This window comes from Microbacterium sp. F01 (assembly GCF_056156365.1).
The window spans coordinates 2683453-2796766 of sequence record NZ_CM149592.1 but is presented as its reverse complement, the minus strand read 5'-3'; the positions used below and the strand labels follow the sequence as shown (position 1 = coordinate 2796766).

The 113314-nt window shown below is 69.4% G+C and carries 104 protein-coding genes and 1 pseudogene (2 of these 105 running past the window's edge); 52 read left to right on the top strand and 53 right to left on the bottom strand.

Features of this window, described 5'->3' with window-relative positions:
- Nucleotides 1-443 carry the 5' portion of a TetR/AcrR family transcriptional regulator gene (locus tag ACVN90_RS12815; RefSeq protein ID WP_475098623.1) on the bottom strand. The gene continues 100 nt to the left of window position 1, outside the view, so 443 of the gene's 543 nt are visible here — the first part of the coding sequence; the start codon lies at nucleotides 441-443; its stop codon lies off the left edge, out of view.
- Nucleotides 444-622: 179 nt separating this feature from the next.
- Here ACVN90_RS12815 and ACVN90_RS12810 point away from each other — a divergent pair, with 179 nt between their 5' ends.
- Together ACVN90_RS12810 and ACVN90_RS12805 are read left to right on the top strand one after the other, a co-directional pair.
- Nucleotides 623-1447 (top strand): alpha/beta hydrolase fold domain-containing protein, encoded by an 825-nt coding sequence (locus ACVN90_RS12810; protein ID WP_475098622.1) that lies wholly within the window; start codon nucleotides 623-625, stop codon nucleotides 1445-1447.
- An 89-nt stretch (nucleotides 1448-1536) separates the two neighbouring features.
- Nucleotides 1537-2295, top strand: a complete 759-nt coding sequence (locus tag ACVN90_RS12805; protein WP_475098621.1) for an SDR family NAD(P)-dependent oxidoreductase — start codon at nucleotides 1537-1539, stop codon at nucleotides 2293-2295.
- A gap of 345 nt (nucleotides 2296-2640) precedes the next feature.
- Here the strand turns inward: ACVN90_RS12805 and ACVN90_RS12800 are convergent, their stop codons facing one another.
- From ACVN90_RS12800 to ACVN90_RS12775, 6 genes are all read right to left on the bottom strand, one after another.
- Entirely contained in the window at nucleotides 2641-3702 is a 1062-nt protein-coding gene (locus tag ACVN90_RS12800; RefSeq protein ID WP_475098620.1) for an ROK family protein, read from the bottom strand.
- Between the two features lies 1 nt (nucleotide 3703).
- The gene (locus ACVN90_RS12795; protein WP_475098619.1) at nucleotides 3704-4699 is read right to left on the bottom strand and encodes an ABC transporter substrate-binding protein; all 996 of its coding nucleotides are present in this window, start codon (nucleotides 4697-4699) and stop codon (nucleotides 3704-3706) included.
- An 85-nt stretch (nucleotides 4700-4784) separates the two neighbouring features.
- Nucleotides 4785-5807 (bottom strand): ABC transporter permease, encoded by a 1023-nt coding sequence (locus tag ACVN90_RS12790; RefSeq protein ID WP_475098618.1) that lies wholly within the window; start codon nucleotides 5805-5807, stop codon nucleotides 4785-4787.
- An 11-nt stretch (nucleotides 5808-5818) separates the two neighbouring features.
- Nucleotides 5819-6595 (bottom strand): ATP-binding cassette domain-containing protein, encoded by a 777-nt coding sequence (locus ACVN90_RS12785; protein ID WP_475098617.1) that lies wholly within the window; start codon nucleotides 6593-6595, stop codon nucleotides 5819-5821.
- A 110-nt stretch (nucleotides 6596-6705) separates the two neighbouring features.
- A complete protein-coding gene (locus tag ACVN90_RS12780; RefSeq protein ID WP_475098616.1) occupies nucleotides 6706-7725 on the bottom strand; it encodes a transketolase family protein in 1020 nt (339 codons plus the stop codon).
- Nucleotides 7722-8471, bottom strand: a complete 750-nt coding sequence (locus ACVN90_RS12775; RefSeq protein WP_475098615.1) for a transketolase — start codon at nucleotides 8469-8471, stop codon at nucleotides 7722-7724. The genes ACVN90_RS12780 and ACVN90_RS12775 overlap by 4 nt, the downstream gene beginning before the upstream one ends.
- A gap of 264 nt (nucleotides 8472-8735) precedes the next feature.
- Between ACVN90_RS12775 and ACVN90_RS12770 the strand changes: the two genes are divergently transcribed.
- From ACVN90_RS12770 to ACVN90_RS12745, 6 genes are all read left to right on the top strand, one after another.
- Nucleotides 8736-9974, top strand: coding sequence for an ROK family transcriptional regulator (locus ACVN90_RS12770; RefSeq protein WP_475098614.1), 1239 nt, complete (start codon nucleotides 8736-8738; stop codon nucleotides 9972-9974).
- A gap of 74 nt (nucleotides 9975-10048) precedes the next feature.
- Nucleotides 10049-10972: a hypothetical protein gene (locus tag ACVN90_RS12765; protein WP_475098613.1), complete on the top strand. Its 924-nt coding sequence runs from the start codon at nucleotides 10049-10051 to the stop codon at nucleotides 10970-10972.
- A 236-nt stretch (nucleotides 10973-11208) separates the two neighbouring features.
- Nucleotides 11209-11754, top strand: coding sequence for a fumarylacetoacetate hydrolase family protein (locus ACVN90_RS12760; RefSeq protein ID WP_475098612.1), 546 nt, complete (start codon nucleotides 11209-11211; stop codon nucleotides 11752-11754).
- On the top strand, nucleotides 11751-12491 hold the full coding sequence (locus tag ACVN90_RS12755) for a 3-oxoacid CoA-transferase subunit A (protein WP_475098611.1): 741 nt from the start codon (nucleotides 11751-11753) through the stop codon (nucleotides 12489-12491). Before ACVN90_RS12760 ends, ACVN90_RS12755 begins: the two co-directional genes overlap by 4 nt.
- Complete coding sequence (locus tag ACVN90_RS12750) at nucleotides 12488-13135, top strand: 3-oxoacid CoA-transferase subunit B (protein ID WP_475098610.1); 648 nt, start codon at nucleotides 12488-12490, stop codon at nucleotides 13133-13135. Before ACVN90_RS12755 ends, ACVN90_RS12750 begins: the two co-directional genes overlap by 4 nt.
- Nucleotides 13132-13911, top strand: a complete 780-nt coding sequence (locus ACVN90_RS12745) for an enoyl-CoA hydratase-related protein (RefSeq protein WP_475098609.1) — start codon at nucleotides 13132-13134, stop codon at nucleotides 13909-13911. The genes ACVN90_RS12750 and ACVN90_RS12745 overlap by 4 nt, the downstream gene beginning before the upstream one ends.
- Before the next feature lie 114 nt (nucleotides 13912-14025).
- On the opposite strand, the gene ACVN90_RS12740 is transcribed toward ACVN90_RS12745, so the two are convergent.
- Both ACVN90_RS12740 and ACVN90_RS12735 read right to left on the bottom strand, forming a co-directional pair.
- The gene (locus ACVN90_RS12740) at nucleotides 14026-14811 is read right to left on the bottom strand and encodes an SDR family NAD(P)-dependent oxidoreductase (RefSeq protein WP_475098608.1); all 786 of its coding nucleotides are present in this window, start codon (nucleotides 14809-14811) and stop codon (nucleotides 14026-14028) included.
- Between the two features lie 21 nt (nucleotides 14812-14832).
- The gene (locus tag ACVN90_RS12735) at nucleotides 14833-15816 is read right to left on the bottom strand and encodes an alpha/beta hydrolase (RefSeq protein ID WP_475098607.1); all 984 of its coding nucleotides are present in this window, start codon (nucleotides 15814-15816) and stop codon (nucleotides 14833-14835) included.
- Nucleotides 15817-16039: 223 nt separating this feature from the next.
- Here ACVN90_RS12735 and ACVN90_RS12730 point away from each other — a divergent pair, with 223 nt between their 5' ends.
- Entirely contained in the window at nucleotides 16040-17005 is a 966-nt protein-coding gene (locus ACVN90_RS12730; protein ID WP_475098606.1) for a hypothetical protein, read from the top strand.
- A 56-nt stretch (nucleotides 17006-17061) separates the two neighbouring features.
- Here ACVN90_RS12730 and ACVN90_RS12725 read toward each other — a convergent pair whose 3' ends face one another.
- Together ACVN90_RS12725 and ACVN90_RS12720 are read right to left on the bottom strand one after the other, a co-directional pair.
- Nucleotides 17062-17886 carry an SDR family oxidoreductase gene (locus ACVN90_RS12725; protein ID WP_475098605.1) on the bottom strand — a complete coding sequence of 275 codons (825 nt, stop codon included), beginning with the start codon at nucleotides 17884-17886 and terminating at the stop codon, nucleotides 17062-17064.
- A gap of 46 nt (nucleotides 17887-17932) precedes the next feature.
- Entirely contained in the window at nucleotides 17933-18775 is an 843-nt protein-coding gene (locus tag ACVN90_RS12720) for an SDR family NAD(P)-dependent oxidoreductase (protein ID WP_475098604.1), read from the bottom strand.
- 94 nt (nucleotides 18776-18869) lie between these two features.
- On the opposite strand from ACVN90_RS12720, the gene ACVN90_RS12715 reads away from it, so the two are divergent.
- The 8 genes from ACVN90_RS12715 to ACVN90_RS12680 all read left to right on the top strand — a co-directional run bounded on the left by ACVN90_RS12715 (nucleotide 18870) and on the right by ACVN90_RS12680 (nucleotide 27904).
- The gene (locus ACVN90_RS12715; RefSeq protein ID WP_475098603.1) at nucleotides 18870-19436 is read left to right on the top strand and encodes a TetR/AcrR family transcriptional regulator; all 567 of its coding nucleotides are present in this window, start codon (nucleotides 18870-18872) and stop codon (nucleotides 19434-19436) included.
- A gap of 321 nt (nucleotides 19437-19757) precedes the next feature.
- A complete protein-coding gene (gene mobF / locus ACVN90_RS12710) occupies nucleotides 19758-23243 on the top strand; it encodes a MobF family relaxase (RefSeq protein WP_475102119.1) in 3486 nt (1161 codons plus the stop codon).
- Nucleotides 23244-23325: 82 nt separating this feature from the next.
- A complete protein-coding gene (locus tag ACVN90_RS12705; protein WP_475098602.1) occupies nucleotides 23326-23676 on the top strand; it encodes a sulfate permease in 351 nt (116 codons plus the stop codon).
- A 219-nt stretch (nucleotides 23677-23895) separates the two neighbouring features.
- Nucleotides 23896-24579, top strand: coding sequence for a VOC family protein (locus ACVN90_RS12700; RefSeq protein ID WP_475098601.1), 684 nt, complete (start codon nucleotides 23896-23898; stop codon nucleotides 24577-24579).
- A 163-nt stretch (nucleotides 24580-24742) separates the two neighbouring features.
- Nucleotides 24743-25411, top strand: coding sequence for a hypothetical protein (locus ACVN90_RS12695; protein ID WP_475098600.1), 669 nt, complete (start codon nucleotides 24743-24745; stop codon nucleotides 25409-25411).
- Nucleotides 25412-25570: 159 nt separating this feature from the next.
- Entirely contained in the window at nucleotides 25571-26149 is a 579-nt protein-coding gene (locus ACVN90_RS12690; protein WP_475098599.1) for a hypothetical protein, read from the top strand.
- Nucleotides 26056-26394, top strand: coding sequence for a hypothetical protein (locus tag ACVN90_RS12685; protein ID WP_475102117.1), 339 nt, complete (start codon nucleotides 26056-26058; stop codon nucleotides 26392-26394). Before ACVN90_RS12690 ends, ACVN90_RS12685 begins: the two co-directional genes overlap by 94 nt.
- Before the next feature lie 133 nt (nucleotides 26395-26527).
- Nucleotides 26528-27904, top strand: coding sequence for a DUF1214 domain-containing protein (locus ACVN90_RS12680; protein ID WP_475098598.1), 1377 nt, complete (start codon nucleotides 26528-26530; stop codon nucleotides 27902-27904).
- 183 nt (nucleotides 27905-28087) lie between these two features.
- On the opposite strand, the gene ACVN90_RS12675 is transcribed toward ACVN90_RS12680, so the two are convergent.
- Nucleotides 28088-29356 (bottom strand): IS256 family transposase, encoded by a 1269-nt coding sequence (locus ACVN90_RS12675; RefSeq protein ID WP_475098597.1) that lies wholly within the window; start codon nucleotides 29354-29356, stop codon nucleotides 28088-28090.
- A gap of 102 nt (nucleotides 29357-29458) precedes the next feature.
- On the opposite strand from ACVN90_RS12675, the gene ACVN90_RS12670 reads away from it, so the two are divergent.
- Both ACVN90_RS12670 and ACVN90_RS12665 read left to right on the top strand, forming a co-directional pair.
- On the top strand, nucleotides 29459-29857 hold the full coding sequence (locus ACVN90_RS12670; RefSeq protein ID WP_475098596.1) for a hypothetical protein: 399 nt from the start codon (nucleotides 29459-29461) through the stop codon (nucleotides 29855-29857).
- A gap of 131 nt (nucleotides 29858-29988) precedes the next feature.
- Entirely contained in the window at nucleotides 29989-30360 is a 372-nt protein-coding gene (locus ACVN90_RS12665; RefSeq protein WP_475098595.1) for a hypothetical protein, read from the top strand.
- A 384-nt stretch (nucleotides 30361-30744) separates the two neighbouring features.
- Here ACVN90_RS12665 and ACVN90_RS12660 read toward each other — a convergent pair.
- Nucleotides 30745-31047 (bottom strand): annotated as a pseudogene (locus ACVN90_RS12660) (DUF7882 family protein); the annotation flags it as partial.
- A gap of 175 nt (nucleotides 31048-31222) precedes the next feature.
- Here ACVN90_RS12660 and ACVN90_RS12655 point away from each other — a divergent pair.
- Complete coding sequence (locus ACVN90_RS12655; RefSeq protein WP_475098594.1) at nucleotides 31223-31402, top strand: hypothetical protein; 180 nt, start codon at nucleotides 31223-31225, stop codon at nucleotides 31400-31402.
- 51 nt (nucleotides 31403-31453) lie between these two features.
- On the opposite strand, the gene ACVN90_RS12650 is transcribed toward ACVN90_RS12655, so the two are convergent.
- Complete coding sequence (locus ACVN90_RS12650; protein WP_475098593.1) at nucleotides 31454-31726, bottom strand: hypothetical protein; 273 nt, start codon at nucleotides 31724-31726, stop codon at nucleotides 31454-31456.
- A gap of 298 nt (nucleotides 31727-32024) precedes the next feature.
- Nucleotides 32025-32432, bottom strand: coding sequence for a hypothetical protein (locus ACVN90_RS12645; RefSeq protein WP_475098592.1), 408 nt, complete (start codon nucleotides 32430-32432; stop codon nucleotides 32025-32027).
- 615 nt (nucleotides 32433-33047) lie between these two features.
- Here ACVN90_RS12645 and ACVN90_RS12640 point away from each other — a divergent pair.
- On the top strand, nucleotides 33048-33284 hold the full coding sequence (locus ACVN90_RS12640; RefSeq protein WP_475098591.1) for a hypothetical protein: 237 nt from the start codon (nucleotides 33048-33050) through the stop codon (nucleotides 33282-33284).
- Between the two features lie 63 nt (nucleotides 33285-33347).
- Here the strand turns inward: ACVN90_RS12640 and ACVN90_RS12635 are convergent, their stop codons facing one another.
- The gene (locus ACVN90_RS12635) at nucleotides 33348-33776 is read right to left on the bottom strand and encodes a hypothetical protein (RefSeq protein WP_475098590.1); all 429 of its coding nucleotides are present in this window, start codon (nucleotides 33774-33776) and stop codon (nucleotides 33348-33350) included.
- Between the two features lie 499 nt (nucleotides 33777-34275).
- Between ACVN90_RS12635 and ACVN90_RS12630 the strand changes: the two genes are divergently transcribed.
- From ACVN90_RS12630 to ACVN90_RS12615, 4 genes are all read left to right on the top strand, one after another.
- Nucleotides 34276-35511 carry a DUF3500 domain-containing protein gene (locus tag ACVN90_RS12630; RefSeq protein WP_475098589.1) on the top strand — a complete coding sequence of 412 codons (1236 nt, stop codon included), beginning with the start codon at nucleotides 34276-34278 and terminating at the stop codon, nucleotides 35509-35511.
- Nucleotides 35512-35774: 263 nt separating this feature from the next.
- The gene (locus ACVN90_RS12625; RefSeq protein WP_475098588.1) at nucleotides 35775-37022 is read left to right on the top strand and encodes a DUF1254 domain-containing protein; all 1248 of its coding nucleotides are present in this window, start codon (nucleotides 35775-35777) and stop codon (nucleotides 37020-37022) included.
- 794 nt (nucleotides 37023-37816) lie between these two features.
- Nucleotides 37817-38602 carry an alpha/beta fold hydrolase gene (locus ACVN90_RS12620; protein WP_475098587.1) on the top strand — a complete coding sequence of 262 codons (786 nt, stop codon included), beginning with the start codon at nucleotides 37817-37819 and terminating at the stop codon, nucleotides 38600-38602.
- A 14-nt stretch (nucleotides 38603-38616) separates the two neighbouring features.
- Nucleotides 38617-39408, top strand: coding sequence for a helix-turn-helix domain-containing protein (locus ACVN90_RS12615; RefSeq protein WP_475098586.1), 792 nt, complete (start codon nucleotides 38617-38619; stop codon nucleotides 39406-39408).
- A 142-nt stretch (nucleotides 39409-39550) separates the two neighbouring features.
- Here the strand turns inward: ACVN90_RS12615 and ACVN90_RS12610 are convergent, their stop codons facing one another.
- Together ACVN90_RS12610 and ACVN90_RS12605 are read right to left on the bottom strand one after the other, a co-directional pair.
- Complete coding sequence (locus ACVN90_RS12610; RefSeq protein WP_475098585.1) at nucleotides 39551-40162, bottom strand: dihydrofolate reductase family protein; 612 nt, start codon at nucleotides 40160-40162, stop codon at nucleotides 39551-39553.
- A 357-nt stretch (nucleotides 40163-40519) separates the two neighbouring features.
- Nucleotides 40520-41092 carry a TetR/AcrR family transcriptional regulator gene (locus ACVN90_RS12605; protein WP_475098584.1) on the bottom strand — a complete coding sequence of 191 codons (573 nt, stop codon included), beginning with the start codon at nucleotides 41090-41092 and terminating at the stop codon, nucleotides 40520-40522.
- A gap of 163 nt (nucleotides 41093-41255) precedes the next feature.
- Here ACVN90_RS12605 and ACVN90_RS12600 point away from each other — a divergent pair, with 163 nt between their 5' ends.
- From ACVN90_RS12600 to ACVN90_RS12565, 8 genes are all read left to right on the top strand, one after another.
- The gene (locus ACVN90_RS12600) at nucleotides 41256-42923 is read left to right on the top strand and encodes a CocE/NonD family hydrolase (protein WP_475098583.1); all 1668 of its coding nucleotides are present in this window, start codon (nucleotides 41256-41258) and stop codon (nucleotides 42921-42923) included.
- Nucleotides 42923-43384, top strand: coding sequence for a DUF3237 domain-containing protein (locus tag ACVN90_RS12595; RefSeq protein ID WP_475098582.1), 462 nt, complete (start codon nucleotides 42923-42925; stop codon nucleotides 43382-43384). The genes ACVN90_RS12600 and ACVN90_RS12595 overlap by 1 nt, the downstream gene beginning before the upstream one ends.
- A 43-nt stretch (nucleotides 43385-43427) precedes the next feature.
- The gene (locus ACVN90_RS12590; RefSeq protein WP_475098581.1) at nucleotides 43428-45080 is read left to right on the top strand and encodes an ABC transporter substrate-binding protein; all 1653 of its coding nucleotides are present in this window, start codon (nucleotides 43428-43430) and stop codon (nucleotides 45078-45080) included.
- A gap of 85 nt (nucleotides 45081-45165) precedes the next feature.
- Entirely contained in the window at nucleotides 45166-46119 is a 954-nt protein-coding gene (locus ACVN90_RS12585; protein ID WP_475098580.1) for an ABC transporter permease, read from the top strand.
- Entirely contained in the window at nucleotides 46116-46979 is an 864-nt protein-coding gene (locus ACVN90_RS12580) for an ABC transporter permease (RefSeq protein WP_475098579.1), read from the top strand. Before ACVN90_RS12585 ends, ACVN90_RS12580 begins: the two co-directional genes overlap by 4 nt.
- Nucleotides 46976-48646: a nickel ABC transporter ATP-binding protein NikE gene (nikE, locus tag ACVN90_RS12575; RefSeq protein ID WP_475098578.1), complete on the top strand. Its 1671-nt coding sequence runs from the start codon at nucleotides 46976-46978 to the stop codon at nucleotides 48644-48646. The genes ACVN90_RS12580 and nikE overlap by 4 nt, the downstream gene beginning before the upstream one ends.
- An 11-nt stretch (nucleotides 48647-48657) precedes the next feature.
- Complete coding sequence (locus ACVN90_RS12570; protein ID WP_475098577.1) at nucleotides 48658-49137, top strand: DUF3237 domain-containing protein; 480 nt, start codon at nucleotides 48658-48660, stop codon at nucleotides 49135-49137.
- Nucleotides 49138-49146: 9 nt separating this feature from the next.
- Entirely contained in the window at nucleotides 49147-50793 is a 1647-nt protein-coding gene (locus tag ACVN90_RS12565; RefSeq protein WP_475098576.1) for an amidohydrolase, read from the top strand.
- A gap of 47 nt (nucleotides 50794-50840) precedes the next feature.
- On the opposite strand, the gene ACVN90_RS12560 is transcribed toward ACVN90_RS12565, so the two are convergent.
- Nucleotides 50841-51839, bottom strand: a complete 999-nt coding sequence (locus ACVN90_RS12560) for a LacI family DNA-binding transcriptional regulator (protein ID WP_475098575.1) — start codon at nucleotides 51837-51839, stop codon at nucleotides 50841-50843.
- A gap of 173 nt (nucleotides 51840-52012) precedes the next feature.
- Between ACVN90_RS12560 and ACVN90_RS12555 the strand changes: the two genes are divergently transcribed.
- The 4 genes from ACVN90_RS12555 to ACVN90_RS12540 are packed head-to-tail and all read left to right on the top strand — an operon-like array spanning nucleotide 52013 to nucleotide 56357.
- Nucleotides 52013-53287, top strand: coding sequence for an extracellular solute-binding protein (locus tag ACVN90_RS12555; RefSeq protein ID WP_475098574.1), 1275 nt, complete (start codon nucleotides 52013-52015; stop codon nucleotides 53285-53287).
- Complete coding sequence (locus ACVN90_RS12550; RefSeq protein WP_475098573.1) at nucleotides 53284-54204, top strand: carbohydrate ABC transporter permease; 921 nt, start codon at nucleotides 53284-53286, stop codon at nucleotides 54202-54204. The genes ACVN90_RS12555 and ACVN90_RS12550 overlap by 4 nt, the downstream gene beginning before the upstream one ends.
- A 1-nt stretch (nucleotide 54205) precedes the next feature.
- Nucleotides 54206-55099, top strand: a complete 894-nt coding sequence (locus tag ACVN90_RS12545) for a carbohydrate ABC transporter permease (protein ID WP_475098572.1) — start codon at nucleotides 54206-54208, stop codon at nucleotides 55097-55099.
- A gap of 40 nt (nucleotides 55100-55139) precedes the next feature.
- Nucleotides 55140-56357 (top strand): glycoside hydrolase family 1 protein, encoded by a 1218-nt coding sequence (locus ACVN90_RS12540; protein ID WP_475098571.1) that lies wholly within the window; start codon nucleotides 55140-55142, stop codon nucleotides 56355-56357.
- 289 nt (nucleotides 56358-56646) lie between these two features.
- On the opposite strand, the gene ACVN90_RS12535 is transcribed toward ACVN90_RS12540, so the two are convergent.
- Genes ACVN90_RS12535 through ACVN90_RS12450 form a run of 18 tightly spaced genes read right to left on the bottom strand, consistent with a single transcriptional unit; the run spans nucleotide 56647 to nucleotide 80300 of the window.
- Nucleotides 56647-57036 (bottom strand): hypothetical protein, encoded by a 390-nt coding sequence (locus tag ACVN90_RS12535; protein WP_475098570.1) that lies wholly within the window; start codon nucleotides 57034-57036, stop codon nucleotides 56647-56649.
- A 13-nt stretch (nucleotides 57037-57049) separates the two neighbouring features.
- Entirely contained in the window at nucleotides 57050-60268 is a 3219-nt protein-coding gene (locus tag ACVN90_RS12530) for a DUF6519 domain-containing protein (RefSeq protein ID WP_475098569.1), read from the bottom strand.
- Between the two features lie 22 nt (nucleotides 60269-60290).
- Nucleotides 60291-62468: a hypothetical protein gene (locus ACVN90_RS12525; RefSeq protein ID WP_475098568.1), complete on the bottom strand. Its 2178-nt coding sequence runs from the start codon at nucleotides 62466-62468 to the stop codon at nucleotides 60291-60293.
- Nucleotides 62465-65014, bottom strand: a complete 2550-nt coding sequence (locus ACVN90_RS12520; protein ID WP_475098567.1) for a putative baseplate assembly protein — start codon at nucleotides 65012-65014, stop codon at nucleotides 62465-62467. Before ACVN90_RS12520 ends, ACVN90_RS12525 begins: the two co-directional genes overlap by 4 nt.
- Complete coding sequence (locus ACVN90_RS12515) at nucleotides 65011-67734, bottom strand: putative baseplate assembly protein (protein ID WP_475098566.1); 2724 nt, start codon at nucleotides 67732-67734, stop codon at nucleotides 65011-65013. The genes ACVN90_RS12520 and ACVN90_RS12515 overlap by 4 nt, the downstream gene beginning before the upstream one ends.
- On the bottom strand, nucleotides 67731-68105 hold the full coding sequence (locus ACVN90_RS12510; protein ID WP_475098565.1) for a GPW/gp25 family protein: 375 nt from the start codon (nucleotides 68103-68105) through the stop codon (nucleotides 67731-67733). Before ACVN90_RS12510 ends, ACVN90_RS12515 begins: the two co-directional genes overlap by 4 nt.
- The gene (locus ACVN90_RS12505; RefSeq protein WP_475098564.1) at nucleotides 68102-68419 is read right to left on the bottom strand and encodes a hypothetical protein; all 318 of its coding nucleotides are present in this window, start codon (nucleotides 68417-68419) and stop codon (nucleotides 68102-68104) included. Before ACVN90_RS12505 ends, ACVN90_RS12510 begins: the two co-directional genes overlap by 4 nt.
- A gap of 8 nt (nucleotides 68420-68427) precedes the next feature.
- Nucleotides 68428-68955, bottom strand: a complete 528-nt coding sequence (locus tag ACVN90_RS12500; protein ID WP_374974929.1) for a phage baseplate assembly protein V — start codon at nucleotides 68953-68955, stop codon at nucleotides 68428-68430.
- Complete coding sequence (locus ACVN90_RS12495) at nucleotides 68952-70091, bottom strand: hypothetical protein (protein ID WP_475098563.1); 1140 nt, start codon at nucleotides 70089-70091, stop codon at nucleotides 68952-68954. Before ACVN90_RS12495 ends, ACVN90_RS12500 begins: the two co-directional genes overlap by 4 nt.
- Nucleotides 70084-70458: a hypothetical protein gene (locus ACVN90_RS12490; RefSeq protein WP_475098562.1), complete on the bottom strand. Its 375-nt coding sequence runs from the start codon at nucleotides 70456-70458 to the stop codon at nucleotides 70084-70086. Before ACVN90_RS12490 ends, ACVN90_RS12495 begins: the two co-directional genes overlap by 8 nt.
- Nucleotide 70459: 1 nt before the next feature.
- Nucleotides 70460-71104, bottom strand: a complete 645-nt coding sequence (locus ACVN90_RS12485; RefSeq protein ID WP_475098561.1) for a CIS tube protein — start codon at nucleotides 71102-71104, stop codon at nucleotides 70460-70462.
- A gap of 10 nt (nucleotides 71105-71114) precedes the next feature.
- The gene (locus ACVN90_RS12480; RefSeq protein ID WP_475098560.1) at nucleotides 71115-72473 is read right to left on the bottom strand and encodes an eCIS core domain-containing protein; all 1359 of its coding nucleotides are present in this window, start codon (nucleotides 72471-72473) and stop codon (nucleotides 71115-71117) included.
- Nucleotides 72470-72970 carry a hypothetical protein gene (locus ACVN90_RS12475; protein WP_475098559.1) on the bottom strand — a complete coding sequence of 167 codons (501 nt, stop codon included), beginning with the start codon at nucleotides 72968-72970 and terminating at the stop codon, nucleotides 72470-72472. The genes ACVN90_RS12480 and ACVN90_RS12475 overlap by 4 nt, the downstream gene beginning before the upstream one ends.
- A complete protein-coding gene (locus ACVN90_RS12470; protein ID WP_475098558.1) occupies nucleotides 72967-76212 on the bottom strand; it encodes an eCIS core domain-containing protein in 3246 nt (1081 codons plus the stop codon). The genes ACVN90_RS12475 and ACVN90_RS12470 overlap by 4 nt, the downstream gene beginning before the upstream one ends.
- Entirely contained in the window at nucleotides 76209-76469 is a 261-nt protein-coding gene (locus tag ACVN90_RS12465; protein ID WP_475098557.1) for a hypothetical protein, read from the bottom strand. The genes ACVN90_RS12470 and ACVN90_RS12465 overlap by 4 nt, the downstream gene beginning before the upstream one ends.
- Nucleotides 76466-78331 carry an ATP-binding protein gene (locus ACVN90_RS12460; RefSeq protein ID WP_475098556.1) on the bottom strand — a complete coding sequence of 622 codons (1866 nt, stop codon included), beginning with the start codon at nucleotides 78329-78331 and terminating at the stop codon, nucleotides 76466-76468. The genes ACVN90_RS12465 and ACVN90_RS12460 overlap by 4 nt, the downstream gene beginning before the upstream one ends.
- Entirely contained in the window at nucleotides 78328-79653 is a 1326-nt protein-coding gene (locus ACVN90_RS12455) for a Pvc16 family protein (protein WP_475098555.1), read from the bottom strand. Before ACVN90_RS12455 ends, ACVN90_RS12460 begins: the two co-directional genes overlap by 4 nt.
- Nucleotides 79650-80300 carry a hypothetical protein gene (locus tag ACVN90_RS12450; RefSeq protein WP_475098554.1) on the bottom strand — a complete coding sequence of 217 codons (651 nt, stop codon included), beginning with the start codon at nucleotides 80298-80300 and terminating at the stop codon, nucleotides 79650-79652. Before ACVN90_RS12450 ends, ACVN90_RS12455 begins: the two co-directional genes overlap by 4 nt.
- Nucleotides 80301-80575: 275 nt before the next feature.
- On the opposite strand from ACVN90_RS12450, the gene ACVN90_RS12445 reads away from it, so the two are divergent.
- Complete coding sequence (locus ACVN90_RS12445; protein ID WP_475098221.1) at nucleotides 80576-81772, top strand: IS110 family RNA-guided transposase; 1197 nt, start codon at nucleotides 80576-80578, stop codon at nucleotides 81770-81772.
- A gap of 17 nt (nucleotides 81773-81789) precedes the next feature.
- Here the strand turns inward: ACVN90_RS12445 and ACVN90_RS12440 are convergent, their stop codons facing one another.
- Genes ACVN90_RS12440 through ACVN90_RS12430 form a run of 3 tightly spaced genes read right to left on the bottom strand, consistent with a single transcriptional unit; the run spans nucleotide 81790 to nucleotide 84719 of the window.
- Complete coding sequence (locus ACVN90_RS12440; protein WP_475098553.1) at nucleotides 81790-82530, bottom strand: hypothetical protein; 741 nt, start codon at nucleotides 82528-82530, stop codon at nucleotides 81790-81792.
- A 9-nt stretch (nucleotides 82531-82539) separates the two neighbouring features.
- Nucleotides 82540-83061: a phage tail protein gene (locus ACVN90_RS12435; RefSeq protein WP_475098552.1), complete on the bottom strand. Its 522-nt coding sequence runs from the start codon at nucleotides 83059-83061 to the stop codon at nucleotides 82540-82542.
- A gap of 17 nt (nucleotides 83062-83078) precedes the next feature.
- Complete coding sequence (locus ACVN90_RS12430) at nucleotides 83079-84719, bottom strand: phage tail sheath family protein (RefSeq protein ID WP_475098551.1); 1641 nt, start codon at nucleotides 84717-84719, stop codon at nucleotides 83079-83081.
- A gap of 302 nt (nucleotides 84720-85021) precedes the next feature.
- Between ACVN90_RS12430 and ACVN90_RS12425 the strand changes: the two genes are divergently transcribed.
- Nucleotides 85022-85711 (top strand): hypothetical protein, encoded by a 690-nt coding sequence (locus ACVN90_RS12425; protein ID WP_475098550.1) that lies wholly within the window; start codon nucleotides 85022-85024, stop codon nucleotides 85709-85711.
- A gap of 13 nt (nucleotides 85712-85724) precedes the next feature.
- Here the strand turns inward: ACVN90_RS12425 and ACVN90_RS12420 are convergent, their stop codons facing one another.
- On the bottom strand, nucleotides 85725-86828 hold the full coding sequence (locus ACVN90_RS12420) for a class I SAM-dependent methyltransferase (RefSeq protein ID WP_475098549.1): 1104 nt from the start codon (nucleotides 86826-86828) through the stop codon (nucleotides 85725-85727).
- Nucleotides 86829-86917: 89 nt separating this feature from the next.
- Here ACVN90_RS12420 and ACVN90_RS12415 point away from each other — a divergent pair, with 89 nt between their 5' ends.
- On the top strand, nucleotides 86918-87337 hold the full coding sequence (locus ACVN90_RS12415; RefSeq protein ID WP_475098548.1) for a MarR family winged helix-turn-helix transcriptional regulator: 420 nt from the start codon (nucleotides 86918-86920) through the stop codon (nucleotides 87335-87337).
- A 64-nt stretch (nucleotides 87338-87401) separates the two neighbouring features.
- Entirely contained in the window at nucleotides 87402-87866 is a 465-nt protein-coding gene (locus ACVN90_RS12410; protein ID WP_475098547.1) for a DUF3817 domain-containing protein, read from the top strand.
- Between the two features lie 89 nt (nucleotides 87867-87955).
- On the opposite strand, the gene ACVN90_RS12405 is transcribed toward ACVN90_RS12410, so the two are convergent.
- Nucleotides 87956-88327 (bottom strand): VOC family protein, encoded by a 372-nt coding sequence (locus ACVN90_RS12405; RefSeq protein WP_374974911.1) that lies wholly within the window; start codon nucleotides 88325-88327, stop codon nucleotides 87956-87958.
- Between the two features lie 169 nt (nucleotides 88328-88496).
- On the opposite strand from ACVN90_RS12405, the gene ACVN90_RS12400 reads away from it, so the two are divergent.
- From ACVN90_RS12400 to ACVN90_RS12375, 6 genes are all read left to right on the top strand, one after another.
- Nucleotides 88497-91055 (top strand): ATP-dependent Clp protease ATP-binding subunit, encoded by a 2559-nt coding sequence (locus ACVN90_RS12400; RefSeq protein ID WP_475098546.1) that lies wholly within the window; start codon nucleotides 88497-88499, stop codon nucleotides 91053-91055.
- A gap of 231 nt (nucleotides 91056-91286) precedes the next feature.
- A complete protein-coding gene (locus ACVN90_RS12395) occupies nucleotides 91287-92162 on the top strand; it encodes an LLM class flavin-dependent oxidoreductase (protein WP_475098545.1) in 876 nt (291 codons plus the stop codon).
- On the top strand, nucleotides 92159-92923 hold the full coding sequence (locus ACVN90_RS12390) for an LLM class flavin-dependent oxidoreductase (RefSeq protein ID WP_475098544.1): 765 nt from the start codon (nucleotides 92159-92161) through the stop codon (nucleotides 92921-92923). Before ACVN90_RS12395 ends, ACVN90_RS12390 begins: the two co-directional genes overlap by 4 nt.
- Entirely contained in the window at nucleotides 92923-93321 is a 399-nt protein-coding gene (locus tag ACVN90_RS12385; protein WP_475102115.1) for a DoxX family protein, read from the top strand. Before ACVN90_RS12390 ends, ACVN90_RS12385 begins: the two co-directional genes overlap by 1 nt.
- Nucleotides 93318-94289 (top strand): epimerase, encoded by a 972-nt coding sequence (locus ACVN90_RS12380; protein ID WP_475098543.1) that lies wholly within the window; start codon nucleotides 93318-93320, stop codon nucleotides 94287-94289. Before ACVN90_RS12385 ends, ACVN90_RS12380 begins: the two co-directional genes overlap by 4 nt.
- A 58-nt stretch (nucleotides 94290-94347) precedes the next feature.
- Nucleotides 94348-95880: an ATP-dependent DNA ligase gene (locus ACVN90_RS12375; RefSeq protein ID WP_475098542.1), complete on the top strand. Its 1533-nt coding sequence runs from the start codon at nucleotides 94348-94350 to the stop codon at nucleotides 95878-95880.
- Between the two features lie 67 nt (nucleotides 95881-95947).
- Here the strand turns inward: ACVN90_RS12375 and ACVN90_RS12370 are convergent, their stop codons facing one another.
- Entirely contained in the window at nucleotides 95948-96604 is a 657-nt protein-coding gene (locus tag ACVN90_RS12370; RefSeq protein ID WP_475098541.1) for a response regulator, read from the bottom strand.
- The gene (locus tag ACVN90_RS12365) at nucleotides 96601-98250 is read right to left on the bottom strand and encodes a sensor histidine kinase (RefSeq protein WP_475098540.1); all 1650 of its coding nucleotides are present in this window, start codon (nucleotides 98248-98250) and stop codon (nucleotides 96601-96603) included. The genes ACVN90_RS12370 and ACVN90_RS12365 overlap by 4 nt, the downstream gene beginning before the upstream one ends.
- A gap of 176 nt (nucleotides 98251-98426) precedes the next feature.
- Here ACVN90_RS12365 and ACVN90_RS12360 point away from each other — a divergent pair, with 176 nt between their 5' ends.
- The 3 genes from ACVN90_RS12360 to ACVN90_RS12350 all read left to right on the top strand — a co-directional run bounded on the left by ACVN90_RS12360 (nucleotide 98427) and on the right by ACVN90_RS12350 (nucleotide 101410).
- Complete coding sequence (locus tag ACVN90_RS12360; RefSeq protein WP_475098539.1) at nucleotides 98427-99959, top strand: CitMHS family transporter; 1533 nt, start codon at nucleotides 98427-98429, stop codon at nucleotides 99957-99959.
- 126 nt (nucleotides 99960-100085) lie between these two features.
- Entirely contained in the window at nucleotides 100086-100706 is a 621-nt protein-coding gene (locus tag ACVN90_RS12355) for an alpha/beta fold hydrolase (RefSeq protein ID WP_475098538.1), read from the top strand.
- Nucleotides 100703-101410, top strand: coding sequence for an NAD-dependent deacylase (locus ACVN90_RS12350; RefSeq protein WP_475098537.1), 708 nt, complete (start codon nucleotides 100703-100705; stop codon nucleotides 101408-101410). The genes ACVN90_RS12355 and ACVN90_RS12350 overlap by 4 nt, the downstream gene beginning before the upstream one ends.
- A gap of 62 nt (nucleotides 101411-101472) precedes the next feature.
- Here the strand turns inward: ACVN90_RS12350 and ACVN90_RS12345 are convergent, their stop codons facing one another.
- The 7 genes from ACVN90_RS12345 to ACVN90_RS12315 all read right to left on the bottom strand — a co-directional run bounded on the left by ACVN90_RS12345 (nucleotide 101473) and on the right by ACVN90_RS12315 (nucleotide 109577).
- Nucleotides 101473-102744: a sugar ABC transporter permease gene (locus tag ACVN90_RS12345; protein ID WP_475098536.1), complete on the bottom strand. Its 1272-nt coding sequence runs from the start codon at nucleotides 102742-102744 to the stop codon at nucleotides 101473-101475.
- Nucleotides 102741-103571, bottom strand: a complete 831-nt coding sequence (locus tag ACVN90_RS12340; RefSeq protein ID WP_116196507.1) for an ATP-binding cassette domain-containing protein — start codon at nucleotides 103569-103571, stop codon at nucleotides 102741-102743. Before ACVN90_RS12340 ends, ACVN90_RS12345 begins: the two co-directional genes overlap by 4 nt.
- A gap of 93 nt (nucleotides 103572-103664) precedes the next feature.
- Complete coding sequence (locus ACVN90_RS12335) at nucleotides 103665-104747, bottom strand: sugar ABC transporter substrate-binding protein (protein WP_475098535.1); 1083 nt, start codon at nucleotides 104745-104747, stop codon at nucleotides 103665-103667.
- Between the two features lie 298 nt (nucleotides 104748-105045).
- Nucleotides 105046-106293, bottom strand: a complete 1248-nt coding sequence (locus ACVN90_RS12330; RefSeq protein WP_475098534.1) for a sugar ABC transporter permease — start codon at nucleotides 106291-106293, stop codon at nucleotides 105046-105048.
- A complete protein-coding gene (locus ACVN90_RS12325) occupies nucleotides 106290-107216 on the bottom strand; it encodes an ATP-binding cassette domain-containing protein (protein WP_475098533.1) in 927 nt (308 codons plus the stop codon). Before ACVN90_RS12325 ends, ACVN90_RS12330 begins: the two co-directional genes overlap by 4 nt.
- A gap of 51 nt (nucleotides 107217-107267) precedes the next feature.
- Complete coding sequence (locus ACVN90_RS12320; protein WP_475098532.1) at nucleotides 107268-108365, bottom strand: sugar ABC transporter substrate-binding protein; 1098 nt, start codon at nucleotides 108363-108365, stop codon at nucleotides 107268-107270.
- Nucleotides 108366-108374: 9 nt separating this feature from the next.
- Nucleotides 108375-109577, bottom strand: a complete 1203-nt coding sequence (locus ACVN90_RS12315) for an ROK family transcriptional regulator (RefSeq protein WP_475098531.1) — start codon at nucleotides 109575-109577, stop codon at nucleotides 108375-108377.
- A gap of 101 nt (nucleotides 109578-109678) precedes the next feature.
- Here ACVN90_RS12315 and ACVN90_RS12310 point away from each other — a divergent pair, with 101 nt between their 5' ends.
- Nucleotides 109679-111064: an FAD-binding oxidoreductase gene (locus tag ACVN90_RS12310; protein ID WP_475098530.1), complete on the top strand. Its 1386-nt coding sequence runs from the start codon at nucleotides 109679-109681 to the stop codon at nucleotides 111062-111064.
- 1 nt (nucleotide 111065) lies between these two features.
- On the top strand, nucleotides 111066-111878 hold the full coding sequence (locus tag ACVN90_RS12305; protein ID WP_475098529.1) for an alpha/beta fold hydrolase: 813 nt from the start codon (nucleotides 111066-111068) through the stop codon (nucleotides 111876-111878).
- A gap of 1 nt (nucleotide 111879) precedes the next feature.
- Here the strand turns inward: ACVN90_RS12305 and ACVN90_RS12300 are convergent, their stop codons facing one another.
- Both ACVN90_RS12300 and ACVN90_RS12295 read right to left on the bottom strand, forming a co-directional pair.
- Nucleotides 111880-112755, bottom strand: coding sequence for an NYN domain-containing protein (locus ACVN90_RS12300; RefSeq protein WP_475098528.1), 876 nt, complete (start codon nucleotides 112753-112755; stop codon nucleotides 111880-111882).
- A 1-nt stretch (nucleotide 112756) separates the two neighbouring features.
- Nucleotides 112757-113314 carry the 3' portion of a Gfo/Idh/MocA family protein gene (locus ACVN90_RS12295; RefSeq protein WP_475098527.1) on the bottom strand. It continues 435 nt past the right edge of the window, so the window shows 558 of its 993 coding nt (coding positions 436-993); the start codon falls outside the window, past its right edge — the gene reads right to left on this strand; the stop codon is at nucleotides 112757-112759.

The following is a 113314-nucleotide window of genomic DNA, read 5'->3' as shown; positions in this document are numbered from 1 at the left end:
TACATCAGCCCGGCGACCATCGCCGCGATCAGTCTCGAGCGCACGGGGGCGTCATCTCCGGTGAGCATGCGGGCGAGGGGTTCGACGAAACCCTCTTCGTGCATGCGTGAGAGAACTGCAGCGACTCCGCGCGACTCGCTTGCGCGTACAAGACCGAGGAAGGTCCCACGGAAGGGGCCTTCCGGCTCGAGAACGGCACGAACGATTTGACGGCCGAGGTCGTCACGCGCGCCCCCCGCGGGAAGGATGGTCTCCCTCGGCGTCGACATGCTTGTCTGGAAGAGTTGATCCTTCGACCCGAAGTGCCTGATCACCGTCGCCGGATCGACACCGGCCAATCGGGCGATGTCTCTGACCGAGGTCTTCGCATAGCCGCGCTCGGCGAACAGCTCTCGGGCCGCGACGAAGACCGCCTGCTTGCTCTGCCCGTGCGGTCCGCCCATCCGATCATTATTACCTCAACAGTGTTGACATTTGGAGATTGCAGACGCAGGATTCTGCTATCCGTCACATCGAAGGAGATGAGATGCCATCCCCGCTTCACCCTGAGCTTCGCCGCGTCCGGTTCATGCCGGAGATTCCGTACACGCGAACTTCGGTGAAGCTAATGCGACGCTTCACGATGAGATCGGCCGATCCTGGCCCCGGTGTGCGCGTCGAAGAAGTCGCCGTCTCGCCGACGGTGTCGCTCAAGTTCTTCCGCCCCGCGGAGGCGAGCAGCCCCCTACCGGTCATGCTCTGGATGCACGGCGGTGGTCACCTCGGGGGAAGCCCTGAGCAGGACGACAGCGACAACATCGCGTTTGCGCGCGACCTGGGAATCGTGGTTGCCGCTGCGCGGTACCGCGTCGGACTCGATGCTCCCGCACCGGCATCCGTCGACGACTGCTACGACGCGCTGGAAGCGCTCGTCTCGCGCGCAGAGGAGTTCGGCGTAGATCCGACTCGTCTCGCGATCGGAGGGGCCAGCGCAGGAGGCGGCGTCGCAGCGGCTCTCGTCCTGCTGGCTCACGACCGAGGCGAGATTCCGATCCGTTTCCAGCTTCTGGTGTATCCGATGCTCGACGACCGAACGGTAACGCGCGAGGACCTGAACGCTCGTCGCTTCCGGGTGTGGACGACCAAGAGCAACCGCCTGGGGTGGGCGACCTACCTCGACGCGGCGCCCGGAAGCGACGGGATCGCCGCATATGCGTCGCCCGCCCGACGAGAGGATCTCACAGGGTTGCCGCCAGCGTGGATCGGCGTAGGCGACAACGACCTCTTCCTCGACGAGGATGTGCGCTACGCCGAGCGCCTGAAGGACGCCGGCGCCCCCTGCGACCTCTCAATAGTTCCCGGCGCGTTCCACGGCTTCGACGCCCTGTTCGCCAAGACCGACGTCGCACAGGACTTCTGGCGCCAGCAGGCAGATGCCCTGCGGGCCGCAGGTATCGCCACAACCTAGACGAGCCGTCGGCTGTTTGACCGAGGCCGCCGCGAAGGACCGCGCGAACGACGAAGATTCACACGAGCTCAGCCGAACGAAGGAGAACAATGAGCGAGCACATCACTGATCGGTTCGCAGGGAAGACCATCGTCGTCACAGGTGCCGGATCGGGCATCGGACGGGCAACCGCGGTACGGATAGCCCGTGAAGGCGGCCGCGTGGTCGCGACGGATGTCGTCGCGGAACGGCTGAACACCCTCCAGAGCGATCTCGAAGGCGCGGATGTCGTCACCATCTCGGGAGACGTCACCCAATCCGAAACCATCGACGCCATCCTCGCAGCCACGGGCGGAACCGTTCACGGGCTCGCAAACGTCGCCGGCATCATGGACGCCTTCCTCCCCCCGAGCGAGGTCGACGACGCGACCTGGGACCGAGTATTCAGCGTGAACGTGACGGGACCCATGCGGCTTACCCGGGCGGTGCTCCCAATCATGATCGAGGCCGGTGCCGGCTCGATCGTGAATGTCACCTCGGAGGCGGCCCTCCGCGCCTCCGCGTCGGGCGCCGCGTACACGGCGTCTAAGCACGCGATCGCCGGACTGACCAAGAGCGTTGCGTTCTTCCACGGGCCGCAGGGAATCCGAGCGAACGCCGTCGCGCCGGGGCCGGTGGCGACCAACATCGAAGCGCCCATGCGCAGCGAGTATGCCGCTGGTCGCGTCGGACCCATCCTCCAGACCAACCTCCCGATACAGGCGCAGCCCGAGCAGCTCGCCGCGGCGATCACCTGGCTCCTGAGCGACGACGCCTCAAACGTCAACGGCGCGATCCTGCCCAGCGACGGCGGCTGGTCGACCGTCTAGCTGATGCCCGTGCGAAGCATCCCGTCGTGGGGTGCGCCGAAGGCGCTGGCGTTGGCGGAGTTCGAAGGGACACGGACGTCAGGCGCACCGCGATCGCCGCGCGTTGTCGTCCGCCGCGCAGCGGCCAAATTCCTAACCCGATGACGTGATTGTCCGACTGGTCGCGCGTGGTGGCTGAGTGCAGGTGGCGGGTTGTGGCCGATTGTCGGAGCACCCACGCATCAAGGGCGGTTGTGGAGAATGCTGACCTCGGCACCGGGGCGGCGGTGAGTTGACTGATCCGGTGGAACGTCGTCGACGTTGCAGTCTTTGCCCGTGGACAAGCTCAGCGCGGCGGGTGCGTGACTACCCGCACTGGATGTCAGCGTCTCGAGCTGCGAGAGCACCGGCGCCAAGGACGATCGGGTCGGTCTGCGCAGTGGAATGCTGTAATACGTCCAGATCTCGAAGCTGCGACTTGCTGAGGTAGGCCCCGAACGTAGAACGCGCCGCACCGAGGATGAGGTCAGCGGCGCCGTGGACGAGCCCCCCGGTCAAGACGATTCGTTCGGGATCCAGGACCGCGGCGATGACCGCCGCCGCCTCGCCGAGCGCCTCTCCGGCTTCGCGCAGAACTTGGATGGCGATCTGATCTCCGCGCACCGCTGCGGCGACGACCTGCGGGGCGGAGAGGATCGTTTCCCCGTGTAGTGAATCGAACCTGATCTTCGCATCGTGGTATCGGGTCGATACGGCGCTCCCGCTGGCGACCGTTTCGAGGCAGCCGATCTTGCCGCACGCGCATTGGGCTGTGCCGTTCGTGACATGCAGGTGACCGATCTCCATCGCGGCGCCGCGGCCGATGATGAGTGTGCCGTCGCTGACGGCGCCGCCGCCGACGCCTGTTCCGGCTGCGATCACGACGAGCGATCGTCGGTCCGTGTCGAGGATGTACTCGCCCCAGGCGGCGACGGTGACGTCGTTCTGGACGAAGACGTTCACTCCGAGCTGTTGTGTGAGCTTTGCTCGGAGGGGGTACCCGTCCCAGTTGATGAAAGCGCCGAAAGTGAGAACACCTTCCTTGTCCGCGGCGCCGGCGGCCGCTACTCCGACGGGGAGGCCGGCGCCGAACTCTCGCGCGTAAGCGACGATGCGTTCTGCGACCCACTCGGGGTCTCGGCGCTCTGTGCGGACACGTTGTTGGTCGGAGATGCTGCCGTCGGCGTGCACGATTCCGAGGACGAGCTTTGACCCGCCTACGTCGACTCCGACCGCGACCGCGGGTGCTGCTGATTCGGACTTGACGGACAGGTCCTCTTTCGTGTCCCTTCGGACGAGATGCCGGATGGGGTTGCTATCGTCCGTAACCCGGGCCACGTTGCGGTAATCGCGTGGTGGGCCCGCAACGTGGTCCGGGGTTACCGTCATGTCAGTTGCAATCCGCCTTGTAGATGGCCGCCTGGCCCTCGGGGGTGTTGAGAGTGTCCTGGGTGATCGCGGTGAAGCCGACCTGGTAGGTGTCGTCGACCTTCTTGCCATCGAGGACATCGATGGTCGCTTGCATTGCGGTGGCGCCCAGCTCGTTCAGGTTCTGCGCGATGAGCGCCTGGACCTCGCCGCTCTCGAGGGCCTCGACCTGCGACGGACCAGCGTCGAATCCGACGATCTTTACGTCGCCCAGCTTGTCCGCGTTACGCAGTCCGGTGACAGATCCCTCGACCGAGAACATGTTGGTTCCGAAGATGCCGGCCAAGTCGGGGTTGGCGGCGAGGATCGAGGTGGTGATCGACGCAGCCTTCTGCGGGTCGTTGTCGTTGTACTGCGGGCCCAGGTAGTTGACGCCATCGAATTCGGCGATGCCCTCCTCGAATCCGGCCTGTCGGGCGTCGGTTGTGGAGATGCCCGGGTTGACGTTGTTGACGAATACGGAACCTTCTTCGCCGATGAGATCAGCCAGCGTCTGCGCGCCGAGCTCGCCGCCCGCGGCGTTGTCGACGCCGACGACGGTCTCGATGCCGGTGAGGTCATCGAGGGTGGTGTCGAACAGGATCACCTTGATGCCGGCCTGGACGGCCTGCTGGATCGGTGCGATCAGGGCGGTCGAGTCGGTCGGGGCGATCATGATCGCGTCGGGGTTCTTTGCGATCGCGGCCTGCAGAACGGGAACCTGCAGTGCGGGATCGAACTCCGCAGGAGCCTGGACGTCGAGGGTGACGTTGTTCTCGTCTGCGACGCCCTGGGCGCCACAGACGTCGGTGAGGTATCCCTCGTCGCCGGAGACGCCGAGGATCATGGTGACGTTGTACCCGTCGTCTTCTCCGCCGGAGGTGGAGGACGTGCCGGCACAGCCGGCGAGGGCGACCACTGTGGCGGTGACGGCGAGGGCTGGGAGGACCATGCGTCGTGTGGTGCTGCTGTTCTTCATGTGTAGCGCTTCCTTGAGCTAGTGAATGTGGAGGGACACATTCGTTGGGTGGGGTTGCTCCACGGGTCGTAGAGCGGGGTCTCGCTTAGTCGTTGTCGAATCGCTTGCGGCGAAGCTGGTCGGCGTAGACGGCGAGGACGAGGACGAGACCGATGGCGAACTGCTGCCAGAAGGGCTGCAGACCGAGGATCACGAAACCGTTGGCGAGGACGACGGGGATGAACACACCTGCGACGGTGCCTCCGATGCCGCCGCGGCCGCCGAAGAGGCTGGTTCCACCGAGGACGACGGCGGCGATGGCTTGCAGGTTGTCGGTGGTGTGGCCGGCCAATGCGGTGGTGCCGAAGCGGGCGAGGGAAAGAAATCCGACCAGCCCTGCGAGGCCGCCGGTGATGACATAGACGCTGGCGGTGTTGAAGCGGACCTTCACGCCGGAGCGCACCGCGGCGTCCTCGTTTGAGCCGATCGCGTACAGGTACAGCCCTGCCTTCGTCTTGCTGAGGTACAGCCAGCCGAGGATCGCCACCACTATCGCGATGAGCACCAGCCACGGGACACCGAAGAGGGAACCGTTGCCGACGCCGACCAGCAATGAGGTGGGGACGCTGCGGACGTTGACTCCGCCGGTGATCACGAGGGCGAGGCCGGTGGCCATGCCAAGGGTTCCGAGGGTGGCGATCAGCGCGACGATGCGGGCGTAGCCGACCATGTATCCGTTGACGGCGCCCCAGAGGATGCCGACCACGACCGCAGCGATCAGGCCGCCGAAGATGGTTCCCGGATGGTCACCACCGATGCCGCCCATCACCTGCGCGGCGATGACGCTCGAGAAGATTGCCACGGCGCCGACGGAGAGGTCGATGCCGCTGGTGATGATGACCATCGTCATTCCGACGGCGATGATCAGCAGCAGGGATCCGTCCAGCAGCATGTTGCGGAAGTTCGGTACGGTGGCGAAGTTTCCGTTGCTGAGCAGGGAGAACACCGCCACGAGGATGGCGAGGACGAGGTATGTCCAGAGGGCTGGGGTGCGGGCGAAGTAGGTGCCGAATCGCTGGAGGCGTGTTCTTGGTCGCTCCGGCTGGATGAGCGTTGTGGAATCGGTCATCTGGGGCTGGTTCACTTCGATTCCTTCTCAATCTCAAAGTTCTTCGCACCGGTCATCGCGGCGACGACGTCGGGCATGGTGACTTCGGAGGTCTTGAAGTTCGCCACCCGGCGTCCCAGGCGGAGTACCTGGATGCGGTCGGCGACCTCGAACACCTCGGGCATGCTGTGGCTGATGAGGACGACGGACTTCCCATCCGCGCGGGTGGACTCGATCAGTCGCAGTACCTGCTCGGTCTGGACGACGCCGAGAGCGGCGGTGGGTTCGTCCATGAAGATCAGCGAGGTCGCCCATGTGGCAGCGCGGGCGACCGCGACGGCCTGCCGCTGCCCGCCGGACAGTGATGACACCGGGACGCTGGCGTCCTTCACGGAGCTGCCGAGTCGGACGAAGGCCTCGTCGGTGGTCTGGCGCATGGTCTTGCGGTCCAGGATGCCGAAGATCTTGCCCAGGCCGGGTTTGACGATCTCTCGCCCGAGGTACATGTTCGCGAACGCCGGCAGTTCCGGCGCGAGTGCGAGGTCTTGATAGACGGTCTCAATGCCGTAGGAGCGTGCGCGGTTCGGGTTGGTGAAGTCGACTTCTTCGCCGTTGATCTTGATGCTGCCGCTGTCGGGCTTCAGGGTGCCGGAGAGGATCTTCACGGTCGTGCTCTTGCCGGCACCGTTGTCGCCGACCAGTGCGGTGATCTCGTTCGGGCGTACGTCGAAGTCGACGCCGCGCAGCACATGTACATGTCCGAACGATTTCTGGAGGTTGCGTGCCTCCAGCAGATATTCAGTGGTCATCGTTGATCAGTCCTCCGGCATCACTGGCAGAGAGTGCCTTTGTTTGTTGGGCGCGGTCGCGGGTGTGTCTGTGCCGGCGGAGACCGCTTGGCTGAACCGCCGGCGCACGTTCATCGTGCCGGTGTCGACGCGAGGTTGAGCGAGCTGTGGACCGCGCGGACGATATCCGCCGGCTCCATGCTGTTCAGCCGAGCGAGGTAGGCCGGCGGCCCGAAGTCGGGGAACTCGTCCCTGAGGCCGATGGTCTGCAGCGGCCGCAGCACACCGTTGGTTGCAAGGGCGGACGCCACCGCGTCACCAATCCCGCCGATCATGGAGTGGTTCTCCGCGGTGACCACCGCGCGAGCCCGGCCGGCGAGGTCGAGGATGGTCGACACGTCCAGCGGCTTGATGGTGGAGATGTTCGCCACAGCCGCACTGATGCCTTCGGTCTCGAGCTGACTGGCCGCGTTGAGCGCCGCTTCCACCATGAGTCCGGAGGCGAAGATGACCGCGTCGCTGCCATCCCGGAGGACGCCGATCTTCCCGGCTTCGAAGGAGTCGATCGGCCGCTCTGGGAGCGTTGTTTCGGTGCGGGGCAGCCGCATGTAGGCCGGCCCCTCGTAGTCCAGGAGGTACCGGGTTGCTTCGGCGACCTCTGCACGATCGGCCGGTTCGATGACCAGCATGCCGGGCACGGTGCGCATAACGGCAAGGTCTTCGTATCCGGCGTGCGAGGTTCCCCACTTCTGCTGGATCCCGGGGACCCCGCCGATCAGCTTCACGTTCGCGCGACTGAGTGCGACCTGCATGACAGTGAAGTCGTGTGCGCGGCGCACCATGAAGCCGGTGAACGTCGCCGCGAACGGGACGAGCCCAGCGCGGGCCATGCCGCTGGCGACGGCGATGAGGTTCTGCTCGGCGACGCCGGTGTTGAAGAACCGGTCCGGGTACGTCTTCGCGAACACGGCCAGGTCGATCGCCTCGGCAAGATCCGCCGACAAGGCGACGACCTCGGGGCGGGTGGCTGCGGCTTCGACGAGGACCTCGGAGAAGGCGCCGGGGTCCTTCAGCGGACCGATTCGCTCGGTGTACTCAGCGACCGGACCATCCTGCACGGAGATGTCTGCCGTACCGTTGGTGACCGTCATCGTTCTGCCTTCCCATACGCGGTGATCTCTTCGCCGATCGCGGCGAACTCTTCGGGCGTTGCCCGGATGTAGTGCGGGTTCCACAAGTTCTCGATGGTGGGGGATCCCTTGCCCGGCTGTGTACGCAGGACGATCGCCTTCGGCAGGTCGTCGATCTCGCGCGACGCTTCCAGCGCTTTCGACACCGCGGCGATGTCGTTGCCGTCGACCTCGATCGCCCACCAGCCGAACGCTTCGAACTTCGCGACGATGGAGGTCATGTCCAGCACCAGCGGCCCGTCGGACTGCTGGCTGTTCAGGTCGACGAGGTTGGTGAGGTTGGCCAGCTTCTGCGAGCCGGCGAACATCGCGGCTTCCCAACTGGCGCCTTCCTGCAGCTCACCGTCGGACATGTAGTTCAGGACGCGACCGGGCTCGCCCTGCACGCGCTTCCCCAGAGCCCAGCCGGCGGCGACGCCAAGGCCCTGGCCCAGCGAGCCGCCGGCGAGCAGCACACCAGGCACCCGTCCGGGCTCGTTGCCAAGGGTCAGCCGCGATCCTTCCTGCCCGTACTCGACGAGCTCCACCTCCGGGATCAGACCCTGCTCTGCGAGAGCCGCGTACAGCACGACCGCGCTGTGACCGTTGGACAGGAGGAATCGATCGTCCACGTCCAGATCCTTGAAGAAGAGAACCGCGAACGCGTCAGCGCACTGCAGTCCTTGGGAGAGATAGCCGTTACCCAGCGTGCTGACCTGCGTGAACACCTTCTGGCGAAGCGACTGCGCGCGCTCCTGGAGACTTACCGAACTCATTCGGGTTCCTTTTCGTCGGGGTGAGACGCCGCGAATCGCATGCGTGAACAACACGCATCGCGGACGGTGAACTCATGTCGTGAGCTGGAGCTTCAGCCGCCCCAGCATCGGGGGGGCTCGAAGACTCAACCTCGAATCTTCACTTCTGGGTAGACAGTAAACGACTTTTGGCAACCAAGTCAAGCAAAAGTCTGGAGAAGGTGTCATACTGGCCTCGTGAGCGATGGAAAGACCGGCGACTCGAATGGAAGCATCCCGGGTCTGGATGAGCTGATTTCGCTTTTCCGACGCCGAGATGACCTCACCCGTGCCGAGGTCATGGAGATCACCGGACTCAGCCGAACCACCGTCAATCTGCGCATGGACGCGCTGATCGCTGCCGGGCTGCTCACACCAGTCGGGTCCGCGCGGTCAACCGGCGGCAGGCGGCCGTCGCGGTTCGCTTTCAACGCGGGTGGCCGGCACGTGCTGGCCGCCCACATCGGCGCCTCCGGGCTGCGCGCAACCATGAACGACCTGGCCGGAACTGTGCTTGCGGAGCGGTTCGCCGAGATCGCCGTCGATTCCGGTCCGGCGGCGGTGATGGGCCAGATCGAGGAGTTCTTCGACGACCTGCTGTCATCGCGACCCAATGCGGATGTGCCCCTGGCAGGCATCGGCATCGGCGTCCCCGGACCTGTCGATGCGGAGACGAAGAAGATCGTCAGCCCGCCAATCATGCCCGGCTGGGATGGTTACGACGTCGCCAACCACCTGGCCCGGTTCGAGGTGCCCGTCCTGGTCGACAACGACGCCAACGCCATGGCTCTGGGGGAGCAGCGCATGCTGTATCCCGACGCCCGAAACCTGCTCATGATCAAAGCCTCAACCGGTGTCGGTTCCGGAATCGTCTTCCGTGGCGAAGTGATCCACGGGGCCGAAGGCGGCGCAGGTGACATCGGCCACATCACCGTCGCGACCGAGCCGGGCGAGCAGCCGCAGTGCCGGTGCGGTCGCATCGGCTGCGCCGAAGCGCACGCCGGCGGGTGGGCACTGCTTCGAGACATCAACGCGCAGGGCGTTCAGGTCGACCATCTCTCCGACTTCGTCGAGCTCGTACGGCACGGGGATGCGCTGGCCGTGCGCCTTGCCATTCGTGCCAGCCACATCCTCGGCGACCTGATCGCCGGCGCAGTCAATCTCCTCAACCCGTCGCACGTCATCATCGGCGGAACCCTCGCGCACGCTGAAGAGATTCTTCTCTCCGGCATTCGGCAGGCCGTCTACTCGCGATGCACACCGCTGGCCACCCGATCGATCCAGATCAGCGCCAGCCGGCTCGACCCGCACGCCGGCAATATCGGCCTGGCATTGATGTGCGCCGACGCGGCCCTCCTCGAGGCCGGACGGTCGACGGGAGCCGCACCCGAGCAGCCTGGGACGCGGACACTGGTTCCCACTGAGAAGGCCAGTTAGAGGACTCACTCACCGCTGGGGATTGAGCAGTGCCCCTCTCCGACCCCGGACGATCAACGCAGGAGGCGATCCTCGTGACCCGACAGACCATCTACTTCCTCGGCATCACCACAAGCGGATCTGTCGTCCGCAAGGTCTTTCCCGCCTGGATGGACCTGCTCGGTATCGACGCGGCTTTGCAGACCGTTGACCTGCCATTCGCCGCGCCCGGGGAGAGCTACCGGCAGTTCGTCACTCATCTTCAGGAGGATCCGTCCGCTGCAGGTGCTGTGATCACCGCGCACAAGACCGGCCTCTACCGCCATGCTGCCGACCTGTTCACGCACCGTGAGTCGATCTGTGAACGGGTCCAGGAGGTCAGCGTCATTCGCAAGCACCCTTCGGGACTCGACGGGACCGTCATCGAGCACCGCAGCATCTTCACCACGCTGCACGAAATGGGCGGCGGAGTACCGGTCACCAACCTCAATAGCGATCTCGTCGTGTTCGGGGCCGGCGGCACGGCCGTCTCGCTCATCGTCTGCCTCACCGCGGCTGACTGGCCGATCCAACACCGACCTCGACGCCTGCACCTCGTCGACACTTCGATAGAGCGGCTGCAACATGCGCACCAGATCGCCACCACAGGAAGGCACCCGGTGACCGTCGACGTGCTCCACTCGCCAGGCGCCATTCAACTCAGATTCCTCGGCTCGCTCACCCCGAACACGCTGATCGTCAATGCCACCGGGATGGGCAAAGACCGGCCAGGTGCCCCGTTGTCACTTCCTGCACCGTGGCCGGAACGCGCGCACGTGTGGGACTTGAACTACCGCGGTGACCTGTTGCTGCTCGATGACGTGCGCCGCGCATCACCAGGTCGTAGGCTCAGCGCTCACGATGGATGGCAACTCTTCATCAACGGGTGGGCTGAATCGCTGAGCCAGATCGTCGGCCGCCAGATCGAGCGCCCGACCCGCGTGAGAATGGACGAAATCGCGCGGAAGGCCCGCTCTTGACCCAGCAAGCAGACTTGCCGCCGTCAGTGATTACGGCGCGGACTATCACCTGGCTGTCGCGACGCTCATGCACGGGCCGGCGTCGGCGACGAAGGCCGTCCTGTCGCTGAGGTCGTCGGTGATCATCGCTGCACCTCTGACCTTCGCTAGGTCGCTCGCGGTCCGGGCGCGCGCCGGCTCACCTTGGGACGCTGTGGAACCCCAGCGGCGACCTGGACTTCGAGGGCGAGTTCGCGGTGATCCTCCGCGACACCCCCGCCGGCATCGACGCCGACACGGCGCTCGAGCACGTCGCCCTCGTCACGTTCGTCAACGACTGGTCGCAGCGCGCGATCGTGGTCGAGGAGATGGGACGCCGGTTCGGCTTCATCGAAGGGAAGCCGGCGACAGGCATGGCGCCCATCGCGGCCACACCCGCTGAGCTGGGCGACGCGTGGCAGGACGGCCGGATCACCGCGAGCCTGACCGTCGGACTGAACGACGAACGATTCGGCGCGGTCCCGGCCGGCGAGATGGACTACACCTTCGGCGAGCTGATCGCGTACGCCGCCCGCACGCGCAACCTGGCAGCGGGCACCGTGATCGGCAGCGGGACGGTGTCGAGCACGCGGTACGCCGAGACCGGTTCCGCGTGCATCGCCGAACGGCGTGGCATCGAGATCATCGAGGAAGGCGCTGCGTCGACGCCGTACCTCCGTGAGGGCGATCGCGTGACCATGCAGGTCGACCTCGACGGAGACGTCGTGTTCGGCCGGCTCGATCAGACCGTGGTGCGTCGATGATCGACAAGACGGTTCCGGATGCCGCAGCCGCCGTCGCCGGCATCCCGAACGGAGCCACCATCATGATCGGCGGCTTCGGCCGCGCGGGAGAGCCCGTCGAACTCATCGACGCGCTCATCGCGCACGGTGCCCAGGACCTGACGATCGTGAACAACAACGCGGGTAGCGGCGACTCTGGCCTGGCGGCGCTGCTGTCGCACGGTCGCGTGCGCAAGGTGATCTGCTCGTTTCCGCGGCAGCACGACTCCTGGGTCTTCGACAGCTTGTATCGCGCCGGCGAGATCGAGCTCGAGCTGGTGCCGCAGGGCAACCTCGCCGAGCGGATCCGTGCGGCCGGCGCGGGAATCGGCGCCTTCTTCACGCCCACCGGGGTGGGCACGCAACTCGCCGAGGGCAAGGAACAGCGAACCATCGATGGACGCCCTTACGTGCTCGAGTACCCGATCCGAGCCGACTTCGCGCTGGTGAACGGATGGCGCGCCGACCGCTGGGGCAATGTCGTCTACCGCAAGACCGCGCGCAACTTCGGACCTGTCATGGCGACAGCGGCAACGACCACCATCGTGCAGGTCGATGAGATCCTGTTGGTGGGCGGCTTGGATCCCGAGACGGTGGTGACGCCCGGCATCTTCGTCGACCGCGTCGTGGCCGTGGGGGAGCGCCCCTGGCTGCGCGACGTGGTATTCGCCGGCGGTGTGGACGTCGAGGGTCGGCCCAGCATCGAGGTGGCCCCGTGAGCGCCCGCATCTCGCGCGAGCAACTCGCGGCGCGCATCGCGCAGGACATCCCCGAGGGCTCCTACGTGAACCTCGGCATCGGGGCGCCCACGCTCGTGGCGAACTTCCTGCCCGACGACCTCGAGATCATCCTGCACACCGAGAACGGGCTGCTGGGAATGGGGCCCGCGCCCGAGGCGGAGCGGATCGACCCCGACCTCATCGACGCGGGCAAGCAGCCGGTCACTGCCCTTCCGGGTGCGGCGTACTTCCACCACGCCGACTCGTTCGGCATGATGCGCGGCGGACATCTCGACGTGTGCGTGCTCGGCGCGTTCCAGGTGTCGGAACGCGGCGACCTCGCCAACTGGTCGACCGGAGCGCCCGGTGCCATCCCCGCCGTCGGGGGTGCCATGGACCTCGCCATCGGCGCGAGGAACGTGTATGTGATGACCGACCTGCTCACCAAGACCGGCGAATCGAAGCTCGTCGAGGCGTGCACGTACCCACTCACCGGCGTCGGGTGCGTCACGCGCGTGTACACCGACCACGCCGTGTTCGACGTCTCGCCCGACGGGTTCGCGGTGCGCGAGGCGTTCGGCGACAACACTCTCCAGCTGCTCGCCGAGCTCACCGGACTGAAGCTGACGGAGAGCAGGCTGTGACGCGGCAGTACGGCACGATCCTCGTCGAGACGCGTGACCGGGTCGGCTGGATCACGCTCGATCGGCCGGCGGCACTCAACGCACTCAACTCCGAGGTCATGCGTGATGTCGTGGCCGCGGCGTCCGTCTTCGATGCCGACCCCGCCATCGGCGCCATCGTCGTGACCGGATCCGAGCGTGCGTTCGCCGCCGGAGCGGACATCAAGGAGATGGAGCACGCGTCGGGTGTCGACATGGTGCTGCAGGAGCCGTTCGCCGGCTGGACGCGGTTCGCAGCGGTCCGCACCCCGGTGATCGCCGCTGTCGCGGGCTACGCCCTCGGCGGCGGATGCGAACTGGCCATGATGTGCGACATCGTGCTCGCAGACCCTGCCGCGAAGTTCGGCCAGCCCGAGATCACCCTCGCGGTGATCCCGGGGATGGGCGGCACGCAGAGACTCGCGCGTGCCGTCGGCTATTACAAGGCCGCCGAACTCGTGCTCTCCGGCCGGATCATCGATGCGCAGGAGGCCGAGCGCATCGGCCTGGTATCAAGGGTCGTCGCACCCGGGGACCTGCTGGCCGACGCGGAGCGGACCGCGAACGCGGTGGCTTCGAAGTCCCTGCCCGCGCTCTACGCCGCCAAGGCCGCCTTGGATGCCGCGCTGGAGTCCTCCCTCGCGGAGGGGCTGCGTTTCGAGTCGCGGGTGTTCGGCTCGCTCTTCGATACGGTCGACCAGAAGGAGGGGATGGCCGCCTTCCGCGAGAAGCGGCCACCGGCTTTCCGGCACTGCTGAGCGTGCCGACGAAGGATTGAAAGCCTTGGCTCCCGGCACGGCCTGCTGTGGCGCGCCGAGACGAGACGATGCCCGCACCGTGATCGGTGCGGGCATCGCGCGGTCGACGAATGGTCAGGGCCTCATCGTCAGTCCGCCGTCGACCGAGATCGACTGTCCCTGGATCCATGCACCGTCGTCTGACAGCAGGTGAACAGCCATGGCCGCGATGTCGTCCGGCTTGCCCAGTCGCGTGTTCGGGATGGCCGCGAGCGAGGCATCCCGCTGCTCTTGGGGGATGTTCGCCATCATCGCGTCGGTGAGCACTCCGCCCGGCGCGAGCGAGTTGACCCGGATGCCCTCGCTTCCCCAGCGGTTGGCGATGTGACGGGTCAAAGCGGTGATCCCCGCCTTCGTCACCGCATACGCCAGGCGCACGGGCTCCCCGATGTAGACCGCACCGGAGATGATGTTGACGATAGCTCCGCCCCCCGTCTTGAGCATGTGAGGGATCGCGGCGCGAGTGGTCAACAGATAGCCAGTGAGGTTGACGTCGAGGGTGTGCTGCCACACCTCCAGCGAAATCTCGACCGCGTCCGTGTCGCGACCCAGGTTCTCCGGGCTGATGTCGGCTGCGATGTTGAGCAGGCCGTCGATGCGCCCGAACTCCGACATCGCGTGAGCGACGAGGGCATTCACGGATGCTTCGTCCGAGATGTCGAGTTGCACCGCGCGCGCCTCTCCGCCCTGCGAGCGCGCTGCCTCTGCGGCAGACTCCGCCGCGGCGAGGTGGAGATCGCCGATGACGAGCTTCGCCCCGCCGGCGCCGAGCCGGGCGGCGGTGGCGGTCGCGAGACCGCCGGCACCCGCCAGGATGATGACGCGGTCGCGGACGTCGTGCTCATGAACGAGATGGGACATTGCGTGTGATCCTTCGGTGGGTCAGGCGGATTCGGACTGCTGCACGAAGCGGCGGACGGCGGCGAGGCGGGCGTCCTGCGTTCCGACGGAGATCGAGGCGGTGGCCGCGAACGCGTCGTAACCGTGGAAGCCGCCCGGCCACACGTGGAGCTCGGTCTGCACGCCGCTGGTGAGCAGGCGGCTCGCATAGGCGATGGCTTCGTCGCGGAACACCTCGACGGTGCCGACGTCGATGAAGGCAGCCGGGAGGCCGGCGAGGTCTTCCTCGCGTGCCGGGGAAGCGGCGCCCGGGACGTCGTCGCCGTCAAGGTCGCCGAGAAGTGCGACCCAGCCGCGACCGTTCATCACCTGGTCCCAGATGCCGATGTCGGTGATCTCAGCGCTCGACGGGGTGTCGTTGCGGTGATCCAGCATCGGGCAGAACAGCATCTGCAGGCCGATCGCGGGACCCTTCCGATCGCGTGCCATGATCGCGAGCGCCGCCGCCAATCCGCCTCCGGCGCTCGCGCCGCCGATGATCAATCGCGCCGGGTCGATTCCGAGCTCGTCAGCGTGGTCGATGACCCAGACCAGTCCCGTGTAGTTGTCCTCCTGCGGGGTCGGATACGGGTGCTCGGGGGCAAGGCGGTAATCGACCGCCACTGCGACGCATCCGGTGTCCAGGACGTATCGGGCGAGATTCTCGTCGTCGTCGGCGGCGCTGCCGATGACCATGCCGCCGCCGTGCACCCAATAGATGACGGCCCGGCCGGTCTCTCCGCTACTGCCCGCGCGCTGATGAATGCGCAGGTCGATCGCCGCGCCGTCCGCGGTGGGAATGGATGCGACGCGCGTCTCCACGCCTGGGTCAGGCTCGCGGGGCACGGCGGCTTCCAGCATCTGCGCCAGTCGCTGCCGGGTCGCCGGCATGTCGTCGAAATCGAACAGCGCGCGCGGCCGGAACTGGTCGGGCATCCGGTCGAGAGCGACCTGGACTTCGGGGTCGAGGGGAAGGTGGGTGCTCATCGTCGAGAACTCCTTTGTTGTCGGTGCAGGTTCACGTTAGGTCGGCGCAGTTCGTCTGACGAGCGCCAGATGTACGCTTCTTCGCGAGACGGCTGTCCAAATGGCTATCGGTCGACAACCGTACGGACGAGGAGACGTCATGCGCGAACTTCGAGGCATCGCAGAGACGCTTGATCCGCACATCGCGGAGTCTCTGCGGATCGTCGAGCACTTCGACGCCCTGATGGCGCGCCGCGTCGGCCTGACGACGCTGGTCCGTGCTGCGACGATGCTGACTGGAGCCGCTGCGGGGATCAGCGACCCGGATCGTCAGATCACGATACGTGTGGACGCGGCGGCGCTGCGTGATGAGAACGCAGAACCACCCGCGCTCATTCCTGGCCGCTGGCAGTCTGTGCCGCTCGGCCCGTCGAGCAATGGCCGGGCGTGGCTCGAACGCGAGGCGGGTCAGCATGTGAACGACCAGATGGTTCTGGAGCGCCTTGCTCAGGCCGTGCAAGTCACCATCGATCGCACCCTCGGCTGGGGAGATGAATACGACGAGGCGGTCTCGCTCCTGCTCAGCGCGGACACCGTCGGACTGACGCGGGCACGGCTGGCCGGCAGGCTCGGTCTGAGTCCGCACGAGCCGCTCCGCATCATCGCCACGCCGTCGGTCCCCGGCTCTCGTTCCCCCGGCTCACCGCAACTGAGCGCTACCGTTGACGACGTCACTTTCGAGATCACCCGCGGCTCGCACCCTCACGATGCGGAGCGCACGGTCCGCATCGGGACCAGCGCGGCGCATCCGATCGATGCGCTTCCGCGCGCCGCCGATGAGGCGCTCATCGCGTTGCGGTTCGCGCGACCCGGCGAGCGGATCGAATTCACCGAACTCGGGCCCCTTGCCGACGCCGTCGCCTTGACCGGAGCGCTTCGCGACGATGGTGCCGTTCGTCGCATTGACCAGCTCGTGGAGACCCTGAACTGCACGGTCGAGCGACTCGAAGCCCTGGACGTACGCGCATCGGCGCGCGAGATCGCGTCGAGCCTGGGCATCCACCACTCGACAGTCAGCAAGCTCCGCGAGCGAGCGAACTCCCAGCTGGGATACGACACATCGTCGCCGTTCGGAGCTGTTCGGTTCGCGCTCGACCTGCGATTGCATCGCTATGCGACGTCGCAGCGGCAGCCTTTTCGCCTCGTGTGAGTCACGCAGACGATCGCAGGGCGGATGACGGTCCGCCCTGCGATCGGGGTCGTGGGTCAGTGTCCTTCGGCCTGAATGGACAGCTGCTCCCATTCCTTCCACGTGTCGAGACGCTGCTGGTAGACGTAGGGGACGACTTGGGTGGGTGTGATGCCGAAGAAGACACGCAGCGGCGGCTCCGCGGCATCCGCCACCTGAAGAATCGCAGGTCCTGCGGCGGCGGGATCGCCGACGGTCGCGCCGATCTGCGCGAGCTGGACGGCGAGGCTCTCCCGAAGTGCGTCATACTGCGGCTGGGGATCGCCGTGCACAGCGCTGCTGCCGCCCCAGTCGGTGGCGAATCCGCCCGGTTCGACCAGTGTGACCTTGATGCCGAAGCCGGCGACTTCCTGCGCGAGTGCGTCACTGAGACCCTCCAGCGCCCACTTGGAGGCGTGGTAGCCGCCGAGGTTCGGGAAGGCGGCGACCCCGCCGACCGTGGAGATCTGGATGATGTGTCCGCTGCCCTGCTCGCGCAGGATCGGCAGGACGGCCTGCGTGACGTGGAAGACGCCGAAGAGGTTGACCTCGAACTGGTCGCGCAGTTGCTGCTCGGTGATTTCCTCCACCGTTCCGAACAGTCCGTATCCGGCGTTGTTCACGACCACGTCGAGGCGTCCGAGCTGCTCGTGCGCGGTGGCGACGGCGGCGAACACGGCGTCGCGGTCGGTGACATCCAGCTGCAGGGGCAGCACGGCATTGCCGTACGCCTCGACGAGGTCATCGAGAGCCGCGGTGTTCCGTGCGGTGGCGGCCACCTTGTCGCCGCGGCCGAGGGCGGCCTTGGCGAATTCCTTGCCGAAGCCGCGTCCGGCGCCGGTGATGAACCAGGTCTTGCTCATGTTCTTCTCCTGTCGAAGGTGTTGGGTTCTCGGGTCTTCTCGCGGCTCAGCTCTTGACCGCGAGTCCGACGCGGCGAGCGCTCTCCTCCCACAGAGCGTCCGTCAGCGCGCGGTCGTTCTGCTGCGGGTTGGGTCGCTTGGGCAGCTTGCGCTTGTCGTCGTAGTACTCACCGGACTGCCAGGTCACACCTGGGGTGCCGTCGGCGGCCCAGACGAGGTTCGCGGCGCCGTCCTCGGGGGAGCTGAGGAGGCGGGCCAGCGGGCTCTTGTAGATGAGCTTCATCATCCCGTTACCGGTCTCCTTGCCGAAGTTCGACGCGATGTTGCCCGGGTGGAGTGCGACCGCGCTCAGTCCCTGGGCGTGGTAGCGGGCGTGGAGACCCTTGGCGAAGAGGATGTTCGCGAGCTTTGAGTCGCCGTAGGCCTTCATCGTCTTGTACTTGTGGGTGTAGTCGAGGTCGGCCATGTCGATCTTGCCGAAGGCGTGTGCGCCGACGCTCGAGGTGTTCACGACGGTCGCATTGCTCTGCGTCAGGACGTCGATGAGCAGGTTGGTGAGAAGGAGCCCGGCGTAGTGATTGACCTGCATGGTCCGCTCGTTGCCGTCGACCGTCACGACGCGCTCCGCGAAAACGCCTCCGGCGTTGTTGGCGAGCACGTCGATGCGATCCGTGCGGTCACGCACCCACGCGGCCAGCGCGCGGACATCGTCGAGCTTCTCGAAGTCGGCGACGAATGACTCGGCGCCGAGCGGCTCGGCGACGGACTTCAGCTTCTCGGGGGAGCGACCGACGAGCAGAAGGCGGTCCCCGCCCTGCGCGAGCTTGCGTGCGGCGGCTGCGCCGATGCCGTCGGAGGCGCCGGTGATGACGATGGTTCGCTGATTCAAGGTTGCTCCTAAGCGAAAGACTCGTAAAGTGAACTGGCGTTCATAATTATTGTGAACTATAGTTCATTTTATTGCAAATGCAGGGAGTGTGACCATGCAGGCGAGCCCACGTCCGATGCGCGCGGATGCCGTGCGCAACCGCGTGAAGATCATCGACGCGGCGCGTGAGCAGATCGGCGCTCACGGCGTCGATGTCGGCATGGACGAGATCGCCCGAGCCGCGGGTGTCGCCGTCGGCACGCTGTACCGGCACTTCCCCACGAAGATCGACCTCGTCGCGGCCGTCGTGGCGCACTACGTGGATGCCGCGGCCGACGACGCCGAAGCTTCCGCGGCGCGCGCGCAGCGCGGCGAGACCCGGCCGGTCGATGAAGTGGTCGGTTACATGCGGCGTGTCGGGAATTCGTCGGCCGAGCACGTCGCAGTGAAGGCGACCGCGCGGAGCCTGGGTGTCGACACGCACGGCGACACCTCGGCAGCGGTGCGCGTCGGCGCCGCGCTCGGTGAGCTGATCGCCCTGGGGCAGGCCGCGGGGGAGATCCGCCCCGGCGTGACCGTGGACGACCTGTTCCTGCTGATGACGACCGCTCCGATCGATCAGAGCGCCGCGGTGCGTGAGCGCTGGATCGAGCTCGTCCTCCCCGGCATCATCAACCGCTGAGCCTCCGAGTCAGCCCTGCGGCCGGGACCGTCGGTGTCGCCGTCGTTACCGCCGCGCTCGTTGCCGCGACCGCTCCCGCGGCCGCGCAAGCCACCAAGACTGCGCAGACCGTTGCGGCCCAGCCCGCGGCGGAACAGTGCGTGCAATCTGAGCATGTATCCAACGGTTCACAGGATTCTCCGTTCGGTGCGGGGATCGTCCGCGAGTTCCGGACGATGTGCCGGGCCCACACGTCTTGCAGATCCAGGGCGGGGCCCGCCGAGCGGGCCCCGCTCGACCACCTCTCTGACAGCGGAGAGGCGGTGCCGGGTGTCGGTGTCGATGCGGGTGATGAGCGCGGGGGAGGGGTACAAGTACCTCATCCGTACCGTAGCCGCGGCCGACGGCGAGCGGCCGCTCTCCACCCCGCTGACCCGCTACTACGCGGAGGCTGGCACGCCGCCGGGTCGCTGGCTTGGGAGCGGTCTGCCAGCGCTGGCCGACGGCCGAATCGACGCGGGATCGCGAGTGTCCGAGGCCCAGCTCGAGTTACTGCTTGGGATGGGTTGCGACCCCGGGACGGGCACAGCGCTCGGTCGGGCTTACCCCGTGTACGCGGCATCCGATGCGAGTCCTGATCTCCCGAGGCCAGGCACCACAGCGCCGACCCACCGCCGTGCGGTCGCCGGCTACGACTTCACGTTCTCGCTGCCGAAGTCGGGGTCGGTTCTCTGGGCGGTGGCGGACGCCGACACCCAGGCGACGATCGCTGCCGCGCATCACGAGGCGATCGATGACGTTCTGGGCTTCATGGAGCGCGAACTCGCCGCGACACGAGCCGGCGAAGCGGGCAGTGATGGCGCAGTCGCGCAGGTCGAGGTAACCGGACTCATCGCCGCGGCATTCGACCACTTCGATTCCCGGGCGGGCGATCCGCAGCTGCACACGCACGTCGTGGTGAGTAACAAGGTCCGCACCCTGTTCGACGGCAAGTGGCGCTCGCTCGACGGACGTCCGTTGCACGCGGCGACCGTTGCGCTGTCCGAACTGCACACCGCGGTGTTCGCCGACCACCTGTCGCGTGCACTCGGCGTCCAATGGGAGCGACGCGAACGCGACGCCGATCGCAATCCCGTCTGGGCGATCACCACCGTTCCCGAGCAGCTGGTCACCGAGTTCTCGTCCCGGTCGCGTCACATCGACATCGAGAAGGACCGGCTCATCGACGAGTACGTCGCCACCCACGGCCGCGCACCGTCGAAGGTGACGATCATCCGTCTACGTCAGCAGGCGACGCTTGCGACGCGTCCAGAGAAGCGTCTCCGCTCGCTCGCCGATCTCACGCACGAGTGGCGTACCCGCGCCAGTCGACTGCTCGGCGCCGACGCGACCGCCTGGTCGCGCATAGCGGTGAACCACCAGGACGACCCGCAGCCGCTCCGTGCCGAAGACGTCCAGCGCGACATCCTGAACCAACTCGCGAATCGCGTCGTCGAGGCGACCGGCGAGCGCCGCTCGACATGGACCCGTTGGAACCTCTACGCCGAAGCCGCGCGACAGGCGATGGAGTGGCGCTTCGCCGCGACCGAGGAGCGCGAGGCGATCGTGGGCATGATCACGGATGCTGCGGAACAGCGCTCCATGCGCCTCACGCCACCTGAGCTCGGGTTCTCGCCGGTCGAGTTCCGACGCGCCGATGAGACGAGCGTCTTCCGCCCGCGCAACTCCGCTCGCTACTCATCGATTGCTCTGTTGGATGCGGAGGAGCGACTGCTCTCCGCGTCGCACGCGACCAATGCGCCGGTGGTCAGTGCCGCAACCCTCGAGGGCGCCGAGCGGGCGCGCCGCAATCACGGGATCGTGCTCGGGGAGGATCAGCGTGCGGCGCTCCACTCGATCGCAACCTCCGCGCGCTCGCTCGACGTGCTGATCGGACCGGCGGGTGCGGGCAAGACCACCGCGATGCACGCGTTGCGCCTTGCGTGGGAGCACGGGCACGGCCGCGGCTCCGTCATCGGGCTCGCACCGTCGGCGGCGGCCGCGCGCGAACTCGCCGATGACCTCGGCATCGCGACCGAGAACACCGCCAAGTGGTTGCACGAGCATGGCCATGGTCGCGCAACGGTCCGCGCGGGTCAGCTCGTCATCATCGATGAGGCATCCCTCGCCGGCACCCTCACACTCGATCGCATTAGCACGCTGGCGACGCAAGCAGGCGCGAAGGTGCTGCTGGTGGGGGACTGGGCGCAGTTGCAGTCGGTCGACGCCGGCGGCGCATTCCGAATGCTCGTCGAAGCACGCACCGATGCTCCTGAACTCGCCGACGTGCGCCGCTTCCGCAACGCGTGGGAGAAGGAGGCATCCCTCGACCTCCGCAACGGGCGGCTGCAAGCCCTCGATACGTACGGCGCCCACGACCGGATCGTCGGTGGCGACGCCGACGCGATGGCGGATGCCGCGTACAGCGCCTGGCTCCGAGACATCGCCTCGGGCATGTCGTCGGTGCTCGTCGCCGAGACCGGCGAGGCGGTCGCCACGCTGAACCGGCGGGCGCGCGCCGAGCTGATCCTGTCTGGCGTTGTGGATGCCTCGGCCGAAGAATCCCTGCGCGATGAGTCCGCAGCATCCATCGGTGACGTGATCATCACCCGCAAGAATGACCGCCGCCTGCGCTCGGGACGCGACTGGGTGCGGAACGGCGCGCGATGGAAGGTCGTCGCCGTTCGCCGCGACGGCTCGCTGCGCGTGCAGAACACCGACCGCGCCGGCGCTCGACCGATCACCCTGCCGGCCGATTACGTTACTGAGAACGTCGACCTCGGCTACGCGGTGACCGCCTACCGCGCGCAGGGGATCACGACCGACACCGCGCATGCCGTCGTCGAGCCCGGAACGACGCGCGAGAACCTGTACGTCGCGATGACGCGGGGGAGAGCCTCGAACACCGCGTATGTGGTCGTGTCGCGCCCCGACGACAATCACTCCGCTCGGCATCCGGGTGAGCGTCCGGATGCCACGGCCCGCGACATACTCGCAGGCGTACTCGGTCACGTCGGCGCCGAGCTGTCGGCACACGAGACGATCGCCGCGGAGCAGGAGGTGTGGGGATCGATCGCGCAGCTTGCCGCCGAGTACGACACGATCGCGGCATCCGCACAACGACCGCGTTGGGCGAACCTCATTCACGCGTGCGGGCTGCCGCCCGAACTGGCCGAATCGACGATCGCATCGGACGCCTTCGGCGCTCTGACGGCTGGTTTTCGACGCGCCGAATCGTTCGGTCACAACGTTGAGAAGCTTCTGCCGCGGATCGTCGCCGCGCGGGGATTCGAAGATGCTCAGGATGCCGCCGCCGTCCTCCACGAGAGGCTTGAGCGCTTCCTCGCTCAAGCCTCGAGTGGCAGCTCGCGGGGGAGTGGCCGTGGCCTGATCGCCGGTCTCATCCCGTCGGCGATAGGGGAGATGGATGCCGAGATGCGGCGTTCCCTCGACGAACGGGCGCACCTCATCGAGGAGCGCGCCTCGGCTCTCGTCGATTCGGCGGTGGCATCGGGGGAGAGGTGGATCACTTCCCTCGGACCCATCCCCGTCGATACGGCGCGAGTTGGCGCCTGGCGGCACCAGGCGCGCATCGTTGCCGCATACCGTGACCGGTACGGCGTTTTCGAGGATGACGCGCCTGGCGCTCCCGCGACGTCGCCAAACCAGCGAATGGATGCCGCGGCCGCAGCCGTAGCGCGGGATCGCGCGATCTGGCTCTCGCGGGCAGATGCTCCTGCACAGCCGCACCGGGCGCCATCGCGCACGCGCGCTGTCCACAGCCTGTAGTGGGTGGTCCAATCAACGTCGGAAGGGCGGGCGTAGCCTGTGCGCAACCGCAGGATCCACGCCTGAAGGAGAGGCCTGGCCCATGTTCCAACTGCTCATCGCCTTCGTCAGTCGCATCTACACGTTCTTCCAGCGGACCATGCCGACGAACATGATCATCCGCGCCACGCACACTCGCCGCGGCCTGAAGTGGGGCGTGCCGGCGATGCTTGTCGCTGTCGTTTACGTCGTGATCGGGGCCGCGCTCGCACAGTGGGTTGCCGGCGGAGCGCCCGGTTGGATCAATCTGCTCGTACTGGTGTGCCTGTGGAACGCGCTCAAGTTCGTGGTGAACGGGCCCGTCACGCTCGTGCGACTGGTGCGCGTCCGGGCGATCGAGCGGCGCTACCGCGACGCGGGTGTGGCGTCAAACGAATCGATGTCGGTGGGCTGAGACCCGAACCCCCACGCGACGGCTTCAGCGGGCAGTGCAGCTTCGTTAGCCGTCCGCTCAGCGTTCATCAGACTGCACCGGTCATACGTGCGCAGATCGCGCGCTCATGACTCGAAGCGCTAGAAGCGTCGCCTTCGCACGCACGAGGACCGCTGAATGGTTGATCTCTAAGCCGGCGCACCTACGCAGCGAGCGGGTGGTGTGCGTAGGGTGATCGCCATGAGCGAAGACGGGTGGCGCGCTTTCCTATCGGGCGATGGTGTCGACGACTGGGTGGTTCTGCACGGCGGTCCGACCGCGGTGTTCAAAGTGGCATCGCTCGGGGACGCTGCGCGTTTGGCGGCAGCGGTGTCGGAGGTGCCCGGGCTCGGGCCGCGAACGCTGCTCACCGCGACGTCGGATCGGCTCACTGTGAAGCTGACTCGCGAGATGTGGGGTACCGAGCGCGACCACCTCGAAGTGGCCCGGGCGATCTCCGCAGTTGCGCGCGAGCAGGGCGCCGTCGCCGACCGCCACGCGGTGCAGGAGGTTCAGGTCGCGATCGCCGCGAAGCCGGCAGCGATCGACCTGCCGTTCTGGCGGGCCGTGCTCGGCTACGCGCCGTTACATGAGGACAACTGCATTGATCCGCTCGGTCAAGGTTCGACGGTGTGGATGCAGGATCTGGACCCGTCTAAGTCGCTGGGTCACGCCATGCACATCGATGTCTCGCTCGGACGGGACCAGATCGATACACGTCTGGCGCAGGCGGTCGCGGCGGGGGGACGCATCGTCGACGACTCGGAGGCACCGAGCGCGTGGATCCTGGCGGATCAGTCTGGCAACAAAGTGTGCCTGGCCGCGTGGCCAGATGGCGCGCGTCCCGCGGCGGCAGCCAACGCCGCCGCCGGGAGTCAGATCTGACGGGTGGCCGCAGCCCCAGACCTCCGCTGCGCTCGGCCACAGACCGGCATGCGGGCGTTCGCAGACCGAGCACTGAAACGTGCGAGTCCGTCGGCGCCGGCACTTTGCGCGATGTGTCCCAGCCTCTGCGAGAGTGGGCGTCACAGACATTCCGGAGGTTCTTATGAGCACTCTCGTTAGCCGTAGTGGCAAGCAACTCCCGCGTGGACTCGACATCGATGTGTTTGCCGAACGAGTCGTAGAACTGCTTGATAGCACCGCGCGGGACCAAGGCCGCGTTCGGGTCGGCGTTTCCCGGGCCCAAGGCACGGCACCCGACCCAGACAGGCGTGGTCGGCGCCGTCCCGTCTCCGTCACCGCAAGTAATGCCGAAGCGTTGCGCCAGATTGTTGAAGCGGACCAGATCAAGGTGGACCTCTACCTAACTGAGCGCAGCTATGCGACACCCCGGGATCAGGTCCGCTATGTCACGGACGACTACGGATACTTGCAGGTTGCCATCCGAGCTCCTCGCAGCAGGTTTCACAGAGGGTCGATCGCAGTCGAGATCCGCACCGAACATCCCGAGTTCATCAACGATGTTGCGATCGCGATCGGCGCCCGGCCCCGCGTTGCGGAAAACTCGCACCGTGGTGCCGCACATCAGCCGGCCACCCCGACTTCAATACCTTCACCTGTCACCAGCGCGCCGATCAACGTCTCGGTGCCGTCGCGCCGCGCACCCCGGCAGTCCGCCCCGATCGACTGGAAGGACAAGGCCGCGGACGGACTGGTAAACGTCGCAGCATCGCTACTCGCAACCCTCATCGCTGGCGCCATCGTCGGGGGATAAGCGACAACGCCCGCTGACGGGCGACCGGGTCACAGTCGGGGGCCTAGGGGCGCGGTGACCGACCGATGTCCGCGCGGATCCTTCCGGTGCTGGCTCCGTGTGCCACGCTGAGATCAGAGAGATGAGGACGCGGCCGGTTCTGGCTGTAGGAGGAGCTGGATGAAGCCGCCGACCGGCCGGGAGACCCCCACCCGTGATCGGGTTCCCCGCGTCCTGTGGGTGGGGCTGGTCGCCGCCATCGCGTACGTGCTGATCGCCGCCGGCGGTGGGTTGCTCGTTGACGCGGTACTCGGCGCCGACCCAGATCCGGTGATAGAACTCGCAGCGAGCCACCTGATCCCCCTGCCGATTGCGATCGGTGCAGGGCTCCTGTTCGCGTGGCGGTCGGGGTGGTGGCATGACATCTGGACCGACCCGCCGATCCACCGCACCAAAACGCGGCGATGGTGGATGCTGCTGGTCCCGCTGGCGATCGCCGCACAGATTGTGGTCCTCCTTATCGCCACGCCGTGGGCCCAGCTGTCAGCGGCCTACATTTTCGTCGGCTTGTTGTGTTACCTGCTCGTCGGACTGGGCGAGGAACTGTTCTTCCGCGGCATCCTGCTTGAGTCCGTCCGCGCCCACCACGGCGAAACCTCACCCTCCTGGTCACCGCGATCGCCTTCGGCGTCGCGCACGCCTTCGGAAGTTCACTGGCAGGTGTCCCGGTCGGCGCCATCGCGTTCCAGGTCGGCGTGACCGCGATGGAGGGTGTGCTGTTCTACGCGGCGCTACGAGCGGCGGGGACACTCTGGGTCCCGATCGTGCTGCACGGGCTCGGCGACTGGGGACGCTGGCTCACCGCCGGAAACGACGACAGCACCGCCACCCCGGCAGGCGTCACCCAGATCATCATGACCGTCCTCTCGGTCGCCGTACTCATCAGCGTGATCTTCGAAGACCGCCGCGCACGAAAAGCACGCGGAGCTATCCACCCCGCCTGAACGCTCAAGGATCTAGTGCAGGCGTTGCACCCGGCGATCGTTGAACTGTTCGGTTCCCGATGGGAGTGGCTGCTGGCGGCGGAGCGACCGGTGTGGAAGTCTCCGAGGGGAACTTCGGGTGAGGAGCGCGGCGGTGGAATATCGGTTCGAGGGTGGTTTTCCGACGGCGGCGACCGTGCAGGCGGCGTACGACGCGGCCGATCATGCCCGAGCGGTTGTCTGCTACAAGCACTTCTTTCCTGCGGTGTCCGGCATGGCGATCTGGGCGGGGACCCAGGCGGCAGGCGTGGTTCCCAACCGAGTCTTCGGGACGATGGACACCCGGCCGGGCCAGGTCGGCTTCACGCTGAACTCCGACACCCCGTACGGCCCGGTCCTGCTGGATCTCGCGGTAGGTCCGCTCGTGGTCACGGTGCCGGCGGGACCGATCATCGGTGCGGCGCTGAACATGGACCAGAGCTGGATCTCCGACATCGGCATCCCCGGTCCGGACCAGGGCCACGGCGGCCGTCACATCTTCCTCCCGCCGGGATGGGCTGGCGACGAACCCTCGGACGGGTTCGTGCACCGGCCGGTCGGCGATCGCGTCGTGGTCGGGCTGCGCGCCATCCCACAGCACGGCGACGTGGACGGGGCGATCACGCTGCTTCGGTCGGTGCAGGTCGCGCCCCTGGATGAGAGCGCCGAATGGGCGGAGCCTTCGTGGACGGACCTGACGGGTGTGCCGCAGGACACCACGCCCCTCGCGGTGCAGGGCACGCTGGGTTACTGGGAGCTCCTCCAGCAGTACATCGACACCGAACCCGCCCACCCTGGTGATGTTGCCTACCTCGGTGAGCTCGCCGCTGTCGGCATCCGGGCCGGCGAACCGTTCGCGCCCGACGACCGAATGCGCGGCATCCTCGCTCAGGCGGCCGCGGACGCCGACGCCCAGCTGCGCGTGCAGTCCCTCGCGGACCGGCGGCGCGACCGGGTGGTGTGGCCGGATCGGCAGTGGGAGTGGGTGACGCTGCGTCCCGAGAACGCGGATTTCGAGATCGGCAAGCGCACCGACGTTGATGCGCGCGAGACCTGGTTCTACCAAGCGATCGCGACGTCGCCGGTGATGTTTCGACGCCAGGCCGGATCAGGGTCGTTGTACTGGTTCATCGCGCGCGACGGCGACGGCGCATACCTAGAGGGCGGAACGTCCTACCGCGTGCGCGTGCCGCTTCCGGTTCCCGCCGGACTGTTCTGGTCGTTCACCGTCTACGACGCCGAGACCCGGAGCCAGATCGACACGCCGCAGGGCAACGCGGCACTGCGGTCGCTGTTCGAACTCGATGGGAAGCTCGGGGGCGACCACGTCGACCTCCACTTCGGGTCCGACGCCCCGGCTGACGCGGCGCCGTGGGTGCAGACCCTTCCCGGGCGGGGCTGGTTCGCGTACTTCCGGATATACGGGCCGAGCGAGGCCGCGTTCGACGGCACCTGGAAACCCGGCGACGCAACCGCCGAACCCGCACGCTGAGCGACCCCTCGCGCGCCATCGGCCGTTCGCTCGGCATGCATAATCGGCCTTGTGGTCACGTACGAACAGGCGCACGAGCGAATCCGGCGCATGCGCGGTGCGACTTCGTCCCACGAATGCCTGAACTGCGGTCAAGTCCCGTGGCGTGGTGTCACTTCTGTTGTTGCCGATGGTGGGTGATGGTCAGGCGGTGAGGTACAGCTCGGTGCGGGCGGGCTCGGTGTGTTCGTGCAGGGAGTGGATGAGCTTGCGCATTGAGATGTCGGAGAAGTAGCGGCGTTCGCCGTATTGCCACTCCTCGTGCTGCTCCTGCAGAACAGCGCCGATGAGGCGGGTCACGGAGTCGCGGTCGGGGAAGATCTGGACGACGTCGGCGCGGCGTTTGATCTCGCGGTTGAGCCGTTCGATCGGATTGTTGGACCAGACCTTCTGCCAGTGCTCTCGAGGGGTCGAGGCGAAACCGGTGAGGTCTGGCTCGGCGGTTTCGAGCATGGCGGCGATCTCGGGGAACGACCCGCGGAGGCTGTCGGTGACGGCCTGGTACTGGGCGAGCACGGCCTCCGGCGTGGTCTGCGCGAAGATCGTGGTGATCAGCGCGTTGACCGGCTTGGAGCGCGCGGATCCGATCTTCTGGGTGACGTTGCGGGCGAAATGGACTCGGCATCTCTGCCAGCCAGCTCCGGGCAGGATCGCCTTCACCGCTGCTTTCAGGCCGGCGTGCGCGTCGCTGGTGACCAGGGCGACCCCGAGCGGGTCGGCGTCGGTGGCGACCTTCAGTCCCCGGTCGCGGAGGCTGCGGAGGAACTCGGTCCAGAAGTCGGTGGTCTCCGCGTCTCCCAGCGCCATCCCGAGGATCTCCCGGCGGCCCTCGCCGCTGACGCCGGTGGCGACGACGAGGGCTTGGGAGACGACCCGGCCGCGGTGGCGGACGTCGAGGTAGGTGGCGTCCAGGAAGAGGTAGGGGAACCACGTGTGGTCGATCCGGCGGTGCAGGAACTCCTGCACGGCCTCGTCGATCTCACTGCAGATCCGCGACACCGTCGACCGGCTGATACCGGTGTCGTTGCCCAGCGCCCGGATCAGCTGGTCGACCTTGCGAGTGCTCACCCCGTCGATCCAGGCCTGGCAGATCACGGCGTAGAGCGCCTTGTCGACCCGGCGGCGCGGGTGCAGCAACGACGGGAAGAACGATCCCTCCCGCAGCTTCGGGATCGCCAAGTCCACCTCCCCGGCCGGGGTCGCGAGCGTCTTGGGGCGGGTGCCGTTCCGCCGAGTGGTGCGCTCCGGGGTGCGTTCGTGCGGCGCCGCGCCGATCTTCACCGTCGCTTCCGCGTCGATCAGGTCCTGCAAGCCGGCCTGCAGCATCCGGCGGAACACGTCCGAATGAGCGAGCTCCGGCTCGGCGAGGACTTCGGCAATCAGGGTCGTCAAGGCAGACTGGTTCTGGGTCATCGTGGGATCACTTCTTTGCTTCTTGGCGGAAACAACTGGTCTCCCACGATGGCCCTCCTACGTCAACGACGACGAGGACCCCGTGGGAAGTGACACCACGCTATGAGACGCACCCTGAACTGCGGTGACCCCGCCGCGCACTGGTCGTACCGGAATGCTTCTGCCGCCGAACTCGAAGGCAGACTTCGGGGCCGATCGGGAACGCTCCGCTACTCGGCAGACCCAGGCGACTACGACGCGCTATGCATCCTCTGCCACCGCATTCGAGATCGACAGATCGCTGCCGATGTTTGGGACTGGCGCGGCTACTCCGAAGCCGAGGCCCAGACGACTCTGCTAGAGGAGTTTCGCGTCGAGCTCGAGGATCTTCCAGACATCTGCGCTGAAGAGGATCTCGACTACGACGAGGAAGTCGAGCAGCTCACCCAGGACTACATAGCGAAGGCCAAGCAAGCAATCGCGTTCGTTCGCCGCTACCGCCTGATGTTCGGTGACACCTGACTTGCGCCCCCACCGCGCAGAATGCTCTAGCCTCCGATGAGCCACCCCGCCGCGGGCAGGCTAAGCCGGCCAACGATAACGATCTGGCGACCGTCGCCTGCTTTGGGCCGAGTCGGTTCTAGCCTGAGGCGATGTCTGGGACGACCAGGGTCGGCGCCGCGCGGCACCAACGCTCGCAGGTGCTGGTGGGGCAGTTCGTGATCGCGACCGTGCTCGCGGCTGCCACCCTCGCCGTGGTCTGGTTCATCGCTGTCCCAATGGGACCTTTAGTGTGCCCCGCGATCATGCCGCCGCCGACCAACTGCATGTCGTCCTATCGCGAGGGCACTGCTGTCGTCATCTCCGCCGTGACCCTGGTGGTCTATACCGCGACCGCGCTGCTCGCCTTCACGGTCGGTCGCCGCCGTCCCACCACCGTGACGATCGGCATCGTCGTCCTTGCCCTCATTCTCTTGACGGCCTGGCCGCTGATCGGTCTACTCGCGGGCTTTCCCGTCACCTGATCGGGTACATCCGCGCTCTCAGACTTCGAGTCGCCCGCTCACCGACCGGCTATCGGGCGTCGATCGAAGGGTCGGCCGGTTCGCTCGGCGCCGCGTAACCATCTCAGCGCGACCGTTGCCTCATCGAACGGGTCGCCGGCCAGAAGGATCTGAGCGTTCAGCTGCGAGGTCAGCAACGGGTATTCGTCTCAATGCACGGCGCGTGCCCGCTCGTCGGTCGCTGTTGCCTCGGCGCGAACCGCAGCTGTTCTAGCTCACTGCGCTGGCTAGGTCGCCGGCCAGGTCCGTTCCGGCGATGGTCGCGCGATCGACGTTGAGATGTTCCACTGCCACGTTGCCGAGTGACACATCCGTCCCCTCGCCACCGACACTCTGAACCGGTTCGCTCTCGATCTGCTCAGCTACGAGCATGATTCCCCCGGTGGAGCTGGCCGAGTTCGCGAGCTCCTGGATCCAGGCAGGGTTCAAGGCGGCGGGCTCGGGGTCGTCGAACACGAACCGCAGCGGGATCGACGGATTCAGCCAGATCGTGCTGCGACCGCGCGGCTGGTCGTCGGGGTGGCGCCACGACAGCGTGAAGCTCTCGCGGCGTCGGAGCTTGGTCGAGATGACGACTTTGAGATGGGCCAGCGCGCGGTCCTCGATATGGATCTGCGTCTCTGATCCGCCATAGAAGATGGTTCCCATGTCACCCTCCGCCTAGCCGGCCATGCACCCCGGATTCGGCGTACCCCTCGTAACCAGAATACTTTCCTCGGTGTGTCGCGACATGTCGACGCCAGTCGAGCCGACCGGGTAGACGATCATCTCGCCGAACGCAACCGCCTCGCAGGGGCACGCGAGCGGTGCCTATCGTTGAGACATGGTGTTCCGACTGCGAGACGGACCACGCGACGGGCAACTGGTCGACGAGCTTCCGCGGGACTACCGCGCTCTGAACTTCCCCAACGAACCTCCCCTTGAGCCGGTGTTCGACGACGTCGTGCCCACCATCGCCGACTGGGCCCCGGATGCCGCCTCCGACCGTCCGCCGCACCCGTGAACCCGACCCTCTTGGACCGCTGCAGGTTCTTGAAGCGCGGACAGCTCCGTCTCAGGCGGGGATCCGCTCCTGAATGGGCGGGACATGAGGGATGGGGACCGGACGCTGCGCGGCTGACCGTGGCGGATTGCTCACCTTGTCGATGATCGCCCTCAGCGCCTCAGACGGTGCCATGAAATGCTCTGCAAGCCCCAGGTCGCGAAGCCAGACGACGTCGTACTCGAGATCGTCGACCTCGTAGACGTGCGCCACGACGCGCTCAGGGTGAGTTTTCGTCAGGGAGAGGTCCTCGATCAACCACTTGATAGAGGTGACCCTGCGCATCCGGAATCGAGTGTTCGGGTCGGTTGACATTGTTCGCCTCCGTTTCTGAATCAACCAGCGGAAAGCGCCACTCGCCATATCGGCCGCGCACGTCACCGTGCAACTGCCCCGCAGAAGGGATTCTTGGAGGTCCCCGACGTACGGCCACGAGCACTCCCGCCGGAATGTCGTCCTTCAAGGATATGAAGCTCCGCTGGCACTCTCAAGAGGTGAGTGCCAGATTGACGCGCGAAGACCCAGTGAACGCTACGCGTCCCTGATCGCGCCATCGCCCGCACGAGGATGGTCGGTACTCGTATCAATCCCCGCTCGTCCTTTGCCTGTGCTCGCCGGACATGTTGAGTTCACGCAGGATCCACCGATTGGAACTGTTCGGCCGAGGCGTCACGTTGCGCCCGACGTACTGCAGCGCAAGGTTGATGGCTAGCGCAAAGAGGGGAAGCAGAAGTCGGACTGCAATCCAGCCTTCAAGCCCGAGACGACCGAAAGCACGATCCGGGTACCTAGGGCTCGCGAGTGCAATGGTATGCACGAGGTCGCCGCCAATGACCACGACGCCAGCAACGACGCTTACGCCGACGAGAACCTTCAACTCAAAGTACTGCTGAACTCGAAATGCTGTGAGCGCTGCAATCCCAGCGGGGATCGTCAACAAAACCATGATCGGCGCAAGTGTTGAGGCGACCTCAGCAGGAATCTCCGTCACTCATCGAATCTACGGCGCAACCAACAGGCAACCCTCCGCAACGCGGTAACTCGGCAACTCGGCAACTCGGCAACTCGGCAACTCGGCAACTCGGCAACTCGGAACCTTACTCGCCCGCCCACAGCGGTCTGCCTGAAGTGCGGCGCACGTTTGACGATCGGCTTACGGACGTCGGCGATCGTGGGCGAGGGCATCGACTAGGGTCAGGCCATGCCGTCCGTCGTTGACAGTGTCGATGAGATCAGGAGCGCCATCGTGCAGCTTCACTCCGCTGCCGTTCAGGACGATGACTTGTGGCGGCGTCAAGCGGCGGAATAGCTCGAGCAATTGTTCGCGGGCATCGTCAATTCGCAGGAGCTGCATGCTGCAGCCAGAGATGCCCTCCGCTTGTACGGCGGCGGAATGGGTGGGTTTCAAGACGCGGGGACGCCGGCGATGGCCTCCGCGATCACTCGGTTAAGTGAAGCTCTGCGCCACGCGATCTAGAGCCAACATTTCGGGTGCGGTAGCCGACCCGCAATGGTGCGGCCGGCCGCCAGCCGCGCGCAGCAGTCCCGATCTCCATGTGTGTATGTTGCGGTGATGGATGTTGAGTCGCGATTTCAGGAGCTAGGAGTGCCCGAGTCGGTCTATAGCGTCGCCCGGGAGAGGAACGAGACCTACTGCCTCGTCGAGGAACCCGACGGTTGGCATGTGTTCTACAGCGAGAGAGGCAATCGCAACAGCGAACGCGTCTTCGTGTCCGAGCCCGCGGCAAGCGACGAGTTGGTGCGGTTGGTGACCAACGACGGTGCGATTCAGCAGATAATCCAGACCGACACAGGCGCGGGTCGTCAACGACCGGGCGCCTGACGCTCGCAGGCGGACCGGCGCCCGCACGCTGGCGGACGCTTGCGTGCTGCCCGTCGGAGAGTCCTAGAGTCGGAGTCTGGCAGAGCGGCGTGCGGTCCGCTGTCTATCGAATCCGAACCGAGCTGGCGGTGCCACGGACTCCCGGGCGTCCTCGACGACCGGATCGAAGTGGCGCAGGAGCGACGCGTACCCGAAGTGATGGTTGTAGGTGAGCGCGTACCCTGCGGAGTCGTCGCGGACTACGCGGTCAGTCGGGCTCTGGGGGATCTCGTCGTAGACGTATCCATTGACCAACGCGGCATCCCGCGTCTCGGCGCCGTAGTCCCACTCTGACAGATGGCGGATTGCGGCCTCGGGTCCGTTCTTGTCGATCATGTCGAGCACGCCGTCGGCATCCTCACCCTGCATGAAGACGACACTCATCCAGCGACGCTCGACAGGGGCGCTGGAGTCGTGAGTGGAGGCTACTGCTCCGGTGGTGCGAATGCTCATCGTGGGCTCCCTTCTGCACCTATCAGGTACGCAGGGGGTACACGCTCCAGAGCAGGGATGTCGCGCCGGCGCCCGGTCAATTACGCTGATGCTGCTTGGATAAACCCGCTCGACGCCGCGATTTCGGCCCGAGTGGCACGCAGATGGCACGAAGAGCGCGCCGACGCAGATTTTCCGCATGATTCCGCGGGTCGTGACGAGGACTGGGACTTCTAGGAGTTCCAGATCAGAGTAGGCCCGTATAGGGCGGCTGAGAGGCCCGGACCCGCAGGATTCTGCGGGTCCGGGCCTCTTTCGTGCCTTCTCTCAACAGACAGAGGAGGACTCAGATGGACGTGAATGGCAATTCGGTGTGGCACGCGGGTGGCACAGACGCCTCTCTTGGTGAAGCGGGGTGGTCCGCGGGGGGCCTTGAGCGCGCGGCGCCGGCCTCGCCGTCATAGGAACCGCATAGGAGGCACCGAGGATCGGGCTAAGCGGGCTTCGTACCGTCGAGGTCATGAGCAACCAGACCACTGATACCACTTCCCAACGGCCCGGCCGGCTGAAGCGGCGCGCGTCCACGTGGATCGCGGCATCCGTCGTCGTACTGGGCGTCACGCTGGCCGGTTGCGCGAGCACCGTCTCGACGGCAGGGTCCAGCACCTCCGCCAGCTCGACGTCCACGTCGGCGATCGAGACCGGCACCACGGGAACGACAGACGCGACAACGACGGCGCAGACCATCACCGACACTGCCGCGGCCGCGGAGGCCTTCCTCGCGACGCTGACCGAGGAGCAGCGCAACACCGTGCTGTATGCCTTCGACGACGAGACGAAGACGACCTCGTGGTCGAACTTCCCGGTGACGTTCGTGCAGCGTGCCGGCCTGAACCTCGCCGACTTGACCGAGGAGCAGCAGGCTGCCGCGATGGCGGTGCTCGAGGCGCTGCTCAGCGACGAGGCGTACGCGACCGTCACCGGCATCATGGGCGGCGACCAGTACCTGCTTCAGAACAGCTCGAGCACCGAGGACTCGCTCGGGCAGTACTACATCGCGTTCTTCGGTGACCCGTCCGACAGCAGCGCGTGGGAGGTACAGTTCGGCGGCCACCACCTCGGCATCAACGCAAGCCTCGACGGGACCGCCGACGCGATCACCTTCGCGCCGACCCACCTCGGCGTGCAACCGGCCGTCTACACCGACACCGAAGGCAACGAGGTGCAGCCGTTCGACGGGATCTACACCGACGCGTTCGCGTTCTTCGACAGCCTGACCTCCGAGCAGCAGGCCACCCTCACATCGGGAGAGGTCAGCATGTGCGCACCGGGCGACACCTGCGACTACGCGACCGGCTCCGGCCTCACCGGCGCGGACCTCACCGACGAGCAGAAGCAGCTGCTGCTCGCCCTGATCGCCAACTGGGTCGGGATGGCCGATGAGCAGACCACCGACGAGGCCCTCCCCGCGATCGAAGCGACGCTGGACGACACGGTCATTGCCTGGTCGGGTGAGACCACCTATGACATGAGCACCGGCGAGGGCATCTCGTTCTCGATCTCCGGTCCGAACGTCTACATCGCGTTCCAGGCGCAGCAGGGCTCCGCCGGTGCCGACGTCGACGGCGTGGTCACCTCCGGATGGGGACACGTCCACACCATCTACCGCGACCCCACCAACGACTACGCGAACAGCGTCAGCCAGCAGGCAGCGAGCGGTGGCATGGGAGGCGGCCCCGGCGGCAACGCCCCCTGACCTTCCCACCCATCGCTCCGGCACCGGGTCCGCAACGATCGTCGGCGCACCCGGTTGCGGCGCGGAGCGCATGTGCCAGCCGCCCCCACGGTCCCCATGCGAGCGATGATCGCTGGAGGGTCCTTTGCGCGCGCGTGCGGGTTGCCCGTCGAACCTACTGAGAATCCGGGTCGGCGCGGTGGGAGAGATTGACGGCTAGGCTGTCGCCCGCCTGCCGACGCGCCGAGCGTCATACGAGCGGTTCAGAGCGTGAGGAGCGTGTGGTGTCGATCTCGGATGAACGAGCGCGGGACGCGTACCTGTATGGGTATTCGATGGACAAGGCGTACGGGTTTCTGTACGAGACGACGATTCAACCGGGTGTGCGGTTGAACGCGTTTCAGAAGCTGCGGGATCTCGCGGATGACACGTACACCGCGCACCCCACGATCAACAACGACACGCTCCACCTACAGGGTTGGTTCGACGTCGCTGTGGAACCGGTCGTGGTGACCGTCCCGGACGTTGACCGGGACCGGTACTGGATCCTGCACACCATGGACATGGGGCACTACACGACCGCAATGATCGGTTCGCGCACGCGCGGTGCGAAAGGCGGGACATTCCTGTTCTCCGCCCGCGATTGGTCGGGAGAGATCCCGGAGCGTGTCGACGAGGTCGTTCGGTCCGAGTCGAACCTGATCAAGGTGATGGGTCGGATCATGACGATCGGTGGCGATGATCTTGAGACCGCGCGAGGGCTGCAGGACCAGTGGAAGCTGGAGACGCTCTCGGAGTACCTCGGAGAAGCCGTGCCCGCCCCAGTGGAGCGTGTGTTCCCGGATCCCGCCGAGACGACGTGGCTGCACCGAGTCAACTTCCTCCTCGCCGACGGATCGATGCCGACCGCGGATGCCGGTTGGCTCGCGCCGCTCGCCGGCACCGGCATCGAGGCCGGCCGCACCACCTTCACCGACGAACAGCTCAATGCTGCCGCGCGTGGCGAGCAGCTCGGGATGGCGCATCTCTCACAGCTCGCGCCGACCCTGACCAGCTCGAAAGGTGTCCTCGGCACCCGCGCGGAACTGCAAAACGCCCGCCGAGACATCTTCGACATCGGCACCATGCTCGGCCAATGGGGACTGCCGCCCGTGGAATCCGTCTACCTCAAGATCGAGACCGGATCCGACGGGCAACCCATCAACGGTTCGAACGGCAAGGAGTACCGGGCGCGATTCCGTGCCCCAGACGTGTCCGAGTTCTGGTCTTTCACCGTCTACGGCGATGACAACAGACTCATGGCCCACAACGCCATCAACCGGCATAGCCGCGGCGACCGCACCCTCACCCCCGACCCGGACGGCTACTACTCGATCCTGCTCAGCGCGGACGTCACCGCGCACGCCGACGACGCTAACTTCCTTCCCATCCCGGAGAAGGACTCGTACCTCATCCTCCGCCTCTATGGACCCAGCGAGGCCATCCAGAACGGCGACTACGCAGCACCCGCTTTCGACATCGTGGCCTCCTGAATCACGTCGACGCGAACCGACTCGCACCGGCGCTCGGTGGGAGAAATTCAGGAATCTAACATTCATGCTCGACGGCAACAATCCACGGTTCCCGTGGGTGCCCTTCCGCGTCACGCTTTACGCCGGGCTCGAAGCACCAAGGGATCTCGACGTCGCCGTGACCGACACCGCCAGCATCCACCTCGACGACCGAGCCGACAAGAGCCAGCCACGCACGACACTCCCGACGCGCACGGCGCGGCAGCGCCTCTGGACCGCTTTGCGGACGTTGCCCGGTGGCTGGTCACCTGCGGGCCAAGCGCACGATGAAGATCGCCGCAGGGATGGCTCACAGAACTACGAAGCCCCCGCGCGACAAGGTCGGGCGGGGGCTCGCTTAGGTAGGTTGCCAAGGTCGGCAGGCAAGCCGTCCGACGCGAGCGTGTGACCAGGGTTCAGGGTGGCCCTTAGTCGTTACTGAGGTCACCCAGCAGTAGACCGGTACGCTCGGAATCCCTCTCCACCTCTTCGGGATCGCGGTTCTGCGGGTCGACCGGTCGCGGGTCATCTACGAGAGTGGATTCCAGATCCAACTCAGAGAACGAATGAGGGGGCAGCCGGGCGGCCGAATCGGCGTGTTGAGCGTCACTGTCAGAACCCCAGAGCTTCGGGCAGCGTGTCGGCAGTTCGTCCAAGTCGCGAGGGCATCTCGGTATGCGCCTGGTTGGCAGAGGAGGGGCCCATCCCCTGCTTGACCCTGACGTTGCGTCAACCCGGCACGCTGGACCCATATTGCGGTGCAGATCGGAGAAGCCATGATCAGCAAGACCCCAGCCTGGACCGGCATGGTGCCGGTAGACGACACGGCTCTTGTCGTGACCGATACCGGTGGCTCCGGGCTGCCGGTGACTTACCTCAACGGGCACTTCGCCACCCAGGGCTACTGGCGGCGGGTCATCGCCGAGCTGGGGTCGCGGTGGCGGCACATCACCTACGACGAGCGCGCCCGGGGGCGGAAGTCGGGACGTTCCGCGGACTATTCGTTCGAGGCCGCCGTCCGCGACGTCGATGCTGTGCTCGACGCGCGGGGCGTCGATCGAGCGATCGTGGTCGGGTGGTCGTACGGCGCGTTCGTCGCCGCACACTGGGCAAGTCGCAATCCGGGCCGGGCGATCGGCGCAGTGCTGGTCGATGGCGCGCAGCCGAACGACTGGCTCACCGATGAGATGGAGCAGGGGCTCCCGAAGGTCTTCCGGCGGCTGCAATGGGTGATGGTGCCGCTGCGGGTGACCGGGCTGACGCCCCGGATGACCGCGATCGAGATGGCGGCAAGCAACATCGAGGTCGGCAAGCTCGCACGGGAGCGGGAACTCGGTCCGGTCATTGACCGGATCGCCGTCCCGACCCGATACGTTCTCGCGTCCGGACGGTCGTTCGGCAGCAAGGGTGAGGGGCAGGAGACGATCCGCGCGAGCGTGCCCGCAGTGGCCGACCGCAACCCGCACATCACGATCCACGCGAAGGTGAGGAGCACTCACGACTCGATCCTCCGCAAGGACTTCCGCATGGTGGCCGAGGCGGTCCGCGGCGTCGCTGGTTGAGGCAGTCTGAAGCCATGCTCACGATCGGCCAACTGGCGTCCCACGCCGGGGTGACGGTGCGAACAGTCCGGCACTATCACCAGATCGGCCTGCTCGCCGAGCCTCAACGCGACCACTCCGGCTACCGCAGCTACGACGCCGCCGCCGTCGTGCGGCTGATCCGAATTCGCGTGCTTGCCGATGCCGGCGTCCCCCTCGCCCGCGTGCAGCAACTCCTCATCGCCGGGCCTGACGAGTTCGTCCGCGCCGTGAGGGAGATCGACGAGGTCCTGAGCGCCGACATCCGTCGCCTGCAGGACAGCCGCAGGCGGATCGCCCAGCTCGCCGCCGGCGATCATCTGGCCCTTCCCCAGATCGTCCTGGACTACCTGGATCGGCTGCGCGGGCTCGGCGTCGGCGAGGCCTACATCGAGCTCGAGCGGGACGCCTGGATCATGCTCGCCGCGCAGGATCCGCGCAGCATCGACGCCGTGATCGCCGAGAAGCACCGCCATCTGGACGAGGACCCCGACATGACGCGGCTCTACCGCCTCCTCGGCTCCGCGCCGGACTGGGCGGCGGACGATCCCCGAGTCGTGGAACTCGCCGACCTCGTCGAGCACCTCCGCCTCCGCGCCATCCAGAACGGCGAGATCGAGATCGGCGGCGCGGAGCAAGCAGACCCCCTGACGGCTCTCCTGGACTCGGCGATGACGGAGTCAGCACCCGTCGCGCGAGAGCTGCTGACGATCCTCGAACAACGCGGATGGCGCGGCTGGACGCGCATCGAGAAAGCTCCCGCCGAGCAAATCCGAGGCGATCGCTGAGCCGGGATCCGACTCCACGGCGTAGGCCACACGTCACTCGAATACGAAGCGGAGACTCGCGCGGCCGCTGCCTCGCTGGCGATCCTCATGCGAGCCCTACAGTTCGCGGTGCGGGGCTTCGAGCTCCCGTTCGCGAGATCATTCAGCGGGGGAGGCGATCGATCACCCGGTAGAAGAGGTGCACGACTCCGCGGCCTTCGACGACACGCACCTGCTCGAGCTGGACGGGTGAGCCGTCGAGCTCGTCGAACAGAGCGAGACCGTCGCCGAGGAGCACCGGCACCAGGTGGATCCAGAGTTCGTCGAGCAGACCGAGGCGCAGACACTGCATCGCGATGTCCCCGCCGGCGACGCCGACGGTCTTGCCACCTGCGGCCGCCTTCGCCTGGCGGATCGCGCTCTCGACCCCGTCGGTCACGAAAGTGAACGGACTGTCGCGGCCGCGCCACTCCTCGGGAACCTCGTGCGTCACGATGAAACTGGGGATGCCCATCGGGTCGTCGCCGCCCCACGCCTGCGCGTCGTCGAATGTGACTCGGCCGGTGACGTTGGCCCCGAGGTCGAACGCATCGCGGACGACGGGCGCGCTGGCCTCGTCGACATGAAACGTGAGGTCCATGTTGGGCATCGTGACGGCGACGTCGCCGCCCTCGTACCACGCGTGCACCTCGTCGGTGGAGTGATCCGTCCGCGCGACGTAGCCGTCCAGCGACATGGACATCTCGATGACGACCTTGGGTTCTGCATCCATCATTCGGGGGCCCCACATTCTTCGCCGCGCACGGTGTTCGAGGAGTCGGCCACAGCGTGGAGTCGAGTGCCTCGCCGAGTCCACGCTGTCAGGGCTCCGGGGTGTCCCACCAGGGATTGACAACGCGTTGACACCCTGGCGGGCGCGTCGCTCGTGCGGGCGGGCTCCCTCGGTCCACGGGCAGCCGTATACGCGCCGACGGCGAGTCGTGCGGCATGAGCCGCGCCAACCTCGACCCCGAGTGCATCGGCGGATCCGTGCGCGGACACCGCGCGGCACCCCGTGCGGGGTTGGTGCGGCGTTGCTCACGGAGTGGGATGGGTGACGCCGTCTGCCGCGATCCCAGACCCGGACAGAGGGTCAGAGAGTGCCGAGGAGCGCTTCTGCGGCGGCGCGCGAGTGCACCATCCGTGCAGGGTCGGCGTCGAAGTCGCCGAGGAAGACCGACCCGAGGGCGCACGTGAGAACCCCGTAGGCCACGGTGACGCAGGCGTCGGCAGCGGCATCCGGATGCGCCTGCGCCACGAGCTGTGCGAGTTGCGCGCGCGTGGCGGTATACGAGGTCGTGAGCACGTCGGCGATCTCGGGCGTCGTGCGGGAGAGCTCGACGAGGCCCAGGACCACGGCGTTCTCGCGGTCCGAGGTGAGGAAAGGGACGCCGAACAGATAGTCCAGTGCGCCCTGGATGCCGCTCACGTCGGCCGGAAGGATGGAGCCCGCTTCGCCCGTGGAATCGGCGAACACAGCGACGGCGACGTCGAGGAGCAGCCGGTCGCGGTTCCCGACGAAATGGCGCACGTGGCCCCGCGACATCCCGGCCGTGTCGGCGATGCGATCGAGCGTCGCCCCGCGGATGCCGTGTTCGGCGATCGTGGTCATCGTCGCGTCCAGGATCTGCTCGCGACGCTCGGTCGCGACGGATGGGCGTGCCATCGGCGATTCTCCTCTCGGATGAGAGTGACGGCAGAAGCCCCACCTCATCGGCAAGTGTAACGACGGGGTAAATTCTAGTCTAGTCGGACTTGACTAACTTCCGAAGGGTGCATAGCGTTTCGTCCCAACAGCGGACGATGACGCCGCGAGTGAGAGGAACGACATGCCTGACGTCCACCGGATCCCACCGATGCCGGAGAGCCCGCTCTCCTTTCCGGCGCGGGTTCGCACGACCGACGGCGTCCTGCTCGCAACCGACGTCTACCTTCCCGGCGCACCTGCCGAGGCGGACGCGACGCCCGGCGACACCGTCCTGATCCGGCTGCCGTACGACAAGTCGGGCGTCTACTGCTTCATCCCGCTCGTGGCGGAGTACTTCATGCAGCACGGATACCGTGTCGTCGCTCAGGATGTCCGGGGCAAGTTCCGATCCGAAGGGGACGCCCTGCTCTTCGTCAACGAAGTGGACGACGGCCACGCGACGATCGAGTGGATCGTCCAGCAGCCCTGGTCGAACGGCCGCGTCGCGATGTGGGGCGACAGCTACTACGGCTACACGCAGTGGGCGGCCGCCGCGAGCGGTCATCCGGCGTTGAAGGCGATCTCGCCCAGGGTGACCGGGACGATGCTCGGGGAGCCCGTTCGTCGCGACGGCGCGGACCGCGTCCGACCGGTCGAGTGGGGGGTCACGTACATGTACCCGCTCACACAGTTCTTCGACAACGACATGGTGCTCTGGGAGCCGGACTGGTCCCGCCGCGATTTCGCCGCACAGGCCGAGGAGTTCATCGCCCAGGTGGGCTACCGCGGTCTGTCATACGACCAGTGGTATCCGCGTGCTGTCCACCTCCCGCGATTCCCCGCAGGCGATCCGTTCGCCGGCCGCTCGGTGCCGGTGCTCCACACCATCGGCTGGTGGGACAACTGCGCCCCGCTCTCGTGGGCGGACGTCGGCCGTATCAAGGCGCACCCGAACTGGGACGCGCACCACTATCTGCGCATCGAGCCGATGGACCACGAGAGCTTCGAGCTCCTCGATGCCGACGAGGACCGGGTCGAGGACCGCAGCGACGATCAGATCCGCGCCCTCCTGCCGCGCACGCTGGACCCCACCATCGCCTTCTTCGAGGTGTTCGTGCGCGGCAACGGCTCTCCCGCCGACGTCCCCCGGGTCGCCTGGAATCTCGGGGGCACGGTCGGCATGCGCGAGAGCGCGACCTGGCCCCCGGCGGGAACACGCCCGATCGAGCTGTACACCGGCGCGGCCGGTGAGCTGGTGCGCGAACGACCCGAGCAGACGTCGACAGCCCACTGGGTCCACGACCCCGACGACCTCGTGCCGTCGAGCGTGCCCGACGCGTTCTCGTTCCTGCTGCACAAGCCCGACGAGTCCGCGATCGGCGACCGCCCCGACGTGCTGCGCTTCGAGTCGCAACCCCTCGAGTCCGCCGTCGACCTGGCCGGCCCGGTGACTGCTCGAGCCCGCGTCTCTTCGGACGGGCCGATCATGGACCTCTTCATCCGAGTGCTCGATGTCGCTCCCGACGGAACGGCCCTGCGGATCGCGCGCGGCCAGCTCCAGCTTCTCGGCGCGGAGCGAGCGGAGACTCTCGACCTCGATCTCGGCCAGATCGGCTATCGCCTGGGGGCGGGTCATCGCCTGCGTGTGCACGTCAGCAGCAGCGATTACCCCGAGTTCCTCCCGCAGGCCGGCACCGGCGTCGACCCGTGGATGTGGGGGGAGACGCGCACGAACACGCAGTCCGTCGACATCGGAGGTGCCGACGGCTTGAGCCTCACCCTCACCGTGCTGGAAGGAGAGCTGCCCTGATGCTCGAGCCCGCCCTGGAGTTCGTCTTCGAGATCCGCGCCCGGATCGACCCCCACTTCGACATCGGGCGAGGCCCCGACGAGAAGCTCTCGTTCACCCCCGTGTCCGGCGGCACGGTCGCCGGACCTCGGCTCAACGGCGAAGTGCTGAGTGGCGGCGGCGATTGGGCCGTCGAGCGGTTCGGCACGTCCCAGCTCGAGGCGCGGTACCTGCTCCGCGCCGATGACGGCGCCGTGATCGACATCCTCAACCGCGGCTACTTCCGCGCCACGCCCGGACAGCTCGCTTGCATGGAGAAGGGCGAGGACATCCCGGAGGACGAGTCCGGGCTCTACTTCCGCACCGCGCCGGTGTTCCAGACGGATGCCCCGGCCCATCGCTGGCTCGCTGAGAACCAGTTCATCGGCATGGCCCGCGACGACGACGGCCACGTCGCCATCCGCGTCTTCCTCCTCCGCTGACCCACCACACCCGAAGCACCACCGACCCGAACGGAACAACAGCATGAAGAGAATCGGAATCGCGGCCGGCGCCGTCGCCTGCGCATCGCTGCTCGTGCTCACCGCCTGTGCGCCCAGAGACGGGGGCGGCACCGACGACGGGAACGGCGGCGACATCACCCTCGTCGACGCCCAGCCCGCCGGCACACAGCCCGTCGACGAGGTGACCTGGGCCATCGCCGAGGGTGAACCTGCCACGCTGAACCCGGCGAGCTCTGCCAACCTGATCATCCCGAACCTGTGCGACAACCTGCTGTCGCTCCAGCCCGACTTCTCCATCGAGCCCGGCATCGCCGAGACCGCCGAGTTCGTCGATCCGACGACGTTCGTGATCACCCTTCGCGACGACGTCACCTTCTGGGACGGCAGCCCGGTGACCGCCGACGACGTGGTCTACAGCCTGCAGCAGAGCACGAACCCCGCCTCGCAGTGGTACGGCGCGTTCGCGCTCGTTGTGCCCGACCCGGCCGTGGGCATCGTCGCCACGGGGCCGAACGAGGTCACCGTGCGCTTCGTCGCCCCGGACTCGACCTTCCGCGAGGCGCTCGCGGGCCAGGGCGGCGCGGTCATGCAGAAGGCGTTCGGCGAGGCGGTCGAAGACGCCGTCGGCACCTCGGATGGCGGGCTCATGTGCACCGGACCCTACAAGCTCGAAGAGGGCGGTTGGACACCGGGGAGCCAGATCGTCACGACGGCGAACGAGGACTACTGGAACGGCGCTCCGCTCGTGAAGAAGCTGACCTACACCTTCGTCGCCGACGGGTCCACGCTCACCACCGCGCTCACCGAGGGTGAGATCGACGGTGCCATCAACGTGCCGCCGACCTCGCGCGCGGCGTTCGAGGGCGACGGCGCAGGAACCCTGGTCGTCGGCCCCTCGACCTCGTCGTACAGCTTCGGACCGACGTCCTCCACCAGTGCGGCGGCGAATCCCAAGATCCGGCAGGCACTCAACCTCGCGATCGACCGCGAGAAGTACCTCGAGACCGTCGTGAACGGGCTCGGATATGTCCAGAAGACGCTGGTGCCCCCGTTCTCGTTCCAGGCGATGGAAGAAGCGGACATCTACCAGGCCGGATACGACGCACTCGCCGCGCCCGAGGTCGACATCGAGGCGGCGAGGAAGCTCGTCGAGGAGAGCGGCGAGGACGTCAGCGTCCCGCTGGTGCTCGCGGTGGTGGCCGGAGCCCCGCAGTTCCAGCAGACCGCGGCGATCATCCAGAGCGCCGGCAAGGAGATCGGCCTCGACATCCAGATCAACGAGATGCAGGCATCCGATTTCGGTGCGCTGTTCTACGACCCCAGCAAGCGCGACGGCGTTGATTTCGTGGCGACGCAGGGCTACCTCGAGACTCCGGGTGTGCTCGGCTACCCGTCGCTCTTCGTGCTCCCCGAGGAGCTCGGCGGCTTCTTCAACTGGAGCGGCTACGACAACCCCGACGTGACGGCGCACATGACGGCCGCCCGCAACGCGGTGGATGCCGAGACGGCCTCGAACGAGTTCGTCGCCGCGCAGGAGATCTTCGGTCCGGACTACCTGCAGGTCACCCTCGCCGGCGCCTACCAACTCACCTATGTCAACGACGACCTGACCGGAGTGGTCACCTCCATCGCGGCTTACAGCAGCCCGTGGGCGCTGCACCTCGGCGGCAAATGACGCGACCTGCCGGGGCCGGACACCTCGCGCAGCGAGTCGGGGCCCGGCAGGATCACTCTCACCTGGAGAAAGGAGGACGGACGCGATGAACCCCCTCACCCGCACATTGCTGGGACGACTCGGCGGATTGGTGCTCACGCTCTTCCTCGCGAGCGTCGTCATCTTCTCCGCGGTGCTCCTCACCGGCGATCCGATCGCGGCGCTCGCCGGCGGCGCCAAGCCGACACCGGAGCTCATCGCGCAGATCCGCGCCGAGTACCACCTCGACGATCCCGTGTGGGCGCGGTACTGGATGTGGCTCAGCGGAGCCGTCCAGGGCGACTTCGGGCGGTCTTTCGTCTACAAGACCGACGTCGTCTCGCTGGTCGCCCCTCGCTTCGGGGTCACCCTCCAACTCGTACTGCTGACCATCGTGCTGATCCTGATCTTCGGCGTCGGATCCGGCATCCTCGCCGCCACTCGCGGTGCCCGCACCGACCGAGCGGTCGCTGTTCTGACCTCGCTCGGGATGGCGCTGCCCACCTTCGTCGTCGCGATCCTCCTGATCTGGATCTTCGCGAAGACCCTCGGATGGTTCCCGGTCTACGGCGCGGGAGAAGGATTCTGGGATCGCCTGTGGCACCTCGTGCTTCCCGCCGTCTCGCTCGCCGTCCTCTTCATCGCCTACATCAGCCGGGTGACCCGCAGCGCACTGGTCGCGCAGCTTCACGCGGAGCACGTCGACACCGCGCGAGTGCGCGGCATTCCTGCCCGGCGGATCTTCGGGGTTCACGTGTTCCGCAACGCGTCGCCGCAGATCCTCGCCATCTCGGGCACGACCATCGCGGGGCTGTTCGCGGCATCGGCCATCGCCGAGGTCGCGTTCGGTCTCGGCGGGATCGGCTCCCTGCTCGTGCAGGCAGCCGCTCGCGCCGACCTGCCGGTGGTGCAGATCGTGTCGCTGCTGCTCGTCGTCATCTTCGTCGTGCTCAACGCCGTCGCCGACCTGATCAGCTTCGCGATCGATCCGACCAGCCTGTCCGAAGGGATGAACGCATGAGCGTCGGCCAGATCGCCCAGGGTCGCGTGCCCGCCGTCGCCCGTCGCGTCGCGAAGAAGGACTGGACGTTCGTCGTCGCGCTCATCGTCTTCGGGATCGTGGTGCTCATCGCGATCATCGGCCCCTGGATCGCGCCCTACCCCGCTGACGAGTTGTACGTCGGCCCCGTCAACGGTGCCCCCAGTCTTGCGCACCCGTTCGGCACCGACGACGTCGGACGCGACATCCTGTCCCGCGTGCTCGTCGGCGCGCAACCGAGCGTCTTCGCGCCGATCGTGGTCGTCGTCATGTCCACCGCCCTGGGCCTCACGCTCGCCGTCACCGCCGCCTGGTTCGGCGGCTGGGTGTCGGGCGGACTTGCCCGCATCATCGACGTGATCTTCGCGATCCCCGGACTGGTGCTGGCCGTGCTCGCGGTCGCGATGTTCGGGAAGGGCCTCGTTGCTCCCATCGTCGCCTTGTCGATCGCTTACATCCCCGTCGTCGCGCGACTCACCCAGACCGCGGCATCGCGCGAACTCGGGAAGCCGTACTTCGCGGCTCTCCGGGTTCAGGGTGTGTCGAGCGGCGCGATGCTGCTTCGCCACCTGCTTCCCGCCCTCATCCCGCTCGTCGCGGCGCAGATGGCGGTCGGGTTCGGCTACGCGATGCTCGACCTCGCCGCCATCTCGTTCCTCGGTCTCGGGCAGCAGCCACCCGCACCCGACTGGGGCTCGATGATCGCAGCGGGACAGGCGGGCATCCTCGCCGGGGCGCCGGAGCAGTCCGTGTTCCCCGCGATCTTCGTCGTGGCGACCGTCCTCGCGGTCGGTGTGATCGGCGCGCGGGTCACCGTCTGGGTAGAGGAGCGCGAACGATGACCGACACCGTGCTGAAGATCGAGGATCTCGACATCTTCGCCCCCGGATCCCGGCAGCTCGTCTTCGGCAGCAGCCTGGCTGTCGGCCGTGGCGAGGCCGTGGGGCTCGTCGGCGAGTCGGGCTCGGGCAAGACTCTCACGGTGCGCGCGGTCGCCGGGCTGCTGCCCGACGGGTTCACGACCCACGGCGTCATCCGGATCGACGGCCGAGACCTCGGGTCGATGAGCGTCCCCGAACTCCGCGACGTCCGCGCTCGCCGCCTCGGGATGGTCTTCCAGACCCCTCGTGCGCACCTCAACCCCCTCCGGACCATCGGCGACTTCCTCACCGAGGCGCTCGTCCACGTCGCCGGTGCCAAGGCCTCGACTGCCGATCGGCGGGCGAAGGAGCTTCTCGACGAAGTGGGGATCACCGACCCCGCGCGCCGCATGCGACAGCATCCCGCCGAACTTTCGGGCGGCCTGCTGCAGCGCGTGATGATCGCGGCCACGCTCGCCATGGACCCCGACATCCTGCTCGCCGACGAGATCACCACGGCACTCGACGTGACCACGCAGGAAGAGGTCATGGCGGTCATCGCCGACCTCCGCACGCACCGCGAGCTGTCACTGCTGTTCATCACCCACGACCTCGCCCTCGCCGGCGCCGTATGCGACCGGGTGGCAGTGATGCAGCGTGGGCGGATCGTCGAGACCCTCGAGGCGGCCACGATGCGCCGCGACGCGAAAGCCGACTACACGCGCCTTCTCATGTCCGCCACCCTCGACGAGGGTGCGCCGAGAGAGTCGGATGCCGCGGCCGAGGCATCCATCATGGAGATCGAGGCTCTGAGCAAGACCTACCAGGTGCGCGGCGACAGCGGCCGTGAGACCCTCGTCGCCGTCGACGGGGTGTCGATGGCGCTCGCCGAGGGCGGTTCGCTCGGCATCGTCGGCGAGTCGGGTTCAGGCAAGTCCACGACGGCGCGCGTGCTCCTCGGCCTGGAGCGCGCCGACACCGGCACGATCACGGTGGGAGGGGAGGACTGGAGCGTCCCCGCGCGCACCGGTCGCGATCGCCGCCACCGCGCGAAGATCGCGCAGATGGTCTTCCAGGACCCCTACCAGTCGCTGGACCGCCGACAGACCGTGCGACAGTGTCTCACCGAGGCGGTCCGCGTCCATCGTCGCGGCGCGCCGAAGGATGCCGTGGCAGCCCGCGTGCAGGACCTCATGCGCCAGGTACGGCTCGACGAGGCCCTGCTCGACACCCGTCCGCGGGCGCTCTCGGGAGGGCAGCGCCAGCGCGTCGCGATCGCCCGTGCGCTCGCCGCCGATCCGTCGCTGCTGGTGCTCGATGAAGCGGTGTCGGCTTTGGACGTGACCACGCAGGTCGAGATCCTCACGCTGCTCGATTCGATCCGACGCGACACCGGGGTCGCGCTCCTCATGATCACGCACGACCTCACGGTCATCCGGCGCCTGTGCGAGCACGTCGTCGTCATGCGCGCCGGCGCCATCGAGGAGCAGGGGACCGCGGAGGACATCCTCGACCGGCCGCAGGCCGACTACACGCGGCTGTTGCTCGACTCCATCCCGCGGGAAGGATGGGTCCCGAAGCGTCGCCGTCTCGGGCGGACTCGGTCCCTGCCCACCGTCACCCGCGGCAGCGCGATCGTCCCCGAGTGAATCGAGTTCCCATGACCGCCGACCTCCTGACGCCCGGATTCGAGTACTGCTTCGAGCTGCGCTGCGCCGTCGACGAAGAGCTGCCGCTCGGCGGTTCGACACCGGGCGAGGGTCTCCACTTCGCCGGGGTGTCGGGCGGCGACTTCGACGGACCGCGCCTGCGTGGCCGGGTAGTCGACAGCGGCGGTGACTGGTGGTTCGGTCGCGGACTGACCGTGACGCTCGACGCCCGGTACGTCATCGAAGCCGAAGTGCAGGGGGGAACGGCCGGGGTCGAGGTCGTCAACCGAGGCGTCTGGCGTACGGATGCCGCCACGTTCGAGCGGATGCTCGCCGGCGAGGATGTGGCGGAGGCGGAGCTCTACTACCGCACAGCGTTCGTGTTCCGCACGGAGCACCCCGACCTGCAATGGCTCACCGAGTCGCAGTTCATCGGCTACGCCCGGCCGCAGCCGGGATTCGTCCTGATCCGGGTCTTCCGGCTCACCTGAAAGGCAGACATGATCGCCGACACCATCATCGTGAACGGCCGCGTCTTCGACGGGAAGACGCTCACGCAGAGCACCGCCGTGGCCATCGGCGACGGCCGGATCGTCCGGGTCGGGGCAGACGCGACCGTGCGTGAGCTTGCGGATGCCTCGACCCGCGTGATCGACGCACGTGGCGGGCTCATCCATCCCGGGTTCGTCGACGCCCACGCCCATGCGGTGTTCGCCGGGGTCGAGCGGCTCAGCATCGACCTGACCCCCGCGACGACGATCGAAGAGACGCTGGAACTCATCCGTGAGGGCGCCGAGCGCAGCGACGCCGAGTGGCTCACGGGCGGGGGGTGGAGCCACGATCTGTTGCCGATGCCCACGCGCCATCAGCTGGACGAGATCGTCCCCGACCGCCCCGTCGCGCTGAGCGACGCGGGCCACCACACGCTGTGGGTCAATTCGAAGGCGCTGGAGCTGGCCGGCGTGGACCGTGCCACCCCTCAGCCGCACAACGGCTTCATCTACCTCGACGGGGACGGCGATCCGATCGGCTATCTCAACGAGACGGCAGCCGAACTCGTGGGCAGGATGGTGCCGCCCGCAACCGACGAGGAGATGTACCACGGTCTCCTCAACGCGCAGGAGCACCTGTGGTCACTCGGCATCACCGGGTGGCACGAGGCGATCCTGGGCGAGTACAACGGCAAGGCGGACTGCACGCCCGCCTTCCTCAGAGCGATCGCCGACGCAACGCTGAAGGACCAGACATCCGGAGCCCTGTGGATCGCGCCGGGCCTGCGTCGCGACGAGGTGCCGGCCCTCGTGGCCCGGTTCATCGAGGTGCGGGAGCGAAACGCCGCGGCCGGATTCGACACGAGCACCGCGAAGGCGATGATCGACGGCGTCCCGCACGGAGAGACAGCCGCGCTCCTCGAACCGTACTTCAATCACTCCCATGACGGATTCAGCGGCGAACTCCACTTCGACGAGGACGCGATTCGCGAGTTCGTGTCCCGACTCGACTCGGCAGGCTTCGCGCTGCACCTGCATGTGATGGGCGATCGCGGCATCCGCGTCGCACTCGATGCGATCGAAGCGGCGCGCGCTGCGAACGGACCCGGCCGTCGTCACCACATCGCACATCTGTCGATGGTGCAGCCCGAAGACGCCCTGCGGTTCGGCCCCCTCGGCGTCACCGCGAACATCCAGGGCCTGTGGGCCGCACCCGACCCGTTCGTCGTCGACCTCATCGGCGAGGAGCGGATGCTGGATGGATACCCTTTCCGAACGATCGCCGAGGGCGGCGCCGACCTGGCAATGGGCTCGGACTGGCCGGTATCGCCTGCCGACCCATGGCTCGCGATCCACGTCGTCGTGAACCGCTGGGCGCCGCCGTCTCCCGGCGTGGGCGTTCCGACGCTCCCTGAGGGAACGACGCCGCCGACGCTCGACGCAGAAGGGCAATCCCTTACGGTGACGCACGCGCTGAGCGCCTATACGAACGGATCGGCCGAGCTCGTCCTCGGCCGGCCCGGTCGCATTCGCGTCGGCGAGCGGGCCGACATCGCCGTGGCGACCGGCGACCCCTTCAGCCTGCCGCCCGAGATGCTGGTCTCGCTTCAGACCGCCATGACGATCGTCGGGGGCGAGGTGGTGTTCGAGCGCTGACGGACCTCTCGCCACCTCCGTCCTCTCCGTCGTCAGCCGAACCGGCGTCAGCCGCGCAGCGGTGCGGTCGACGAGCGGACCACCAGCGTCGTGGACAGCTCGGTGCGGGCCGCGGGGTGGGGGTGGCGGCCGGCGCGCACGCGGACGATCACGTCGACGGCGGCGCTTCCCATCTGCGCGAGCGGCTGGCGGATGGTCGTGAGTGGCGGGTCGATCCAGGATGAGTGCGGGAGATCGTCGAAGCCGATCACCGACATGTCGTCGGGAATGCGCAGGTCGGCCTCGCGGAGGGCGCGGATGGCGCCGAGCGCGCTGTCGTCGCTCGCGGCGAAGATCGCCGTCGGTCGTGAGTGGCGGGTGAGGAGGATGCGCGTGGCGTCGTAGCCCTGGTCGATCCCGTAGTGGGTGCGGATGATCAGGTCGTCGTCCACGGGAACGCCCGCCTGCTGCAGCGCCGCCTGGAATCCGGCGAGCCGGGCGATGCCGTTGTCCTGGTCCAGCGGACCGGTGATGGTCGCGATGCGGCGGTGGCCCAGCTCGAGGAGATGCTGTGCGGCGTCGAACGCGCCTTGGAAGTTCGTCGCCGCGATCGAGAACGTCCCCTCGGGCATCCGGTGCAGGGGGTCGACGACGACCAGGGGGATGCCGGCCTCCGCCAGTTGCTGCCGGGCCTCGGGGCTCGGCACCGCGACCACGCTCAGCAGTCCGTCGGAGCCCCGTTCCAGCGCGTGCATCACCCACTCGTCGCAGTCCTCGGGGTCGGGTTCGACGGCGAGGACGAGGTCTTTGCCGTGCGCCTTCGCCGCCTCGGCGGCGCCGCGGACGACGGCCTCCGACCACGCTTGGTCGAGGTTGACGACCCGCATGTCGAGGAACCCGGTCGCCATCCTCGGGCGCATCCGGATCTCGTAGCCGTGGCGCTTGAGGACTGCAGCGACGCGGTCTCGCGTGGCGCGCGACACGTCGGGCCGGGAATTGAGCACCTTCGACACCGTCGGGATGGACACTTTCGCCTCGGCCGCGATCTGGGCGAGCTGGACTGCCATTGTTCCTCCGGATCAACTTTCCGAAAATGCTAGCGCCAAACGCGAGTGATCGCTGGCCCATTCTCGCGGCTCTCGCTGGACTTGCGCCGTCCTGGCACCCTATAGTCTCACTCCGAGGCACGAAATTTCGAGCTATCGTATCGAAAACACACGAAGGAGTGAGCATGCAAGGGATGCGAGTCACAGCGATCACGGCGATGGCGCTGGGTGCGGTCCTGGTCCTGTCCGGATGCGGCCGCAGCGCGGAGGGCGCCGCCGAGGGTTCGTCGGTCGCCCCTGCGGAAGAAGGCGAGGCCTCGGGCGCCGTCGAGATCTGGACGGCCGGCGGGCACGCCGACAACCTGGAGAAGCTCACCGCGGAGTGGGTGAAGGCCAACCCGGACGCCAGCATCAAGATCACGGACGTGCCGTGGGACCAGGTGATCACGAAGGCGCAGACGGCCACGGCCGCCGGCAAGGGCCCGGACATCATCATGACCGGCTCCGACCAGACGGCGACCGTGATCGGAATGGGCGCGTTCGACGCCGTGCCGGACAGCGTCTACGACACCGACGACTTCTACCCGGCCGCCGTCGACTCGGTGACCGGCGAGACGGACCTGTACGCGATGCCGTGGTACGTCGAGACCCGCTTCCTCTTCTACCGCGCGGACATCGCGGCCGAGCTCGGCCTGTCGGCGCCCACAACGTGGGAGGAGACGCAGGCGATGTCGGCGGCCTTCGCATCGCGTCCTGGAGGAACCTTCGGCTTCAGCCTGCCCAAGCCCACGGAGCAGCCGGCGCAGGTCATCGTGCCGTTCGACACGCAGGCCGGTGGTTCGATGACCGACGGCGACGCGTGGACGATCGACACCCCCGAGTTCGTCGAGGCCCTCGACTACTACGGCGGCTACTTCCAGCGCGGCGAGGCGCCGATGGGCGATACCGACGCGACGTTCGAGAACGGCGGGACGCCGATGTTCATCTCGGGCCCGTGGATGCTCGACATCTACGAGGAGGAGATCGAGAAGGGCACCGCGCCCGAAGGCTTCACGATGGACTCCGTCGGCTACACCGTCTCGCCGACCGGCCCCGGCGGCAACAACGACCAGTACATCGGCGGCGGCAACCTCGGCGTGTTCTCGGCGTCCGACAACAAGTCGGCGGCATGGTCGCTGCTGTCGTGGATGAGCGAGCAGGAGCAGCAGGAGGCTTGGTACGACCTGCAGGGTGAGCTTCCCGCCAACGTGGCGGCCGGCCAGTACGCGCCGATCCAGGAGAACCCGGTCACCAAGACGCTGACCGAGCAGCTGGAGAACACCGTCGCCACGCCGAACTACCCGGCCTGGTCGCAGATCTCGGACCTCATCAGCAAGTACTCCGAGCAGGTCGCCCGCGGCGAGATCACGAGCGCCGATGCGGCGAAGGAGATCCAGACGAAGGCCGACGAGATCGGCTTCGGGTGGTGACAACCGGGCCGGCGCGGCCGGGGAAGGTCTCTTCCCTGGCCGCGCAGCGGCGGCGCTCCGCCGCGATCGCCTGGATCTTCGTTGCGCCGTTCGTCCTGACGTTCGGGGTGTTCGGGCTGATCCCGCTCGTCAGCTCGCTGGCGATGGCGTTCACCGACCTGCGGGCGCGGGACATCCGCAACCCGTTCAACGTCGACTTCGTCGGATTCGAGAACTTCGTCGCGGTGCTGACCGACCCGTCGTTCCAGCGCGCGCTGTTCAACACGCTGATGTTCGTCGTGGTCGGCGTGCCGGCCACGCTGTTCATAGCCCTCGTGCTGGCGGTGATGCTCAACTCGGTGAGCCGCAAGGTCGCCACGTTCTTCCGCGTGGGCTACTACACGCCGGTCATCACGACGATCGTCGCCGTGGCCGTCGTGTGGCGCATCATGTACCAGAACACCGGCGCCATCAACGCGATCCTCGGCTGGTTCGGGATCACCGGGCCCAACTGGCTGAGCGATCCGAACACCGCGCTGCTGGCGATCACCATCATGGCGATCTGGCGCAACATCGGCGCTTCGATGGTGATCTTCCTCGCGGGTCTGCAGGGCATCCCCGCCGACGTCAACGAGGCCGCGTCGATCGACGGTGCCAATGCGGTGCAGAAGTTCTTCCGCATCACCATTCCGATGATGATGCCGACGATCCTGCTGAACACGATCCTCGTGACCACCGGCTACATGCAGTTCTTCGACGAGCCGTTCGTCATGACGAACGGCGGTCCGCTGGAGTCGACCACCTCGATCGCGCTCCAGGTCTACAACCAGTTCAAGTACGGCAACTACTCGGTCGGCGCCGCCGGCGCGTACGTGCTGTTCGCGCTCGTCGGCATCCTCGCGCTCATCCAGTTCCGCTTCTTCCGTCAGAGGACCTGACATGACCACAACCCTGGAAAGACCCGCCGAGACCGCGGCCGGGACCACGCCGACGCGGACACCGCGCAAGCCCATCCGGTGGGGCAACCTCGCCGTGCTGGTCGCCCTCTCCGTCGGCCTCGCCGCCACGGTCCTGCCGTTCGTCTGGATGGTGCTCGGCGCCTTCAAGACGAAGGCCGAGATCATGGCGCGACCGGTCACGTGGTGGCCGCAGCATCCGACGCTCGACAACTTCCGGGCGTGGCTGTTCGAGTTCGACATCCTCCGGCCGTTCTTCAACTCTGTGTTCCTCGCGGCCGTGACCGTCGCCACGACGCTGCTGTTCTCGTCGATGGTGGGCTGGGCGCTGGCGAAGATGAACTTCCGCGGCAAGAACGTGATCATCGTCGTCGTGCTGGCCACGCTGTTCGTGCCCGGCATCGTCACGCTGATCCCGCAGTTCGTCCTGGTGGCGAACCTCGGCATGGTCAACACCTACTGGGGCCTGATCCTGCCGGGGATGGTCGGCGCCTTCGGCGTCTTCCTGATGCGGCAGTTCATGCTCGAGATCCCCGACTCGCTGCTGGATGCGGCACGGATCGACGGCGCGGGGGAGTTCCGCACGTTCTTCCAGATCGTGCTGCCGCTATGCAAGGCGCCGCTGGCGACCCTCGCGATCTTCACGTTCATGGGGTCGTGGAACAGCTTCCTGTGGCCGCTGATCATCTCGCAGGACGACTCGATGTACACCCTCCCGGTGTCGCTGGCGCTCTTCTCGGCCGAGGCCGGCGGGCATGGGTCCGACTACGGGCTGCAGATGGCGGGATCGTTCCTCATCATCATCCCGGTGCTCATCCTGTTCATCGCCATGCAGCGGCACTTCATCCAGGGGATCGCCCTGACGGGGATCAAGTGACCCCGATCCCGACACCTCCACAAGAAAGGAATCAGCATTCATGAGCAGTGTCATCGCCGCACCCGAGGGGTTCATCTGGGGAGCGGCCACCGCCGGTCACCAGATCGAGGGCGGCAACGTCAACACAGGACACTGGGAGAACGAGTACGCCCCGGGCACTCAGATCCCGGAGCCTTCGGGTGACGCCTGCGACTCGTACCACCGCTATCCCGAGGACATCGCGCTGCTGGCTGACGCGGGGCTCACCGCGTATCGGTTCTCGCTGGAGTGGTCGCGCATCGAACCCGAGGAAGGCGTGGTTTCGCGGGCGCAGCTCGCGCACTACCGGCGCATGATCGACACGTGCCGCGACCACGGCGTGCAGCCCATCGTGACGCTCCACCACTTCACCTTCCCGCGGTGGTGGGACCACTCCGGCGGTTGGTATGCCGAAGAGAGCACCGACCGGTTCCGCCGCTTCACCGAGATCGCGGCCACGATCCTCGACGACGTCGACCTCGTCGTGACGATCAACGAGCCCAACATGATGGTCAACCAGACCGAGGCGCGCATCGACACCGAGAACGGTGTCAACTTCCCGGGCCCGTCGCCGTTCGTCGCCCAGGCCATCGCCGACGCCCACCACGCCTCGACCGAGGTGCTGCGCGGGGTCGGCGGCATCCGCTCGGGGTGGACTGTCGCGAACCAGGTGTTCCAGGCGGTGCCGCGATGGGAGAAGCAGCGCGACGAGTGGCAGTACTGGCGCGAAGACTTCTTCCTCGAGCAGTCGCGGAACGACGACTTCATCGGCGTGCAGTCGTACTTGCGGACGATCATCGGTCCGACGGAAGACGAGCTGGGCTACGGCCCGCAGCCGTGGCCCGAGGGCACCGAGCGCACGCTCACCGGCTGGGAGTACTATCCCGAGGCGCTCGGCCACGCCCTCCGCCACACCCGCGAGGTCACCGGCGGCATCCCGATGATCGTCACCGAGAACGGGATGGCGACGTCGGACGATGAACGGCGCATCGACTACACGACGGGTGCGCTGGCGGGCATGGCCGAGGCGATGGCCGACGGCTGCGACGTGCGCGGGTACCTGCACTGGTCACTGCTCGACAACTACGAGTGGGGGTCGTTCCGGCCCACCTTCGGGCTGATCGCCGTCGACCACGAGACGTTCGCGCGCACCCCGAAGCCGAGTCTCGGCTGGCTGGGCGGCCTGGCACAGCGGAACGAGATCCCCGCCGCGGCTCACGCCGAGCTGCGGTCGGTCTGAGCAGATTCGAACGGACGAGGGGAGGACGGATGCTGCGGGCCGCGGCATCCGTCTTCCCCTTCCTTTCCGAAGCCGACCCGGACCAGCCCTTCGCTCGACCGGACGTCGGCACGCCGGTGTACCCGCTGGGGAATCCCGTCCGAACTCGCGTAATAGATTCCCTAGGGCTGTGTCTCTTCAGTGGGGGATAGCGCCGGAGCCCCGGTCCGGCACCCCGGCCGTGGGTCCCGAGCTCGCGGCTACCGGGGGCGCCGGCATTCTCGCGTCGGCCCCCCGGTCAATCCCCGCGTCATGCGCCCGGGTTCCGCAGCGCCTTGAGCGCCGTGAGCCACTCCTTACTCGCATCGTGCAGCTCGGACCGCGCTTGCTCGGCGGCCGTGTCCTGGCGATCCAGTTCGGCACGAGCGGACTCGATGCTCCTGCCGAGTTCGGGGACGCGTCGCGCCGCCGCTCTCAGCTCACGGGAGCCGAGCAGTTCGCGGGCGGACTCGGCGCGAGCGCGGCGGGCCTCCTCACCTCGCTCGAGCGCTTCGGGCAGCGCGGCGACGCCGTCGGTCAGCACGTCGAGCAGCGCGGTGACGGCCGCATCGTCGGCGACGCGATCCTCGCGCGCCGTCTCGTCCGCCTTCGGTCGGCGTCGAGGCTTGGGCTGGGGCTTGGGCTTGGGCGTGGGGGTCATGATGCCGCCTCTTTCAGATGCCGATGACGTTGAGGGCGTCCCACGGCGGGGGAACGGGCGCGCCGTTGAGGAACACGACGCCGGTCGAGATGTTGCCGAGAACGGAGGCCCCCGAGAGGAAGAGGTCTGCCGTGGGCTCCCTGCCGCCCCAGAACCGGTTCTGCGCGACAGTGCCCGTCTCGGCGCGCAGGCGGAGGGCGGTCGTGCCGAACTCCCGGTTGCCGCGCACGTGGTTCGAAGTGACGATCGCATCGCCGCGCAGCCCGATGATCACCGCGGGCGGGGCGTCGCCGGCCCCACCGGCCACGATGTTCGCGTCGACGGTCACGAGCGGGGCGACGATGCGGGCCGATCCGACGGCCGCCGCGGCGGCGACGCCGAAGACCAACGAGCCGAGCCCGGTCACGATGCCGCCCGCCTTCGTGAGGCCGAAGTCGAGGTCGCGCTCGTCGGCGCTGCCGACGAGCAACCCGATGAAGCGGCCGCCGTTGGGATCGAAGTCCGGATCCATCGGGTACCGGCGCGACGCGTTGCCCTCGATCTGGGATCGGGCGAAGCCGCGCACGGCGATGCCGATCTCGCCCCGGCCGCCGTCGGCCGGCCCCACGCGCTCCACGGTGTTGCCTGCGACGCGCGACTCCGCGGCGGCCACGACGTCGATGCCGACCGACTCGCCGCCCATGCTGCGCGCCGTGCCGACCCCGCGTACGGTGTTCGACTCGACGGTGGCGCGCGCGGCGTTGACGACGCGGATCGCGAAGACCCCCACCGCCTCGTCGGTGTCGCGGGAGCCGACGTCGATGACGGTGTTCCCCGAGACGGTGGCGAGCTCGACCGCCGCCTTCTCGTCGACCACGATGCCGTGCTGGGCGAGCTCGACGCGGTTGCGAGTCACCTCGAGCGTCTGCACGGAGGCGTAGTCGACGATGCCGTGACCGCCCACGCCGCGGACGCGGTTGCCGTCGATGCGCACGACGTCGCGCACGAGCTCGCCCGGGGGCGTCGGCACGATCGCGATGCCGTCGGTGCGGGCCGGCTGCTCGGAGCGCGGCGCACCGACCTGGTTGCCGGTGATGGCGAAGCCGCCCTCCGAGACCGAGATGCCCGTGCCGCCGACCATCACGGTGTTGTCGGCGATCGCGACGGAACTGCCGGGGATGACGGTGCTCGGGTAGACGAAGCCTGTGGCCACGATCCCGCCCTCGCGCGCCCGGATCACGGTGTTGTCGGCGACGCGGTTGGCGAGCAGGAACGCGGTGGTGCCGTCGAGCCGCATCCCGAAGTCGCGGCCGACGACGATGTTGTCGGCCGCCTCGAACTCCGCGACCAGGAGGACGCGGCGCCGGTCCTCTGCGCCGGCGCCCGCGTGGCCGATCCCGGTCGGCGCGGCCACGATGTTGTCGCGCAGCCTGGTGAGCAGCGCGGTCCCAGCCAGTGCGATCGCGGCCCGCGATGGGCCTTCCTGTGCGAGGACCAGGGCGGTGACGCGCTGCACGGTCGCGGCGACCGTGGTGTCGAGCACCACCGCGGAGTCGTTCGCGGCGAGTACGGCGAGATCCTCGATGGTGACGAACCGGCTCTTGGTGACGACGAAGCCGTCCGAGGCCGACGCGACGACGATCGATCCCACGCCTTGGCCGCGGATGCGCAGCGACACCGCGCCGTCGATCCGCACCGATTCACGCAGCGGGTACAGCCCGATCGCGAGGCACACGGTACCACCGCCGGCGGCGATGACCTTGTTTACCGCGTCCTGGATGGTGAGCTCGCCGCTGACGTGCGACACCGGCGTCACGCACACGGTGCATTCGCAGCCGCAGTCGTCGCAGCCGCCTTCGCCGGGCGTCGGCCACTTCGGGCGGCAGTCGGTGACGTTCCCCGGGGTGAGGATGCCGAGTCGCACGTAATGGTGATGGATGCCGAGCGGCGGCGCCGCGTCGAGCAGCGGGTCTGCGCCCGAGGGGTCGCCCGAGGCGTCGGCCGTGCGTGCGGGCACGATCCAGTGGTCGCCGGTGCGGAACGCCCCGCCGGCGGAGGCGAACCCGACGATGAGCCCGTGCTCGAGCACGATCCGATCCGCCGCGGCGGCCGGGACGGGGATCGCGCCGGTGGCCGCCGCCTGGTCGAGGTCGACGACCGTGCCGCCCGCGGTGTTCTTGACGACGCCCACCTGGTCCCAGCGGCGCACGCGGAGGTGGCGCTCGGAGGCTTCGTCGATCGTCAGCTGCAGGTCGGCGGGCAGCGCCGCCCCGGCGAAGGCGATGGTCCCCTCGGCGTCGTCGACCTCGATGCGGCGCAGCTCGCCGGGCTCGCCGCGCAGCTCGCGATGGTCGTCGACGACCTCGACCCAGTCGCCGTCGTGGAAGCCGAGCACGTCGTCCCGGCCCAACGACGCCGGGCGGACCACGGCGCCCGCGTCCAGGACCTCGACGACGGCGCTCGCCACGGATCCGTTGTCGCGAGACCACTTGAACGACGCCGTCCCCGGCTCGCCGGGATCGTGGATCTCGATCCGGTACGTCTGGTGCTCGAGCCCGCGGTAGCCGCCGGTCGGCGGCAGTTCGCACGGGTCGTCGTCGACGACCGAGATGGTCTCGACGGTGAGCCGGGCGCCAGACGGCGCGGTGGACGCGGTCCACCCCTCGATGTCGTCGTCGGGGGTCCCGCAGGTCGTGCCCGCCGGCACCGCGAAGTGCTTGACCTGCCACACGGTCTGCGTGCGCGCCGTCGTGTCGACGCCGATCGCGGGCTCGATCAGGCCCGGATCCTCGAGGTGCGTGACCTCGCGCGGCCACACGTCGAGGTACATGAGGTGGGTGCCGTCGGCGGGGAGGTCCGGTGGATCGGGCAGGTACGGCTGCGTCGCATAGGTCACGGTGTCAGGCCCCACCTGCTCGGCGAGGATCGGGTCGAAGCTGTCGTCGGGTGCGGCGCCGTGGTTCTCGGCGAGCTGGCCGTCGACGTAGAGCCGCCCTCTCCCGATCGCGAGACTTCCGCCCGCGAGCGTGAGCCTGAAGGCGTCGGGCGTCACCTTCGACACCGCGGCCGTGCCCTGGATGCCCGCCTGCGGCCCAGGGCCGTCGAGGTCGGCGACGTTGGCGCGCAGCCTCCGCTCAAGGATGGCGACGAGCTCGTTCCAGTCGCCGTCGAGCAGCAGACGACCCTGCTGCAGCACGACGCCGGAGTGATCCTTGCGTGCGTCGAACCGCACGCCGCTGAGATCAGCACCCATCAGTTCGTCCCCTTCCCGGATTTCATGTCGCGAAGATGCGGTCGGCCGCGAGGCCGAACCGCAGGTACTCGTCGAGGCGGATGCGCAGGTTCGCCTCGCGCTGCGGCGCGTAGAGGCGGTGCGTCACACCCATCTCGCCCTCATCGTCGGCGCCGAGGCGGATGCGATCGTGCGTGCCTTCGTGCAGCCTCAGGTAGTCGTGGTCGCCGTACCGCATCGAACCGAATCGCGCGCGCGACGCGCGCTGCACGGCGAGGAGGTCATCGGGTCGGGGCGCGCAGTGGAAACGGCGACCGGTGCGAGACCCGTCCGGCAGGAACGAGTACCGCACACACCCCTGCTGCTTCCGCTCGGCGTGCACGGGGTGCGGCCGAGGATCGCCGTTCACCAGAGCTGCGAGCAGCAGCGAGTTCGAGGCATCCAATCGGATGCAACGGATGCTGCCCACCACCGTGGAGGCGACGATGTCGAGGTCGCCGGCGGCCGCGGTGCCGTCGCCCGTCTCCCAGTCGGCGACGGACGACACCGTACGCGGCGACGCGCCGTCGCGGCCGGTGATGGCCGCACCGGTGCGTGATGACGCGTCGACGACCGAGTCGACGATCTCGATCGAGACGCCTTCGACCGCGACGATCGGGCCGACGACGCTGCGTTCGATCCTGACGCAGGCGAACGGGTCGAGCACGATGAGGCTCGCCCGCGCCGGCGAGGTGGGCTGTCCGGCGGTCGTGCGAGTGATTCCCGGCACCAGCGTCGTGTCGCGGATGACGATGGTGCGGCGCTCGCGGTCGGGCGGGTCGACCTCGTCCAGCACGACGGGGGCACCCGAGACGAGCAGACCGTCCAGCACGACAGTGCTCTTCGCGGCCATGTCGAGCCTCAGCGGCGACGAGAGTTCGAGCGAGGGGCGTGCGCCGGCATCGGCGGCGAGACACACCGCCGTGTCATCGCCGGCCGTCGGGTCGGGCGTGAGCGACGTGATCGTGACGCCCTGCGCGTAGCGGTCGGAGTCGACGACGAGGACGGTGCCGGCCTCTTGCGTGAGGTCGAGTTGGGCCTGCAGGGATCCGCCCGCCGAGACCGTGCGACGGGGGAGGGGGAGCGGATCGTCGCCGCGGCGGCGGTTGCCCGCGCCGACGGGCACCGCCATGCCGATCGAGAAGGTCGCGAGCACCCGCTCGTCGGCGGCGAGAGCGTCGCCGAACCAGACGCGGCCGAGCGCGGGGTCGATGTGCACATCGCCCGCCGCGGGCTCGTGCGCCCAGGCCCCGCCGCCGCCCGGAACGTCGGAGAGGTCGGCGAATCGGACCACCGCGAGCGGGATGGCCGCAGGTTCGCCCCCACCCGTCTGCCGTTCGAGCAGGATGGACCGGCGCGCGCGGGACAGCGTCGGCCCGTAGACGGAGGGCGCGTGGTCGGCGGCCCACCGGACCGTGAGCGGCTGCGGCACGTCGGGCGGCTGCGCGAGGTGCGCGATGTCGGTCTCGATCCGGGGCTGGCTGAACAGCCGGGTGTCGGCACCGAGCGGATCGAACCGGAACCGGCGCCCATCGGCAGCGGGGTCGGGGGTGAGCGGCGAACGCCCGATGAGCACCGGCTGCGTCCGCCACAGGAAGATCGGCACCTTCACGATGCCGTAGCGACCCCCTCGCTCGCGCCAGGTGGAGTCGAGCGTACGCGTGTGCGCGGTGTGGGCGAGGTCGTCGAACGCGGCGCCCTGCTGCACCACATGGTGGAGGGCTTCGTGGTCGCGCAGACCCGCGCTCGCCGCCGCGTGCGGACGCACGTGGTTCATGTACTGCGTCGTCGTGACGCGTTCGAACGACTCGTATACGCGGGCCGGCCAGCCGGTGACGTCGCGCGCGAGCTGCTCGATCACCGCCGCGGTGCCTTTGCGGCGGCGGTAGGCGACAGTGTTGGCGACCTCCGCACGCGGCGAGACCACCTCGGGCACCACGCCGTGGATCGGCCGGTAGCCGACCACGCCGCCGACGTAGGGCGTCGCCCACGGTGCGGCCGTCTCGACGAACTGGTCGTCGTACAGCTGCGCCAGCTCCTCCGCGAGCACCTCCAGCTGGTCGCCGAAGACGTCGAGGAGCTCGGCGAGCACGCCGCCCGCTTCGCCGTCGCGAAGGCGGTACACCGCCGGCAGCAGCTGCCAGAGGTGCGCGGCGGCCGTTCCGGCCTCGGGCTCGGTCATGGCATCTCCTGGAGGGGCGGGAACGGGACGGGCGAGAGCGCGAGCAGCTCGGCGCCGAGCGGATCGGGCACCGCGAGTGCAGCGGACGCCGCGACCAGGCGCTGGGCGAGACCCGGCGCGGTGCCGCGGTGGAACTGGTCGAGGTCGATCCCGACGACGCCGACGACGGATGCTGCGACCGCGACGATCTCGGAGGCGTGAACGGGATCGCCCAGCTCGCGGGCGGGCGCGCCGAACGTGTCGCGCAGCGTTCGCTCGAGCGACGCGAGCACTTTCCCGCGCTCGCGAGCAGGATCGGTGTCCACTTTGAAGGCGATCCGGAAGTCCACCGGCCGGACGGGCACGACGGCCACCTTCACGAGCGGATCGCCCCAGCGCACGAGTTCGCGCTCGAGTCGCTCGACGATCTGGGCGGGCGGCGCGGCGCCCGCAGCATCCGTCACCGTCACCACGATGAGTGGTCCGCCGTGCACCGGCAGCACGTCGGCGCGGGCCTTGCCGATGCCCGAGAACGCCAGCGAGAAGTCGGCGTAGTCGAGGAGCGACACCGTACGGCCGAGCGTGCGCACGGGGATGGGGATGGCGCGCCGCGCGTCGCCTTCGGACTCGGGATCGACACCGCCGACGGCGGGCGCGGGGTTCGTCACGCCCTTGAGCCCGAGGGGCCGGTCCAGGGCGATGCCCAGCTGGTCCTTGCGCACGTTGCCCGCGGCGCCGACGCCCTTGCGGTGGCGGGCGCGCACGTTGGTCGATCCCGTCGACGGTCGGGCGCCGTGGGTCCCGTCGCCGAACACCACGCTGAGGCCGCCGTCCGGGTCGTCCCGGGTCTCGTACACGTGATCGGTCGCACGGGCCGTGGCCGTGGTGGGCACCTCGGTCCAGCGCACGTCGTCGACGCGCACCTCGAGGGTCGACGCTGTGCCTCGCGGCGTCTCGGCACGGACGAAGGTGAGCGGCGCCTGCTGCACGCGGTAGGCGGCGAACGGCACGCGTGCGTCGCCCGAGCCGAGGAGCTGCGTCACGGTCTCGCCGTGCGTCGCGCGGGCGGCGTTGCCGAAGACGACGGCGGAGGCGCGGGTGGGGGAGATCGTCGGCGCGGCGGCCAGGGTCAGGAGCGTGCGGCCGCCCGCGACGGGGTCGGCGGATGCGACCAGGACCGGCTCGCTGATCGCCGTGCCCGCAGCATCCGTCCCCGACAGGATCACGGTGCGTCCCGCGACCATCTCGCTCGCGTCCCCGTCGACGAGGAGCGTCGTGCCCGAGATCGCGGAGGTGACCGGAACCCCGGCAAGCGTCAGCCGCTCCGGGACGGCGAGCACCGTCACCTCCCGCGGCGAGAGATCGACGCCCAGCGCCGGACCCGTCAGCGTGAGTTCGGTCGTGCGTCCCGAGACGCCCCAGACCGCGCGAGACGCCTCCCGCACGGACGCGACGCGGAAGCGGCCGTTCGTCGCCGCGGCGTCGAGCACGAGCCACGACCCGATCGGGATCCCGGGGTGGGCGCCGTCGAGGAAGGTCGAGGTCGTGGTGCCCGACGACGTCGCCGCGAGGAAGTCGCCGTCGCTATCGGGGTTCAGGTACGACGGCGGGTCGGCCTCGGGGTCGGCGAGCACCCACACCGGCGCGTTGTGGGCGAACACCGCGAACCGGCGGCGGAAGACGAACACCCGCAGGTCGCCGATCGGGAGCGAGGGCGGCATGGTGGACGCGACCCCGCCCGTCCACGTGACGTGCGTCACCCCCGCCTGCTCGACGACGTCGACGGAATCGAGGGTGCGAAGGTCCCATTCGCTGCCCAGCTCCGGCCCCGTGAACAGGAGGGCGTCTCCGCGCGCGAGCCCGAGCGCCGTGCCGTCGAACCACGCCTCGGTCGGCGCGGCCACCTGGGGGAAGGGGAGGGTCGGCACGAGGGGGAGTGCATTCCACTCGGGTCGCGCCTCGATCTGCTCGACGGTCTCGAACGTCTGCGGCTGCTCGTCGGGTCCGGGCACGCTCTGCACCCGCAGCCCGATCGGCAGCGTCAGCGCGGTGGGCACGGCGGGCGGCGCGATCCCGGGGTCCCTCATCGACTCGGGCAGCGGCGCCGGAGGCTTCTCGAGCGAGAACGCGAGGGTCGCCTCCGCGGCTGCACCGCGCCCCAGGCGATAGGCGACGAGACCGCCGAGCTCCTGCAGCGACGTGCGCTCGGTCGCGGTGCCGAGATACGCCTCGTTCGCCAGGCGCTCCGTGTAGAAGGTGAGGATGTCGGCGGTCACCGCGAACGCGTCGAGCAGCGCGATCGTGACGTCGTCGGCGTCCCGCGTGCGCAGACCCCGCAGCGCCGGCCGCGCCTCGTGCGGCTGCGGCGCGTCGGTGGCCGGCGGGATCGGCTGCGTCGGCGGGCTGGTGTCGCGCGAGAGCCCCGCGATCATGGCCGAGAGGAAGTCGCCGTGCGTGCCCGACCGGTACCGGATGGACCGGAGGCCCGGACGATTGGCGACCGGCAGCGGCGGTGCGGCGGCCGCGCGGCATGCGGCGCAGCCGCACGCGGAGTGGTGGGCGCTCATGATCCGCCTCCGTAGCTCAGCGCGATGACCCCGCGCTCCGGGAAGTCGGGGTCGTCGTCAAGCCGCGCGATCTCGAGGCGCCCCATCGGGAGGACGCCCGACTCGATGCCGCTCGACCAGGGCTCGTGCTGCCGCTGGAAGCTCAGGACCTCGACGGAGTCCACCCCGGGCACCGCGTGTGCCGCGGCGAGGATCGCCGAGAGGTAGACCGGTCTGCCGAACGTGAAGCGGTCGGGGTGGAACAACCCCACGCGGCCGTCGGGCAGGACGGCATCGGACAGCTCCGCCCGCAGCTCGCGCGCGACCGCCGAACGACGGTGGCCGCGCTCGACGCACACGAACAGCGAGACATCGAGCGGCACGAAAGTCGGGCCGTCCACCTCGAGGTCATAGCCGGCCAACCGGTAGCGCTCGAGCTGCGCGCGCAGGGCGCCCTCGAAACCGGCGTCGACCGGGCGCCCGCCGCGGCGATCCGCGGTGACGAACACGGTGTGCCACGATCCGGTCCAGCGGAACGTCGCCTCGGCCCTCTCGACACCGGGGTGCAGCTGCGCCTTGCCCGCGTAGTCCGAGGTCGTCACCGCCCGCTCCTGGATCGACAGGGTCGCCGGGGCGTCGCGGCGGATCTCGTCCCCGGTCTCGGCGTCGACGCCCCCGAACGCCGCCAGCGGGTTCACCACGCCGACGAGATCGGTCTCGGCGCCCACGAGGTACGCGAGGCTCTCGCGCCCGATGTTGCCGGCGACGCCGTTGCCGACGCGATACGTCGCACGGAAGGCGGTGCCCTCCGGCGGCCGGGCGCCGTGCTCATCGTCGCCGAAGCGCAGCAGCACCGTGCCGTCGTGCTCCTGCTCGACGACGAACGCGTGGTGCTCGCCGTCGCTCGCGATGAGATCGGGGCTCGGGTGCCAGTCGTGCTCGGCGCCACTGGGCTCCTCGCCCGTGAGGGTGACGGCCGGCGTCGCGGATCGGGGGTCGCCGGCGCGGATCGCGAGGGCCGAGCCCCATTCCTCCAGCACCTCGAGCGTGTTGTCGGCGACATTCGTGCGCAGCAGCCACGCGCGCACGCCGAAGCTCAGGGAGTGCAGCATCCCGGATCCTCGCACGATGGCCTCGTCGCCGATCTGGGCGATGCCGGCGGCGGCGAAGAGCGCCTGCAGCTCGTCCTTGGAGGCGCCGCCCTGCAGTTCCGCCTCCAGCGCCGGGGTGAGCGGCGCCGTCGCGAGCACCTCGCGATCACGGACGACGGTGCGCGTGAGCGGCAGCTGCTTCAACGACGGGCGGTACCGGGCGGGAACGCGCTCGCCGTCGTCGTCGCAGTCGGCGGTCGCGCGCACGAGTCGCGACACCGGCACGGTCCCGAGAGGCTCGCCGTCTCCGCCGTCGCCGGCGACGGTCGCCCCGTGGTCGGCGAGCACGATGTTGCCCCACGCGGCCGCGGTCTCGATCCCGTCGACAGCGATGCACAGGGCGGCGGGAAGAGCGTCCTCCTCGTGCCAGCGGATCTCGGTGACGTCCTCTTCGCCGCCGTCGAAGAGGGTGCCGGAGGGATCCTTCGAGGCCCGCACCTCGAGGAGTCGGACGGCGAAGCGGCGCCCGGGGTCGGCATCCGCGGCGATCCGCGTCGAGGGGGAGACGGTCTCGGCGAGCACGAGCACCTCGCCCGCGCGCAGCTTCGGATGGGCGCCGCGCAGGGTGGCCGACGTCGTGCCCGGCTGCAGGGTGGCATCGAGGCGCCCCCACGTCCAGAAGCGCAGTTCGGCGAGGTCGTCGTCGAGCAGTGCGCCGTGCACGGTCTGGAACTCGACGGGCTGGGCGTCGGTGACCCGCTCGTAGTCGCGCGTGGCCTCCTCGAGGCGCTGGTCGTCGACCCCCGGCACGCGCGTCAGCAGCCGCGTGCCCGCCGGGAGCGGGACGTCGACCGCGCCCTCGCCCACAAGGATCCGCGCCCACACCCGGGCGCTCGCGCCGTCGTGCACGCGGTAATCGACGAGGCGCGCGTGGCGTCGCAGTGAGATGCGGCTGCGGGCGGTGCCGAGGTAGGCCTCGGTCGCCACCGCGTCCTGCCGATACGACAGCTCGTCGGCGGCGTAGGCGAGCAGCTCGACGAGCATGACGCCGACGTCGGCCGACGACCGCTCCGTCCATCCCGGTGCGAGCAGCGCCATCCGTTCGAGCATCACGCGCCGGAAGCCCTGGTAGTCCTTCGCGAGGTAGTCGATCGGCGGCGGGTGGTGCACGCCCGCCGGGCACGTGCACGGCTGGAGGCAGTCGAGGTCGCTCGGGCACTCGACCTTGAAGGAGAAGGGCACGGCGGCCAGCAGCGGGTCGAAGCCGGTGGGCGGCCCGACGGTGCCGGGCGTGCGCATACGCAGTGTGTAGAGCGAGAAGTCGCCCCACCGCGCCGTGCGCACGACGAGCAGCGTCGCCGGGTCGTCGTAGCCGCCGATGAGGTCGAGCTCGGTGCCGGTGAGATCGGCGCCGGCCCTCGCCCACTCGACGCCGACGGGGCGGATGCGCTCGCCGCCCTCGATCGCGATCCAGGTGCGGTCGAGGCCCGCCGGCACCGGCAGCAGCAGGCGCACGACGAGCGTCCGCTGGCGCAGCGCGTGGACGGGTTCGTCGTGGTCGCGCACCTCGAGGAACTCGATGCCGTTCAGCAGGCCCGCGAGCTTCACCGCCGTGAGCCGGCGCTGGTCCCCGCACGTGTAGCAGGTCATGCCGACACCCCCGGCGGCGTGCGGAACGTCTGGACCTCGTGCGATCCCGTTGCGCGGACGACGTACGTGATCGTCGCGACGAGGGCGGCGTCCTGGGCTTGCACCTCGACCGACTCGATCGCGATGACGTCGGCCAGCTCGCGCTCGAGAGACGCCTGGATGAGGAACTGGGATGCTGCGGCCGCTTCCGGTCCGCCGGGTGCGAAGACCTGCGCGAGCAGGCCCGCGCCGAACTCCGGCCGCATGACGCGCTCGCCGGGAGACGTGAGCAGCACCTGCTCGATGAGGTCGCGCACGTGCTCGTCACGCCCGGTCGTCGCCGTGCGCCCGGTGCCGTCGACGGCCCACGGGAAGTCGAGCGTGCCGCTCACGACGCCACCACCCTCGGCTGCACGGCGCCCGGAATCAGCGGCGCACCGGTCGCGACGGTGATCGACGACCCGGTCGCGACGGCGACCGGCATGCCGCCCGCCAGCACGCGTACGGCTCCGGCGACCCACCGCCCGCTGACGTCGAAGGGGCCTGACGACGTCGAGAGGGAGCATCCCGCGATCGCGTACTGCGTCGCCAGTGTGACAACGGGCGCGCCCGCGACGAGCACCCGCGGGAAGGGCGACACGGCCGTCGCCACCCCGCCGTGCGCGCACAGCACGGACGAGGCCTGAGTGAGCACGGGTCCCGGCATCCTTCCTCCTACGTCACCGTGAGGGCGCCCGCGTTGATGCTGACGGTCGGACCGACCATCGAGATCACGGCGCCCTTGCCGTTGCTGATCGTGATGCCGACGTCGCTGACCGAGATCATCGCGCCGGTCGTGGTCTTGATGAGGATGCCGCCGCTCGGTCCGGGCGTATCGCTGATGGTGATCGAGTTGCTCAGCAGCGTCTGGAAGGTGAGTCCCGACACCCCGGGCGGCACGATGCGTGCCGCAGCCGGCACATCGGCGGGGGAGTAGAACCCGCCGACCCACACCGGGTAGTCGGGATCGCCGCCCTCGAACTCGACCCACACGCCCGCCCCGATGGCGGGGACGGTGAAGACGCCGGTCTGCGTGCCCGTGACCGGCAGGCACGGCATCGCCCACGAGCTCGGCGGTATGCCGATCGACGGGACGAGCACCTGGATGCGCCCCATCTGCATCGGATCGATGTTGTTGACGCACGTGCCCCGGTACTTGCCGAACAGCTTCTTTGTGGCGACGGCGGTCTCTGTGTCGCTCATACGGGCACCTCCGGGACGGTGGACAGAAGGGCGTTGCGGGCAAGGGTGAACGACTGGGTGTAGCTGCCGCGGGCGATCTTGTGGGTCACGCTGCTGACGTAGTAGAGACCGTTGAAGGCCTCGCCAGCACCGCGCACCCCCACGAGCCCCCGTGACCTGAGCACTCCGCCGTAGCGGGCGACGTCGAGTTGTCCGGTGCCGGTGACCATGTCGTCGTGCTGCCCCGCGTACGCGATGCCCTTCATGATCGCGGCGGGAACGCTGAGCTTGGCGGTGCCCGCGAGGAACGTGAGCTTCGGCGGCAGCGGAGGCACGACGCCCAGCATCGGCCGCAGCGGGTTGATGTCGGGGATCGGGATCGGGATCGGCGCCTTGCTCCACGGCTCGTGCACCGTCACGACCGGCAGCTCCTTCTTCTCCTTGTTGAGCGTGAAGTTCAGCCCGGTGACGTTGTCGTGCGGGCCGTCGAGGCCGCCGTCGAGCGCGCGCTGCGGGATGCCGAGACGCACCTCCGGCCCCCAGTAGGCCTTGCTCATCCCCGGCACCCGACCGGGATCGATGTAGAACACGTAGCCCGCCTCGTGCGCGAGGTTCTTGAGGTATGCGTAGTCGCTGCCCTGGTGGCGGGGGATCTTCTCGGTGGGGATCGGCGGGTCTTCGACGAGCGCCGGGATGACCAGAGGTGCGACACCGAGCGCCGCGTACTTCGCGAGGACGGCGAGCGCGCGCACCGCGACCGGCATCGCGGGGTAGGGGATGCCGTCGAGCTCGAAGATGTCCATGACGGCCGTGAGGTCCTTGCCCTTGACGTGCAGGGTCGCGGTCGTTCCGTCGGTCTTGAACTCGTGGTCGGTCATCACGCCGTCGGCGAGCACCTCCGTCGTCCCGCCGATGGTCACGGCGAGGACGATGCGGAAGAGCGGGATCGAGACGCCCCCCGTGAGGAGGAACAGCGTCGACAGGGGCGATTTCTTGGGCACATCGAAGACGAGCTCGAACCCGCTCTGGGTGTCGCCCGAGCCGTTCTCGATCGTCACCTCGCGCAGCGCCTCCACGAGCGCCTGGGGAGCCGGCACGGCGATCGCGGGCCCCGCGTACAGGTGCAGCCGCACCGGCTGCGGCGGAAGCTCAGCCATCGGCCCCCCTCATGTCGACGGGCAGGGTCACGCGCACCACATGCCCGGGCGGGCCGGCCATGCCGGTGGGGTCGATGACGCCGTTGGCGTCGGCGAGGCGCCACCACAGCTCGGGGTCGCCGTAGTGCCGGGCCGCGAGGAGGTCGCGCCGGTCGCCCTCGACGCAGCGCACCTCGTACAGGGTGTCGAAGCGCTCGGGCTTCGGCACCAGCCGGCGGCGCAGGAACGCGACGGGCACGGGCTCGACGCCGGGCTCCGCCTCCGGCACGTGGTGGGCGATGCCGACGTCGGCGTATCGGCTCGTGGGCGGCAGGGTGTGCTGCGGCACGACGCCGGCGGAGAGCAGCTGCTGCAGCGGGTCGACCATGTCAGAGCTCTTCCACACCCAGCGTGGACAGCGGCGCGGAGGCGGCCTTCTTGGCGAGCGCTTCGCGGGAGCGCAGGTGCGCCATGAAGAGCTGCCCACCGCGGTGCTCGAACCCGAGGTCATCGACGGTGAGCACCCTCATCCCGAGCGACACCGTCGCCCGGATCGGATTGAGCTGGGCGTCGAACGCGTCCTCCGTGATGGAGAGGTCGGTGATGCGCACCGGCACGACGCGGTTCGGTCCCCAGACGAACAGCAGCAGGGGCGTCTCGATGGCGAGCACCTCGAGCGCGCCGCCGCGGGCGATCGAGTCGTTGCCCTGCAGGGCGTCGCTCGTGGGCTGCACGAGCAGCTCGAGAGCCGCGAGTTCCGGATGGATGCCGACCTCGGCCGCCGTCCGGTTCTGGTCGGGGTGCTCGAGCCGGTCCGTCGCGTCGATCTCGGCCTCGACCTTGATGGTCTCGGTCGCGGCGCCCTTGATGCGCAGAGCTTGGGACTTATCGCCGCCGGACTCTCCGGCCGCCTGCACCTGCATCGTGCGGCTGAGCGACTCGGGGTTGTACTGGAGCGCGATGGTGCGCAGCGTCCGCCCGCTCTTGACATCGACCTGCACGAGGCCGCCCTTGATGAGCCGGGGTGAAGTCATGGCCGCGTCCTCACTTCGGCAGGTTCTGCTCGAGGAAGTCGGAGGTCGCGGGGCGGAGCGATTTCAGCACGGACGGACTCGTGATGTACAGCGAGTAGGCCTCGGCGAAGGCCTCACCCGGGGCGCTTCCGCCGTGGCCGATCTCGTGCACGATGGCCCGGACCGCGTCGGTGCTCGCGGCGGCGCCCTCGGTGAAGCGGCCCTGGTCGGCGCCGAAGGTGCTCGCGTCCATCGTGATGGTGTGGCTCAGGCGGTCGTACTTCCCGCGTTCGTTCGGATTCGACGCATTGACCGTCCCGACGACGAAGGCGAGCCCCGAGACCTTCGCGAGGTGCGCCGCGGGGATCTGCGCGACGGCACCGCGCAGCGCCGCGAGCTGCGCTCCGCTGAAGGAGTGGCGCAGCTTCGCGGCGGTCATCGCCTGTGCGACGGGGTCGGGCGGCGGTGGCTGGGCGGGCGCCGTGGCCGCTGGGGCCTGGGTCCCGACGGGGGGCTTGTCCTTCCCCAGTTGCTCGACGATGACGCGCGCGCCCGCCCCGGCGCCCTGCGGCGCGTGCCGCGTGAACCGATACAGGCCGTCGATGCCGCCGTACGGCGAGAGGTCGAGGGCGAGGGTGATCGTTGCGTTCTCCCCGAGCACGACGTCGGCGAGGCCGCCCTGCGTCGTGGTGAGCGTCGCCGCGACATTGCGCAGGCCAGGCTGATCGACGCCCGCGGCCGAGGGGTCGACGTCGAGGCCGGTGTTGGGCGGCATCGGCACCGTGGTCTTCGCGACGCTCTTGCCGAACTTGTCGGCCGGCCCCGGAACTGTCACGAACGCCGTCACGACCTTGATGCGCTTGCGATCCGCCTCCGGAAGGCCGTTCAGCGTCGTCGCCGGCGTGACAGGAGCCTTCGGCTGGCGGCGCACGATCACCGGGGCGCCGGCTCGGTGCTGAGCAACGTGGGCGAGCTCGTGCGAGAGCCTCCTGCGGCCCGCCTGCGTCCCGCGCTCCTCGCGGCCGGGCGCGAAGGCGATGTGCCGGCCCACCGTGAGAGCCTCCGCACCCGCGCGCTCGGCGGTGTCGGCGGCGGCAGCATCCGTGTGCACCCGCACGTCACTCGCGTCGACTCCGGCCGGTGCCGCGGTGCGCTCCGCGGCGTCGAGCGAGCGCCCCTCGCCGTTCAGCCGCACGTCGAGCGCGGCCGGGGCGGGCGACGCGTGCGCGGGCACCGCGGCGAACGACCAGCCAGAGAGGGCGGGAGCCATGGATGCCTCGGCGAAACGTTCCGCCGTGCGCTCGGCGGGCGCGTCCTCATGCCCGACCGCGTGCACCCCGTTCGGGCGGGCGGGTGCGGGCGCAGGGGAGTGGGCGCGCGCGAGACTCATGGGGCACCCCCTCCCGCGAGACGCAGCTCCGGCACGGGCACGGTGCGCAGGTGCCGGCGATAGTCGTCGAGAGTCGTCGGCGCGTACCCGCGCACCGCGAGCAGCACGCCGCTGCGAGGGTTGACGCAGATCGTGAGTCCGCGCGTGGCGTAGACGCGCTCGCCGCCGGGGATCGTCAGTGGGCCGAACTCGACGTCGAACGCGGCGTCGGGTTCGCCGAGCTCGGGGATGCCGAGGAACCCGCCGTCATCGCTGAGGGGCATGACGCCCTCGACCAGGGCGACACGTCCGTCACGGACCCATGCCCGCAGGCCGTCCGTGAACCGCCGCGTCGCCAGTGGGATCCACGACGTCACAGCCGGCGGCTCACCCAGCAGCCCGTCGAACGTCGGCGCGGCGTGGACATCGATGCCGAGGGTCTGCGCCGTATCGGCGGGCAGGCCCGTCCACTCCGACACGTCGGCCGCGTCGAGGAAGCGCGCGAGCGGATCCGTCATGGCCGCCTCCCCCCGGGTGCGGCTCCGATGCGGTCGACCTTGCCCAGGAAGTAGGCCGTCCACACGTTGTCGGCGCCGACGACGTCGACGAGGCGCTGCGCCTCGGTGATCGAGGTGTAGGCGCCGGGCGGGCTCACGGTGATCGGGGGCAGCGCCGCCCAGGACTTGCCCTCGACCAGCTCGCGCGTCGGCCGGTGCGCGAGCAGCCGGCGACCGCTCTTCGACCACACGACATCCGTGAGCAGGCTGTCGACGCCCTCCATGAGGGTGTTCCACTCGCGCTCCGACTTCTCCTTCAGCTTCCCGGCGTAGCGCCGGTAGTCCGCGTGTGCGAGGGTGTGGCCGTACTCGTGGATGAGGGTCTGGAACATGTCCCACCGCGCGGTGCGGTCTTCGTCGACGTCGCCGGTCTGGAACATGTCGACGTAGATCTGCCCTCCGACCTGCGCGCCGCCCCAGTTGCGATCGATGTAGATGAGCTTGTCGGCGGTGGTCTGCGGATCGTCTTCCCACTTCTCGCTCACCCCGTCGACCACCGCGGCCTGGGCGACGTCCTCGAGCGCCTGCGCCTCGTCGTTGCGCTTGTCGCCGATCGTCTCGGGCCGTGCGTCGCACTCGGCGTTGATGGCGTCGAACGCGGCGTTCGACCGGAAGTAGTAGCGGATCTGCTGCAGCGCCCACTCGACGCGGTCGGCGGGGTCGGCCGCCTTGACCGCGGTCGTCTGACGGTGGTTCCAGGAGAAGAGGGTCTGCGGCTTGCCGTCGCCGCCGAAGGTCAGTTCGGGCCGCGCACCCGGGTTGTAGAAGTCGCCGAAGACGTCGTCGGTCGCGTCCTTCGCCGGCTTCGCCATGCGCTCGATCTCGGACGGCTTCGCCGCCGTGCCCGCGGCGCGGGCGCTCTCGTAGGCCTTCTCGATCTTCACGGCGAGTGCCGCGGCGACGAGCGTGCGGTACTTGCCGCCGGGCGCGAACATCGCCTTGCGGGCGGCCTCCTCCTTCGCCTTCGCCTCGGCTTCGGCCTTCTTGCGCGCAGCCTCCTCCTTGCGACGTGCGGCCTCTTCCTTGCGGCGCTCGGCGGCCGACTTCTTCGGCTTGGCAGACCCCGTGGTCGGCGCAGGGGTCGGCGGCGTCGCGGGGTCCGGTTCAGTGGTGGCGGGCGGCTTCGGCTTCACCGGTCGAGGCGGGGTGAGCGCTTCGCGTGCCGCCTTCGCCTGGTCGCCGGTCACGGGCGACGTGCCGGCGAGCGCATCGTCGGCCGAGGCCGGCAGATCGCGGTGCAGCGTGTCGGCGATGAACAGGTCGAGTGCGCGCACGCGGTGATGGAGCTTTAGCTCCTTCTTCGCGAGCCGACGACGCTCGGCGTCGTCGGTCGCGGCGACGCGTTCGCGGGTGACGCCTTCGAGCTCGCGCTGCCACCGCGGACGCGTCGTGCGCAGCACGTGGTCGCGCGCCTTCCTGCGGTCCGAGGGGGAGAGCCGCGCGATGAGGGATGCGGGATCCTCACCGTAGTAGTCCTCCTCGAAGCGCGCGTCGAACCGGGCGCCGTCGAAGGCGAACGACGGCGACCCCGCAGGGATCTCTGGGCCGACGACCTCGAGGGTTCCCCGGGAGAGGGCCTTGCCTCCTCCGGCGAAGCGCCGGGCGACGAAGTCGTCCCAGCGATCCTGTTGCGCGCCGTGGAGGTTGTCGTTGACAGACGCGTAGCGCTTCGCCGGTTCGCGGAACACCACCAGAAGCTCGTCGGGTGATGCGCGTTCCACGAGGTCGAGGATGGCGTCCTCGTCGTCGTCGAGGGTGGGGCCGTCGATCATCTCGTCGATGAGCAGACCCATCTGCTTCCCCGTGAGCTCCCACCCCGGGCTGCCGGCCTTCCATTTGCGCACGACGGCGCGGGCCTTGTTGTCGGCGTCGTACGAGCCGTCGTGGGAACCGGCCTTCGTGATCGCCTTCACGTACGCCAGGAGCTCGGCGTCGCTCCACGTGCCCTCGGCGCCGAAGAACACCGCGAGGTTCTCCCAGAAGCTGCGCCGCTGCACGCGAGCCGGAGTGCCGGTCGACCGCGGAGCGGCGCCTCCGCGCTGCTGCACGACGTGGGCGAGCTCGTGGGCGATGAGGTGGCGCCCCGCTGGGCTCGACGGGTCGAAGCGACCCGATCCGAACACGATGTGCTCGCCGACGGTGAAGGCCGTCGCATCCACGCCGGCGGCGGCGCTCGCCGCCTGCGGGTCGTCGTGCAGCCGCACCGACGAGAAGTCGTAGCCGAAGCGCGCCTCCATCGAGTGCCGGAGGCCCGGATCCAGAGCCCGGCCGCCGCCTCGGGTCGCAGCATCCACCCCCGTGGTGTCGAAGTCCTCCGCAGGCGGTGCCTCGCTCGTCGACGCCGGTGCGCGCTGCACCTCTTCGCGCTTCTTCTGCTCCTCCGCTTTGACGGCGTCCTCGGGCTTCTTCTGCCGCTCGGACGCGGTGGTGCCGAGCGGCGGGGCGAGCGGGACGGGGAGCCCCGGCACCTGACCGGTCGGCGCGAACCTCGAACGAGCGACGACCGACGCGATCGCGGCGTCGCTGAGTTCTTTGTCCTGCTGGGCCTGGACGCTCTTCATGACCGGGTCGTTCTTCAGCCGAGCGATGTCGGCGGCGATCGCCGCCTTCTTCTTGTCGGCCGCGCTCTGTCGCTTCCTGCCACCCTTCGGAAGCTGTTCCGTATAGCCGAGCGTGAGTCCCAGCCCGACATCGCTGAAGCCCACACCACCGCCCCCGGGGCGGTCGCCCGCGAGCAGCCCGGGGACACCCTCCGCTCTGACACCGACGCTCAGACCCGGCGGCACGACGTCCTTCACCCCCGGGATCGAGCCGAGCGGCAGCGGAACGTCCTTGCCCGCGAGCGCGAGGCCGCTCGCGGCGGCAGCGGACAGGACCGGGCTCTCCTCGATGACCTCGCGGACCTTCTTGCCGCTGGGCAGCTCGGTCTCGGTGGCCGCTTCGACAGCCTTGCCGACGCCCTCCTTGTAGGCCTCTCCCTGGGGTCGCGGCTTGTCCTCGAGCTTCTTCGGCTGGTCCTCGTCTCGATGGACGGATGCCTCGGCCGCCACGTTCGCGAACGACCAGCCGGTCACGCTGCCGCCGCGGGCGACGACATCCGCGGCCCGGTCGGCCTGGCGCTCGGTCGCGTCATGGCGGCGCGACACGCGCCGCGGCGGTGCGGCCTCGGTGCCCTTCGCCGGGGGAGCCGGAGTCCTGTTCATCGCGACACCCCCTCGCGGATCTGCGCGCGGGCCGACGCCCACGTGTCGCGCGCCACCTGCGCGGCGAGGGTCTCGCGATCGGCCACCGGCCGTACGCGGCTGGGCGCGACGGCCCAGCGGGGCGGGTCGTCGCCGCGCCGCTCGGCGGTCGCCAGTTCGCTCAGCCGCGCCGCGACGAGCGGCCCGATGCCCTCGGCGAACTCCACCGGGACGCCTCGGAGCACGAGGCGCTCGATGTCGATGTCGATCCTGGTCATCTCGCACCCCCTCGGAGCGCCGCGGTCTCGGAGGCGGTCAGGGCGCGCTCGGACTTCGCCGCCTCGCGCGTCGCGGCGCGCAGCAGGTGATCGGGGCGGACGGCCACGCCCTCGTCGGCGGCCGCGAAGGCGGCGGACAGCGCGATCTGCCGGATGGCGCCGCCGCTGAGCTGGATGCGGGCGAGCGCCGCCGGATCGACGCCCTCGAGCGGCGTCGCCTCCGGGAACACCCGCCGCCAGATCTCGCCGCGCGAGGCTTCGTCGGGGAAGGGGAACTGCACGACGAACCGGATGCGGCGCAGGAACGCGCGGTCGACGTTGCCGCGCAGGTTCGTCGTCAGGATCGCGAGGCCGCGATAGGACTCCATGCGCTGCAGCAGGTAGGCGACCTCGAGGTTCGCGTAGCGGTCGTGGCTGTCCTTGACGTCGCTGCGCTTGCCGAACAGCGCATCGGCCTCGTCGAAGAGCAGCACGGCGCCGGATGCTTCGGCCGCGTCGAACACCGTCGAGAGGTGCTTCTCGGTCTCGCCGATGTACTTGCTCACGAGCGCCGAGAGGTCGATGCGGTAGAGGTCGAGTCCGAGCGACCCGGCGAGCACCTCGGCCGCCATCGTCTTGCCCGTGCCGCTCTCACCGGCGAAGAGCGCGGTCACGCCGAGCCCTCGGTCGGAGCGGCTCGCGAACCCCCAGTCGTCGAGCACGGTCGCACGGTGGCGCACGTGCCGCTCGATCTCGCGCAGCAGGTCGCGCTGCCCCTCGGGGAGCACGAGATCGTCCCACGTCGCCCGCGGTTCGATCCGCTGGGCGAGCGCCCCGAAGCCCGTACGCGAGCGCTCTCGCACAAGACGGCGCAGGTTCGCGACATCGCCGTCGGGGAGGGCGAGCCACTCCGCAGAGATCGCGGCGACGACCCCGGCGGGCGGCCGGAAGTGCTGCGAGAGCTCCCGCTCCGCGACGACGACCGCGTCGGCGCGACCGGTCGGCTCCAGAGCCGCACGCCACAGTGCCGCCTCCTCGACCGCCGTGGGCAGGGGCACGGTGCGTGCGAGCGTGACGCGGCCGGCGACGCCGCCGGCGCCGTCGGTGACGACGACCTCGGCCTCCAGCAGCGCGAGGAGTCTCGGATCGTCGGTGGCGATGAGCCGCCCGTCGAGGACCGCCTCGCGGTCGAGCACCGCAGCGGTGTCGGCTGCGTCGCGCTCCGCCGCCGCGGCATCCCGCACGGCGAGCACGCCGCCCCCGAGCGCCGTCGCCAGCCGGGCGACGACGCCCGCGCGGGTGTCCGCATCCGCACCGTCCAGGCGCACGAGCACGCGACCGTCGACCGCACGCACCGCGGCGGCGAGCTCGTCGGCCAGCGCTGTCTGCGCCGCGGTGAGCCCGCCCGGCAGGGAATCGGCGACGAGCCCGTCGAGGTGACCGGGCCCGAGGCCGGTGAGCCGATGGAGCACGGCTTCGTCGATGCGGAGGGGGCGCAGCGCCAGGATCTCGCCGGGACCGAGCCTGACGAGCCGCCGACGGCGCAGCGGCCGATCCGGCGAGAGCGCGTCCCAGTGCGCGGCCGGCAGAACCGCGAGCGCGAGTCCGAAGGTCGGCGACGGCGTCCCGCCCTGCGCGGCCGCGACGGCCGCCGCGACCTGCGCGTCGAGTTCCACGGCCGCCGCGAGCATGAGGACGTCGCACTCGAACGCCGAGAGACCGAGCCGGTGGCCGAGGTCGGCGACGGGCGAGTCGTCGGTCCTCGTGCGCGGCGCGTCCTCGCCCCGCAGCAGCGCCGCGATCCGCGCGAGCTCTGACACCAGCCGGTCGCGCGGTGCGCCCGGCAGCGGGCTCGGTTCGTCGAACGCAGCGGTGGTGCTCATGGGACAGTGATCCTCTGCACCGGATCGAACGCGGGAGGGTCGGGCGGGATCTTCGGGCTCAGCAGGATGAGCCGGCTCTCTGCGCCGTCGACGGCGAGGCGCACCCACTGCGGTCCGCCGGGGACGTCGCCGTACTCGAACACGAGCGTGTCGGTGGCGGTTCCGTGCGGTTCGGCGAGCGCCAGATCGCCGCCGAGGGCGAGCGTCGCGCGCTGCCCGGGCTGGACCTCGGGCGACACCTCGATCGTCGCGGAGACGTGGCCGGTCGCGCCGTCGCGAACAGCGCCGGTCGCGCCGCCGAAGCGGATGACGGGGGCGAGGATCATCGCCGCGGTGTTGGTCTCGCGGGGTGTCGTCGCGGTCGGCGGCGTGAGCGAGACCCGCACCATCCAGACGCCGGCGGGCCACGCGGCATCGGCCTCGGGACTCGGAGGGAGCGGAACCTCGACGACATCGCGACGCGTGTTGGCTCCGATCGGCACGACGATCGGGTCGGTGAGCGTCGGATGCGAGAAGAACACCTCGAGCCCCGTCCCGTCCAGGTGGGCGCCCTCGACGCGCACGCTCTCGCCGAGGGCTGCGGCCGGCTGTGGTGACGGCGGGACGACGCGGAACACCGTCGGCACGGGTGGCAGCAGGTCGGGGTGCACGAAGACGCCGGGCTCTCTGCCGCCGTTCGCGGCCGGGTCGCCGCGGGTGAGCACCGGCGGTGCGCTGCGCACGGGCTTGGTCGCTTCGATCAGCACCACCGTCACGAGGTAGCCCACGCTCGGCCGGTAGTTCGCCTGGATGGCCGACCACAGCCGCGACATCTCCTCGGAGTCGATCGGCTCGGTGGTCACCGTGATCTCCGCCGCCTGATCGGCGAGGTCCGCGGCCGCGAGCGCCTGGTACGCGGGCGGCAGGATGCTTCCGCTCACGACTCCGGCTTGCAGCGCCGTCCGGATCGACGGGCGATCGAGGACAGGCTGAGCGTGCAGGATCGACATCGCGTACCCGAGCAGGATCTCGGCCTCGAAGTCCGCCGTCCCGTAGGCGGTGAGGAGGTAGTGCAGGTCGAGCGCCAGCGGCGGGTTCGCGGTGCGGGTGCCCGCGGCGTCGAAGCCGGGCAGGCCCGCATTGCGCCAGCCGGCGTTGGGGCTCACGCGGTACAGGAAGAGGTTGAGACTCGGCTCGGTGTCGGGCTCGTTGAGCTTGATCGCGTCGGGGGCCAGCGCAGTCACCTTCACGGTTCCCACGGCGGGGCCCGCCTGCACGATGCCGTTGTCGAGCAGGTTGCGCAGCACCGCGCTCACGCCGCCGATCGCGAGGGGGCCGCTCATCGTGGCCTCCCCGCGAGGTAGTCGTGCAGCGACCGCTCCGGGTCTCGTGCCGGGCGCGCGCCGCGGGCGGGGGGAGGCGGCGCAACGGTGGCGCGCACCTCGACGCGGCCGATCGTGACGTGCACGACATCCGGCTCCGATGAGGGGACGGATGCCTCGTCCCGCCCGCTCGCACTCACCGCCGGCGCCGTGACGGCCGGCGGTTGCGCGCGCCGCGGCGGCGTCGCCTCGACGCGCGGGGCGGCAGGGGAGAGGGGCGCCGTGGGCGGATGCGCGACGGCGGGATCGCCCGGTTGCCCGGCGGCAGGAGCCTCGATCACCGGGGAAGTCGGAGCAGCCGCGCCCGCCGCGGAATCGGCGCGTGTCGTGTCCGGGCCGTGATCGCGTCGGCCCGCAGGCGCAGCCGTCGTCCGGTCGCCGTCGGCACGAGCGCGGTCGATGCGCCCGACCGATGCCGGGGGATCGGCCGGCCGCTCCACGTCGGGCAGCGCCGTCGGTGGAGGTGCTCCCGGAGACGTCGCCATCGGCGCGGGGGACGCAGCATCCGTCGATCCGTCCACCGGTTCGAAACGTGACGGCAGGCGCGGCCCGGCCGCGGCGGGAGCTCCGCCGGCGCGAGCGGCGAGACGTGCGAAATAGCCGCTCATTGGTGCACCATCGCTTCTGTAGCGCGAGCGGGTCGCGTTGGATGAGGCTTCCTGTTGAACCGCCGGCCGGTGGCTGACCGCCTGAGCCGCTTGTCCCTCGAGGACCAGCATGAGATCTGCGGCAGCCGCCGGGCCGGGAAGCCGATACCGGCGCTAGGGATATGCGGGTTGGACCGCCACGCAATGAGCATCCGGACTGGCTCCCCGTCACCGACGGTGCCAGATCCATCATCACAGGAAGGACCGGACAGATGTCCACAGAGAACGACCCGCGGTTGTTCGCCGGCATCGACTGGGCCAGCAACACCCATGCCGTCTGCGTGGTCGACGCTCACGGAGAGATCCGGGTGCGTTTCGAGATCGCTAACACCGGCAAGACCTTCGCGGGGCTCGTGAAACGGTTGGCCAAGCTCGCCGTCGAAGGCGTCGCGATCGAACGGTGTGACGGGCCGCTGGTCGAAGCGCTGCTGGACGCGAACCTGCACGTCGTGGTGATCACGCCACGACAGGTCAAGGGACTGCGCAGCCGCTACTCCGGCTCGGGCGCGAAGTCCGACGCCGGCGACGCCTACCTGCTCGCCGACGTGCTGCGCACCGATGGCCACCGGCTGAGCCCGCTGACCCAGGACAGCGGCGCCACCCAGGTACTGCGGTCGCTGTCGCGCACCCGCAAGCAGCTCGTCGAGGCCCGGGTCGGGTTGATGAACCAGCTGCGCGCCGAACTGGAGCGCTGCTTCCCCGGCGCGATCGGCCTGTTCGCCCGACTGGACAGCGACGTCACCATCGCGTTCCTGCGCCGCTACCCCACCCAGCGCGCCGCCGCCCGACTCACCCCGGCCCGGCTCGCGGCGTTCCTGCGGCGCATCGCCTACTGCGGCCGCAAGAGCGTCGACGACCTCTACGCTCGCGTCACCCAAGCGCCCCCGGCGGGACTGTCCGCCGAGGAAGCCGACGGGCACGCCGTCTGCGTCCACGCCCTGCTCAAAGCCATGGAGACCATCCGCAACCAGGAACGCGAACTGGAAGCCGAGATCATCGAACGCCTCGACGCCCACGCCGACGCGCACATCTTCACCAGCCTCCCCAAAGCGGGCCACGGCGTCCGCGCCGCAACGCTGCTCGCCGAGATCGGCGACGTCCGCGCCCGGTTCCCCGACGAGGAATCCCTCGCCGCCCTCGCCGGCGTCGCACCCGTCACCAGAGCCAGCGGAAAGATCCACTCCGTCGCGTTCCGCTGGGCCGCGGACAAGAAGCTCCGCAACGCGCTCATCGACTTCGCCGACGACTCCCGACACGCCAGCCCCTGGGCCGCGAAGATCTACCAAGATGCCATCGCCCGCGGCAAACGCCACCCCCATGCCGTCCGCATCCTCGCCCGCGCCTGGGTCCGCGTGATCTGGCGCTGCTGGCAAGACCACACCGCCTACAACCCCCAACTCCACGGAGGCGCCATGCAGCAGATCGCCGCCTGAGGTTGACCTAGGGAATCTCATGCTCCCTCCCGCACGATGTCGAGGTAGGCGGTGCGGCGCTGCTCCGAGAGCGCGAGCACCTCGGCCTCGGTCCAGCCGTAGGCCCGCGCGAGGGCGTCGACCTCGCGCAGCACGCGCTGGGCGCGCGACTCGACCTCGCGCCAGACGAAGGCGATCGGGTCGACGTCGGCGTCGAAGCCGGCACCGCACTCCGGGCATGCGATGCGAACCGTGACCTCGGCGAGCGGGTCCGCGTCGGCGAGCGCGGCCTCGATGTGCTCGACCACGTCGGCCGGCGCGACGGCCGCGCCTTCGCCACCCGGGCCCGTCACCGCGCAGCACCGCGCGAAGAGGGCGGCTGCAGCATCCGTCCGTCCGGCGACGTCCGCGAGGTCGCCCGCCGTCGGCACCCGCCAGCGCACCCGCCAGACGCCTTCATCGGTGGGCACCGTCAGTTCTCCCGAGGTCGCCTCGCCGCTCACACCGCGCAGGGAGTCGGCATCGAGGGCGAACTCGACGATCGATGCGCACGACGGGCACGTCACCACCGCTTCGAGACTCGGACTCGCCAGCGCCGTGTGGAAGCCGAGGGTAGCGGCGTGCAGGCGTCCGAGGGGCGCATCCCGCAGGGCTGCGGGGTCTTCGCCGGCCGCCGCGGCGAGCCGGAGCGCACGCATGATCGGCGCCTCGCCCTGCGCCGCGTCGGCGAGGTCGAGGATCGTCTGTGCCCGCACCGGAGAGGCTGCGGCGGCGGCCACCGTCGGCTCCTACGGTTCGGTGAAGACGGGTTCGGACGGCTCGACGACCGCGTAGTCGCGCTCCCAGCCCTCGTTCTCGAGCTTGAGCGTCTGGATGGCGACGGCGTTGGCATTGGCATCGAGATCAGGGAGCGCCTGGTACTCCGAGACCCACGCCCGGAACACCTTGTACGCGATCACGAGCTGGCCCGCCTCGTTGTAGAGCTCGACGATGAGGTCCTTGCGGAAATCCTTGAGCGACACCTCCGCGCCGAGCCCCGACCCGAAGTTCCAGACCTTGTTCGCCCACTGCTCGAACTCGACGTCGTGCGTGACGCCCCGCTCCAGGGTGATCGCCTCGAACTTCAGCCGGCCGGGCGACTTGCGCGAGGTGGACGGGTCGCCGCCCTCGCGGTGCTCGACGACCTCCGTGGTGCGCTTGAGGCCGCTCACCTTGCTGACGCCCGCGACGTACTTGCCGTCCCACTTCACGCGGAACTTGAAGTTCTTGTACGGGTCGAACCTGCTGGCGTTGACGCTGAACTGTGCCATGTCCCGATTCCCTCGGCTCAGACGGCGCTCGCGCCGGCGATCTGCTGCAGTCGGATGACGACGAACTCCGCGGGCTTGAGCGGCGCGAACCCGACGTGGATGTTGACGATGCCCCGATCGATGTCGGACTGCGTTGTCGTCTCCTTGTCGCACTTGACGAAGTACGCGTCGCGCGGGGTGCTGCCTTGGAAGGCGCCCTGCCGGAAGAGGTCGTTCATGAACGTGCCGACGTTGAGGCGGATCTGCGCCCACAGCGGCTCGTCGTTGGGCTCGAACACGACCCACTGGGTGCCACGGAAGAGCGACTCCTCGATGAAGAGCGCCGTGCGCCGCACCGGGATGTACTTCCACTCGTTGGCGAGCGAGTCCGCGCCCTTCAGCGTGCGCGCTCCCCAGACCACGCGGCCGGCACCGGCGAACGCGCGCAGGCTGTTGATGCCGAGCGGGTTCAGCTGCCCGATCTCCCCGTCGCTCAGCGGCACGGAGAGTTCGGGCACGCCGTTGAGGGTGGCCTCGAGACCTGCAGGGGCTTTCCACACACCGCGGGTCGCATCGGTGCGCGCGAGCACCCCGGCCACCGCGCCCGACGCGCCGAACGTCTCGAGCTGGTTATCGCGCAGCGGGTTGGTCTGGCGCAGCCGCGGGAAGTACACCGCCGCGTTGGCGCTCACCGTTCCCAGCGCCGCGAGACCGGACTTCGCGTCACCGACCGTGTCCCACGTCGGCGGCGCGTCGATCACGTAGAACGCGCGCCGGGCCTCTGCGTACATCGCCGCCTCGGTGACGACATCGGCCTCGACCTCCCCGCCCGGACCGTCGGGCGACACCCCCTGATACGGAGGGATGACGAGGAGGTTGAAGATGTCCGCATCCTCGAGCGCATACATTCCCGACTTGGCGCCGAGCGACCCCTTCACATCGGCCGCGACGAGGTCGTCGCCGTCGTCCCCGCCGGCGAGCCGCTGGCTCGCCTCCTGTGAGGGATCGCCCGGCGTCGGGGTGATGTCGTCCCAGATCGTCTTGCCAGCCGCGGGGGTGCCGGTGTGCACCTTGGGGCGGCTGCTGTCGGGTACGGTCCCGGCCGTGCGCACGAAGACGGACTCATTCTCGAGCACCCGCGACAGCAGCCGCGGATGGTCGGCAGGCGTGAGGACGACGTTGCGGTGCGCCTCGATGACGCCCGTCGCGCCGTCGCGCACGGTGAGGTTGAACAGCGTGTCGGGTTCGTCGCCGAAGGCGGGGTCCTCGGGACGCGTGTCGTGGTCGACGCGCACGCGCAGGCCGTCACCCCACAGGCCGACGTTCGCCGCCTCGAGCGTGAGGAGGTCCGCACCGGTGTCGAGGGCGAGGTCGACCGAGGACGACGCAGGATCGTCGGCGTCGGAGGCCGCGTCGTTCACGACGCGGACGATGACGGCCGCGCCGCCGCCGTTGAGGAAGAAGTCGCGGACCGAGAACCCGAGCCTGCTGAGCTTCCAGAGTCCGCCGAACACACGCTCGAACTCGCCGAAATTGGTCACCACGATGGGTCTGTCGACCGGTCCGCGGGGCGCCCGCCCGACGAAGGCGGTGACCGACGTGGAGACACCGACGATTGTCCGGACCCCGCTGGCCACCTCCTCGATGTACACGCCGGGATAGGTCAGTTGGGACGGCATGGCTGTCTCCAGGGAGGATGCATCGATCTGGGGCCCCGACGGCGGTACCCGAAGCCGACGGGAGGGAGGCGACCCCACCCAGGTGGTGTCGTCGGCGTGGCCTCGACGGCCACGGTGCGAAATGCAAGGACCTCGATTCGAGAGTCAATCCCTCGCGGTGAGGGCTGTCAAGAGCCCGGCGTGCGGCGACGAATTCCCGTCGAACAGGTGACACGGGGCGCCCGCGTTCCTACAGTTGAGTCACGACGCCGAGGCTGTGGGAGTCCGGCGTCGAAGACGCGTGCGGTGGAAGGGGAGATGCCGTGGCCCAGGACGTGCCGTCGACCGGGGATCCTGCGCCTGCGGCCGCCACAGCGCATGCCGCACCGCCGGTGACCCGCGGGACGCTCGTGTGGTTCGGCCTCGGCTTCGTGGTGCTGTCGTTCTTCTCCGCGTTCCTCGGATCCTGGCTCGCGCGCTCGGTCGACACGGCGACGCCCGCGCCGACTCCGGCGCCGTCGGCATCGGCCACGGTGTCGCCGGAGTACGAGGACGTCCTCGCCGAGATCCTGCCCGCCGGGTCGGCGGTGCGCGCGGGCTCCGGAGCGCCCGAGGAGGGCAAGGGCTACGAAGGCGACGTCTACATCGACATCCTCACCGCCGACGTGTACCTCTTCCAGGACGGCGCGTGGACGGTCGCGGGCAACATCCGCGAGGCGGCCGCGGAGAACCTGACGGGGGAGCAGGGGCCGGCGGGCGCCCAAGGCGAGCAGGGCGCCCAGGGCGAGCAAGGTGAGCAAGGTGCTCAGGGCCCGGGCGGTGCGCCCGGTGCGCCGGGGACCCAGGTGGTGCTCGGCACGGCTGCGCCCGACGACGACACGTGCACCGTCGACGGAGACGTGTTCATCGATACGGCGGCGGTCCAGTTCTACGAGTGCAGCGATGGCGCGTGGGTGCTGTTCGGACCGACGACCGAGCCCGAACCGGAGCCGACCACGGACGCGGGCGAGTAGACGCGAGCGCCCGTCACCCGCGGGTGGACACCGTCACGGTGAACTTGGCGTTGCGCGCGATCTTCCGCGTCGGGCCGACCACACGCTCCAGCCCCGGTCGGTAGCGCAGCCCGGAGTTCCACACCGCCCAGAGTTCGCCGCCGGGTCGCAGCACGCGGGCGGCCTCGGCGAACATCCGCGGCGCGATCCCCTCGTGCACCGCGGAGCCCGAGTGGAACGGCGGGTTCAGCGCGATGAAGCCCGCGCCGGCGTCGGGCTGTGCGCCCAGCATGTCGTCGCGGATCACCTCGACGCGGTCGGCGACACCGTTCGCCTCCGCGGTCGCGCGCGCCGATGCGACGGCGGCCGCCGACTGGTCGCACGCGAGCACGCGCAGAGACGGATGCCGCAGGGCCAGCGCCGTCGCGACCACACCGGTCCCGCATGCGAAGTCGATCGCCGTGCCGTCGTCGCGCGGGGGCAGATGCTCCAGCAGGAACCTCGTGCCGATGTCGATCGACGCCCCCGCGAACGCGCCGCCGTAGGCGCAGACCACCATCCCGTCGTGGGTCGCCCGGCGCGGCACGGGATCGCCGCCGTCATGGGGTCCGCGGGCCACGAGCACGCGGGACTTCTGGCGGGCATGCGTGACGTCGAGCCGGGTGAAGCCCTCACGCAGCACGTCGTTCATCGCGAGCGTCATGTGCTTCACACGACCGCCCGCGAACACGACGACGTCGGGCGCCGCGTGCGCCGCGATCAGCCCCACGATGTCGCGGAGCGCGTCGAGTGAGCGGGGCAGCCGCAGCAGCACGACGCGCGCACCGTGCACCAGCTCGGACGCGAGCGGCAGCGCCGCGAACGCGTCGCCGAGTCCGAAGCGCTCGGCGTTCGCCGCGAGAGCGCGCTCACCGGTGAGCGGGTCCTGATGGACACGGATGCCCCGGCCGCCGTCCGCGGCCGCGCTCAGAGTCAGCGCGCCGTAGTCGTCGCCGATCACGACCAGTCCGCCGTCTCCCGCCGTCGACCGCGCGGCCGCGGATTCGTCGAGGAGCAGCCGGTCCGCAGCATCCGTCGCCACGAGGTCAGGGGCCTCGACGTCGGGCCACCGGCGCAGGCCGTCGAGCGAGAAGGTCACCGTCCCACGGTAGCCGGGCGGGCGGCGTCCGGTTCTCGGAACGGCGGCGAATGCGTGCCCTCCCGCGGCGGCGGGACTAGCATTCAACGGTGCCAGACCGTGCGTTCAGTCCCGTCATCTCGCTGCTGACCGTGGCCGCCGTGTGGGATGCGCACCTCGGCGCGCAGCTGCGCGACCTCGGGCTCACGACCCGCAAGTACGGACTGCTCGCCCACATCGAGGCGACGCCGGGCATCTCGTTCAGCGAGCTCGCGCGGCGCTCGCAGATCACCGTGCAGTCGGCGCACACCGCCGTTCAGACGCTCGTCGCGGACGGGCTCGTCGCGGATGCGACGAAGCATGCCGGCGCGGCCTCCGACCTCCGGGTGACGGAGCGGGGGAGCGAGGTGCTGCAGGCGGCCGAGCAGCGTCTCGCGGCGCTCGATGCCGGACTCGCCGCAGGGGCTCCGGCGCTGGCCACCGCGCTGGAAGGGCTGCACGAGCGGCCGTTCGGGCTGGCACCCGAGTAGGCCCGGACCGCTGCGGCCAGCAAACCTTCAGAAAGGCTGAAGCGCTTTCAGTTAGGCTGAAGGTGTGTTCCGCAATCCCCATACCCTGTTCCGCGCGCTCGCGATCCTCGAGGCGATCTCGTGGACGCTCCTCATCACCGGTCTCATCCTCCGCGCCACCACCGACTGGGCGCTCGGCGTCACGATCGGCGGCGGCATCCACGGCTTCATCTTCCTGTCGTACGGCGCGACCGTGATCCTCGTCGCCCTCAACAACCGCTGGCGCGTCGGGCCCACCGTGCTCGCACTCGTGAGCGCCGTCATCCCGTACGCCACGATCCCCGCCGAGCTGTGGCTCCAGCGCAGCGGTCGCCTCGCCGGCACGTGGCGGCTCGAGGCCACCGACGACCCGCGCGACACCGCCTGGTATGACCGGCTCATGCGCTGGTTCCTGCGGCGTCCCTGGGTGCTCGGTGCGCTGATCGCCCTCGCTGTCGTGCTGCTGTTCGTCGTGCTCCTCATCCTCGGCCCGCCCGGCGGGCGCGACTGACGGCATCCGTTCTCGGCCGCCTCGCTCCTGCGTGAACGAGCCGGCCGAGTCGTCTGTCGGCCGGTGTTGCCGGTGACGGATGCCGCGGCTCAGCGCCACGCCGGCAGCTGCTGAAGCGTCCAGGTGTTGCCGTCGGGGTCGTCGAATGTCACGAACCGACCCCAGTCCTGCTCGTCGACGCCCTGGGCATCGACATCGAGCGCGCGCAGATGGGCGAGCGCCTCGTCGGCATCGGGCACCACGACCTGGATGGTGTTCTGCTGCCCGGGTTCGAGGGTGTTGCCGAGTCCGGTGCCGAAGGCGATGGAGCACGCCGAACCAGGCGGGGTCATCTGTACGAAGCGGAGCCCTTCGACGGGCGTCTGGTCGTGATCGGCATGGAAGCCGATCCTCTCGTAGAACTCCTTCGAACGGTCGACGTCTGACACCGGCACATGGATGAGCTCGATCTTCCAGTCCATCGTGTTCCCTCTCGTCTGTGAAACGGGGTTCCCCTCGTCGAAGACGTTACGCCCGGGGTGGGACATCCGCCGCTGGGGAATACCTGCGGATTGCTCGGGTTGAACTTGACAACGCCTGTGTCAAGTTCGAAACTTGACACTCCTCCACTCAAGTTTCAGGAGAGATGGAATGCCCGAAGACTTCACTCCCGCCGCCGGCGACGACGCGAGCTCGTTCGACGAGTTCCTGTCGCGCTACCTCGCGGGCGAGCGCGCCCGCGCCGAGCGCTCGATCGACCTGAGCCGCTACCTCGGCGCCCGCACGCAGGAGCTGCTGCAGCGCGCCGGCAGGTACGCCTTGGAGCGCGGCCAGCGAGAGCTCGACGCCCTGCACGTGCTGCGGATCCTCGTGACCGAGGCCCCGGCGCGCGACGCCGTCCAGCGCATCGGCGCCGACGCCGACGCGATCGCGCGTGCGACCGAGGAGCGCCTTCCCGCCGCTACGGCGGCCGCCGACGTCGACGGGGCGGTGGTGACCTCGTCCGTGCAGCGGGCGCTGTTCCACGCCTTCCAGGTCGCCCGATCGTCGGGCTCGACGTACGTCGACCCCGAGCATTTGTTCTTCGCCCTCGTGCTCGCGCAGGACACGCCGGCCGGCCAGGTGCTGGCCCGCGCCGGCGTGACCGCCGAGGCGCTCATGCAGGGTGCGAGGGAGACGGTGACGCCGGGCGAGACCACCCAGGCCGACGTGCGACCTGAGGGCGCAGCATCCGACACCCCCATGCTCGACACGTACGGCACCGACCTGACGGCGCGCGCCGCGGCCGGCGGACTCGACCCGGTGATCGGGAGGGCCGACGAGATCGAGCAGACGATCGAGATCCTCAGCCGCCGCACCAAGAACAACCCGGTGCTGGTCGGCGAGGCGGGCGTCGGCAAGACCGCGATCGTGGAGGGCCTCGCCACGGCGATCGTCGACGGCTCCGTGCCCGAGCAGCTGCTCGGCAAGCGCGTGATCGCCCTCGACCTGCCCGCGATGCTCGCGGGCACCCGCTACCGCGGCGATTTCGAGGAGCGCCTCACCAAGACGATGGATGAGATCGCCGCGCACAAGGGCGAGCTCATCGTGTTCATCGACGAGGTGCACACGGTGGTCGGAGCAGGTGGCGCCGGCGACGGCGGCATGGACGCGGGCAACATCCTCAAGCCGCGCCTCGCCCGCGGCGAGCTGCACCTCGTGGGCGCGACGACGCTCAAGGAGTACCGCGTCATCGAGAAGGACCCGGCGCTCGAGCGCCGATTCCAGCCGGTGCGCGTCGGCGAGCCCTCGATCGAGGACGCCGTGCTGATCCTCCGAGGCCTGAAGCCCGCGTACGAGGAGCACCATGGCATCGTCTACACCGACGAGGCCCTGCGCGCGGCGGTCGAGCTCAGCGACCGGTACCTGACCGAGCGCGTGCTGCCCGACAAGGCGATCGACCTCATCGACCAGGCGGGCGCGCGGCTGCGACTGAAGCTCGGCTCGAAGGTCGACGTGAGTGGGCTCATCGAGCGGCTCGCGACGCTCGAGGCCGACAAGAACGCCGCGGTGTCGGCGGAGCACTACGAGGAGGCGTCGCAGATCCGCGATCAGATCGCCGAGGTGCAGGACCGCCTCGAGCGGGCCACCGCCGCCGGCGCTGCCGTGCGCACCGAGGCCATCGTCGACGAGCCCGAGATCGCCGCGGTGATCAGCCGGGCGACCGGCATCCCGGTGAACCGCCTCACCGAGACCGAGCGGGAGCGCCTGGCCGCCCTCGAGGACGAACTGCACGACCGCGTGATCGGGCAGGACGACGCGGTGACCGCGGTCGCCAAGGCCGTGCGCCGCAATCGCACGGGCATGGGTGACGCGCGTCGGCCGGTGGGGTCGTTCCTCTTCCTCGGCCCGACCGGCGTGGGCAAGACAGAGCTGGCGAAGGCCCTCGCGGGGTCGCTCTTCGACGACGACACGGCGGTGATCCGCTTCGACATGAGCGAGTTCGGCGAGCGCCACACCGTGTCGCGCCTCGTCGGCGCCCCTCCCGGATACGTCGGCTACGACGAGGCCGGCCAGCTCACCGAGCGCGTGCGGCGCAACCCGTACTCGATCGTGCTGTTCGACGAGATCGAGAAGGCGCACCCCGACGTGTTCAACCTGCTGCTCCAGGTGCTCGACGACGGCCGTCTCACCGACGGCCAGGGCCGCACTGTCGACTTCCGCAACACGGTCGTCGTCATGACCTCGAACCTCGGCTCGGAGTTCCTCGCCTCGCGCGGCGGTGCCATCGGGTTCCTCGCCGACGGGGGAGGATCGACCGGCTTCGGCTCCGAGAAGGACCTCCGCGACCGCGTCTTCGGCAAGCTCCGCGAGGCGATGCGTCCCGAGTTCCTCAACCGCATCGACGAGATCGTGCTGTTCCGCAAGCTCGAGAAGCCGCAGCTGCAGAGCATCGTGCGCCTGCTGCTGGGGGCGTCCGATGCGCGGCTCGCCAAGCGTGAGGTGTCGCTGGTCGTGACCGACTCCGCAGTCGCGTGGCTCGCCGACAACGGCTACGAGCCCGAGTACGGCGCTCGGCCGCTGCGCCGCCTGATCCAGCGCGAGGTCGACGACCGCATCGCCGACCTGTTCGTGACGGGTGCGCTCGTCGACGGCGGGACGGTGACGGTGGATGCTGCGGCCGACGTGCTCTCGGTGGTGGCGGGTTCGCCCTTCGCCGTGGCCGCCTGAACCGCGACGATCCTCTGAGGGGCGCCGGGCCATCGGCTCGGCGCCTCTCGCCGTGGATGCGGGCAGGCGTTCCCGCGCCTTCGACAGGTCAACCGGAGCTGCGCCGGACCGATTCGGCCCGAATCCTCCTGCAGAACCGCGGTTGACCTGTCGAAGATGCGGGCGCACGGATGCCGGCGGCCACCGCGGCCGCGCTGTGTGGGTGTCGGCGTGGCCTGACAGAGTGGGTGCATGACCCGCATCGGCGCGATCTTCAACCCCTACACGCACAGCCCCGACGAATTCCGAGACGCCGTTCTGGCCGCCGAGGCGGCCGGACTGCCCGAGCTGTGGATCTGGGAGGACTGCTTCCGGCAGTCCGCCTTCGCCACCGTGGGCGCCGCTCTCGCGTGGACCGAGGCCCTGCGCATCGGCATCGGGATCGCACCCATGCCGCTGCGGAACGTCGCCGCCACGGCGATGGAGATCGCCACCGTCGAGGGACTCTTCCCCGGCCGGCTGCTGCCGGGCGTCGGCCACGGCGTGCTCGACTGGATGGGGCAGGTCGGCGCCCGCGTCGCCTCGCCGCTGACCCTGATGCGCGAGTACGTCCCTGCCCTGCGCAGTCTGCTCGCCGGCGACGAGGTGAGTGTCGACGGTCGGTACGTCACGCTTCGCGACGTGCGCGTGAACTACCCGCCGACGACGCCGCCGCTCGTGTACGCGGCGGCCGAGGGACCGAAGACGCTGCGGTTGAGCGGCGAGGTCGCCGACGGCACCGTGCTCGACAGCGGGCACACCGCCGCCGAGTACGCGATCGCGACGGCGGCCATCCGCGAGGCCCGCGCCGCGGCCGGCCGTGGCGACGGCCACGACGTCGTCGCCTATGTCGTCACCGCGTTCGGTCCGGAAGCGGAGGCCCGCGCGATCGCGGATGTCGGCGACAAGCCCGAACCTGAGGAGCGCGCGCTGTGGGGCGATGCGGCGGAGGTCGCCGCGGGTGCGCAGCGCTTCTTCGACGCGGGCGTCGACGACGTGGTGCTCCTGCCCTCGTCGCGCGGCGACATCGCCGAGTTCTACCGGGCGGCCGCCGAGGTGTCCAGGCTCGTCGGCGCGAGCGCCGCATGAGCGGGCTTCTCTCAATCGGCATCGCGGCCGCTGCCGGCACGGAGGTCGCGGCGCGCGTCGCAGCGGCCGCCGAAGCCGCGGGGCTGCACGCTCTGTGGGTCAACGACACGCCAGGGCACGACGCGCTGGAGATTCTCCGCTCCGCCGCGGGCGTGACCGAGCGCCTCGTGCTCGCCAGTGGGGTGCTGCCGATCGACCGTCGCACGCCCGACGACATCCTCGCCGCTGTCGCGGGGCTTCCCGCCGACCGGCTCGTCCTCGGCATCGGCTCTGGGCAGCTTCGTTCCGGTGCGGTCGCGAGCGTGACGGATGCTGCCACCGCCCTCCGCTCGCGCACCGAGGCCCGCGTCGTGGTCGGGGCGCTCGGCCCGAGGATGAGGCGCGCCGGGGCTGCGACGTCCGACGGACTCCTGCTCAGCTGGCTCACGCCGGAGATCGCGGCCGACCAGTTGCGGCACGCTCACGAACTCGCCGGCACGACGCACGTTGCGCTGTACGTGCGGACGGCGGTCGACCCCGCTGGTACCTCGGTGCTCGATGAGGAGGCGCAGCGCTACGCCGGGTACCCCGCCTATGCGGCGAACTTCGCGCGCTTGGGGGTCCGCGCCGCTGACACGGTCATTCGGCCCGCTGTGCTGCGTGACCGGATCGCCGCCTACCGTGCCGCCGCCGACGAGGTGGTCCTGCGGGCCATCACCGCCTCGGGCAGCCTCGACGAACACCTGCGCTTCATCGACGCCGTCGCCGAGGCTGTCGCGTGATGCGGGTCGTCGCCCGCTGGGCGCTCGCGGCGCTGCTGGCGGCCGCGGGCGCCTCACACCTCACGTGGGGGCGCCGCGGCTACCGCATCGTCGTACCCGATTGGGCGACGCGACTGCTCCACATCGACAAAGACACGATCGTGGTCGCGTCGGGGGTCGTCGAACTGATGCTCGGCAGCGCGCTCGTGGCGCTGCCCGCCGAGCGTCGCCGCGTCGGCTGGGCGGTGGCAGCGTTCTTCGTGGCAGTCTTCCCCGGCAACGTCCATCAGTGGCGGACGGGCCGAGCGGCGCCCCTGCTGCGCACCGATCGGGCGCGGTTCGTTCGGCTGCTGCTGCAGCCGGTGCTGGTGCTGTGGGCGCTGTGGAGCACGAGCGGCATCGCGGGGAGCGGCCGATGAGCCGACCGGTGGCCGTCGTCGCGGGCGCTTCGGGCTTCGTCGGCCGGGCGCTGGCGGGCGCGTTCACCGAGGACGGGTATGACGTGCGAACCATCGGGCGGTCGCACGCCGACGCGACGTGGGACGACGGCGGCAGCATCCGTGCCCTCGTCGACGGCGCCGCCGTACTCGTGAACCTCGCGGGCAAGTCCGTGAACTGCCGGTACACCGACGCCAATCGCGACGAGATCCTGCGATCGCGGGTCGAGACGACGGCGGCCCTGCGGGAGGCGGTGACGGATGCTGCGACCCCGCCTCGCGTGTGGCTCAATGCCAGTACGGCCACGATCTACCGATACGCGATGGACCGGCCGCAGACCGAAGCTGGCGGGGAGCTCGGGGCCGGATTCTCGGTCGACGTGGCGCGGAACTGGGAGGACGAGTTCTTCGCGGGGGATCTGCCGACGACGCGCCGAGTCGCCCTGCGCATGGCCATCGTCGTCGGCGACGGCCCGGCGACGCGGACGCTCGTGCGGCTCGCACGGCTCGGCCTCGGGGGTCCGCAGTACGACGGCTGGTGGTGGGCGCACCGCCGGTACCGGGGGATCGGGCCGCACCCCACGGGCACCGGGCGCCCGGCCTGGCACCGGTCAGGCGGTCGGCAGCGATTCAGCTGGATCCATATCGACGATGTCGTCGGAGCGGTGCGTTTCGTCCGCGACCGGCCCGATGTCGAGGGGCCGGTGAACCTCGCGGCCCCGGATGCCGGCGACAACCGCACGCTGATGGCGACGCTGCGCCGCATCGTCGGGCAGCCGATCGGCCTGCCCGCCTACCGCTTCATGCTCGAGCCTGCGATGGCGGTGCTGCGCACCGAGCCGGAGCTCGTGCTCAAGAGCCGGTGGGTCTCGCCGCAGGTGCTGCTGTCGGCCGGCTACGAGTTCACGCACCGCGACCTGGAATCCGCACTGCGGACCGTCGTGCGCTGACGGCGGGAACGTGGTCCGGTCCGGGACAGGTGTCGGGGGCCGGTGCCAGAATGCCGATGTGCTGCTGAACGAGCTGGTGACTGCGACGTGCGAGGTCGCGGCGACGTCGTCGCGATTGGCGAAGATCGCCGTCCTCGCGGCGCTGCTGCGCGGGCTCGAGCCCGACGAGGTCGCTCCCGCGATCGGATTCCTCACCGCCAACCCGCGGCAGGGGCGACTCGGGGTCGGCTGGCGGAGCCTCACGGGCCTCGATGTCACGCACGCGGACGAACCGACACTCTCCGTGCTCGACGTCGACGCATCGCTCAGCCGGCTGGCCGCGGCCGACGGGGCCGGCTCGGTGCTCGCGCGGCGCTCCGAGCTCGACGCGCTCGCCGGTGCCGCGACCGCGGATGAGTGGGACTTCCTCGCGAGGGTCATGATCGGCGAGCTGAGAACCGGCGCGCTGGAAGGCGTGCTTCTCGACGCCATCGCGAAGGGCTCCGAGCGGGAGGCGCCAGTCGTTCGGCGGGCCGCGATGCTCTCCGGCGACCTCGGCGCGACCGCGCGGATCGCGCTCGACGGCACGCCCGACGACCTCGCCGCGGTCGGGCTCGAGGTGGGCCGCGGAGTGCTGCCGATGCTCGCCGCGACAGCGGGCTCGACGGCTGAGGCGCTCGAGACGCTCGGGGCCGCGGCATCCGTCGAATACAAGCTCGACGGTGCGCGCATCCAGGTGCATCGCGACGGCGACGACGTGCGCGTCTTCACCCGCAGCCTCGCCGACATCACGCACCGTGTGCCGGAGCTGGTCGAGGCGGTGCGTGAGCTTCCGGCCGAGCGGGTGATCCTCGACGGCGAGACGTTGTCGCTCGACGAGGACGGCGGTCCGCGGCCGTTTCAAGACACCATGTCGCGATTCGGATCGATGGGCGACGATGCCGCGGCCACCGTGCTGCGGCCATGGTTCTTCGACATCCTGCATCTCGACGGCCGCGACCTGATCGACGAGCCGCTCTCCACCCGCCTCGAGCTGCTCGACCGCGCCGTCGGCGATGCGCGCATGCCGGGCGTCATCACCGACAACCCCGCCGAGGCCGAGGAGTTCTCGCGTCAGGCGCTCGCGGCTGGTCACGAGGGAGTGATGGTGAAGGCGCTGGGCGCGCCCTACGCCGCGGGGCGGCGCGGGAAGAGCTGGCTCAAGGTCAAGCCCGTGCTCACCTACGACCTCGTCGTGCTCGCCGTCGAGTGGGGATCGGGTCGCCGCACGGGGCAACTGTCCAACCTGCACCTGGGCGCACGCGACCCGGAGGGCGCCTTCGGCGAGCCGGGCGGCTTCGTGATGGTGGGCAAGACGTTCAAGGGACTCACCGACGCGACGCTCAGGTGGCAGACCGAGCACTTCCCGACCATCGAGACGCACCGCTCGGCTTACGCCGTGCACGTGCGTCCCGAGACGGTCGTCGAGATCGCGATCGACGGCGTGCAGCGCTCGTCGCGGTATCCCGGCGGGGTTGCGCTGCGCTTCGCACGTGTGAAGGGGTATCGCCCCGACAAGCGTCCCGACGAGGCCGACACGATCGAGTCGCTGCGCGCTCTGCTGCGCGGCTGATGGATGTCTTCACCCGCAGCTGCGATGCGGGCGAAGCGGTGGGAAGTGTGAGTGCGGGGCGCGGTCCTCAGCGCCGGGCGGCGACGTATCGGTGTTCGGGTCGGCCCGTGGTGCCGTAGCGCAGCCGCACCTCGACCTGGCCGCGGGTGGCGAGCGCGGCCAGATGGCGCTGGGCCGTCGCTCGCGAGATGCCCACCCGGTCGGCGACCTCCGCCGCGGAAGCTTCGTCGTCGCCGAGGCCCTCGAGTATCAGCTGCTCGGTCGCCGAGCGCGCGACCGTGGCCGGCTCCGCAGAGCCGTGCAGGATCGTGAGGGCGCGGTCGATCTGCTCCTGCTCGAGCGGGCGGTCGGTCCTGAGGAGGTTGCGCATGCGGGCATAGCGGTCGAGACGCTCGGCGAGCACGCGGGCGTCGAACGGCTTCGTCAGGTACGCGAGGGCGCCGGCGCGCAGCGCGCGACGCACGGTCGCAGCATCCGTCGCCGCCGACAGCACGAACGCGTCGACGTCGACCGCGGCGACGAACTCGACGCCGTCGCCGTCGGGGAGGAACGCGTCGACGAGCAGCAGGTCGGGTGCGTGAGTGCGCACGGCCGGCCGCGCGGCGCCGAGCGAATGCACGGGGTCCAGCGCGGCGAACCCGGCGCGGGACGCGACGATGTCGCGGTGCAGTCCCGCCACGCGGAAGTCGTCGTCCACGACGAGCACGCGGATGGGCTGCGTCATGGGTTCTCCTCTCGAGGGCTCTCGGTGTCGCGGCGCAGCGCGCCGGGAAGTCGAGCCCCGAACATCGCGCCGGCGCCGTCGCCGCCCGCGTCGATCAGCCAGACATCGCCGCCGTGCCGGCGCGCGAGATCGCGCGAAAGCGGCAGACCGAAGCCGTGTCCGTGCACCTCGTCACGGCCGTGCGGGTCGGTCTCGCGAGAGCCGGTGCGACCGAACGGGTCGCTCCCGATCGGACGGATGCCGCCGCCCGAGTCGGCGACCGTGACCACGAGCTCGTCGGCGTCGCCGAGCAGCGCGATCTCCACCCATCGCGGCTCGTCGCCGGCGACGGCGGCGGTGACCGCGTTGCCGACGAGGTTGCCGAGGATCGCTGCGACGTCCTCCGGGAGTGCGGTCTCGCTCAGCAGCAGGGTGTCGTCGGAGATGCGCACCGTCACCCCGCGTTCGCGGGCGGCCGCGCCGGTCGCGCCGAGGAGCGACTGGAGGAACGCGTCGGGCACACGCTCGAGGCCGGCGACCGCGTAGTCGACCGCGCCGCGCTCGGTGAGATCGCCGAGGAACGCGCGCGCTTCGTCGACGCGGTCGGCGTCGATCAGCCCCGAGGCGACGTGCAGCCGGTTCGCGAACTCGTGCCGCTGCACGCGCAGCCCCTCGGTCATGGCGCGCACGGTCTCGAGCCGCCCGGCGAGGGCCTCGACGTCGGTGCGATCGCGCACCACGACGATCTCGCCCAGTGCGCGGTCGTCGCGGCGTACCGGGCGGGTGTCGAGGTAGAGCACGCGGTCGCCGACGACGGCCTCCACCGCAGTCGCGCCCTCGCGCACGGCGCGGACCACGTCGTCCGGCAACGCCAGCTCGTCGAACCGGCGGCCGACGGGATCGTCGAGGCGCAGCATCCGTTCCGCCGCCTCGTTGCAGACGCGCACGACACCGTCGGGGTCCAGGGCGACGACGCCGTCGCCGACGCCCTCGAGCACCGCCGCCTGGTTCTGCACGAGCGCCACGAGTTCCTCGGGCTGGAGCCCGAGGGTCAGGCGTTCGAAGCGCCGTCGCAGCAGCAAGGTCGCGAGCGTCGCCAGGGCCACGCCGCCCAGTGCGGCGACGGCGATCGTCGCGAGCAGCGCGGGGAGGTCGTCGAACACGCTCGCGCGCTCGAAGCCGACGCTGACCTCGCCGACCGGCTCACCGCCGTCCTCGGCGTAGATCGGCACCTTCGCGCGTGCGGACTCACCCAGCGTGCCGACCTCCCAGTCGACCACCTCGTTGCCCTCGAGCACCTCGGCGAAGGGCGTCGAGACCACCTGTCCGAGCAGGTCCTGATTCGGGTGGGCGAGACGGATGCCGTGATCATCGGTGATCACGACGAACAGCGCGTCCGTGCGGCCGGCCACGTCGGTGGCGATCTGCTGCAGGGGACCGTCGCGGAGGTCCGCGGCATCCGGAGTCCCCGGATCCGCCGAGAACTCGGCGACCACGGACTTCACGTCGGGATCCTCGGCGACCGTGCGGGCGATGTTGAGGGCGGCGGCCTCGGACTCGGCGCGCAATTGGCGTACGCCGAGCCAACCGAAGACGAGCGCGCACACGGCGACGACGGCGGTGACCGTCGCGAGCTGCACCAGCAGCAGCCGTGTCGCGAACCGCATTGCACCTCCCGGGCGTGTGAGCGGCGCACATGAGCAGAATGCGCAGAACACACGCTACGCGCACAACGTGAGGGAATGCGACTTACCGCGCGGCGGCGCGACGCTGCCGCCTAACCTCTGTCGAGCGCACCGCGACCGGTGCGAGACCTGACGCACCTTACGACGAAGGAGTCGACATGAACGCGGCAGCACCGTTCCTCCTCCAGGCCGCCGCGGCCGAGGAAACCTACGCGACGGCCTTCGTCCCGCCCGAGTGGGTGCTGGTCGCCCTGGGATTCACGATGGTGCTCGTCTTCATGGCGCTCATCATGACGCGACGGCTCACCCCCATGGTCGCGCTCATCATCGTGCCCACCGTGTTCGGCCTGTTCGCCGGCGCGGGACTCGGCCTCGGCGACATGATCATCGACGCCATCGGCAGCATGGCCCCGACGGCCGCGCTGCTCATGTTCGCGATCATGTACTTCGGCATCATGATCGACGTCGGGCTGTTCGACCCGCTGATCCGGGCGATCACCCGACTGCTCGGCGACGACCCCGCGAACGTCGTGCTCGGCACGGCGATCCTCGCCGGTGCGGTGTCGCTCGACGGCGACGGGTCGACGACCTTCATCATCACGACATCGGCGATGCTGCCGATCTACCTGCGCCTGGGCATGAGCCCGGTCGTGCTCACGTGCGTCGCGGGCCTCATGAACGGCACGCTCAACATCGTGCCGTGGGGCGGGCCGACGGTGCGCGCGGCGACGGCGCTCGGCCTGCAGCCCACCGACATCTTCGTGCCGATGCTCCCGTCCCTCGCGGCCGGCATCGTGATCGCACTGACCTTCGCCTGGTTCCTGGGCCTCTCGGAGCGCAAGCGCATCGGCAGCGTCGACACCTCGCGTCTCGGCGACGGCGGCTCGCTGGCCGGCCCCCGGATCTTCCGCGGCTCCGACTCGAAGCCCGGCGCCCGTGCAACGCTGCGCACCGGCAACATCGTGACGCTCGCCGGCGGCCGCGGAGGAGTGCCTGCCGCGACGGCGGTCGTCGACCGGGAAGACACGGCGATGGCCGACACCATGCTCGACCCGAACCGTGCGACGCTGCGGCCGAAGCTCATCTGGTTCAACCTGGCGCTGACGCTTGCCGTGATGGTGCTGCTGGTGCTCGACATCTTCCCGCTCGCGTACGTCTTCATGGTCGGCGCCGCAATCGCGCTGGTGGTCAACTTCCCGAAGCTCAAGGGCCAGGCCGACGAGATCGTCGCGCACGCCCCGAGCATCGTCGGCGTCGTGTCGATGGTCCTTGCGGCCGGTGTGCTGGTCGGCGTGCTGAACGGCACCGGCATGGTCGACGCCATGGCGACATGGATCACCACTGTGATCCCGGCTTCGCTCGGCCCGTTCCTCGCCGTGATCACCGGGATCCTGTCGATCCCGTTCACGTTCTTCATGTCGAACGACGCGTTCTACTACGGCATCCTCCCGGTGCTCGCGCAGAGCGCCGAGCACTTCGGGATCGCCCCGGTCGAGATGGCGCGTGCCTCGATCACCGGCCAGCCGGTGCACCTGCAGAGCCCGCTCGTGCCGGCGATCCTGCTGCTGGTGTCGCTCGCGAGCGTCAACCTCGGCGACCACCACAAGAAGGTGCTGTGGCGCGCCACGATCGTGTCGCTCGCGATGCTGGCCGTCGGCGTGCTGGTGGGTGCGATCCCCCTCATGGCCTGAGCCGCGACGCCAGGCTCGTCCGCGCGAGACTCCACCCGAGCGCCGAGACTGCGGGAGACCCCCGCAGTCTCGGCGCTCCACTGGAGTCTCGCGGTCCTGCGGGGAGCTGGAACGTAGGATTTCGCCATGACCAAGGGACCCGCCCCCGACGCCTCGTACGAGAACCGCAGCTTCGGGGCGCCCGGTGCGGACCGGACGGTCGTCCTGCTCCGCTCGGGGGTCTCGACCCTGACGGATCCTCGCCCGGATGTCACCGCCCGGCGCGACGCGAGGATCGTCGCGGTGGGGCTCACCGTGGACGACATCGACGATCCGGCGGCCTACCGCGGGGCGACCCCGGCGGAGGCGACGGCCAGCGTCATCGCACGGTTCATCGCGGAGGAGGCGCACGGGCGTCCGGTCGGCCTCGTGGGAGTGGGCGAGGCCGGTGAGCTCGCGATCATGATCGCGGCGCATCTTGGTGAGGGCGTCGACAGGCTGGCGCTCGTCGCGGTTCCCCGACCGGAGTCCGAGCTCGGAGCGAGCGAAGTCGCCGAGCTCCTCGACCGCATCGCGGCCAAGACGCTCCTCATGAACGGCCAGGCGGATCCGACGGCGCCGTCCGGCGCGGCGCGGTGGTTCAAGGATCACCTGGTGTCGGCGCGGGTCGAGATGGTGCCGAAGACGGACGACCTCGAGGCGCGGCTCATCCTCGCCGACGTCTGGGAGCGCGTGCTGTCGCACGTCGCGCCCGGCACCGTGCGATGATCCGCATCGTCGTGCTCACCGGGGCCGGCATCTCGGCCGAGAGCGGGGTGCCCACGTTCCGCGGCGCCGACGGCCTCTGGGAGGGGCACGACATCGACGACGTCGCGACGCCGGAGGGGTTCGACCGCGACCCCGACCTCGTCCAGGCGTTCTATGACGCGCGGCGCAGGGCGGTAGCATCCGTCGTCCCGAATGCCGCGCATCGCGCGCTCGCCCGTCTCGAAGGCGCGATCGGCGACGACCTGCTCATCGTCACGCAGAACGTCGACGACCTGCACGAGCGCGCCGGCAGCCGCAACCTCGTGCACATGCACGGCGAGCTGCGACGCGCGCTGTGCCTCGCGTGCGGATCCCGGCCCGATTGGGACGCCGACCTCTTCGACCGCCCCGCGTGCCCGGAATGCGGACAACGGATGCTGCGCCCCGACGTGGTCTGGTTCGGTGAGATGCCGTACGAGCTCGACCGCATCGAGCAGGCGGTCGTCGCGTGCGACGTGTTCGTCTCGATCGGCACGTCGGGGGAGGTGTACCCGGCGGCGGGCTACGTCGCGCTCGCGTCCGCCTTCGGGGCGCGCACGGTGGAGCTGAACCTCGAGCCGAGCGACCCGGGCGTCCCCTTCGACGACGCACGGGCAGGTCTCGCGAGCGAGCTCGTGCCGGCGTGGGTCGAGGAAGTCATCGACGCCAGGAGCGCCCGACGCTAGACGGACGAGGAGCGCCGGATGGACGCATCCATCCGGCGCTCATCGTCCGTATGCGCGAGGCGCTACATCCGCACCCCGCCCGACCGGACCCTCGAGAGGGCGTCGACGGTCGCGGCGAGGATCAGCACGCCGCCGGTGACGAGCAGGTTGATGCCGGCGGGCAGGTTCAGCAGACCGAGGCCGTTGGTGATCGTCGCGATGACGAGCGCACCGATCGCGGCGTGCATGAGACGGCCCTTGCCGCCGAACAGGCTGACGCCGCCGACGACGGCTGCGGCGACGCCCGACAGAACGATGTCGCGGCCGACGGTGGCGTCGACCGAGCCGACGCGCGCGACGCTCAGCAGCGCCGAGAACACGGCGAGGCTGGAGCAGATCACGAACGCCCACCACTTGATCCAGCGCACCTTCACGCCGGAGCGGCGTGCGGCCTCGGCATTGCCTCCGATCGCGTAGATGTAGCGCCCGAACTTGGTGCGGTCCAGCAGGAACGTGCCGATCCAGAGGATGACGAGCACGACGGGAACGACGATCGGCACGCCGGCGACCTCGACCACGGACTGCCCGCGGTTCTGGTTGAGCACGTACACGACGATGCCGCCGATGACCGCGATTGCGGCGAGCTTGATCCACACCATCGACAGCGCGCGGTTGGGGACGCCCGCACGGGTGCGGCGGGCGCGGTCCCAGAACGAGGTGCCGGCGGAGATGGCGAGCATGATCACGAGCATGACCCAGCCGCCCCACACCGGCAGGTTGCCGTTCTGCAGAGCGATGAGCTCGGGCACCTCGAGACGGAACAGGCCGCCGGGGCCGATGATGACCAGCGCGAGGCCTTGGAAGCCGAGGAACAAGCCCAACGTCACGACGAACGACGGGATGCCGACTCTCGCGACGAAGAAACCTATCAGGGCGCCGGTGAGGAACCCGAACCCGAACCCGATGAGCAAGGCGAGCGGCCACGGGATGCCGAATTGCGCGTTGAGCACGACGAACAGTGCCATGCCGACGCCGCCCGTGACGCCGGCCGACAGGTCGATCTCGCCCAGCAGCAGCACGAACACGAGCGCCATGCCGAGCACGACGAGGGTCGCGGCCTGGTTCAGCAGGTTGGCGAAGTTGCGTTCGGTGAGGAAGAACGGGCTGAGGATCGAGAACAGTGCCCCGAGGACGACGAGCCCGCCGATCGCGGGGAGGGCGCCCATGTCGCCGCCGCGCACGCGCTGCCACCAGGCGCGGATCTGATCGCCGACACCGCCTTCGACCCCGCTGCCGATCAGGTCGCTGGCGAGTGGGTCGGGAGCGGCCTCGGTGCGGGTGACGTTGCTGCTCATTCCGCGCCTCCTTCGGTGCGAACGGTCGACGTGTCGAGGATCGAGACGCCGGCGGGTGTCTTGGTGCCGGTGATGTAGCCGACCACGTCGTCGCGGGTGGTCGAGGACGTCGGGATCTGCGCGACCATCTGGCCGAGGTACAGCACCGCGATGTCATCGGCAACCTCGAACACGTCGGCGAGGTTGTGGCTGATGAGGATCACGGCGACGCCTTGTTCGGAGAGGCGCTTCACCAGATTGAGCACCTGCTCCGTCTGTGCGACGCCGAGTGCCGCGGTCGGCTCGTCGAGGATCACGACGCGCGCCTTCTTGAGCACGGCGCGGGCGATCGCGACGGTCTGGCGCTGTCCGCCGGAGAGGCTGGACACCTTCTGACGCACGGACTTCACCGTGCGCACCGACAGCGAGCGCAGCGTGTCGGACGCCTCCTTCTCCATGCGGCCCTCGTCGAAGGTGCCGAAGGACAACTCCTCGCGGCCGAGGAACATGTTCTGCACGATGTCGAGGTTGTCGCACAGCGCGAGGTCCTGGTAGACGACTTCGATACCGAGACCGGAGGCATCGCGGGGCGCGTGAAGGTCGCGGTGCTGACCGTCGATGAGGACTTCGCCCTCGTCGTAGGGCTGAACGCCGGCGAGGCCCTTGATGAGCGTGGACTTGCCGGCGCCGTTGTCGCCCACCAGGGCGGTGACCTTGCCGGGGTGGACCTTCAGGTCGACGCCCTTCAGGACGCTGACCGGCCCGAAGGACTTCTTGACGCCGACCAGCTGGATGATCGGCTCAGCACCGACCGCGGTGGCCGGAGGGGTGGTGATTGTGTCTGACATGCTCGCTTCCTTGGGAATGTCATGGTCCGGCGCGAAGGGGCGTCACGCCGTGCGGCGCGACGCCCCTTGCGGCTCAGTCCGCAGACCGCTCCATTACTGGGCGGTGACTCCGTACTGCTCGCAGGCAGCCATCACGTCGGGCGTGCAGACGTCGTCATAGTCGGCGTCACCCGCGGCGACGACGTCCTTGACCTTGTCCGGTCCGACCAGGATCGGCGTGACCTGGATGTAGGGCGTGCCGTCCTCGAGCTCGGCCTGAGCCGTCACGTCCTCACCCTTGAGCAGCGAGACCGCGGTGTCGACAGCGGCCGTGGCCTCGTCCTTGACCGGCTTGTAGACCGTGGCGGTCTGCCAGCCGAGCAGGATGTTCTGCAGGCCAGCGACGTTCGCATCCTGGCCCGACACGGCGACGCCGGTCAGGTTGTTGTCCTGGAGGACCTTGATGACGCCGGCCGCGTTGGTGTCGTTGGCGACCCACACGCCGTCGACCTTGCCACCGAGCGAGGTCAGAGCCTGCTCGAAGTTGGTCTGCGACTTGGCCTGGTCCCACACCCCGGGAGGCTCGGCGGCTGCAGTGATGCCCGCGGCCTCCATCACCTCGACGGCGCCGTCGTGGAACATCGCCGCGTTGCCGTCGGTCGGGTCGCCGCCCATGTAGACGACGACAGCGGTCGCCGGGTCCTTGCCGGCGGTCTCGAGGCCGTCAAGGACCGTCTGGCCCTCGAGGCGTCCGACCTCGGTGTTGTCGAACGACACGTAGTAGTCGGCACCGGTGAAGGGACGGTCGTAGGCGATCACCGGGATGCCTTCGGCCTTGGCCTTCGTCGCGACAGCCTCGGCTGCGCCCTGGTAGTCGACCAGGAGCATCACGCCGCAGCCCTGAGTGAGCTGCTGGTCCGCGATCGTCGAGTACTTGTTGACGTCACCCTGCGCGTTCTGGATGTCCGCCTCGAACCCAGCCTCCTCCAGGCCCTCCTGGAGGTACTTGCGGTCGAAGTTCTCCCAGCGCGGCGACGAGGCCGCATCCGGCAGGATCACGCAGGCACGGCTGGCCGCGTCGCCGCCACCCTCGGTGGAACCCCCGTCGCCGGTGCCACCGCCGCCGGCACAGCCGGCCAGCATCACCGCGGCGGCGCCCGTGAGGGCGGCCACGGCGAGGATCGAAGACTTCTTCATCTTTCGCCTTTCGTCGTTGAAGCGAGCGAGTCCCAGGATCATCCCTGGTGTTCATCGCGCTGATGCGATCATCGACGACACCGATTCTTATCGTCAAGTCTTGAACATAACGCTTTGGCAACGCCGAGCGACGTGGGCGAAGGATGCTGCTGCTCCGGCGCCCGAGAGAACGCTTACCGTGCAGAGTGCCCGCGTACACGGGTGAAATGCGACAATTCGCCAAACAAGCACCCGGTGCGATCCTGATCACCTGCTGGGAGCGTTCGCCAAGTGAACCCAGGCGAGGGCCGACGTACGTTCAGGCGCGCCCGGTAGCTGCGCGGGTGCGGCGCGAGAGGGAATCGACGATCACCGCGAGCACGAGCACGACGCCGGTCACCATGAACTGCACCGAGGAGTCGAGGTTGAGAAGCGTCAGGCCCGACGAGATCGACTGGATCACCACGATGCCGATGAGCGCCGAGAAGGCGGACCCGCGCCCGCCGAACAGGCTCGTGCCGCCGATGACGGCCGCCGCGATCGCGTTGAGGTTGACGTCGCCGGTGCCCGAGCTCTGGTTCGCCGAAGCGAGTCGCGCCGCGGCGAGGATGCCGCCCACGGCGGCGAGGGTGGAGCACAGCGCGAAGACCGACAGGTAGATCCGGTCCACCCGGATCCCCGCGCGTCTCGCGGCCTCGACGGATCCGCCGACCGCGTAGACCGCGCGCCCCCAGCGGGTGCGGGTGAGGGCGAAGTTCATCGCGACGACCAGCCCGAGGAAGAACAGGAACATCACGCCGACGCCCCGATACAGGTTCAGGTACCACGTGGCGACCAGCAGGAACACGAGCATGACACCGCTGCGGACCGCGATCTCGGCGTAGCTCTGACTCACCAGGTTCGCCGCCGCGCGTCGCCGCGCCCGCCGGACGAGCGACCACGCGAAGGCGGCCACCGCGAGCACGGCCACGACGTAGGACGCCCACGCCGGCAGGAACATCTGCTGGGCGAACTGCACCAGCCACGAGTCGAACGGGATCGCGATCGATCCGGTCTCGCCCAGCACCCACAGTTGCAGCCCGAGGAATCCGAGCAGGCCCGCGAGTGTGATGACGAAGCTCGGAAGACCGAACCGCGTGTAGAGGTACCCGTATAGCAGCCCGACCAGGCAGCCGATCGCGACCCCCGCGATGAGGGCGAGGACGAGGTTCCACTGCAGCTGCACGAAGGTCACGGCCAGCACCGCGGCGGCCAGGCCCGACACCGATCCGACCGAGAGGTCGATTTCGCCGACGAGCAGCACGACCACCACGCCCAAGGCGATCGTGCCGATCGCGGCGCACTGCATCGTGAGGTTGACGAGGTTCTCGCTCGAGAGGAACACCGGGTTCAGCAGCTGGAAGACGGTCCAGATGACGGCGATCCCGAGCACGACGGGGAGAGCCCCCAGATCTCCGCCGCGCACGCGCGCCACGAACGCCTCGAGGGCGTGTCGGATGCCGCTGCCGCTCAGCAGCCGTTCCTCCGGGGCGGTCTCCGCGAGGCGCTCGTCGCCGTGGAGGCTCATCGGGTCCCGTCCCCGCGGGGACGAGAGGTGCGGCGCGACCCGGCGCGCGGCATGCGGATGACCGTTCCGCCCGCGGTGTGCTCGTCGAGCGGCGGCTCGTCGCGCGGCGGGCCGACCGGCGACGGCGGGGGCGCAGCATCCGGTGCGCGGCGCGCAGCAGAGTGATCGACCGCGCCCGTGATGGCGGCGATGAGCGTCTCGCTCGTGACGTCGGCGACGTTGTACACGCCGTTGTTGCGGCCGAGGCGCAGCACGACGACGCGGTCGGCGACCGCCATGACGTCGGCCATGTTGTGGCTGATGAGGATCACGCCGTGCCCGCGTTCGCGCAGCCGCTCGATGAGGTTCAGCACCTCGGCGGTCTGCGCCACGCCGAGCGCCGCGGTCGGCTCGTCGAGGATCACCACGCGGGGCTCGCCGATGAGCGATCTCGCGATCGCGACGGTCTGGCGCTGTCCTCCCGAGAGCGAGGCCACCGGTACGCGCACCGACGGGATCTTCGCCGACAGCTCGCGCAGCAGCGTCCAGGTGCGCTGCTCCATGTCGACCTCGTCGAGCGTCGCACCGTCGCGGAGCTCCCGACCCAGCCACAGGTTGGCGACGACGTCGAGGTTGTCGCACAGGGCGAGGTCCTGGAAGATCGTCTCGATCCCGAGCTCCTGCGCGTCGGCCGGGGTGTCGATGCCGACGGGCTCGCCGTCGAACTCGATCGATCCGCTGTCGGGCGGATGCACGCCCGCGAGCACCTTCACGAGCGTGGACTTGCCGGCGCCGTTGTCGCCGACGAGGGCGACGACCTCGCCCTCGTTGACCCAGAAGTCGACGTCGGTGAGGGCTTTGACCGCGCCGAAGCGCTTGCCGATGCCGCGCATCGTCAGCACGCGTTCGCGCGGGCGTCCCGCCCGCGGGTGCGTCATCGACATCCTCGCCTCGTCCTCATCGATCCCCTGCCGACCCCTGTCAGAGTCAGGACCCTACCCGATGCCCGCCGCTTCGCACGCATCCGCGTACGCCGGGGTGCAGATGTCGTCGACGGTCCAGAACCCGTCCGCGACGACGGTGTCCATGATGTCGTCGATCGTCACGGCGACCGGATCGAGGAGCGTGGCCGGCGTGCCCTGGATCTCGAGCGGGGCCGTGACCTCCTCGCCGTGCAGCAGCTTGACCGCGACTTCGGCCGCGAGCTCGGCCTGCGGCTTGATCGCCTTGTAGACGGTCATGTACTGGTCGCCCGTCAGGATGCGCTGGATCGCCGAGAGCTCGGCGTCCTGACCCGTGACGATGGGCAGGGGATCGACGTTCGCGACCCGCAGCGCCGCGATCGCGCCGCCCGCCGTCGCGTCGTTCGCCGCATACACGCCCGCGATGGCGCCGCCGTGCTGCGCGATCTGGCCCGACACCCATTCCTGCGCCTTCTCGGGGTTCCAGCCGGGGGTGTCGTACTCGGCGAGCACCCGCAGTCCGCTGTCGTCGATGATGCTGTGCGCGCCCTGCTTGAACAGTGCGGCGTTGCTGTCGGTGGGGGAGCCGTTGACCATCAGGATGCCGCTGCCCTCGTCCTCCGCCTGCACGCCCTCCACGAACGCGGTGGCCTGCAGCACGCCGACCTTCTCGTTGTCGAACGAGATGTAGTAGGCCAGGTCGCCGCCGGCGATGAGGCGGTCGTACGAGATGACGGGCACGCCTTTCGCGTTCGCGGAGCTCACGATGCTGACCGCGGCGTTCGCATCGACGGGGTCGAGCACGAGCACGCCGGCACCGGCCGTCAGTGCGGACTCCGCCTGCTGCTGTTGCTTCGCGGCGTCCTGATCGGCGTTGGCATAGAGGACGTCGTAGTCGCCGAGCTCCGCGACGCGGGCCTCGAACATCGGCCGGTCGAACGTCTCGTATCGTGCGGTCTTCGCGTCGGGCAGCAGCAGTGCGATCGTGTCGTCGGACGGGGTCCCGCCCGGGGCGGGTGCGCCGGAGCAGGCAGACAGCATCGCTGCCGCGAGCAGGACACCGGATGCTGCCGCCGGCGCGCGACGCCCGCTCGGGCGCCGTCGCGGCCGATCCAGTCGCGTACGGGGCATCGGACGAGCCTATGCGGTGATGGGCAGCGACGGTGCAGTCGGAAGCTGGGCGTCGACCGTGACGTGGTCGAGGGCGATCGCGATGGCGCCGCGTGTCTCGGCCCACTCGCCGAAAGAGGCGCCCACGATCTCGGGCAGGCCGTCGGCGGACGGGAGCGCGGTGCGCTCGAGCGAGTGGCGCATGGGTGCCATGAGGATCTCTCCGGCCTGGCCGAGCTCGCCGCCCACGACGATGAGCTCGGGGTCGAAGAGGTTGCACAGGCTCGCGGCGGCGATTCCGATGTGGCGGCCGGCATCGGCGATCACGCGGCGTGCCGCACCGTCACCGGCTTCGGCAGCGTGCAGCAGGTCGCCGAGGCGGTGCATGCCCTCGCTCGGAGGGAAGAGCGACAGCAGAGCCGGTCCGCCGGCGTAGGTCTCGAGGCATCCGCGATTGCTGCAGCGGCAGATCGGGCCGTTCTCGTCGAGCGTCACGTGGCCGATCTGCCCGGCCTTGCCGTTGACGCCGCGGAACAGGTCGCCGTTCACGATGAGCCCTGCGCTGATAGTGTGCCCGACGCGGATGAAGACCGACGACGCAGCGGAGCGTCCGTTGCCCTCGCGGGCCTCGGCCAGCCCGCCGAGATTGGCCTCGCTGTCGACGTGCACGGGGCGGCCGATGCGGATCGCGAGGCTCTCGGCGACGTCGACGTTCTCCCAGCCGCGCAGCAGCCCCGGGGTCGAGACCATGCCGGTGCGGGGATCGATGGGCGCGGGAAGTGCGAGCCCGACGCCGAGCAGGTCGGTGATGGACCCGCCGAGGGACTCCATCATGTCGCCGAGCAGCAGCGCGAGGCGGTCGAGCTCGGAGTCGTGGCGGTGGTCGAGGGGGAGGGGCAGCGAGGACTGCGTCACGATGGTGCGCGCGGTGTCGGCGATCGCGATGTGCAGGTGACGCGAGCTGTAGTGCACCCCCGCGACGAGGCCGAGCCGGCGGGCGAGCGACACGAGGGTCGCGCGGCGGCCGCTGCTCGTCGTGAACGACGTGTGCAGGAGACCGGACGCCGTCAGCTCCTTGACGATGTTCGAGACCGTGGCGGGCGAGAGGCCCGTGCTGCCGGCGAGCTCGATCTGGGTGAGCCGGCCGTGGCGCTTCAGCGACTCGATGACGCGCGCGCGATTGGCCTCGCGGAGCGAGGTCTGCGAGCCCGGCGGGGCTTGACGGCGTGCCACAGGTCACACTGTATCCCACGGCCGATTTCCCAGGTCGGCTTTGGGTTCCCGCGGAGTCGCGCACGGGCCCGGCGCGCGGCACGCACTAGCATCGGTACGCCATGCACACCGTCGTCGAGGCCCTTCGCGCCGCCCTGCCCCCGCACGCCGTCGTCACGGACGACGAGACCCGCGAGCGACTGAGCCACGACGACGCGGAATGGGCCGACTACGGGCTGCCCGCCGCCGTCGTCTTCGCGTCGTCCCTCGACGACGTCGTCGCGACAGTCCGCGTCGCCGCCGCGCACGGCGTGCCGATCGTGCCGCGCGGCGCCGGCACGGGTCTTTCCGGGGGCGCGAATGCGACGGATGGATGCCTCGTCCTCTCGCTCGAGCGCATGACGAGGATCGTCGAGGTGAACGCCCGAGAGCGGTACGCCGTGGTCGAGGCCGGTGTGCTCAACGACGATCTGCGCCGCCACGTCGCGGGAGTGGGGCTCTGGTATCCGCCGGATCCCGCGAGCCGGGCGATCTCGACGATCGGCGGCAACGTCGCGACGAACGCCGGCGGCATCTGCTGCGTCAAGTACGGCGTGACGCGCGACTACGTCCTCGGCATGACCGTCGTGCTCGCCGACGGGAGCGTGGCGACGCTCGGCCGCACCACGGCGAAGGGCGTCACGGGCTACGACCTGGCCGGCCTCTTCGTCGGGTCCGAAGGCACGCTCGGTATCGTCGTCGACGTGACGCTGAAGCTGCGGCCGCTCGGCGGCCGCGAGGAGCGCGCCGTGGTCGGGTACTTCCGCAGTCTGACGGATGCCGGCCGGGCCGTCGCGGCCGTCACAGAGGCGGGGATCGTGCCGTCGGCCCTGGAGCTCATCGACAGCATCTGCCTGCATGCGGTCGCCGAGTGGCAGGGCTGGGATCTCCCGGAGGAGGCGTCCGCCCTGCTGCTCGCGAAGGTCGACGAGGCCGGCGCGCGCGGCGAGGAGTTGGCGGCGGCGATCGAGGATCACTTCCGCGCCGCCGGCGGCAGCCGCGTCGAGCGCGCCGCCGATCCCGACGAGGTCGACCGGCTGTTCACGGCCCGTCGTCTCGCATATCCGGCGCTCGAACGACTCGGTCCCGTGCTGACCGAGGACGTCTGCGTCCCCCGCGGCGCGGTGCCCGAGATGCTCTCACGCATCGAGGCGGCGGCCGCTGACGCCGGCGTCGTGATCGCCAACATCGCCCACGCGGGCGACGGCAACCTGCATCCGCTGATCATCGCGCCGGAGGGCGACGACGACGCCAAGGTGCGCGCGAAGGTCGCGTTCGACCGCATCGTCGACGACTGCCGCGCCCTCGGCGGTACCGTCACGGGGGAGCACGGCGTCGGGCTGCTGAAACTCCCGGGTGCGGCAGCGGAGCTCGGCCCTGCGGTGCTGCGCCTTCATCGCGCGATCAAAGACGCCCTCGACCCTGCGGGGATCCTCAACCCCGGCAAGGCCTTCCCGAACGGAGAGTGACATGCCCTCGATCCGCGCCGACGACGACGTCCGGTTGGAGTACGAAGAGTCCGGTGATCCGGCCGGCCGGCCGGTGGTGCTGCTCGCCGGATTCAAGGCCGCGGCGTCGAGCTGGTGCTATCAGGTGCCGGCGCTGGAGCGCGCCGGATACCGCGTGCTGGCGGTCGACCTGCGAGGGCACGGAAACGCCGAGCGACCGGCATCCGGTGTCGACATGGCCCGGCGGGCAGGCGACGTGCGTGACGTGGTCGACGCGCTCGACCTTCGCGGCGCGGCGCTCGTCGGCGGGTCGATGGGGGCGAACACGATCTGGTCGTACCTCGGGCAGGAAGGCGCTGATCGCGTCGCGGCAGTCGTGAGCGTGGACCAGACGCCGAAGATGCTCAACACGGCCGACTGGTCGCACGGCTTCTACGGCTACACCGCGGACAACATCGACACGTACTTCGCCGAGGGCATCCCCGATACCGGCGTCGGAACGCCGCTGTGGCGACGGGGCATGCGCCTGGCGCGACTGCTCCGGGCGATGAAGGGCGCTGAGCGATCGTTCACCCCCGGTGAGCTCGCCCTGCTCGACGACCACGCGAAAGCCGACTGGCGCTCGGCGATCGCGGCGAGCGAGGTGCCCGTGCTGTTCGTCGCCGGCGCCGAGAGCGAGTTCTGGCCCAGCTCCCACGCCGCTGCGTCCGCCGCGCTCGCGCCCCGCGGCGAATCGGCGGTGATCGCGCGCGACGGGCATGCCGCGAACATCGAGCAGCCGAAGGCCTTCAACGCCGGATTGCTCGAATTCCTCGCCCGCGCCGCGCCCGCCTGATTCAGCGCCGGTCGGCGGCGAGGCGGATCAGCACGATGTTGCCCGACTCGTCGACCTCGGCGACGCCCGGGTGGGCCTTCACGAACTCCGAGAAGCTCTTGTGCCCGAGCGCCTTCTCGCTGAACGACGGGTCGAGCCGCTTGATGAGGCTCTTCACGGCCGAGGCGTGCTGCCACTCCACGCCTTCCTTGTCGCTCTCCAGGCGCAGCGCGCGCTCGAGGAGCGACTCGGTCGGGTCGACGGCGGCCTTCCTCGAGCGCCGACTGGCGGACGCGCGCTGGGGCGCAGCATCCTTCTTCCCCGACGGCGGAGCCGCGACACCCGGGAGCGCGTCGTACGAGTCGAACTGGTCGCACGCCGCGGCGAGGGACTTGGCGGTCGAGCCCGCGACGCCGACGCCGACGACGAAACGCCCGAGACGGCGGCAGCGCTGCGCGAGCGGCACGTAGTCCGAGTCCCCGGCGACGATCACGACGTGCGTGAGGTCGGGGAGGCGGAACATGTCTTCGACCGCGTCCACGGCGAGGCGGATGTCGGCGCCGTTCTTCGCGTACGCCGCGGCAGGGAAGAGCTGCACGAGGTCGACGGCGCGGGCCACCAGCTGCGACCGGTACTCGGCGTTGACGGGCGCCGACCAGTCCGCGTACGCGCGGGTGAGCACCAGAGTGCCGAACGACGTCGCGTAGTCGATGATGGCGCCGACGTCGATCGTCGCGGCGGCGAGGCGCTCGGCGATCTCGGGGTTCGCAGCATCCGTCGCGATCTTCTGGCGGTCGCGGGAGTAGGAGTTCTTGCCGTGGACGCGGTCGTACCACGACATCACGATGTTGTCGAAGTCCAGGTACACCGCGACGCGCGGGCTCAGCAGGTCGGGCATGTCACTCCTCACCGGGGTAGCGGACGCCGACGAGGTCGCGGATCTCGTCGAGGGTGGCCATGATCGCGACAGACTCGTCGATGGGCAGCACGTCGGAGTCGGTGCGGCCCTCGGCGAGGTACCGCTCGGCGGCGAGCGCCTGGTACTGCATGCCACGGCCCTCGATGTCGGAGCGGAACTCCTCGCGCACCGCACCGTCGGGGCTGACGAGGCGGAACGAGGTCGCCTGGTACCAGACGCTGTCGATGTCGATGCGGGCCTCGGTGCCGATGATCGTCGCGGTGTTGGGGCCGGCGCCGCGGGATGCCGAGAGGGAGGTCGACAGCGCGCCCGAGGCGTGCGTCATGATCGTCGCGACCTCGGTGTCGGATCCCGCGGCGCCGATGCGGGCCGCCGCGGCGATGGAGAGGGGCTCACCGAGGATGTCCCATGCGAAGGACACGGGGTAGATCCCGAGGTCGAGGAGGGCGCCACCGCCGAGTTCCAGCGCGTTGATGCGGTGCGCAGGGTCGGAGGGCAGCAGCTGCGTGTGGTCGGCGGTGACGGCGCGGACCTCTCC

Coding starts and splice junctions, on each gene's coding strand:
- ACVN90_RS12810 (WP_475098622.1), top strand. CDS start 623: ATGAGATCGGCCGATCCTGGCCCCGGTGTGCGCGTCGAAGAAGTCGCC.
- ACVN90_RS12805 (WP_475098621.1), top strand. CDS start 1,537: ATGAGCGAGCACATCACTGATCGGTTCGCAGGGAAGACCATCGTCGTC.
- ACVN90_RS12800 (WP_475098620.1), bottom strand. CDS start 3,702: ATGACGGTAACCCCGGACCACGTTGCGGGCCCACCACGCGATTACCGC.
- ACVN90_RS12795 (WP_475098619.1), bottom strand. CDS start 4,699: ATGAAGAACAGCAGCACCACACGACGCATGGTCCTCCCAGCCCTCGCC.
- ACVN90_RS12790 (WP_475098618.1), bottom strand. CDS start 5,807: ATGACCGATTCCACAACGCTCATCCAGCCGGAGCGACCAAGAACACGC.
- ACVN90_RS12785 (WP_475098617.1), bottom strand. CDS start 6,595: ATGACCACTGAATATCTGCTGGAGGCACGCAACCTCCAGAAATCGTTC.
- ACVN90_RS12780 (WP_475098616.1), bottom strand. CDS start 7,725: ATGACGGTCACCAACGGTACGGCAGACATCTCCGTGCAGGATGGTCCG.
- ACVN90_RS12755 (WP_475098611.1), top strand. CDS start 11,751: ATGATCGACAAGACGGTTCCGGATGCCGCAGCCGCCGTCGCCGGCATC.
- ACVN90_RS12740 (WP_475098608.1), bottom strand. CDS start 14,811: ATGTCCCATCTCGTTCATGAGCACGACGTCCGCGACCGCGTCATCATC.
- ACVN90_RS12735 (WP_475098607.1), bottom strand. CDS start 15,816: ATGAGCACCCACCTTCCCCTCGACCCCGAAGTCCAGGTCGCTCTCGAC.
- ACVN90_RS12730 (WP_475098606.1), top strand. CDS start 16,040: ATGGCGCGCCGCGTCGGCCTGACGACGCTGGTCCGTGCTGCGACGATG.
- ACVN90_RS12725 (WP_475098605.1), bottom strand. CDS start 17,886: ATGAGCAAGACCTGGTTCATCACCGGCGCCGGACGCGGCTTCGGCAAG.
- ACVN90_RS12715 (WP_475098603.1), top strand. CDS start 18,870: ATGCAGGCGAGCCCACGTCCGATGCGCGCGGATGCCGTGCGCAACCGC.
- mobF (WP_475102119.1), top strand. CDS start 19,758: ATGCGGGTGATGAGCGCGGGGGAGGGGTACAAGTACCTCATCCGTACC.
- ACVN90_RS12705 (WP_475098602.1), top strand. CDS start 23,326: ATGTTCCAACTGCTCATCGCCTTCGTCAGTCGCATCTACACGTTCTTC.
- ACVN90_RS12700 (WP_475098601.1), top strand. CDS start 23,896: ATGAGCGAAGACGGGTGGCGCGCTTTCCTATCGGGCGATGGTGTCGAC.
- ACVN90_RS12695 (WP_475098600.1), top strand. CDS start 24,743: ATGAGCACTCTCGTTAGCCGTAGTGGCAAGCAACTCCCGCGTGGACTC.
- ACVN90_RS12690 (WP_475098599.1), top strand. CDS start 25,571: ATGAAGCCGCCGACCGGCCGGGAGACCCCCACCCGTGATCGGGTTCCC.
- ACVN90_RS12675 (WP_475098597.1), bottom strand. CDS start 29,356: ATGACCCAGAACCAGTCTGCCTTGACGACCCTGATTGCCGAAGTCCTC.
- ACVN90_RS12670 (WP_475098596.1), top strand. CDS start 29,459: ATGAGACGCACCCTGAACTGCGGTGACCCCGCCGCGCACTGGTCGTAC.
- ACVN90_RS12665 (WP_475098595.1), top strand. CDS start 29,989: ATGTCTGGGACGACCAGGGTCGGCGCCGCGCGGCACCAACGCTCGCAG.
- ACVN90_RS12655 (WP_475098594.1), top strand. CDS start 31,223: ATGGTGTTCCGACTGCGAGACGGACCACGCGACGGGCAACTGGTCGAC.
- ACVN90_RS12650 (WP_475098593.1), bottom strand. CDS start 31,726: ATGCGCAGGGTCACCTCTATCAAGTGGTTGATCGAGGACCTCTCCCTG.
- ACVN90_RS12635 (WP_475098590.1), bottom strand. CDS start 33,776: ATGAGCATTCGCACCACCGGAGCAGTAGCCTCCACTCACGACTCCAGC.
- ACVN90_RS12630 (WP_475098589.1), top strand. CDS start 34,276: ATGAGCAACCAGACCACTGATACCACTTCCCAACGGCCCGGCCGGCTG.
- ACVN90_RS12620 (WP_475098587.1), top strand. CDS start 37,817: ATGATCAGCAAGACCCCAGCCTGGACCGGCATGGTGCCGGTAGACGAC.
- ACVN90_RS12615 (WP_475098586.1), top strand. CDS start 38,617: ATGCTCACGATCGGCCAACTGGCGTCCCACGCCGGGGTGACGGTGCGA.
- ACVN90_RS12610 (WP_475098585.1), bottom strand. CDS start 40,162: ATGATGGATGCAGAACCCAAGGTCGTCATCGAGATGTCCATGTCGCTG.
- ACVN90_RS12605 (WP_475098584.1), bottom strand. CDS start 41,092: ATGGCACGCCCATCCGTCGCGACCGAGCGTCGCGAGCAGATCCTGGAC.
- ACVN90_RS12600 (WP_475098583.1), top strand. CDS start 41,256: ATGCCTGACGTCCACCGGATCCCACCGATGCCGGAGAGCCCGCTCTCC.
- ACVN90_RS12595 (WP_475098582.1), top strand. CDS start 42,923: ATGCTCGAGCCCGCCCTGGAGTTCGTCTTCGAGATCCGCGCCCGGATC.
- ACVN90_RS12590 (WP_475098581.1), top strand. CDS start 43,428: ATGAAGAGAATCGGAATCGCGGCCGGCGCCGTCGCCTGCGCATCGCTG.
- ACVN90_RS12585 (WP_475098580.1), top strand. CDS start 45,166: ATGAACCCCCTCACCCGCACATTGCTGGGACGACTCGGCGGATTGGTG.
- ACVN90_RS12580 (WP_475098579.1), top strand. CDS start 46,116: ATGAGCGTCGGCCAGATCGCCCAGGGTCGCGTGCCCGCCGTCGCCCGT.
- nikE (WP_475098578.1), top strand. CDS start 46,976: ATGACCGACACCGTGCTGAAGATCGAGGATCTCGACATCTTCGCCCCC.
- ACVN90_RS12570 (WP_475098577.1), top strand. CDS start 48,658: ATGACCGCCGACCTCCTGACGCCCGGATTCGAGTACTGCTTCGAGCTG.
- ACVN90_RS12565 (WP_475098576.1), top strand. CDS start 49,147: ATGATCGCCGACACCATCATCGTGAACGGCCGCGTCTTCGACGGGAAG.
- ACVN90_RS12560 (WP_475098575.1), bottom strand. CDS start 51,839: ATGGCAGTCCAGCTCGCCCAGATCGCGGCCGAGGCGAAAGTGTCCATC.
- ACVN90_RS12555 (WP_475098574.1), top strand. CDS start 52,013: ATGCGAGTCACAGCGATCACGGCGATGGCGCTGGGTGCGGTCCTGGTC.
- ACVN90_RS12545 (WP_475098572.1), top strand. CDS start 54,206: ATGACCACAACCCTGGAAAGACCCGCCGAGACCGCGGCCGGGACCACG.
- ACVN90_RS12540 (WP_475098571.1), top strand. CDS start 55,140: ATGAGCAGTGTCATCGCCGCACCCGAGGGGTTCATCTGGGGAGCGGCC.
- ACVN90_RS12535 (WP_475098570.1), bottom strand. CDS start 57,036: ATGACCCCCACGCCCAAGCCCAAGCCCCAGCCCAAGCCTCGACGCCGA.
- ACVN90_RS12530 (WP_475098569.1), bottom strand. CDS start 60,268: ATGGGTGCTGATCTCAGCGGCGTGCGGTTCGACGCACGCAAGGATCAC.
- ACVN90_RS12525 (WP_475098568.1), bottom strand. CDS start 62,468: ATGACCGAGCCCGAGGCCGGAACGGCCGCCGCGCACCTCTGGCAGCTG.
- ACVN90_RS12520 (WP_475098567.1), bottom strand. CDS start 65,014: ATGAGCGCCCACCACTCCGCGTGCGGCTGCGCCGCATGCCGCGCGGCC.
- ACVN90_RS12515 (WP_475098566.1), bottom strand. CDS start 67,734: ATGACCTGCTACACGTGCGGGGACCAGCGCCGGCTCACGGCGGTGAAG.
- ACVN90_RS12505 (WP_475098564.1), bottom strand. CDS start 68,419: ATGCCGGGACCCGTGCTCACTCAGGCCTCGTCCGTGCTGTGCGCGCAC.
- ACVN90_RS12500 (WP_374974929.1), bottom strand. CDS start 68,955: ATGAGCGACACAGAGACCGCCGTCGCCACAAAGAAGCTGTTCGGCAAG.
- ACVN90_RS12495 (WP_475098563.1), bottom strand. CDS start 70,091: ATGGCTGAGCTTCCGCCGCAGCCGGTGCGGCTGCACCTGTACGCGGGG.
- ACVN90_RS12490 (WP_475098562.1), bottom strand. CDS start 70,458: ATGGTCGACCCGCTGCAGCAGCTGCTCTCCGCCGGCGTCGTGCCGCAG.
- ACVN90_RS12485 (WP_475098561.1), bottom strand. CDS start 71,104: ATGACTTCACCCCGGCTCATCAAGGGCGGCCTCGTGCAGGTCGATGTC.
- ACVN90_RS12480 (WP_475098560.1), bottom strand. CDS start 72,473: ATGAGTCTCGCGCGCGCCCACTCCCCTGCGCCCGCACCCGCCCGCCCG.
- ACVN90_RS12475 (WP_475098559.1), bottom strand. CDS start 72,970: ATGACGGATCCGCTCGCGCGCTTCCTCGACGCGGCCGACGTGTCGGAG.
- ACVN90_RS12470 (WP_475098558.1), bottom strand. CDS start 76,212: ATGAACAGGACTCCGGCTCCCCCGGCGAAGGGCACCGAGGCCGCACCG.
- ACVN90_RS12465 (WP_475098557.1), bottom strand. CDS start 76,469: ATGACCAGGATCGACATCGACATCGAGCGCCTCGTGCTCCGAGGCGTC.
- ACVN90_RS12460 (WP_475098556.1), bottom strand. CDS start 78,331: ATGAGCACCACCGCTGCGTTCGACGAACCGAGCCCGCTGCCGGGCGCA.
- ACVN90_RS12455 (WP_475098555.1), bottom strand. CDS start 79,653: ATGAGCGGCCCCCTCGCGATCGGCGGCGTGAGCGCGGTGCTGCGCAAC.
- ACVN90_RS12450 (WP_475098554.1), bottom strand. CDS start 80,300: ATGAGCGGCTATTTCGCACGTCTCGCCGCTCGCGCCGGCGGAGCTCCC.
- ACVN90_RS12435 (WP_475098552.1), bottom strand. CDS start 83,061: ATGGCACAGTTCAGCGTCAACGCCAGCAGGTTCGACCCGTACAAGAAC.
- ACVN90_RS12430 (WP_475098551.1), bottom strand. CDS start 84,719: ATGCCGTCCCAACTGACCTATCCCGGCGTGTACATCGAGGAGGTGGCC.
- ACVN90_RS12405 (WP_374974911.1), bottom strand. CDS start 88,327: ATGGACTGGAAGATCGAGCTCATCCATGTGCCGGTGTCAGACGTCGAC.
- ACVN90_RS12400 (WP_475098546.1), top strand. CDS start 88,497: ATGCCCGAAGACTTCACTCCCGCCGCCGGCGACGACGCGAGCTCGTTC.
- ACVN90_RS12395 (WP_475098545.1), top strand. CDS start 91,287: ATGACCCGCATCGGCGCGATCTTCAACCCCTACACGCACAGCCCCGAC.
- ACVN90_RS12390 (WP_475098544.1), top strand. CDS start 92,159: ATGAGCGGGCTTCTCTCAATCGGCATCGCGGCCGCTGCCGGCACGGAG.
- ACVN90_RS12385 (WP_475102115.1), top strand. CDS start 92,923: ATGCGGGTCGTCGCCCGCTGGGCGCTCGCGGCGCTGCTGGCGGCCGCG.
- ACVN90_RS12380 (WP_475098543.1), top strand. CDS start 93,318: ATGAGCCGACCGGTGGCCGTCGTCGCGGGCGCTTCGGGCTTCGTCGGC.
- ACVN90_RS12370 (WP_475098541.1), bottom strand. CDS start 96,604: ATGACGCAGCCCATCCGCGTGCTCGTCGTGGACGACGACTTCCGCGTG.
- ACVN90_RS12365 (WP_475098540.1), bottom strand. CDS start 98,250: ATGCGGTTCGCGACACGGCTGCTGCTGGTGCAGCTCGCGACGGTCACC.
- ACVN90_RS12360 (WP_475098539.1), top strand. CDS start 98,427: ATGAACGCGGCAGCACCGTTCCTCCTCCAGGCCGCCGCGGCCGAGGAA.
- ACVN90_RS12355 (WP_475098538.1), top strand. CDS start 100,086: ATGACCAAGGGACCCGCCCCCGACGCCTCGTACGAGAACCGCAGCTTC.
- ACVN90_RS12350 (WP_475098537.1), top strand. CDS start 100,703: ATGATCCGCATCGTCGTGCTCACCGGGGCCGGCATCTCGGCCGAGAGC.
- ACVN90_RS12345 (WP_475098536.1), bottom strand. CDS start 102,744: ATGAGCAGCAACGTCACCCGCACCGAGGCCGCTCCCGACCCACTCGCC.
- ACVN90_RS12340 (WP_116196507.1), bottom strand. CDS start 103,571: ATGTCAGACACAATCACCACCCCTCCGGCCACCGCGGTCGGTGCTGAG.
- ACVN90_RS12335 (WP_475098535.1), bottom strand. CDS start 104,747: ATGAAGAAGTCTTCGATCCTCGCCGTGGCCGCCCTCACGGGCGCCGCC.
- ACVN90_RS12330 (WP_475098534.1), bottom strand. CDS start 106,293: ATGAGCCTCCACGGCGACGAGCGCCTCGCGGAGACCGCCCCGGAGGAA.
- ACVN90_RS12325 (WP_475098533.1), bottom strand. CDS start 107,216: ATGTCGATGACGCACCCGCGGGCGGGACGCCCGCGCGAACGCGTGCTG.
- ACVN90_RS12320 (WP_475098532.1), bottom strand. CDS start 108,365: ATGCCCCGTACGCGACTGGATCGGCCGCGACGGCGCCCGAGCGGGCGT.
- ACVN90_RS12310 (WP_475098530.1), top strand. CDS start 109,679: ATGCACACCGTCGTCGAGGCCCTTCGCGCCGCCCTGCCCCCGCACGCC.
- ACVN90_RS12305 (WP_475098529.1), top strand. CDS start 111,066: ATGCCCTCGATCCGCGCCGACGACGACGTCCGGTTGGAGTACGAAGAG.
- ACVN90_RS12300 (WP_475098528.1), bottom strand. CDS start 112,755: ATGCCCGACCTGCTGAGCCCGCGCGTCGCGGTGTACCTGGACTTCGAC.